The organism is Methylobacterium sp. Leaf99, assembly GCF_001422375.1.
Lineage (GTDB): Bacteria > Pseudomonadota > Alphaproteobacteria > Rhizobiales > Beijerinckiaceae > Methylobacterium.
Map to the genome: position 1 here is coordinate 340797 of NZ_LMMU01000007.1, position 114474 is coordinate 455270.

Annotated in this window: 99 protein-coding genes and 5 pseudogenes (2 of these 104 running past the window's edge); 40 read left to right on the forward strand and 64 right to left on the reverse strand. The window is 70.6% G+C overall.

All coding sequences use genetic code 11. The features are described 5' to 3' along the window. The 6 genes from ASF28_RS12510 to ASF28_RS12535 form a co-directional block, all read right to left on the reverse strand. On the reverse strand, window positions 1-1107 hold the 5' portion of the coding sequence (locus ASF28_RS12510; protein ID WP_056092806.1) for a pyruvate dehydrogenase complex dihydrolipoamide acetyltransferase. It extends 312 nt beyond the left edge of the window; only the first 1107 of its 1419 coding nucleotides appear in the window; its start codon is at window positions 1105-1107; its stop codon lies off the left edge, out of view. A 4-nt stretch (window positions 1108-1111) separates the two neighbouring features. Further along, the gene (locus ASF28_RS12515) at window positions 1112-1711 is read right to left on the reverse strand and encodes a Uma2 family endonuclease (protein ID WP_056092808.1); all 600 of its coding nucleotides are present in this window, start codon (window positions 1709-1711) and stop codon (window positions 1112-1114) included. A gap of 13 nt (window positions 1712-1724) precedes the next feature. Continuing rightward, window positions 1725-2000, reverse strand: a complete 276-nt coding sequence (locus ASF28_RS12520) for a DUF5076 domain-containing protein (protein WP_056092811.1) — start codon at window positions 1998-2000, stop codon at window positions 1725-1727. Between the two features lie 58 nt (window positions 2001-2058). Next, window positions 2059-3495 carry a pyruvate dehydrogenase complex E1 component subunit beta gene (locus tag ASF28_RS12525; RefSeq protein ID WP_056092814.1) on the reverse strand — a complete coding sequence of 479 codons (1437 nt, stop codon included), beginning with the start codon at window positions 3493-3495 and terminating at the stop codon, window positions 2059-2061. 49 nt (window positions 3496-3544) lie between these two features. Continuing rightward, entirely contained in the window at window positions 3545-4600 is a 1056-nt protein-coding gene (gene pdhA, locus ASF28_RS12530; RefSeq protein WP_056092815.1) for a pyruvate dehydrogenase (acetyl-transferring) E1 component subunit alpha, read from the reverse strand. Between the two features lie 139 nt (window positions 4601-4739). Next, window positions 4740-5051 carry an FtsB family cell division protein gene (locus tag ASF28_RS12535; protein ID WP_056092818.1) on the reverse strand — a complete coding sequence of 104 codons (312 nt, stop codon included), beginning with the start codon at window positions 5049-5051 and terminating at the stop codon, window positions 4740-4742. A 66-nt stretch (window positions 5052-5117) separates the two neighbouring features. Here ASF28_RS12535 and ASF28_RS12540 point away from each other — a divergent pair, with 66 nt between their 5' ends. The 7 genes from ASF28_RS12540 (at window position 5118) to ASF28_RS12565 (ending at window position 11082) form a co-directional block, all read left to right on the forward strand. Next, a complete protein-coding gene (locus tag ASF28_RS12540; RefSeq protein ID WP_244474998.1) occupies window positions 5118-6014 on the forward strand; it encodes a LysR family transcriptional regulator in 897 nt (298 codons plus the stop codon). A gap of 275 nt (window positions 6015-6289) precedes the next feature. Then, window positions 6290-7789 (forward strand): DEAD/DEAH box helicase, encoded by a 1500-nt coding sequence (locus tag ASF28_RS12545; RefSeq protein WP_056092821.1) that lies wholly within the window; start codon window positions 6290-6292, stop codon window positions 7787-7789. Between the two features lie 129 nt (window positions 7790-7918). Beyond that, window positions 7919-8104: a YegP family protein gene (locus ASF28_RS12550; protein WP_056094133.1), complete on the forward strand. Its 186-nt coding sequence runs from the start codon at window positions 7919-7921 to the stop codon at window positions 8102-8104. 171 nt (window positions 8105-8275) lie between these two features. Beyond that, complete coding sequence (locus ASF28_RS12555) at window positions 8276-8569, forward strand: hypothetical protein (RefSeq protein ID WP_056092824.1); 294 nt, start codon at window positions 8276-8278, stop codon at window positions 8567-8569. A 186-nt stretch (window positions 8570-8755) separates the two neighbouring features. Continuing rightward, window positions 8756-8884 carry a hypothetical protein gene (locus ASF28_RS23600; RefSeq protein WP_274533125.1) on the forward strand — a complete coding sequence of 43 codons (129 nt, stop codon included), beginning with the start codon at window positions 8756-8758 and terminating at the stop codon, window positions 8882-8884. A 73-nt stretch (window positions 8885-8957) separates the two neighbouring features. Then, a complete protein-coding gene (locus ASF28_RS12560; RefSeq protein ID WP_056092825.1) occupies window positions 8958-9365 on the forward strand; it encodes an acyl-CoA thioesterase in 408 nt (135 codons plus the stop codon). 94 nt (window positions 9366-9459) lie between these two features. Next, window positions 9460-11082, forward strand: coding sequence for an ABC-F family ATP-binding cassette domain-containing protein (locus tag ASF28_RS12565; RefSeq protein WP_056092828.1), 1623 nt, complete (start codon window positions 9460-9462; stop codon window positions 11080-11082). A gap of 10 nt (window positions 11083-11092) precedes the next feature. Here the strand turns inward: ASF28_RS12565 and ASF28_RS12570 are convergent, their stop codons facing one another. Beyond that, the gene (locus ASF28_RS12570) at window positions 11093-12253 is read right to left on the reverse strand and encodes a zinc-binding metallopeptidase family protein (RefSeq protein ID WP_056092831.1); all 1161 of its coding nucleotides are present in this window, start codon (window positions 12251-12253) and stop codon (window positions 11093-11095) included. Window positions 12254-12625: 372 nt separating this feature from the next. On the opposite strand from ASF28_RS12570, the gene ASF28_RS12575 reads away from it, so the two are divergent. The 6 genes from ASF28_RS12575 to ASF28_RS12600 all read left to right on the forward strand — a co-directional run bounded on the left by ASF28_RS12575 (window position 12626) and on the right by ASF28_RS12600 (window position 22541). After that, on the forward strand, window positions 12626-15895 hold the full coding sequence (locus ASF28_RS12575; RefSeq protein ID WP_082476536.1) for a transglutaminase family protein: 3270 nt from the start codon (window positions 12626-12628) through the stop codon (window positions 15893-15895). Continuing rightward, the gene (locus ASF28_RS12580; RefSeq protein WP_056092834.1) at window positions 15892-18411 is read left to right on the forward strand and encodes a circularly permuted type 2 ATP-grasp protein; all 2520 of its coding nucleotides are present in this window, start codon (window positions 15892-15894) and stop codon (window positions 18409-18411) included. The genes ASF28_RS12575 and ASF28_RS12580 overlap by 4 nt, the downstream gene beginning before the upstream one ends. Beyond that, on the forward strand, window positions 18408-19325 hold the full coding sequence (locus ASF28_RS12585) for a transglutaminase family protein (RefSeq protein ID WP_056092837.1): 918 nt from the start codon (window positions 18408-18410) through the stop codon (window positions 19323-19325). The genes ASF28_RS12580 and ASF28_RS12585 overlap by 4 nt, the downstream gene beginning before the upstream one ends. Before the next feature lie 125 nt (window positions 19326-19450). Further along, a complete protein-coding gene (locus ASF28_RS12590) occupies window positions 19451-19729 on the forward strand; it encodes an acyl carrier protein (RefSeq protein ID WP_056092841.1) in 279 nt (92 codons plus the stop codon). A 15-nt stretch (window positions 19730-19744) separates the two neighbouring features. Continuing rightward, window positions 19745-21247 carry an AMP-binding protein gene (locus tag ASF28_RS12595; protein WP_056092843.1) on the forward strand — a complete coding sequence of 501 codons (1503 nt, stop codon included), beginning with the start codon at window positions 19745-19747 and terminating at the stop codon, window positions 21245-21247. Then, on the forward strand, window positions 21240-22541 hold the full coding sequence (locus ASF28_RS12600; RefSeq protein ID WP_056092847.1) for an alanine racemase: 1302 nt from the start codon (window positions 21240-21242) through the stop codon (window positions 22539-22541). Before ASF28_RS12595 ends, ASF28_RS12600 begins: the two co-directional genes overlap by 8 nt. Here the strand turns inward: ASF28_RS12600 and mntR are convergent. Next, window positions 22538-22990, reverse strand: coding sequence for a manganese-binding transcriptional regulator MntR (mntR, locus tag ASF28_RS12605; protein WP_056092849.1), 453 nt, complete (start codon window positions 22988-22990; stop codon window positions 22538-22540). The two genes, ASF28_RS12600 and mntR, sit on opposite strands and share 4 nt — an antisense overlap. Before the next feature lie 256 nt (window positions 22991-23246). Here mntR and ASF28_RS12610 point away from each other — a divergent pair, with 256 nt between their 5' ends. Both ASF28_RS12610 and ASF28_RS12615 read left to right on the forward strand, forming a co-directional pair. Continuing rightward, entirely contained in the window at window positions 23247-24659 is a 1413-nt protein-coding gene (locus ASF28_RS12610) for a lipopolysaccharide biosynthesis protein (protein ID WP_056092853.1), read from the forward strand. Beyond that, complete coding sequence (locus tag ASF28_RS12615) at window positions 24659-25882, forward strand: GNAT family N-acetyltransferase (RefSeq protein WP_056092856.1); 1224 nt, start codon at window positions 24659-24661, stop codon at window positions 25880-25882. Before ASF28_RS12610 ends, ASF28_RS12615 begins: the two co-directional genes overlap by 1 nt. Here the strand turns inward: ASF28_RS12615 and ASF28_RS12620 are convergent. Both ASF28_RS12620 and ASF28_RS12625 read right to left on the reverse strand, forming a co-directional pair. Then, window positions 25863-26213, reverse strand: a complete 351-nt coding sequence (locus ASF28_RS12620; RefSeq protein WP_056092859.1) for a hypothetical protein — start codon at window positions 26211-26213, stop codon at window positions 25863-25865. The two genes, ASF28_RS12615 and ASF28_RS12620, sit on opposite strands and share 20 nt — an antisense overlap. Before the next feature lie 7 nt (window positions 26214-26220). Continuing rightward, window positions 26221-26463, reverse strand: a complete 243-nt coding sequence (locus ASF28_RS12625) for a hypothetical protein (RefSeq protein ID WP_056092860.1) — start codon at window positions 26461-26463, stop codon at window positions 26221-26223. Between the two features lie 199 nt (window positions 26464-26662). On the opposite strand from ASF28_RS12625, the gene sseA reads away from it, so the two are divergent. After that, the gene (gene sseA, locus ASF28_RS12630) at window positions 26663-27508 is read left to right on the forward strand and encodes a 3-mercaptopyruvate sulfurtransferase (RefSeq protein WP_056094138.1); all 846 of its coding nucleotides are present in this window, start codon (window positions 26663-26665) and stop codon (window positions 27506-27508) included. Between the two features lie 52 nt (window positions 27509-27560). Beyond that, a complete protein-coding gene (locus ASF28_RS12635; RefSeq protein WP_056092863.1) occupies window positions 27561-28379 on the forward strand; it encodes an urease accessory protein UreD in 819 nt (272 codons plus the stop codon). A gap of 32 nt (window positions 28380-28411) precedes the next feature. Here ASF28_RS12635 and ASF28_RS12640 read toward each other — a convergent pair whose 3' ends face one another. The 19 genes and pseudogenes from ASF28_RS12640 to mgtE all read right to left on the reverse strand — a co-directional run bounded on the left by ASF28_RS12640 (window position 28412) and on the right by mgtE (window position 47253). Continuing rightward, complete coding sequence (locus ASF28_RS12640; RefSeq protein WP_056092866.1) at window positions 28412-28900, reverse strand: lipocalin-like domain-containing protein; 489 nt, start codon at window positions 28898-28900, stop codon at window positions 28412-28414. A 156-nt stretch (window positions 28901-29056) separates the two neighbouring features. Continuing rightward, window positions 29057-29986: a transporter substrate-binding domain-containing protein gene (locus ASF28_RS12645; RefSeq protein ID WP_056092868.1), complete on the reverse strand. Its 930-nt coding sequence runs from the start codon at window positions 29984-29986 to the stop codon at window positions 29057-29059. A gap of 304 nt (window positions 29987-30290) precedes the next feature. Further along, a pseudogene (locus tag ASF28_RS12650) lies at window positions 30291-31885 on the reverse strand (porin). 643 nt (window positions 31886-32528) lie between these two features. Beyond that, window positions 32529-33062, reverse strand: a pseudogene (locus tag ASF28_RS23100) (porin); the annotation flags it as partial. Between the two features lies 1 nt (window position 33063). Next, window positions 33064-33519 (reverse strand): annotated as a pseudogene (locus ASF28_RS23105) (porin); the annotation flags it as partial. 101 nt (window positions 33520-33620) lie between these two features. Next, window positions 33621-34493 (reverse strand): annotated as a pseudogene (locus ASF28_RS12660) (porin); the annotation flags it as partial. A 768-nt stretch (window positions 34494-35261) separates the two neighbouring features. After that, a complete protein-coding gene (locus ASF28_RS12665; RefSeq protein WP_056094142.1) occupies window positions 35262-36575 on the reverse strand; it encodes a hemolysin family protein in 1314 nt (437 codons plus the stop codon). Between the two features lie 124 nt (window positions 36576-36699). After that, window positions 36700-37671 carry a type I pantothenate kinase gene (coaA, locus tag ASF28_RS12670; RefSeq protein WP_056094145.1) on the reverse strand — a complete coding sequence of 324 codons (972 nt, stop codon included), beginning with the start codon at window positions 37669-37671 and terminating at the stop codon, window positions 36700-36702. Window positions 37672-37715: 44 nt separating this feature from the next. Next, complete coding sequence (locus tag ASF28_RS12675) at window positions 37716-38039, reverse strand: phosphoribosyl-ATP diphosphatase (protein WP_056092874.1); 324 nt, start codon at window positions 38037-38039, stop codon at window positions 37716-37718. 95 nt (window positions 38040-38134) lie between these two features. Then, window positions 38135-38911, reverse strand: a complete 777-nt coding sequence (gene hisF, locus ASF28_RS12680; RefSeq protein ID WP_056092877.1) for an imidazole glycerol phosphate synthase subunit HisF — start codon at window positions 38909-38911, stop codon at window positions 38135-38137. Window positions 38912-38939: 28 nt separating this feature from the next. Continuing rightward, entirely contained in the window at window positions 38940-39698 is a 759-nt protein-coding gene (gene hisA / locus ASF28_RS12685) for a 1-(5-phosphoribosyl)-5-[(5-phosphoribosylamino)methylideneamino]imidazole-4-carboxamide isomerase (protein WP_056092880.1), read from the reverse strand. 43 nt (window positions 39699-39741) lie between these two features. After that, complete coding sequence (gene hisH, locus ASF28_RS12690; RefSeq protein WP_056092881.1) at window positions 39742-40401, reverse strand: imidazole glycerol phosphate synthase subunit HisH; 660 nt, start codon at window positions 40399-40401, stop codon at window positions 39742-39744. Further along, on the reverse strand, window positions 40398-40883 hold the full coding sequence (locus ASF28_RS12695; RefSeq protein ID WP_056092884.1) for a DUF2628 domain-containing protein: 486 nt from the start codon (window positions 40881-40883) through the stop codon (window positions 40398-40400). The genes hisH and ASF28_RS12695 overlap by 4 nt, the downstream gene beginning before the upstream one ends. A gap of 29 nt (window positions 40884-40912) precedes the next feature. Further along, window positions 40913-41500 (reverse strand): imidazoleglycerol-phosphate dehydratase HisB, encoded by a 588-nt coding sequence (gene hisB, locus ASF28_RS12700; RefSeq protein ID WP_056092886.1) that lies wholly within the window; start codon window positions 41498-41500, stop codon window positions 40913-40915. 354 nt (window positions 41501-41854) lie between these two features. Then, window positions 41855-42730: an S-methyl-5'-thioadenosine phosphorylase gene (locus tag ASF28_RS12705; protein ID WP_056092889.1), complete on the reverse strand. Its 876-nt coding sequence runs from the start codon at window positions 42728-42730 to the stop codon at window positions 41855-41857. 125 nt (window positions 42731-42855) lie between these two features. Beyond that, window positions 42856-43752: a cytochrome c1 gene (locus tag ASF28_RS12710; protein WP_056092892.1), complete on the reverse strand. Its 897-nt coding sequence runs from the start codon at window positions 43750-43752 to the stop codon at window positions 42856-42858. 22 nt (window positions 43753-43774) lie between these two features. Next, entirely contained in the window at window positions 43775-45061 is a 1287-nt protein-coding gene (locus ASF28_RS12715) for a cytochrome b (RefSeq protein ID WP_056092895.1), read from the reverse strand. A 48-nt stretch (window positions 45062-45109) separates the two neighbouring features. Continuing rightward, window positions 45110-45709: a ubiquinol-cytochrome c reductase iron-sulfur subunit gene (gene petA, locus ASF28_RS12720; protein ID WP_082476538.1), complete on the reverse strand. Its 600-nt coding sequence runs from the start codon at window positions 45707-45709 to the stop codon at window positions 45110-45112. A 173-nt stretch (window positions 45710-45882) separates the two neighbouring features. Beyond that, window positions 45883-47253 (reverse strand): magnesium transporter, encoded by a 1371-nt coding sequence (gene mgtE / locus ASF28_RS12725; RefSeq protein ID WP_056092899.1) that lies wholly within the window; start codon window positions 47251-47253, stop codon window positions 45883-45885. A gap of 661 nt (window positions 47254-47914) precedes the next feature. Here mgtE and pqqA (ASF28_RS12730) point away from each other — a divergent pair. Both pqqA (ASF28_RS12730) and pqqA (ASF28_RS12735) read left to right on the forward strand, forming a co-directional pair. Next, window positions 47915-48004, forward strand: a complete 90-nt coding sequence (gene pqqA, locus ASF28_RS12730) for a pyrroloquinoline quinone precursor peptide PqqA (RefSeq protein ID WP_055952695.1) — start codon at window positions 47915-47917, stop codon at window positions 48002-48004. Between the two features lie 62 nt (window positions 48005-48066). Next, window positions 48067-48156 carry a pyrroloquinoline quinone precursor peptide PqqA gene (gene pqqA / locus ASF28_RS12735; RefSeq protein ID WP_056092902.1) on the forward strand — a complete coding sequence of 30 codons (90 nt, stop codon included), beginning with the start codon at window positions 48067-48069 and terminating at the stop codon, window positions 48154-48156. A gap of 415 nt (window positions 48157-48571) precedes the next feature. Here the strand turns inward: pqqA (ASF28_RS12735) and ldtR are convergent, their stop codons facing one another. The 3 genes from ldtR to ASF28_RS12750 all read right to left on the reverse strand — a co-directional run bounded on the left by ldtR (window position 48572) and on the right by ASF28_RS12750 (window position 50809). Then, entirely contained in the window at window positions 48572-49084 is a 513-nt protein-coding gene (gene ldtR, locus ASF28_RS12740) for a transcriptional regulator LdtR (RefSeq protein ID WP_056092905.1), read from the reverse strand. A gap of 164 nt (window positions 49085-49248) precedes the next feature. Then, a complete protein-coding gene (locus ASF28_RS12745) occupies window positions 49249-49704 on the reverse strand; it encodes a DUF6163 family protein (protein WP_056092908.1) in 456 nt (151 codons plus the stop codon). Between the two features lie 10 nt (window positions 49705-49714). Further along, the gene (locus ASF28_RS12750; RefSeq protein WP_056092910.1) at window positions 49715-50809 is read right to left on the reverse strand and encodes an enoyl-CoA hydratase/isomerase family protein; all 1095 of its coding nucleotides are present in this window, start codon (window positions 50807-50809) and stop codon (window positions 49715-49717) included. A gap of 177 nt (window positions 50810-50986) precedes the next feature. Between ASF28_RS12750 and hemB the strand changes: the two genes are divergently transcribed. The 4 genes from hemB (at window position 50987) to ASF28_RS12770 (ending at window position 53858) form a co-directional block, all read left to right on the forward strand. Beyond that, entirely contained in the window at window positions 50987-52048 is a 1062-nt protein-coding gene (hemB, locus tag ASF28_RS12755; RefSeq protein ID WP_056092913.1) for a porphobilinogen synthase, read from the forward strand. Continuing rightward, the gene (locus ASF28_RS12760; RefSeq protein WP_056092917.1) at window positions 52045-52419 is read left to right on the forward strand and encodes a hypothetical protein; all 375 of its coding nucleotides are present in this window, start codon (window positions 52045-52047) and stop codon (window positions 52417-52419) included. The genes hemB and ASF28_RS12760 overlap by 4 nt, the downstream gene beginning before the upstream one ends. A 147-nt stretch (window positions 52420-52566) precedes the next feature. Beyond that, window positions 52567-52992, forward strand: a complete 426-nt coding sequence (locus ASF28_RS12765; RefSeq protein WP_244475030.1) for an RDD family protein — start codon at window positions 52567-52569, stop codon at window positions 52990-52992. Between the two features lie 119 nt (window positions 52993-53111). Then, window positions 53112-53858, forward strand: a complete 747-nt coding sequence (locus ASF28_RS12770) for an arginyltransferase (protein WP_056092923.1) — start codon at window positions 53112-53114, stop codon at window positions 53856-53858. Window positions 53859-54931: 1073 nt separating this feature from the next. Here the strand turns inward: ASF28_RS12770 and ASF28_RS12775 are convergent. From ASF28_RS12775 to ASF28_RS12800, 6 genes are all read right to left on the reverse strand, one after another. Then, window positions 54932-57082, reverse strand: coding sequence for a helicase-related protein (locus ASF28_RS12775; protein ID WP_056092926.1), 2151 nt, complete (start codon window positions 57080-57082; stop codon window positions 54932-54934). 77 nt (window positions 57083-57159) lie between these two features. Beyond that, window positions 57160-58662, reverse strand: coding sequence for a DUF2252 domain-containing protein (locus tag ASF28_RS12780; RefSeq protein WP_082476539.1), 1503 nt, complete (start codon window positions 58660-58662; stop codon window positions 57160-57162). 128 nt (window positions 58663-58790) lie between these two features. Continuing rightward, window positions 58791-59192 carry a hypothetical protein gene (locus tag ASF28_RS12785; RefSeq protein ID WP_244474999.1) on the reverse strand — a complete coding sequence of 134 codons (402 nt, stop codon included), beginning with the start codon at window positions 59190-59192 and terminating at the stop codon, window positions 58791-58793. A 152-nt stretch (window positions 59193-59344) separates the two neighbouring features. Then, window positions 59345-61069: an ABC transporter ATP-binding protein gene (locus ASF28_RS12790; protein ID WP_056092932.1), complete on the reverse strand. Its 1725-nt coding sequence runs from the start codon at window positions 61067-61069 to the stop codon at window positions 59345-59347. An 11-nt stretch (window positions 61070-61080) separates the two neighbouring features. Next, window positions 61081-61809, reverse strand: coding sequence for a siderophore-iron reductase FhuF (gene fhuF / locus ASF28_RS12795; protein WP_056092935.1), 729 nt, complete (start codon window positions 61807-61809; stop codon window positions 61081-61083). Next, the gene (locus ASF28_RS12800; RefSeq protein WP_244475000.1) at window positions 61806-63044 is read right to left on the reverse strand and encodes an MFS transporter; all 1239 of its coding nucleotides are present in this window, start codon (window positions 63042-63044) and stop codon (window positions 61806-61808) included. The genes fhuF and ASF28_RS12800 overlap by 4 nt, the downstream gene beginning before the upstream one ends. Before the next feature lie 376 nt (window positions 63045-63420). Here ASF28_RS12800 and ASF28_RS12805 point away from each other — a divergent pair, with 376 nt between their 5' ends. Continuing rightward, window positions 63421-64326, forward strand: coding sequence for an SDR family oxidoreductase (locus tag ASF28_RS12805; protein ID WP_056092937.1), 906 nt, complete (start codon window positions 63421-63423; stop codon window positions 64324-64326). Between the two features lie 121 nt (window positions 64327-64447). Here the strand turns inward: ASF28_RS12805 and ASF28_RS12810 are convergent, their stop codons facing one another. The 11 genes from ASF28_RS12810 to ASF28_RS12855 form a co-directional block, all read right to left on the reverse strand. Beyond that, window positions 64448-67444 (reverse strand): PAS domain S-box protein, encoded by a 2997-nt coding sequence (locus ASF28_RS12810; protein ID WP_056094156.1) that lies wholly within the window; start codon window positions 67442-67444, stop codon window positions 64448-64450. 318 nt (window positions 67445-67762) lie between these two features. Further along, window positions 67763-69070: a sensor histidine kinase gene (locus ASF28_RS12815; RefSeq protein ID WP_244475001.1), complete on the reverse strand. Its 1308-nt coding sequence runs from the start codon at window positions 69068-69070 to the stop codon at window positions 67763-67765. Between the two features lie 110 nt (window positions 69071-69180). Further along, window positions 69181-69477, reverse strand: coding sequence for a hypothetical protein (locus tag ASF28_RS23365; protein WP_244475002.1), 297 nt, complete (start codon window positions 69475-69477; stop codon window positions 69181-69183). Window positions 69478-69544: 67 nt separating this feature from the next. After that, window positions 69545-72733, reverse strand: a complete 3189-nt coding sequence (locus ASF28_RS12820) for a PAS domain-containing hybrid sensor histidine kinase/response regulator (RefSeq protein ID WP_157085577.1) — start codon at window positions 72731-72733, stop codon at window positions 69545-69547. Between the two features lie 136 nt (window positions 72734-72869). Beyond that, window positions 72870-73694: a Crp/Fnr family transcriptional regulator gene (locus ASF28_RS12825; protein ID WP_056092940.1), complete on the reverse strand. Its 825-nt coding sequence runs from the start codon at window positions 73692-73694 to the stop codon at window positions 72870-72872. Between the two features lie 141 nt (window positions 73695-73835). Then, a complete protein-coding gene (locus ASF28_RS12830; RefSeq protein ID WP_244475003.1) occupies window positions 73836-74819 on the reverse strand; it encodes an HWE histidine kinase domain-containing protein in 984 nt (327 codons plus the stop codon). A gap of 195 nt (window positions 74820-75014) precedes the next feature. Then, window positions 75015-76790, reverse strand: coding sequence for a PAS domain-containing sensor histidine kinase (locus ASF28_RS12835; protein WP_056092946.1), 1776 nt, complete (start codon window positions 76788-76790; stop codon window positions 75015-75017). Then, window positions 76780-77100 (reverse strand): circadian clock KaiB family protein, encoded by a 321-nt coding sequence (locus ASF28_RS12840; RefSeq protein ID WP_056092949.1) that lies wholly within the window; start codon window positions 77098-77100, stop codon window positions 76780-76782. Before ASF28_RS12840 ends, ASF28_RS12835 begins: the two co-directional genes overlap by 11 nt. Next, window positions 77097-77369 (reverse strand): circadian clock KaiB family protein, encoded by a 273-nt coding sequence (locus ASF28_RS12845; RefSeq protein WP_338011694.1) that lies wholly within the window; start codon window positions 77367-77369, stop codon window positions 77097-77099. Before ASF28_RS12845 ends, ASF28_RS12840 begins: the two co-directional genes overlap by 4 nt. Window positions 77370-77437: 68 nt before the next feature. Continuing rightward, on the reverse strand, window positions 77438-79129 hold the full coding sequence (kaiC, locus tag ASF28_RS12850; protein WP_056092953.1) for a circadian clock protein KaiC: 1692 nt from the start codon (window positions 79127-79129) through the stop codon (window positions 77438-77440). Continuing rightward, on the reverse strand, window positions 79126-79308 hold the full coding sequence (locus ASF28_RS12855) for a hypothetical protein (RefSeq protein WP_056092956.1): 183 nt from the start codon (window positions 79306-79308) through the stop codon (window positions 79126-79128). Before ASF28_RS12855 ends, kaiC begins: the two co-directional genes overlap by 4 nt. Before the next feature lie 559 nt (window positions 79309-79867). On the opposite strand from ASF28_RS12855, the gene ASF28_RS12860 reads away from it, so the two are divergent. Continuing rightward, window positions 79868-82324: a PAS domain-containing protein gene (locus ASF28_RS12860; protein ID WP_056092959.1), complete on the forward strand. Its 2457-nt coding sequence runs from the start codon at window positions 79868-79870 to the stop codon at window positions 82322-82324. A gap of 100 nt (window positions 82325-82424) precedes the next feature. Here ASF28_RS12860 and ASF28_RS12865 read toward each other — a convergent pair whose 3' ends face one another. Together ASF28_RS12865 and ASF28_RS12870 are read right to left on the reverse strand one after the other, a co-directional pair. After that, on the reverse strand, window positions 82425-83321 hold the full coding sequence (locus ASF28_RS12865) for an NmrA family NAD(P)-binding protein (protein WP_056092962.1): 897 nt from the start codon (window positions 83319-83321) through the stop codon (window positions 82425-82427). 187 nt (window positions 83322-83508) lie between these two features. After that, window positions 83509-84309 (reverse strand): pentapeptide repeat-containing protein, encoded by an 801-nt coding sequence (locus tag ASF28_RS12870; RefSeq protein ID WP_056092966.1) that lies wholly within the window; start codon window positions 84307-84309, stop codon window positions 83509-83511. Between the two features lie 442 nt (window positions 84310-84751). On the opposite strand from ASF28_RS12870, the gene ASF28_RS12875 reads away from it, so the two are divergent. Continuing rightward, the gene (locus ASF28_RS12875) at window positions 84752-85888 is read left to right on the forward strand and encodes a metallophosphoesterase (protein ID WP_056092968.1); all 1137 of its coding nucleotides are present in this window, start codon (window positions 84752-84754) and stop codon (window positions 85886-85888) included. Window positions 85889-85922: 34 nt separating this feature from the next. Here the strand turns inward: ASF28_RS12875 and ASF28_RS12880 are convergent, their stop codons facing one another. Then, window positions 85923-86798, reverse strand: coding sequence for an AraC family transcriptional regulator (locus ASF28_RS12880; RefSeq protein ID WP_056092971.1), 876 nt, complete (start codon window positions 86796-86798; stop codon window positions 85923-85925). Between the two features lie 185 nt (window positions 86799-86983). On the opposite strand from ASF28_RS12880, the gene ASF28_RS12885 reads away from it, so the two are divergent. Beyond that, window positions 86984-87547 (forward strand): DUF308 domain-containing protein, encoded by a 564-nt coding sequence (locus ASF28_RS12885; protein ID WP_056092975.1) that lies wholly within the window; start codon window positions 86984-86986, stop codon window positions 87545-87547. Between the two features lie 217 nt (window positions 87548-87764). Then, window positions 87765-88235, forward strand: coding sequence for a hypothetical protein (locus ASF28_RS12890; RefSeq protein WP_056092978.1), 471 nt, complete (start codon window positions 87765-87767; stop codon window positions 88233-88235). 112 nt (window positions 88236-88347) lie between these two features. On the opposite strand, the gene ASF28_RS12895 is transcribed toward ASF28_RS12890, so the two are convergent. After that, the gene (locus tag ASF28_RS12895; RefSeq protein ID WP_056092981.1) at window positions 88348-89325 is read right to left on the reverse strand and encodes a sensor histidine kinase; all 978 of its coding nucleotides are present in this window, start codon (window positions 89323-89325) and stop codon (window positions 88348-88350) included. A 196-nt stretch (window positions 89326-89521) separates the two neighbouring features. Between ASF28_RS12895 and ASF28_RS12900 the strand changes: the two genes are divergently transcribed. Together ASF28_RS12900 and ASF28_RS12905 are read left to right on the forward strand one after the other, a co-directional pair. Next, window positions 89522-89896, forward strand: a complete 375-nt coding sequence (locus tag ASF28_RS12900) for a response regulator (RefSeq protein ID WP_056092984.1) — start codon at window positions 89522-89524, stop codon at window positions 89894-89896. A 207-nt stretch (window positions 89897-90103) separates the two neighbouring features. Then, window positions 90104-93481, forward strand: coding sequence for a PAS domain-containing protein (locus tag ASF28_RS12905; protein ID WP_244475004.1), 3378 nt, complete (start codon window positions 90104-90106; stop codon window positions 93479-93481). Between the two features lie 231 nt (window positions 93482-93712). Here ASF28_RS12905 and ASF28_RS12910 read toward each other — a convergent pair whose 3' ends face one another. Beyond that, window positions 93713-97444: a vitamin B12-dependent ribonucleotide reductase gene (locus ASF28_RS12910; protein ID WP_056092987.1), complete on the reverse strand. Its 3732-nt coding sequence runs from the start codon at window positions 97442-97444 to the stop codon at window positions 93713-93715. A gap of 475 nt (window positions 97445-97919) precedes the next feature. Here ASF28_RS12910 and ASF28_RS12915 point away from each other — a divergent pair, with 475 nt between their 5' ends. Then, window positions 97920-98336, forward strand: coding sequence for an NADH:ubiquinone oxidoreductase subunit NDUFA12 (locus ASF28_RS12915; RefSeq protein WP_056092992.1), 417 nt, complete (start codon window positions 97920-97922; stop codon window positions 98334-98336). Window positions 98337-98436: 100 nt separating this feature from the next. Beyond that, window positions 98437-99096 (forward strand): DUF2155 domain-containing protein, encoded by a 660-nt coding sequence (locus ASF28_RS12920; RefSeq protein WP_056092994.1) that lies wholly within the window; start codon window positions 98437-98439, stop codon window positions 99094-99096. Window positions 99097-99106: 10 nt separating this feature from the next. On the opposite strand, the gene aat is transcribed toward ASF28_RS12920, so the two are convergent. Together aat and ASF28_RS12930 are read right to left on the reverse strand one after the other, a co-directional pair. Further along, window positions 99107-99775, reverse strand: a complete 669-nt coding sequence (gene aat / locus ASF28_RS12925; protein WP_056094165.1) for a leucyl/phenylalanyl-tRNA--protein transferase — start codon at window positions 99773-99775, stop codon at window positions 99107-99109. A 114-nt stretch (window positions 99776-99889) separates the two neighbouring features. After that, entirely contained in the window at window positions 99890-100225 is a 336-nt protein-coding gene (locus ASF28_RS12930) for a hypothetical protein (RefSeq protein WP_056092996.1), read from the reverse strand. 347 nt (window positions 100226-100572) lie between these two features. On the opposite strand from ASF28_RS12930, the gene ASF28_RS12935 reads away from it, so the two are divergent. Beyond that, the gene (locus ASF28_RS12935; protein WP_056092999.1) at window positions 100573-100770 is read left to right on the forward strand and encodes a hypothetical protein; all 198 of its coding nucleotides are present in this window, start codon (window positions 100573-100575) and stop codon (window positions 100768-100770) included. Then, on the forward strand, window positions 100767-101471 hold the full coding sequence (locus ASF28_RS23670) for a DUF6883 domain-containing protein (protein WP_338011690.1): 705 nt from the start codon (window positions 100767-100769) through the stop codon (window positions 101469-101471). Before ASF28_RS12935 ends, ASF28_RS23670 begins: the two co-directional genes overlap by 4 nt. 167 nt (window positions 101472-101638) lie before the next feature. Here ASF28_RS23670 and ASF28_RS12940 read toward each other — a convergent pair whose 3' ends face one another. The 4 genes from ASF28_RS12940 to ASF28_RS12955 all read right to left on the reverse strand — a co-directional run bounded on the left by ASF28_RS12940 (window position 101639) and on the right by ASF28_RS12955 (window position 104846). Beyond that, complete coding sequence (locus ASF28_RS12940) at window positions 101639-101944, reverse strand: hypothetical protein (protein ID WP_157085578.1); 306 nt, start codon at window positions 101942-101944, stop codon at window positions 101639-101641. Between the two features lie 141 nt (window positions 101945-102085). Next, window positions 102086-103441: an acetyl-CoA carboxylase biotin carboxylase subunit gene (gene accC / locus ASF28_RS12945; RefSeq protein WP_056093006.1), complete on the reverse strand. Its 1356-nt coding sequence runs from the start codon at window positions 103439-103441 to the stop codon at window positions 102086-102088. 13 nt (window positions 103442-103454) lie between these two features. Next, window positions 103455-103934 (reverse strand): acetyl-CoA carboxylase biotin carboxyl carrier protein, encoded by a 480-nt coding sequence (gene accB / locus ASF28_RS12950; protein ID WP_056094166.1) that lies wholly within the window; start codon window positions 103932-103934, stop codon window positions 103455-103457. 99 nt (window positions 103935-104033) lie between these two features. Then, the gene (locus tag ASF28_RS12955; protein WP_056093008.1) at window positions 104034-104846 is read right to left on the reverse strand and encodes a DsbA family protein; all 813 of its coding nucleotides are present in this window, start codon (window positions 104844-104846) and stop codon (window positions 104034-104036) included. Window positions 104847-105016: 170 nt separating this feature from the next. Here ASF28_RS12955 and ASF28_RS12960 point away from each other — a divergent pair, with 170 nt between their 5' ends. From ASF28_RS12960 to ASF28_RS22565, 5 genes and pseudogenes are all read left to right on the forward strand, one after another. Beyond that, window positions 105017-106216, forward strand: a complete 1200-nt coding sequence (locus ASF28_RS12960) for a pyridoxal phosphate-dependent aminotransferase (protein WP_056093012.1) — start codon at window positions 105017-105019, stop codon at window positions 106214-106216. A gap of 278 nt (window positions 106217-106494) precedes the next feature. Then, window positions 106495-107298, forward strand: a pseudogene (locus tag ASF28_RS12965) (transglutaminase-like domain-containing protein); the annotation flags it as partial. 274 nt (window positions 107299-107572) lie between these two features. Continuing rightward, window positions 107573-108247: a metallophosphoesterase family protein gene (locus ASF28_RS12970; RefSeq protein WP_056093015.1), complete on the forward strand. Its 675-nt coding sequence runs from the start codon at window positions 107573-107575 to the stop codon at window positions 108245-108247. Window positions 108248-108636: 389 nt separating this feature from the next. Further along, window positions 108637-109200: a hypothetical protein gene (locus tag ASF28_RS12975; RefSeq protein WP_056093018.1), complete on the forward strand. Its 564-nt coding sequence runs from the start codon at window positions 108637-108639 to the stop codon at window positions 109198-109200. Between the two features lie 514 nt (window positions 109201-109714). Continuing rightward, window positions 109715-110278 carry a hypothetical protein gene (locus tag ASF28_RS22565; RefSeq protein WP_157085579.1) on the forward strand — a complete coding sequence of 188 codons (564 nt, stop codon included), beginning with the start codon at window positions 109715-109717 and terminating at the stop codon, window positions 110276-110278. A gap of 74 nt (window positions 110279-110352) precedes the next feature. On the opposite strand, the gene ASF28_RS22570 is transcribed toward ASF28_RS22565, so the two are convergent. Together ASF28_RS22570 and ASF28_RS12985 are read right to left on the reverse strand one after the other, a co-directional pair. Next, window positions 110353-110595 carry a hypothetical protein gene (locus ASF28_RS22570; RefSeq protein WP_147709193.1) on the reverse strand — a complete coding sequence of 81 codons (243 nt, stop codon included), beginning with the start codon at window positions 110593-110595 and terminating at the stop codon, window positions 110353-110355. Window positions 110596-110613: 18 nt separating this feature from the next. Beyond that, window positions 110614-111492, reverse strand: coding sequence for a tetratricopeptide repeat protein (locus ASF28_RS12985; protein WP_056093023.1), 879 nt, complete (start codon window positions 111490-111492; stop codon window positions 110614-110616). A 155-nt stretch (window positions 111493-111647) separates the two neighbouring features. Here ASF28_RS12985 and ASF28_RS12990 point away from each other — a divergent pair, with 155 nt between their 5' ends. Then, on the forward strand, window positions 111648-112994 hold the full coding sequence (locus tag ASF28_RS12990; protein WP_244475032.1) for a leucyl aminopeptidase family protein: 1347 nt from the start codon (window positions 111648-111650) through the stop codon (window positions 112992-112994). Window positions 112995-113006: 12 nt separating this feature from the next. On the opposite strand, the gene ASF28_RS12995 is transcribed toward ASF28_RS12990, so the two are convergent. Then, window positions 113007-113936, reverse strand: coding sequence for an EcsC family protein (locus tag ASF28_RS12995; protein WP_244475033.1), 930 nt, complete (start codon window positions 113934-113936; stop codon window positions 113007-113009). 5 nt (window positions 113937-113941) lie between these two features. Then, window positions 113942-114474 carry the final stretch of an AmpG family muropeptide MFS transporter gene (locus ASF28_RS13000; RefSeq protein WP_056093031.1) on the reverse strand. 934 nt of this gene lie beyond the right edge of the window, so the window shows 533 of its 1467 coding nt (coding positions 935-1467); the start codon falls outside the window, past its right edge — the gene reads right to left on this strand; the stop codon is at window positions 113942-113944.

Below are 114474 nucleotides of genomic sequence, written 5' to 3' on the forward strand. Positions count from 1 at the left end.
CTTCATCTCGTTGGAGATGGTGGAGAGCGTCTTCTGATCGGCGCGGCGGATCACCGGGGTGAACAGCCCCCCGTCGATGGCCACCGCCACCCCGACCTCGGCGTTGTCGAAGCGCAGGATGCGGTCCTCGGCCCAGACGGCGTTGGCCGCCGGCACCCGCATGAGCGCGAGGCCCATAGCCTTGATGATGAAGTCGTTGACCGAGAGCTTGAACAGCGGCTTGCCGTCCTTGCCCTGCCCGGCGCTCCGGTTGAGCTGCTCGCGCAGGGCCATGAGGGCGTCGAGCTCGCAATCCACCGTGAGGTAGAAATGCGGCGCCACCTGCGTCGCCTCCGTCAGGCGCCTGGCGATGGTCTTGCGCATGCCGTCCAGCGGCACTTCTTCGTAGGTGCCCTTGGCGTAGAAGCCGCGCACCTGATCGACGGACAGGCCGGCCGGGCTCGCGGCCTTGGGCGCCGCGGCGACCGGCGCAGCCTTCGGAGCCTCGGCGGGCGCCGGTGAATCCGTGGGCGCCTGTGTCTTGGCGAGTGTCTTGGCGGGCGCCGGGCCGGCGGCCTTCGCGGCGCGGACATCGCGCTCGATCACGCGGCCATGGGGGCCGGAGCCCGTCACCGAGGCGAGGTCGACGCCCTCCTGCTTGGCGATGCGGCGGGCCAGGGGCGAGGCGAAGACCCGTCCCCCCTCCCCCTGCGCCGGGGCCGGCCGGGCGCCGTCCGGTGCCTCGTTCACCCGGGCGTAGGACATCTGGCCGCCGCCGGGCGTCGCGTTCTCGCCGACGGGGTCCTTCGTGACTTGCGCTTTCGGCGCATCCTCGGGGGCCTCCGCCTTCGCAGCGCCGCCGGCCTGGACGCTCGCCGGGTCCTCGCCCTCGCTGGCGATGATGGCGATGAGGTCGTTGACCGGCACGTCGGCCGTGCCCTCGGGCACCAGGATCTTGGCGAGGATGCCCTCGTCGATGGCCTCGACCTCCATGGTCGCCTTGTCGGTCTCGATCTCGGCGAGGACGTCGCCGGATTTCACCGCGTCGCCCTCCTTCTTGAGCCATTTCGCGAGGTTGCCCTTCTCCATCGTCGGCGACAGGGCGGGCATCAGGACGTTGACGGGCATGGCATCAGGTCTCGAGCGAGGGGGACGGCGGGGCGGCCGGATCGTCGAAGGGAAACAGGCTGTCGAGGGGGAACGGGACGGCGTCGAAGGGCGGCAGGGCGACGGCCTCGCCGCGCGCGACGGTTCCGAGGAGCAGCCATTGGCGCCCCGTGAGTGCGAAGGCTTCGAGCACCCCGTCACCGGGATCGAGGAGCCAGAGATGGCCGACACCGGCCTCCGCGTAGATGCGGCGCTTGGGGCCGCGATCGAGGCGGGCGGTGGCGGGCGAGAGGATCTCGCAGACCCAGTCCGGCGGAGTCTCGAGATAGGCCGTCTCCGGCTCGGCGGGCAGCCGTTCGCGGCGCCAGCCGGCCAGATCCGGCACCACGACGTGGGACCCGAGGTGGAGTTCCGGCTCGACCATGAAGATCCAGCCGCCCGGTCCGCCGCGGCCGCGACCGAAGGGCGGGCCGAGCTCGGCCGCCAAGCCCGCCGCCGCCATCGCATGCCGCGGGCGCGGCCGCGGATGCGTCTCCAGGGCGCCGTCGACGATCTCGGCCACGAGATGGTCCGGCACGGCTTCGAGATCGGCGTAGGTGGCCCGGCGGAAGGCGGCCTCGGCCATGGTGGGTCCCCCGCTAGTTCAGATCGCCGGGATCGAGGCCCTCGGCCTCCCACCCGGCGCGGATATGCTCGAAGGCTTCCGCGTCTGACATCTCGGTCTCCAGGGCATAGGTATGCGCCGCCTGCCGGGCGAGCTCGATGAGCAGCCGGCCCCAGGTCGCCGGATCGTCGAACGAACGGCGCAGGGCCACGCTCACGGCGCCGTCGACGACGGCGGCGCGCAGGACCTCGATGCCGCCGTTCTCGATGGCATCGGGAGGGGCGGAGAGTTCCACGAAGGTCTTCGTCATGTCCTGTCCGAACGAAAGGGTTGGTCCCACCTCACACCGGGGGACGTCTTCGGCCACCCTAGCGGTAGCAGACGGCTTTGACCGCCTCGATCACCTCGGCGACGTTGGGCAGGGCCAGCTTCTCGAGGTTGGCCGCGTAGGGCATCGGCACGTCCTTGCCGGTGACGCGCAGGACCGGGGCGTCGAGGTAGTCGAAGGCGTCGACCATCAGGCGGGCGACGATCTCGGCGCCGATGCCCGATTGCGGAAACCCCTCCTCCACGGTGACGCAGCGGCCGGTCTTACGCACCGATTCCACAACCGTGTCGGTGTCCATGGGGCGCAGGGTGCGCAGGTCGATGACCTCCGCCTCGATGCCCTGCTCGGCGAGCGCCTGGGCGGCCTTGAGGGCGTAGGTCATGCCGATGGAGAACGACACGATGGTGACGTCCGTGCCGGGGCGGTGGATGCGGGCCTTGCCGATGGGCAGGACGAAATCGTCGAGCTTCGGCACCGGGAAGCTCTGGCCGTAGAGGATCTCGTTCTCGAGGAAGATGATCGGGTTCGGGTCGCGGATCGCGGCCTTGAGCAGGCCCTTGGCGTCGGACGCCGTATAGGGCGCGATGACCTTGAGGCCGGGCACGTTGGAGTACCAGGCCGAGTAGTCGTGGCTGTGCTGGGCGCCGACCCGAGCCGCCGCGCCGTTGGGGCCGCGGAACACGATGGGACAGCCGAGCTGGCCGCCCGACATGTACAGGGTTTTCGCCGCCGAGTTGATGATGTGGTCGATGGCCTGCATGGCGAAGTTGAAGGTCATGAACTCGACGATGGGGCGCAGGCCCGTGAACGCCGCACCGACGCCGATGCCGGCGAAGCCGTGCTCGGTGATCGGAGTGTCGACCACGCGCCGTGCGCCGAATTCCTGCAGCAGCCCCTGGGTGATCTTGTAGGCGCCCTGGTACTCGGCGACCTCCTCGCCCATGACGAAGACGGACTCGTCGCCGCGCATCTCCTCCGCCATGGCGTCGCGCAGGGCCTCGCGGACGGTCATGGTGACCATCTCGGTCCCTTCCGGGAACTCGGCCATCACCGGCGCCGGCGCCTTGTTGGTGATGATGGCGGGTGCCGCCGGCGCTTTGGGCGCATCGTCGGCGGTCTTGCCCGTCGCCGCGGGGGCGCCGGCCTGTCCTTCCGCCTGCATGGTCGGGGTCGGGGCGGCCTGGGCGGGCGCATCGGTGGCGGGCTTCGGGGCGGACGCCGCCGAGATATCCTCGCCCTCGGCGGTGATGACGGCGATGGGCGTATTGACCTTCACGCCCTCGGTGCCCTCCGCGACCAGGATCTTGGCGAGCACGCCCTCGTCGATGGCCTCGACCTCCATGGTCGCCTTGTCGGTCTCGATCTCGGCCAGCACGTCGCCGGATTTGACCGGGTCGCCCTCCTGCTTCAGCCATTTCGACAGCTTGCCCTCCTCCATGGTCGGAGACAGGGCGGGCATCAGGATGTCGGTCGCCATGAAAGACTCGTCGATCGAGGAGGAAGTGGGCGGCTCTTGAGATCAGGCCTCAGGCGCGCGACTCCAGAAGGATGTCCGTCCACAGCTCGGCGGGATCGGGCTCGGGATCGTGGGTGGCGAACTCGGCCGCGTCGTTGACCGTCTCGCGCACCTTGGCGTCGGTGGCCTTGAGGTCGGCTTCGGGCACGCCGTGGGCCTCGATCAGGCGCTTGCGCACCATCTCGATGGGGTCGTGCTCGTCGCGCATCTTCGAGACCTCGTCCTTCGTCCGGTACTTCGCCGGATCGGACATGGAGTGGCCGCGATAGCGGTAGGTCTGCATCTCGAGGATGTAGGGCCCTTCGCCCGAGCGGGCATGCTCGATGGCCCGCGCGGCGGCCTCGCGCACGGTGCGCACGTCCATGCCGTCGACCTGCTCGCCCGGAATGCCGAACGAGATGCCGCGCCGGGAAAAGTCCGTCTGCGCCGAGGCGCGGGCCACCGAGGTGCCCATGGCGTAGCGGTTGTTCTCGATGACGTAGACCACGGGCAGCTTCCACAGCTGCGCCATGTTGAAGCTCTCGTAGACCTGTCCCTGGTTGGCGGCCCCGTCCCCCATATAGGTCAGGCTGACCTGGCCGTTCTTCCGGTAGGCGTCCGCGAAGGCGAGGCCCGTCCCGAGGGACACCTGCGCGCCGACGATGCCGTGCCCGCCGAAGAACTGCTTTTCGCGACTGAACATGTGCATCGAACCGCCCTTGCCGCGGGAATAGCCCCCGCGCCGGCCGGTGAGCTCCGCCATCACGCCCTTCGGCTCCATGCCGCAGGCCAGCATGTGGCCGTGGTCGCGGTAACCGGTGATGACCTGATCGCCGTCGATGGACGCCATCTGCATGCCGATGACGACGGCTTCCTGGCCGATGTAGAGGTGGCAGAACCCGCCGATGAGGCCCATGCCGTAGAGCTGCCCCGCCTTCTCCTCGAAGCGGCGGATGAGCAGCATCTCGTGGTAGGCGTGGAGGTCTTCGTCGCGGGTGAATTGGGGTGTGTTCGGAGCCGGCGCGTGGGCGGCCTCCGACGGTGACAGGTCGGATTTGGGCTGGCCCGCCTCGGTTGCGGAATCCATCGGCTTTCTCCCCGGGGACCGTCTGTTCTCCCCCGAGGTTCTAGGACACGCGTTTTGGGAAAGCGAGGCCGGCCCGCCGACAGATCGGGACCGTTGTCAGGTGCGCCGGATCGCCGCCCGGCAAGGCGACGAAACCGGGCTATGGGTTGATGATGACGACGTCGTTGGCGTGCACCCGGCCGAGGACAACGCGGGCGCGCTCCTCCAGGAGGTCGCGGTCGATCTGATCGCTGCGCAGGAGGGTGACGCGGTGCTCCCACTCGGCCCGGTCGGCCTTCACGGCGGCGAGTTCCTGATTGAGCCCGTAGGCCTGGATCTTGAGGGCGCGCTTGGCTTCGAGGCCGCGATTGCCGCCCTCGGCCTGATGCACGAAATAGCCGACGACGAGCCCCGAGACGGCGTACAACGCCAGGGGCATCAGCACGGAACGGACGCGACGACGGATCACCATGGGGGAAGCATCGCGCCGCACGGTTAAGAAAGTCCTTCGACGAAGCGTGTGCGGGGACATGGCGCGATGATGCGGTTCGACCTCGTCGATCTCGGCCTGTTCCGCCACGTGGTCGAGGCCGGCTCCATCACCCATGGGGCGGCACGGGCCAACCTGGCGCTGGCCGCCGCGTCCGCCCGCATCCGCGCCATGGAAGTGTCCCTCGGGGCCGCCCTCCTCACCCGCGGCCGCCAGGGCGTGACCACGACGCCGGCCGGGCGCGCGCTGCTCGCCCATGCGCGGGATCTTCTCGACGGGGTCGACCGGATGCAGGGCGAACTCGCGGCCTTCTCCGGCGGCACCGTCGGGCAGATCCGGGTCCTGTCGAACACCAACGCGCTGACCGAATTCCTGCCCGAGGTCCTGAGCGCGTTCCTCGCCCGCCAGACCGGGGTCAGTGTCGACATCGAGGAACGGACCTCGGACGAGATCGTCGGCCTCGTGGCCGAGGGCGCCGCCGACCTCGGCATCGTCGCCGGGACCGTCGATACCGGGGCCCTGGAGACCTACCCGTTCCGGCAGGACCGCTTCGTCGTCGTGGCCGCCGCCGGCTATGCCCTGAGCCGGTCCCCGTCCGTGGCCTTCGCCGACGTCCTGGAGCACGACCTCGTCGGCCTCGACCGCACCTCCGCCCTGACCCGCTTCCTCGCCGACAAGGCCGCGCGCACGGGGCGGCCCATGCGGCTGCGGGTGCAGCTGCGCAGCTTCGATGCCGTCTGTCGCCTGGTCGAATGCGGCGTCGGCCTCGGCATCGTGCCGGAGACCACCGCCGCGCGGGCGGCGCGCACCATGGCCATCGCGGTGGTGCCCCTCCTCGACCCCTGGGCCGTGCGGGACTTGACCATCTGCGTGCGGGCGCTCGCCGCCCTTCCCGCCTTCGCACGGGACTTCGTCGCGCACCTGCGCACCCCGCCAACCGCCTGATCGGATTCGATGATTGACTTCGCACCTGCGAAGACGCATATGGCGGTGGCAGCGTCAGCGGCCGTCATGGTTCCGCTTGAGAGGGCTGCGTGACGGATCGACGGGTCGCTTCAAGCGAATTCCGACCGACCTGAGCCCCTCTCTTCAACGTGCATGCACCCGGACTGCCCCGGCACGCGGGCGGCTCCAGCTCAACGGACCGATTCTCATCGATCTGCGCACCGACCATCGTTGGATGGCGTGCGCCACGGTCCCGCTGCCTTGAAAGATTCGACTTGACCCAATTCACTGATTTCGGCCTCGCCCAGCCCGTGCTGCGGGCGCTGGAGGAGGCCGGCTACAAGACGCCGACCCCGATCCAGGCCCAGGCCCTCCGCCCCGCCATGGAAGGCCGCGACCTCTGCGGCATCGCCCAGACCGGCACCGGCAAGACGGCCGCCTTCGCGCTGCCGATCCTCCACCGCCTCGCCCAGAACCCGCGGAAGGCCATCCGCCGCGGCTGCCGCGTGCTGGTGCTCTCGCCGACCCGCGAACTCGCCAACCAGATCGCCGAGAGCTTTTCGGATTATGGGCGGCACCTGTCCTTCACCAACACCGTGGTGTTCGGCGGCGTCACCATCTCCCGCCAGGAGAAGGCGCTCGCCAACGGCGTCGACATCCTCGTCGCCACGCCGGGCCGCCTCATGGACCTCATCGAGCGCCGCTCGCTGACCCTCGAGGCCGTCGAGATCCTCGTCCTCGACGAGGCCGACCAGATGCTCGACCTCGGCTTCATCCACGCCCTCAAGCGCATCGTGAAGATGCTGCCGAAGGAGCGCCAGAGCCTGTTCTTCTCGGCCACCATGCCGAAGAACATCGCCGGTCTGGCCGACCAGTACCTGCGCGATCCGGTGCAGGTCGCCGTCACGCCGGTGGCGACCACCGCCGAGCGCGTCACCCAGGAGGTCATCTTCGCCCATACCGGCGCGAAGCAGGCGCTCCTGAACCACATCCTGCGTGATCCGAAGATCGAGCGCGTCCTCGTCTTCACCCGGACCAAGCACGGCGCCGACCGCGTGGTGCGCGGCCTGGAGAAGGTGACGATCAACGCGTCCGCCATCCACGGCAACAAGTCCCAGCCGCAGCGCGAGCGGGCCCTGGCCGCCTTCAAGGACGGCTCGTGCCGGGTGCTGGTCGCCACCGACATCGCCGCCCGCGGCATCGACGTCGAGGCCGTGAGCCACGTCATCAACTACGACCTGCCCAACGTGCCGGAAAGCTACGTCCACCGCATCGGCCGCACCGCCCGCGCCGGCGCCAACGGCCTCGCCATCTCGTTCTGCAACGACGAGGAGAAGGCCTACCTGCGCGACATCGAGCGCACCACGCGCCAGAAGATCCCCGTCGGCGCCTTCCCCGAGGGCTTCACGCCCCCGTCGCGCCAGGAGGCCATGGACGCCGCTCAGGCCGAGGAGCGCCGTCCGGCGCCCCAGGGCCAGCGCCCCGGTCAGCGCCAGGGCCAGCGCCCCGGCGGCGGCCGTCCCGGTGGCGGACGCCCCGGCCAGGGTCGCAGCGACGGTGGTCGCGGCGGCCAGGGCGCGCCCGGTCGCAACGCCCGTCCCGATGGGGCCGCCCGGCCCCAGGACGGTCGCGGCGAGCGTCGTCCTGCCGGAGCCGGTGAGAACCGGTCCGAGCCGCGCGGCGAGAACCGCCAGCGGGCCCCGCGCCCGCAGGGCGCCGGCGCCGGTGCGGGTGAAGGCCGCGCCATCGGCTGGCTCGACCGCTTCCCGCGCTGAGCCCTCCATCCCGTCATGACGATGACGCCGTCCCGGACCTCCGGGGCGGCGTTTTCGCGTGCGGAACGCCCATTGCCGCACCGGTGCGCCGCGCCATCTCAGGGAACGACGTCGATGCGCGAGGATACCATGCGGTTCGAACTCTACCGGGACGCGGCGGGCGAATGGCGCTGGCGCCTGCGGGCGACCAACGGCAACGTGGTGGCCGATTCCGCCGAAGGCTACGGGCGCCGCGAGGATTGCGAGCACGGCATCGCCCTGGTGAAGGGCAGCGCGGCTGCGCCGACCGTGGACATGACCCTGAAGATCGCCTGAGGGGCGGGAGCCACCCGTCAGGCTTCGTTGACTCACTTTCCGGTGAGACGAATCCGCACCGGCAACGCTTCGTGCCGTCATGCGTTTGATGCGACCGGGCAAGACCCGGAACCGTGCCCGGACCCGTCGGCTCCTCACGTCCCGCCGACCTATCTCAAGGAGTTTGAGAACGTGCTGAGGAAACTCGTGCTGGCCGCGCTGCTGGCCTTAGGATTTGCCGCGACGGCACCGCAAGGCGCCTCCGCCGCCCCCATCGGTCCCGCCCTCGCCCTTCAGAGCGAGGCCGCGCCGGCGGTTGCGCAGACCGTGCAGTATTACGGCTACCGCCGTCGCTTCTACGGCCCGCGCCCCTTCTACCGTCGTCCGTACTACGGCCGCCGCTTCTACGGTCCGCGTCGGTTCTATGGCGGTCCGCGCCGCTTCTATGGCCCGCGTCCGTTCTACGGCCCGCGCCGCTTCTACTGAGCGCGGTTCCGGTGCCGCCCTGCGGCGGCACCGCATCGCCGGCCTACCCGGTTTGCCCCAAAGCCTGGCAGCTCATCCCGAGCCGCCAGGCTTTTTTGCAAGAAAATGCAGCAATTGGTTCGCAGATGTGCAGAATGGTGCTGTAGGTTTAGGCGGGTCCATCCTGGCCCTGCCCGGAGGTACGCCATGACCGAACTCGCAGCGACCGCGGCGCCGGCCCGCGACCTCTGGCGATCGATGCCCATCGACCTGCTCGTGTCGGTCGCCGCCGTCATCCTCGCCGGCGGCCTGGCCTTCCTCGGTATCCTGCCGTGACGGGACCGATCCGGCCTGCCGGCGGTGCGGAATTCGCGTAGGGTCGGGCGAATTGCGTCGGGAGCGGGCTGGAATGACGGTGGAAGAAGATGGCGGTCCGCGCGGCGACCTCACGGTCCGCACCAGCGCGATGCCGGCGGATACCAATGCCAACGGCGACATCTTCGGCGGCTGGGTGATGTCGCAGATGGATCAGGCCGGCGGCATCGCGGGCGTCGACCGGGCCCAGGGGCGCGTCGTCACCGTGGCGGTGGACGCCATGACCTTCATCCGGCCGGTGCGCGTCGGCGACGTGCTCTGCGTCTACACCCGCGTCGGCCATGTCGGCCGCACCTCCATGAAGATCGAGGTCGAGGCCTGGGCCCGGCGCTTCCGCACGCAGGTCCGCGAGAAGGTGACGGAGGCGACCTTCACCTTCGTCGCCATCGACGATGCCGGGCGGCCGCGCGCCGTGGATCTCCCGGCGCCGCCGGTCGATTAGACCGCCTTCCCTTCCCCTCGCGCGCGCCCTTCCCTTCCGCTGGCGCGCGCCATGCCGTAAAGGCGCGGGACTTGAAGCAAGGTCCCGCGCGCGCATGATCCGCCTCGAAAAAATCGGCAAGCAGAACGGCCGGCAGATCGTCTTCATCGAGGCGTCCGCCGCCCTGCAGAAGGGCGAGAAGGTCGGCCTCGTCGGCCCCAACGGCGCCGGAAAGACCACCCTGTTCCGGATGATCACCGGCGAGGAGGAGCCCGACGAGGGTCAGGTCGCCACCGACAAGGGCATCACCATCGGGTATTTCAGCCAGGATGTCGGCGAGATGTCCGGCTGCTCCGTGGTCTCCGCGGTGATGGACGGCGCCGGCCCCGTGAGCGTCGTCGGCACCGAGTTGAAGGCCCTGGAGGCGGGGCTCGCCGATCCCGATCGCCTGGACGAGATGGAGGCGCTGATCGAGCGCTACGGCGAGGTCCAGGCGCGCTTCGAGGAACTCGACGGCTACGCCCTGGAGGGCCGGGCCTACGAGGTGCTGGCGGGCCTGAGCTTCTCCCAGGAGATGATGGACGGCGATGTCGGCAAGCTGTCGGGCGGCTGGAAGATGCGCGTGGCGCTCGCCCGCATCCTCCTCATGAACCCCGACGTGATGCTGCTCGACGAGCCCTCCAACCACCTCGACCTGGAAAGCCTGATCTGGCTCGAGGCCTTCCTGAAGAATTTCGAGGGCGCCCTGCTGATGACCTCGCACGACCGCGAGTTCATGAACCGCATCGTCACCAAGGTGGTGGAGATCGACGGTGGCACCCTCACCACCTATTCGGGCGACTACGGCTTCTACGAGCAGCAGCGGGCGCTCAACGAGACCCACCAGCAGGCCCAGTTCGAGCGCCAGCAGGCCATGCTGGCGAAAGAGATCAAGTTCATCGAGCGATTCAAGGCTCGGGCCTCCCACGCCGCCCAGGTCCAGAGCCGGGTGAAGAAGCTCGACAAGATCGAGCGCGTCGAGCCGCCCAAGCGCCGGCAGTCGGTGGCGTTCGAGTTCCAGGCCCCGCCCCGCTCGGGCGACGACGTCGTGATGCTCAGGAACGTCCACAAGAGCTACGGCAGCCGCCGGATCTACGAGGGGTTCGATTTCGCCATCCGGCGCAAGGAGCGCTGGTGCGTCATGGGCATCAACGGCGCCGGCAAGTCGACCCTGCTGAAGCTCGTCACCGGCTCGACCCAGGCCGATGACGGCACCGTCTCCGTCGGCGGCAGCGTCAAGCTCGGCTACTTCGCCCAGCACGCCATGGACCTGCTCGACGGCGAGCGCACGGTGTTCCAGACCCTGGAGGACGCGTTCCCGCAGGCGGCGCAGGGCTCGCTCCGGGCGCTCGCCGGCTGCTTCGGCTTCTCCGGCGACGACGTCGAGAAGCGCTGCCGGGTGCTGTCGGGCGGCGAGAAGGCCCGCCTCGTCATGGCCCTGATGCTGTTCGACCCGCCGAACTTCCTCGTCCTCGACGAGCCCACCAACCACCTCGACATGGGCACCAAGGAGATGCTCATCGCCGCGCTCTCGGCCTACGAGGGCACGATGCTGTTCGTGAGCCACGACCGCCACTTCCTGGCGGCCCTGTCGAACCGGGTCCTCGAAGTCACCCCCGAGGGCATCCACCAGTACGGCGGCGGCTACACGGAATACGTCGCCCGGACGGGCCAGGAGGCGCCGGGTCTGCGGAGCTGACGCCGAACGTTCACACGTTCGGCGCCGCCACCCGCTTGCGCAGGCCGGTGATGACGGCCTTCAGGATCTCCGAGCCGGCCTCGTCGCTGTCGATCCCGTGCCCGATGGAGCGCATGGACACGATGCGCTCGTGGACGAAGGACAGCTTGGCGATGACCGCCGGCGTCAGCTTGAACGGGTAGAGCGCCGGCTGGCCCATGCTCCGGCTCAGGGAGTTCACCGCGTAGGTGAGGGGCAGCCACGCTTCCACCAAGCGGCTGAAATCCGGGATCTGATAGGGATCGTAGTCGATCACCACGGGGTCCGCCGGCCCGTTGCGCAGGCGCGGCCGCACGTGGAGCTCGAAGGTGCCGGCCGTCTCCACCGTATCGACGATGTGGAGATACTGCGCCCAGGTCTCGGCGAAATCCTCCCACGGATGGCTGGTGGCGTAGGCGCTGACGTAGGATTCCTCCCAGTTCTCCGGCGCGCCGTCGCGGTAGTGCCGCTGGAGCGCCCGGCCGTAATTGTCGCGCTCGTCCCCGAACAGCGACCGGAACGTCCACAGGCTCTGGTCGAAGCGCACCAGGACGTTCCAGAAGTAATGCCCGATCTCGTGGCGGAAATGCCCCAGGAGCGTGCGGTAATACTCGCCGAACAGCGTCCGCCGGCGCTCGCGCTCGACGTCGTCGGCCTCGGCGATGTTGAGGGTGATGACCCCGCCGCGGTGGCCCGTGAGCACCGGCGGCCCGATGCGATAGCTCTCGGACGGATCGACGAGGAAATCGAAGGCGAGGCCCGTGGTCGGATTCTCCGCCCGCGTCATCAGCGGCAGGTTGAGCCGCAGGAGGGAGTAGAACAGCCGGTGCTTGGCCGCCTCGATCTGGCGCCAGCGCGTGAGGTTCCAGGTGACGCCGAGGTCGGGCACCACGCGGTTGTGGCGACAGGCGGTACAGTACGCCTCCGGCATGTCTTCGGGCACGAGCCAGTTGCAGGCCCCGTGCGCGGCGTTGGCGCAGAACCGGTACTTCCGGGCCGGATTGGCATAGGCGTGCCAATGCGTGCCCACGGGCTCCAGCGCCGACATCTCGTGCATCTCGCCGACGTAGCCGAGGCGCCGCTGACAGCTCTCGCAATCCGTGCTCTCGAAGCTGACCGGCTGGTCGCAGGCCTGGCACTGGAAGATCTTCATGCTGCCGTCTCGATGCCCGAACCCTGCCACCCCTGCGCGCCGCATCCCGCCGCGGGCGCTCCGCCCCCGGCAAGGGGAGGAAAGCCGTCCCATCCGGCTAAGTTCCCGCCCGGTTCGCTGTGGCTCGATCATGCACGGAACTTGCTTACGGACTCGCTTCGATGCGACGTCGGTGTGCGGCGGTGCTTTCGCGCCACGAGCCCGACGCGACGGCGCACCATCACCGACCCCATCGCCCGCGGGAGACCGTTGGCGTATGGCTGGAACACTGCATCCCCGGGTGCACCGCAGGGCGGTGGCCCGGCCCCTCGCAGCCGCACCGGGCGTCCCATCGCCCACGCGGCTCCACGCCCTGGTACTGCGGGAGTCCCCGTGTCGATCAAAGCCGCCCTGCACCACGTCACGCACTACACCTACGACCGGCCGATCGCGCTGGGTCCGCAGGTGATCCGCCTGCGGCCGGCGCCGCATACGCGCACGGCCGTGCCGGCCTACTCCCTGAAGGTCCTGCCCGAGAATCACTTCATCAACTGGCAGCAGGACCCCAACGGCAACTGGCTCGCCCGGCTGATCTTTCCGGAGAAGACCCGCGAGTTGAAGATCGAGGTCGATCTCACCGCCGACATGTCGGTGATCAACCCGTTCGACTTCTTCGTCGAGGACTACGCCCAGGCGCGGGGCTTCACCTATGCCGACGACCTCACGGCGGAGCTCAAGCCCTACCTCGTCCTCGACGACGCCATGGCGCCCGAGGTCGACGACTTCCTCACCCGCCTGCCGGCCGAGCCGAACACGGTGCTGTTCCTCGTGGCGTTGAACGCCCAGGTGGCGGGCGAGATCACCTACGGCGTCCGCATGGAGCCGGGCGTTCAGACCGCGGCCGAGACCCTGACCCTGAAGAGCGGCTCGTGCCGCGACTCGGCGTGGCTGATGGTGCAGATCCTGCGCCGCCTCGGGATGGCCGCCCGCTTCGTGTCCGGCTACCTCATCCAGCTCGTTCCCGACACCACCGCCGTCGACGGCCCCGTCGGCACCGCCACCGATTTCACCGATCTGCACGCCTGGGCCGAGGTCTACCTGCCCGGCGCCGGCTGGATCGGCCTCGACGCCACCTCCGGCCTCCTCTGCGGCGAGGGCCACATTCCGCTGGCCGCGACGCCGCACTACAACTCGGCGGCGCCCATTTCCGGTCTCGCCGAGCCGGCCGAGGTCGAATTCGGCTTCGAGATGACCGTGACCCGCGTGGCCGAGGCCCCGCGCATCACCAAGCCGTTCTCCGACGAGGTCTGGGAGGCCATGGACGCCCTGGGCGACCGCATCGACGTGGACCTCGCCGAACAGGACGTGCGCCTGACCATGGGCGGCGAACCCACCTTCGTGTCCATCGACGATTTCGAATCGGCCGAATGGAACGCCGCTGCCGTGGGACCGACCAAGCGGGGCCTCGCCGACAAGCTCATCCGCCGCCTGCGCACCCGCTTCGCGCCCGGCGGCATGCTGCATTACGGCCAGGGCAAGTGGTATCCGGGCGAGAGCCTGCCGCGCTGGGCCTTCGCCCTGTACTGGCGCCGCGACGGCGTGCCCGTGTGGAAGGATGCCGGCCTCATCGCCGCCGAGGACGGCCCGCGCACCGCCAATTCGACCCAGGCCAAGGCCCTCATCGACGGCGTCGCCGCGCGCCTCGGCCTCGGCCCCTACGTGTTCCCCGCCTTCGAAGACCCGGTCTACTGGACCGAGAGGCGCGACGAGCTGCCGGTGAACGTCACCACCTCGGAACCGATGTTCCCGAACCCCGAGACCAATGCCCGGATGGCGCGGGTGTTCGAGCGCGGTCTGGGCGAGGCCGCCGGTTACGCCCTTCCCCTGGCGAGCCTGCCCCTCGGCGAGGATGGGGCGGCGGATCGGGTCTGGATCTCGGAGGCCTGGGACTTCCGCCGCGGCCACGCCTTCCTCACCCCCGGGGATTCCCCCGTCGGCTACCGGCTCCCCCTGTCGTCCCTGCCCTACGTGCCGTCCGCGAACTATCCCTACTACCAGCCGCAGGACCCCCTCGAAGAGCGCGATGCCCTGCCCGAGGGCCATCCGGGCACGGAGACGGTCAACGGTTCGGGCGTCACCGGGGTCGCCGTCCGCACGGCCTTCGCGGTCGAGCCGCGCGACGGCGTGCTCCACGTGTTCATGCCGCCCCTGCAGCGGGTGGACGAGTACCTCGAACTCCTCGGCCACCTCGAAGCGGCGGCGGCGGCGCTGAAGCAGGCCGTGCACATCGAGGGCTACGAGCCGCCCTTCGACCCGCGCATGAACGTGATCAAGGTCACGCCGGACCCCGGCGTCATCGAGGTCAACGTCCACCCGGCCCCGTCCTGGCGCAACGCGGTGACCATCACCACCGAGCTCTACGAGGATGCCCGCCAGATCCGCCTCGGCGCGCAGAAGTTCATGACCGACGGCCGCCACACGGGAACCGGCGGCGGCAATCACGTGGTGCTCGGCGGCGCGACGCCCAACGACTCGCCGTTCCTGCGCCGGCCGGACCTCCTGAAGAGCCTGGTGCTGTACTGGCAGCGCCATCCGGCCATGTCCTACCTGTTCGCCGGCCTCTATATCGGTCCGACGAGCCAGGCCCCGCGCATGGACGAGGCGCGCCACGACGGGCTCTACGAGCTCGAAATCGCCATGGCGCAGGTGCCGAAGCCCGACGAGCCCAACATCCCGCGCTGGCTGGTGGACCGCATCTTCCGCAACATCCTCGTGGACGTGACGGGCAACACCCACCGCTCCGAGATCTGCATCGACAAGCTCTACTCGCCGGACGGCCCGACGGGCCGCCTCGGGCTCCTCGAATTCCGCTCCTTCGAGATGCCGCCGGACCCGCGCATGAGCCTCGCGCAGCAATTGCTGCTGCGCGCCATCGTGGCGTGGCTCTGGCGCGAGCCGCAGGAGGGCGGCTGTGTCCGCTGGGGCACGGGCCTGCACGATCGCTTCATGCTGCCCCACTTCCTGTGGGCCGACTTCCTCGGCGTGCTGGAGGATCTCCGGGCCGCCGGCTACGACTTCGACCCCGCCGCCTTCGTCGCGCAGCGCGAGTTCCGCTTTCCGGTGTTCGGAACCGTGGAGCATGGCGGCGTGAAGCTGGAGCTGCGCCAGGCCCTGGAGCCCTGGCACGTGCTGGGTGAAGAAGGGGCCATCGGGGGGACCGTGCGCTACGTCGACAGTTCCGTGGAGCGGCTGCAGGTGAAGGTCGAGGGCTTCGTCCCCGGCCGGCACGTGATCGCCTGCAACGGCCGCCGCCTGCCGATGACCGGCACCGGCGTCTCCGGCGAGGCGGTGGCGGGCCTGCGGTTCAAGGCGTGGCAACCGGCCTCGTCGCTGCACCCGACGATTCCCGCGCACGCGCCCCTCACCATCGACATCCTCGATGCCTGGAGCGGGCGGTCCCTCGGCGGCTGCCGCTATCACGTCAGCCATCCGGGCGGGCGCAACTACGAGACCTTCCCGGTCAACACCTACGAGGCGGAGGGGCGCCGCCTCGCCCGCTTCCAGGCCCACGGCCACACCGCCGGCAGGATCGAGATGCCGGTGGAAGAGACCAATCGCGAGTTCCCCATGACCCTCGATCTGCGGAGCCCGGGCCCGCGATGAGTGATGCGGCCGAGGCGGAGGTCTCCGGGCGGGCGGAACGGCTGGCGCGCTGGACCTCCGGCTACCGGCCGCATCCGGGCGTGCCCGACGCGTTCATGGACGCGTCGGGCACGCCGCGCGCGGCCTGGACGCGGGTTCTCGACCGCCTCGGCGACCTCACCGAAGTGGACATCGCCGCCCGCTTCGTCTCGGCCGTGCGCCACATCCGCGACACCGGCATCTCGTACCGGATCTACGGCGACAAGCGCGATCACGCCTGGCCGCTGGGCTCCCTCCCCTTCGTGGTGGAGGCGGCCGACTGGCAGGATCTGAGTGCCGGCATCGTCGAGCGCGCCGAACTGATGGAGGCGATCCTCGCCGACATCTACGGCCCCGGCCGCCTCGTGGCCGACGGGCTGCTCCCGGCCGCCGTCGTTGCCGGGAGCCCGGAATTCATGCGGCCCGTCGCCGGGATCGCGCCGCCGGGCGGGCGCTTCCTCAAGCTCTACGCCGCGGACGTCACGCGCGGGCCCGACGGGCGCTGGCAGGTCCTGGCCGACCGCACCCAGTCCCCCTCCGGTCCGGGCTATGCCCTGGAGAACCGGATGGTGCTGACCCGCGCCTTCCCGGATCTCTACACCGATCTCCACGTCGAGCGCTTGGCCCCCTTCTTCCAGGCCTTCCGGCAGGGGCTGGCGCTCGGCGCGCAGCGCAGCGACCCGCGCATCTGCCTCCTCACCTCCGGGCCGTTCAGCTCGACCTATGTCGAGCAGGCGGTCCTCGCCCGCTATCTCGGCCTGCTCCTCGTCGAGGGCGACGACCTCGTGATGCAGGACGGGGCCCTGCACGTCCGCACCGTGTCGGGCCTGAAGCGGGCCGACGTCCTGTGGCGGCGCATCGATTCCGACTACGTCGATCCCCTCGAACTGAACCCCGCCTCCCGCCTCGGCGTGCCCGGCCTCATCGAGGGCCTGCGCAACGCCAGTCTCGTCGTCGGCAACATGCCGGGCTCCGGCATCCTCGAATCGGGCGCCCTCGCCGCCTACCTCCCGGGCATCGCCAAGCGGGTCCTCGGGGGCGAGCCGCGGCTGTCGGGCCCACGCACGTGGTGGTGCGGCGATCCCGACAGCCTCGCCCATGTGCGCGACAACCTGGACGCCCTGACCCTGCGGCCCGTGGCGACGCCGCCCAAGGGCATGGCCCGCGATGCGATCATGGGACCCCTCGCCTTCGGGGCCGACCGCGAACGCGTGGTCGCGGCCCTGCGCGACCGGCCGTTCGACTACGTCGCCCAGGAGCGTGCCCCCCTGGCGACCACGCCCGGCTGGGACCGGACCGGCGGCGCCCTGCGCCTCGTGCCCCGTCCCTTCGCCCTGCGGGTGTTCGCCGCCCTGACGCCGGACGGCTGGCGGGTGATGCCGGGCGGCTTCTGCCGCATCTCGGAGCGCGCCGACGTCGATCCCATCGAGATGCGCGCCGGCATCAAGGCCGCCGACGTGTGGATTCTGTCCGACGGGCCCGTCGAGTCGGTCCCCCTGATCCAGCCGGCCGCCCAGAAGGTCCGGCGGATCGCCGGCCACCTGCCCTCGCGGGCCGCCGACAACCTGTTCTGGTTCGGCCGCTACGTCGAGCGGGCGGAGGCGGTGATCCGCCTCGTGATCGCGCATCTCGGCAGCGTCGGCGCCGCCGTCATCACCGACCTGCCCGGCGACGCCAACTCGCCGACCTCCCTGCGCATCCGGGCCCTCCTCGACGAATGGGGTGCCATCTCCGCCCCGGACCTGCCCACCGCCGCCCTGGCCCGGGAAGCCCTGAGCGGGCGCGAGGTCTACGGCTCGGCCCTCAGCCACGGCCTCTCCGCGCGGAGCAACGCCGCGATCCTGCGCGAACGCCTCTCGGGCGAGGCCTGGCGGGTGCTCGCCGACCTCAAGGACATCCTCGATATCGGCACGGAGCGGGCCTATTCCGAGGCCGAACTCGTCGGCGTCGCCGAGCGGGCACTGGGCCTCATCGCCGCCCTGGCGGGGCTGGCCCAGGAGAACATGAACCGCACGGCCGGCTGGCACTTCGTCGATCTCGGGCGGCGCATCGAGCGGGTGATCAACACCTGCGCCTTCGCGACGCGCTTCGTCGGCGACGGCGCCACCGCCGAGGATCTCGGCGTGATGCTGTCGCTCTGCGATTCGCACATCGCCTTCGGCGCGCGCTACATGCAGGGGGCCGCCCTCGATCCCGTGCGCGACATGGTGCTCCTCGATCCGTTCAATCCCCGCTCCGTCGCCTTCCAGGTCGAGGCCATCGAGCGCCATCTCGCCAGCCTGCCGGTCCTGAGGGTCGACGGCCTGCCCGAGCCGCACCAGCGCCTCGCCGCCAAGCTGGCCGCGGAGTTCGCCACGGGCGAAGCGTCCGAGTTCGACGGAGCTGCCCTGGCGCGCCTGGAGAACGAGTTCGAGCACCTGGCCGACGCCATCGCGACCCGCTACTTCCCCAATGGCCCGCACGCCCTGCGGCCGGAAAAGCTCGTGGGTCTCGGGTGATCTACACGCTGCGCCACCTCACCACCTACCGCTATGCCCGGCCCGTGCCGTTCGCCCGCTGCGGCCTGCGGCTGCGGCCGACGGACGGCGAGGGCCAGACGGTCCTGGAGAGTATCCTCGCGATCTCGCCCGAGCCGCGCCAGCGCGTGGTGCGCCGCGACTATTTCGGCCTCGACGTGGTGGCGGTGACCATCGACACGCCCCACACGGAGCTGCGCGTGGAATCGCTGTCGCGGGTCCTCGTCGAGCGCCCGCCCCTGCCCGATCCCGAATCCGGCCCGTCCTGGGAGCGGGTGCGCGACGACGCCCTGGCCCGGCGGTCCCTCGCCCCCGACGCGCCGGTGCACTACCTGTTTCCGAGCATCCGCGTGCCCCTCGCTCCCGAGGTGACGGACTACGCGCGCGCGAGCTTCCCGCCCGGACGCAGCGCCTTTGGCGGCGCCTTCGACCTCATGCTGCGCATCCGGGCCGATTTCCGGTTCGATGCCAAGGCGACCTCCGTGCGGACGCCCCTGGCCGAATCCTTCGCCCTGCGGGCGGGCGTCTGCCAGGATTTTGCCCACATCATGATCGCGGGCCTGCGCGGCCTCGGTATTCCGGCCGCCTATGTCAGCGGCTATCTCCGGACGATTCCCCCCGTGGGACGCCCGCGCCTGCGCGGGGCGGATGCCAGCCACGCCTGGGTCTCGGTCTGGTGCGGCGAGGGCTGGATCGGCCTCGACCCCACCAACGGAATCGGCATGTGCGACGACCACATCGTCGTGGCGCGCGGGCGCGACTACACCGACGTCTCGCCCATCGACGGGATCGTCTCCTCCTCCGGCGCGCAGAAGCTGAAGGTCGAGGTCGACGTGGTACCGGACGGCGAGCCGATGCCCGAGCACGCCCCGGCCGTGGAGGCGGAGCCGGCCTGAGCCCCCGTCGTCGAACCGCCGCGGGCGCATGGACAGGCGCGCCCCCCATGGCTTAAGCGCGGCTTGCGTCGGGAGGGCTGTCAGCGCGGCTCGCGTCCCGGCGGACGTCCGGTGGAGTGGGAACCTTGGTCGAGACACAGGACGGTGCGTCGCTCGACGACGCACGTGCGGCGATCCGCGCCTTCATCCTCGGGCGCAGTCCCGGCCTCGCGCCGGAAGCCGTCACCGGGCAGACTTCCCTGGTGACCAGCGACGCCCTCGATTCCATCGGCGTCCTCGACCTGATGATGGAGCTCGGCGACCGCTTCGGCTTCGAGATCGAAGAGGACGCGTTCGCCGTCGAACATTTCGAGAGCATCGACGCCCTGGCGGCCTACGTCGTGTCGAAGCGGCACCAAGCCTGACGCCATGAGGACCCCATGAGCGCGCCGACGCACGTCCGGGACCTGCTCGACGGGCCGGCCGGCGACCGCATCGCCCTCGTGGCCGGCGCGGAGCACCTGACCTATTCCGGCTTCCGCACCCGCGTCGCGGCCCTGGCGGACCGGTTGATCGGGGCCGGCATCGAGCCGGGCGACCGGGTCGCGGTCTGGCTGCCGAAATCCATCGGCGAATGCGTGGCCCTGTTCGCCGTCGCGCGGGCCGGCGGCGCCTTCGTGCCCATCCATCCGAGCCTGCGCCCGGCCCAGGTGCGCCACATCGTCGAGGATTGCGGCGCGCGCGCCCTGGTGACCGACGCCCACCTCCGCGCCACCCTGGGCGAGAGCCTCGCGGTGGAATTCGAGGCGCCGGGGAGCGAGGATGCCCTCCTGCTCCTCACCCTGGAGCGCCGGGACGGACCCGCTCCGCCGACCGATCTCGCGGCGATCCTCTACACCTCGGGCTCGACGGGTTTGCCCAAGGGGGTGATGCTCTCCCACGCCAACCTCCTCGCCGGCACCCGCATCGTTCGGACCTACCTGGGCCTCACGCCGGACGAGCGCATCCTGTCGGTGCTGCCCCTCGCCTTCGATTACGGCCTGAACCAGCTCCTCACCGCCGTCGAGCAGGGCGCCCGCCTCGTCCTCCTCGATGTCCGGTTCGGCGACGAGGTGGTGCGCGCCATCGAGACCCACGGGATCACCGGGCTCGCCGGGGTGCCGACCCTGTGGACCCTCCTGACGCGGGCGGCCCCCCGTCTGGCCACGGCCGATCTGGCGAGCCTGCGCTACCTCACCAATTCCGGCGGCGCCGTGCCCGTGGAGACCGTCGCGCGCCTGCGCCGCGCCCTGCCGCGGACCGACATCGTCCTGATGTACGGGCTCACGGAAGCGTTTCGCTCGACCTGGCTTCCCCCCGGCGAGCTCGACGCCCGGCCCGGCTCCATGGGGCGCGCCATCCCGGAGACCGAGATTTTCGCCGTCGCCGCCGACGGCCGGCGCACGCGGCCGGGCGAGCCCGGCATCCTGATGCATCGCGGCCCCACCGTGTCCCTCGGCTACTGGAACCGGCCCGAGGACACCGCCCGGGTGCTCGTGCCCGATCCCCGCGCCCCCGGCGGCCCGCCCCTGTGCCGCTCGGGCGACATCGTGGTCGAGGACGAGGCCGGCTACTTCACCTTCGTCGGGCGCGACGACGCCATGATCAAGACGTCGGGGTTTCGCGTCAGCCCGGGCGAGGTCGAGGCGGCCCTGATGGCGACGGGCGCCTTCCGGGCCGTCGCGGTCATCGGCCTGCCCGACGCGAGCCTCGGGCAGCGCATCCACGCCGTCGTCATCCCCGCCGAGGGCGGCCCGACGCCGGAGGCGGCCCTCCGGTCCCTGCGCGAGACCCTGGCGCCGCACCTGGTGCCCCGCTCCGTCGAGGCGGTGGCGTCGCTTGCCGTCACCCCCAACGGCAAGGTCGATTACAAGCGCCTCGCCGCGGAGCGCCGGGATGCCTGAGGCCGACGACCTCGCCCGACGCCTGATCGCGGAAAACTTTTCCCGCCTGGACGGGGCGATCCGCGTCGGCGGCCTCGCTCTGGCCGACCTCGCCCGGACCCACGGCACGCCCCTCTTCGTCTACGACGCCGCCCTCATGCGCCGGGCCTACCGCGCCCTGTCGCGGGCCGTCGCGGGCTTCGCGACGGTGGACTACTCCGTCAAGGCCAACCCGTGCCCGGCGGTGATCCGCGTGTTCGCCGACGAGGGCGCCGGCGCCGAGATCGCCTCGGGCGCCGAGTTCGCCGCGGCCCTGGCCGCTGGCGTCGCGCCGCAAAAGATCCTGTTCGCCGGGCCGGGCAAGAGCGACGCCGATCTCGACCGGGTCGTGGCCGGCGGCATCGGCGAGATCCACCTGGAGAATATCGAGGAGATGGCGCGGGTCGCCGCCGCCGCCGCGCGTCACGGGCGGCGCGCGGCCGTGGCGATCCGGGTCAATCCGGGGCCGGACGCCCAGGGCGGCGCCATGCGGATGGGGGGCAAGCCCTCGCCCTTCGGCTTCGACGAGGAAGAACTCGACGCCGTCGTCGACCGGGTCGCGGCCGAGCCGCACCTGCGCCTGACCGGCCTCCACCTCTTCGCCGGAACGCAGGGGCTGTCGGCGGCCGTGCTCCTCGGGCAATGGGCCTACGGTTTGCGACTGGCGTCCCGGGCCGCCGCACGGATCGGGCGCCCCCTCGACACCGTCGATCTCGGCGGCGGCCTCGGCATCCCGTACTTTGCCGGGGACGCGGCCCTCGACCTCGACGCGATCCACGCCGGCATCCCGGCCCTGCGGGCGACGGTCGACGCCGATGCCGGCCTCGCCGGCGCCCGCATCGTCCTGGAGCCGGGACGCTATCTCGTCGGGCCCGCCGGCCTCTACGTGGCGCGGGTGCGGGCGGTGAAGATCTCGCGCGGGCAGCGCTTCGTGATCACGGATGGCGGCATGCACCATCACCTCGCCGCCTCGGGCAACCTCGGACAGATCGTCAAGCGCGACTATCCGGTGGTCGCCGTCGTGGAGCCCGCGGATTCCGTGCGCACGCCCGCCGCCGTGGTCGGGCCCCTCTGTACGCCCCTCGACATGCTGGCCCGCGCCGCTCCCCTGCCCGACCTCGCCGCCGGCGACCTCGTCGCCGTGCTGCAATCGGGCGCCTACGGCCTCACCGCGAGCCCGACGGGTTTTCTCAGTCACCCGCTGCCGGCCGAGATCCTGGTCGATGGCGGGCGGGCGACGGCGATCGGGCCGTGGCGGCCCGGGGTGGATGCCTAGGATTTGCTTTCCGAAAACAGCCGGAAGGCTTCGAGGGTCTCGGCGCTCACATGGTGCTCGATGCCCTCGGCATCGCGCCGGGCCGTCTCGGCGCTGACCCCGAGGGCGCACAGGAATTTCTCGACGATGCGGTGGCGCTCGCGGCTCTGGACGGCGAGGGCCTGGCCGGCCGCCGTGAGGAACACGCCGCGATAGGGCCGCTGCTGGACGAAGCCATCCTCGACGAGGCGCTTGAGCATCTTGGCCACGGTGGGTTGGGCCACGCCGAGGCGGGCGGCGATGTCGACCTGGCGTGCCTCGCCGCCGTCGCCGATGAGATCGGCGATGAGTTCGACGTAATCCTCCACCAGCTCCAGACGTCGCGCTTCGCGCGCCTGGCGAAAGCTCTCCACGTGCACGTCGGGATCGACGAGGGGGGACGCGGGATCGGATCGCGACGAATCCTGCATGTGACCGGCCGTCTCCCTTCCCGCGGGCGCACCGGATCGGCGCTCGCACCCGGCTGTGTAGCGAAGCCGGACCGCGAAAGGGACCCCCTTCGGCTGAGGGCCCCGGCCGTGTTGACGCCTCGGCAACGGCCGCATGCTAGGTCTTTGCCACCGCCTCGGCCAAGGGGCGGCGGCGCGGACTCAAGCGAAAGTTGCACGTGAACGCGACGCGATCCCCCCTCGGTCCGGGACGTGACCCGCCCCCGGCGGCCCGGCTTTGATCGCCCGCCACACCCTGACCTATGTCGGCTCGCGCGGGGTGGCCGCGGCCCTCAACATGGCGTCCCTCGCGGTCTTCACCCGGCTCGCCCCGGCGGAGGCCTATGGCGGCTACCTGCTGATCCTGTCCTGGGCCCTGGTCCTCTACGGCGCCACCTGCCAGTGGCCGAAATTCTCATTCTTCGCCCTCTACGACGAGGCCCGCGCGCCGGATCAGGTCGGTACGGTGGTGCGCCTCCTCGGGGCGATGATCGGGCTCGCCGCCCTGGCCGCCGCCCTCGGCGCCTGGCTCGGGATCGTCGCGCCCGCCGCCGCCGCCGCCATCGTGGCGGCGGTCCTCGGCATGATGGTGTTCGAGGGGGCCTGCGAGATCGCCCGCACCCGTCTCGAAGTCGGCGCGGTCGCCTCCGCCATCGTCCTGCGCGCCGTCCTCGTCCTCGGCCTCGGCAGCGGCGTCCTTCTCCTCACCGGCCACGCCGTCGATCTGCTCCTCGCCACGGCGCTCGCCAACGTGCTGGCGGCCGTGCCGCCCCTCGCCGCCCTCGGATCGCTCCTGCGCGGGCGCGGCAGCTGGGCGGAGGCCCGTCGCCTCGTCGCCTATGGCTGGCCCCTGGTCCTGTCCTTCGCCGCCGCGGCCCTGGCCCAGACCATCGACCGTCTCATCATCGGCCAGAGCGTCGGCGTGGCCGAACTCGGCGCCTACGGGGCCTTCTCGGACTTCCTGCGCCAGAGCTTCGTCGTGTTCGGCGACAGCATCGCCCTGGCCCTCGTCTCCATCGCCAAGCGCGAGGCCCGTGACGGCGGGATGGCGGCCGCCCGGCCCGTCCTCGAAGGGGCCGCCCGCCTGATGGCCCTCATCGCGGCCTTCGGGGCTGTGTTCTTCCTCGCCTTCGACGACCTCGTCGTCGCCGTGCTGCTCGGGCCCGACTACCGGGCCGCCGCCCTCGGCGTCGCGCCCCTGCTCGTGGCCGCCAGCGTCTTCCTGATGCTGCGGTCGTACTATTTCGGGCAGATCATCTACTTCTCGGCGTCGAGCCGCCTCGATGCCGTCGCCTCCGTCACCCTCCTGGTCGCCATTAGCGGCCTCTCGGCCGTGCTGATCCCACCCTACGGCATCACCGGGGCGGCCATCGCCGTGGTACTCGGACAGGCGCTGGCCTGCCTCGTCTTCGTCTTCGGCGACCGCACCGGCCTGCGCATGCCGGTGCCCTGGCGCGATGTCGCGACCATCGGAGCCACCGCCCTCGCCTGCCGGATCGCCATCGCGTGGATCGAGGCGTCGGGCGCCGGACGCACGGCCACGTCCGTCGCCGTCGAACTCGCCCTCCTCGGGCTCGGCGTCGGCGCCATGGCGTGGCGCTTCGACATCCTCGGGGTCGCCGGCCTGCTCCGGCGCCGGCGCGCGGCCTGATGCGCGCGCCCGGTCACGGCCCCGTGGTGCGACTGGCCGACGGTGGCGTCGCCGCCCTGCGCGCCCTCGATCCGGCGGCCCCGTGGCTGCCGGCCTGGCGTGACCTGAGCCGGCGACCCTTCGTCGAGAACCTGTTCTACGACCCCGACTTCGCCCTGGCGGCGCTCGACGCCTTCGGGGACGGGGTGGACATCCTCCTCGTCGGCGACCGGCCGCCGGAGGAGCCGGGCCTGCGCCTCGCCGCCGTGTGGCCGTGCCGGCGCGGGCGCGGCCGCTGGGGCGTTCCCTTGCGCCTCACCCTGGGGTGGATGCACGGCTTTGGCGTCTTCGGCGTTCCCCTGCTCGATCCCGAGGCCCCGGACCGGGCCCTCGACGGCCTCCTGCGCGGGGCCGCTCGCCTCGCCGGTCCCCGCCTGATGCTGCCCTACGTTCCGACGAACGGGCCTTTCGCCGACCTCCTGGCACGGGCCTGCCGGCGCCACGGCCTCGCCCGCGCGGAGTTCTGGGAGCATGCCCGGGCGGTCCTCGACCTGTCGGATCGCACGGGCCCCGAGCGCGCCGCCTATCTCGACCACCTCTCGCCCCGCCGGCGCCGGCGCCTGCGCCAATCGGCCGAGCGCCTCGCCCCCCTGATCTTCGAGACCGTCCGCGATCCGGCCGATCTCCGCGCCGCCCTCGACGACTACATCGCCCTCGAAGGCTCCGGCTGGAAGGGCCGGGCCGGCACCGCCATCGGCGACGCCCCCGGGGAGAGCGCGTTCCTGCACGCGTCCGTGGCCGCCTTCGGCGCCCTCGGCCGGGTGCGCATCGACCGCCTGCGCCGCGACGGGACGACCCTGGCGAGCGCGGTTACCTTCGTCGGCGGCGCACGGGCGTGGTGCCTGAAGATCTCCTTCCTGGAGGCGGAGGCCCGCGACTCCCCCGGCGCGCAGCTGCTCCATCACCTGACGCGGAGCCTCATCGCCGACGCCGCCCTCGACGGTGCCGATTCCTGCGCGCCCCCGGATTTCCGCCTCGCCGAGACGTTCTGGGCCGAACGGATGCCCCTGGCGCATGTCCTGATCGCGGCGCCGGGGGGCGACCGGCTGTTCGGCCTCGCCCGGAGGCTCGAAGGCCTGCGGGCCCGGATGAGCCGGATGCTCGCCCGACGGACCTGGGCGCAGGGCCGCAAGGGCGCCCGCGCGGCCGGAGCGCCGGACGCCCCTACCAGCCGAAGCGACTGATCCGCGCCTGGGCCGCCGCGACGGCCCTGGGATCGCGGCCGAGGGCGGCGAGGCGCTGCGACCAGTCGTGGCAGGTCACGCAGAACGGCAGGCTCGCGAGCACGATCCCCTCCCGCGACCGGGCAACCGAGCCGATGAGGCAGGCGATGGGGATTTCCGAATCGGGCCGTCCGAGGCAATCGCCGCGCGGGCTTCCGAAGAGCGGCCGGTTCGGCCAGTCGAGGACGATCACCGTGCCGCCACGGCGGTCGGGGGCGGGCGGCAGGCTGTAGCTGCGCAGGAACAGGGCCGCGAAGGCCAGGACCAGGGCCGGTACGAGGAGGCGCCCCATGATCGCCTCAGGCCGGCTCGTCGAAGCGGCTTCGGCGGAACACCTCGGTGCCGGCCCCGTCGATGACCCGCACGGCTTCGGCCGGCCCGCCGCTGCGCTGCGGCGCGCGGGCCCGGGCGAACAGGCCCAGGGCCCGCTCCATGGCCGCGTCGAGGCTGCCGACGCGGACGGAGACGCGCTGGCGCACGGGGTCCTCGCCGGGCTCGTCGGGCCCGAGAATCTCGATGTGGAAGGTTTCGCGTGGGGTCAAGGGCGAGGCGGCTCCGGCCTTTTCGAATGGGGCGATGGCTCACATAGGGCATCGGTGGCGATCGGGCGCGCGAAAGGCGCGTTTCCCGACCGTCCGCCTCCACCCTTGCCGGCCGATCGATACAAGTCACCCGGCGGATGCAACATGCGCCGGGATATGGTTCAGTGGCGCCTCCCTCACGTGCATGGACCCAAGCATCATGGCGACGACGCCTTTCGTGACCGTGGATTGGCTGAAAGTCCGGATCGAGGCCCCCGACATCGTCGTCCTCGACGGGTCCTGGTACCTGCCGGCGCAGGGGCGCGACGCGGCTGCGGAGTACCGGGCCGGGCACATCCCGGGGGCCATCCGCTTCGACATCGACGCCATGAGCGACGAGACCTCGGGCCTGCCGCACATGCTGCCGCGCCCGGAGGTTTTTGCCGCGCGGATGCGGGCGCTCGGCGTCAGCGATGGGGCGCAGATCGTGGTCTATGACGGGATGGGACTGTTCTCGGCGCCCCGGGTGCGCTGGATGCTGCAGGTGTTCGGCGTGCGCGACGTGGCGCTGCTGGAGGGCGGATTTCCGGCCTGGGTCGCGGCGGGCGGGGCGGTCGAGGACGGCGAGGGCCGGCCGCGCGAGCGCCGCCACTTCACCGCTCGCCTCGACAACGGCGCGGTGGCGGACGCGCAAGACATTGCCCGCGCTCTCGAATCCGGCTCAGCCCAGGTGGTCGACGCGCGCTCCGCTCCGCGCTTCCGCGGCGAGGAGGCGGAGCCCCGCCCCGGCGTCCGCCCCGGTCACATGCCGGGGGCCCTGAACGTCCATTACGCGGCGCTGCAGGCCGATGGACGGCTCAAGGACCCCGACGCCCTGAGGGCGGTGTTTGCCGAGAACGGCGTCGATCCGGACCGGCCCGTGGTCACCACCTGCGGATCGGGGGTCACCGCCGCCATCGTCTCCCTGGCCCTGGAGAGCCTCGGCCGGCCCGCCCGCGCCCTCTACGACGGGTCGTGGTCGGACTGGGGCGCGGACCCGGCGCGGCCCGTGGCCACCGGCGCGTGAGGTGTCGGCGCGCGCCGTTCCACGCCCCGACGTGACGCTCCCCGACCGTTCCATGCCGCCGACGCGCCAGCGCTCGGACGGGCGCGTGCACCTGCGCGTCGGACGGATGGGGGCCGACACCCGAATCCTCGACATCGCCGAATCCGGTCCCCTGCGCGTGCGCCTGCCGCGCGGGCCGGCGGGGCCGTGCGAGGCGGTGCTCCTGAACAGCGCCGGCGGCATCGCCTGCGGCGACCGGTTCACCGTGTCCGTCGCCGTGGGCGCCGGCGCCGGCCTCGTCCTCACCACCACGGCGGCGGAGAAGGTCTACCGCTCGGACGGACCCGGCACGGTGATCGAAACGACGGCCGCGGTGGCGGCGGGCGGCCACCTCGCCTTCCTGCCGCAGGAGACGATCCTGTTCGACGGGGTCAGCCTCCGGCGCAGCCTCACCGTCGATCTCGCGGGGGATGCGGGCCTGCTCGCCTTCGAGGCCGTGACCTTCGGGCGGGTGGCGCGGGGCGAGCGGATTCGCGACGGGCGCTTCCACGACCACTGGCGCATCCGCCGCGACGGCCGCCTCGCCTACGCCGATTCAATCCGCCTCGACGGGGCGATCGCGGACGCCCTAAGGCGGGCCGCCATCGGCGGCGACGCGCGGGCGATGGCGACCCTCGTCGACGTGTCGCCGGGCGCGGAAGGCCGCCTCGAAACCATGCGGGCCCTGCTCGAAGCGGGTGCGCGGGACGGCGTCGGGGCGGCGGCGAGCGCCTGGAACGGCCACCTCGTGGTGCGCTTCCTCGGGGCCGACCCGGCGGCCCTGCGGGCGCTCGCTCAGGCCGTCCTCGTCGGCTACCGGGGCGTCCCCCTCCCCCGGGTGTGGCAGAGCTGACCCCACGGGGCGCCACCGTCCCGCGGTGACGGTCAGGGATAGCGCTCCCAGAGGAGCGTCACGACGCTCATCTTCCCGTCGACGTTGAATTTGAACGGCGGGGTTTTGAGGGTCAGCGTCCTGCCGTCGTACTCCACGTCCCTGACTTGGGATGTCCCCGACCAGACCTCGTTCCACGACGTATCGATGTCGTGGGTCACCTTGTTTCCATCGATCCGATACGTGCCCGCGTAAGCGAAGAACGTCTTGTGCAAATGAATGCGGTCCTCATCGCTCATCTTGTCGTTGGCGACCGGCCTCGCGCGCCCTTCGAAGGCGCAGATGACCGTCATTCGCCCGTCCTTGCCGTAGGTGAGCCAGCCAGTGGGCCGAGGGCCACCATAGGCCTCGATCACCTCATTCGACTCGACGAGCTTTCGCGTCGCCGCGGCAAGTCTCCAGGTGCCGGAGATATCCTGTGGCTCGAGCGCAAACGCAGATGTCGCGCCGAAGCAGGCGGCAAGGGTGCAGATGATCCTCACGGACGTCTCCCCACTGTCGATTCGCCGGCGGCGATCCACGCAAGGATACGCCCGGTTTTCGCAGTTCGCGCCCATCGAATCGTCGGTCGACCATGAAAAAGGGGCCCCGGCCTCGCCGGAGCCCCCTTCCCAAATCATCGGATCGGGCGGTCGGCCTCAGTAGGCGGCCGGATCGGGGCTGTCGCTCGGGTTGGCGAAGGTCTTCACCATGGCCTCGCTCATGGGCAGGTTCAGGTTGATGCCGCGGGGCGGGATCGGCTTGGTGAACCAGGTGTCGTAGAGCGCCTTGCCCTCGGGGCTCTTGTAGAGCTTGGCCGTCGCGGCATCGACCACCGCCTTGAACGGGGCGTCGTCCTTGCGCAGCATGATGCCGTAGGGCTCGGGCTTCGACAGGGCCTCGCTCGAGATGGTGTAGGCGCCCGGGTCCTTGGAACTGGCGGCCAGGGAAGCGAGGAGCACGTCGTCCATCACGAAGGCGACGGCGCGGCCGGTCTCGACCATGAGGAACGCCTCGGCGTGGTCCTTGGCCGGCAGGATGGTCATGCCGAGGTTGCCCGCGGTGTTGGCCTCGTTGATCTGGCGGATGTTGGTGGTGCCCGAGGTCGAGACCACGGTCTTGCCCTTGAGGTCGGCGAGCTTGTCGAGCTTGGCCGTCTTCTTCGACACGAAGCGGGTGGCCGTGAGGAAGTGGGTGTTGGTGAAGGTGGCCTGCTTCTGCCGGTCGGGGTTGTTCGTCGTCGAGCCGCACTCGAGGTCGATGGTCCCGTTGGCGATGAGCGGGATGCGGGTCGCGGAGGTGACCGGGTTGAGCTTGACCTCGACGTTCGGCAGCTTGAGGTGGACCTTCACCGCCTCGGCGACCTTCTTGCAGATCTCGAAGGCGTAGCCGACGGGCTTCTGCTCATTGTCGAGGTAGGAGAACGGCACCGACGCGTCGCGGTAGCCGATGGTGATCTGGTTGGTTTCCTTGATCTTCTTCAGGGTCCCGGTCAGGTCCTCCGCCCGGGCGGCGCCCGTGGCTGTGGCCGAGACCGCAAGGGCGACGAACGCCGCCGTGACGGCGGATCTTGAGTGGCGCGAACGCATGGGCAGGCTGACTCCGGGGGGCGATCGCCGCGACGGCCATCGCTCAAGGTACCTATAGCAAGTTAGCGGCGGTGCTCACCGACGCAATCGGTGTTTTCCACGCATCGCGAGGAATGCGCGGGGGCTCGCGCGCCGGGGTCCGACTAGCAATGCACGTGCCGCCGCCGGATATGCATTTGCCGTCGGCGGGGATGACCGACGCAAAAAGGCCCGGCTTCGCAGCCGGGCCAGTTCACAGGTCTCGAAGCTCGAATGGTCTCCACCGGTCGGATGTCGCGACGACACCCGACCGGTCGGCGTCGACTTAGAAGTCGCGCTGGATGCGCATGCGCATCTGGTAGGTGTCGTCGGCGGTCACCGTCTTGACGTTGCCGTTGGCGAGGTTGATCGCGTTGACCGCACCGTTGGAGCGGGTCTGATCGACCACCCGGCCGCTCTGGACGCCGACCTTGGTGTAGAGGCCCTCGACGCCGATATCGAGATCCTTCACGGGCGACCAGATCAGGCTGGCGCCGGCGACGACCTGGTAGGTGTCACGCAGCACGGGGCTGACGTTGTAGGACGGCGTGCCGATGATGCCGGTGAACTGCGAGCCGGCGAGGGCATTGACGGTGGCGGCGCTGGCGCCGGGGGCGCCGGTGGCGGTGGCGTAGGCCAGGGCGTTGTTGAAGCGGGCGCCGCGGGCGAAGCTCAGCTCGCCGTAGCTGGCGAAGATCGCCGAACGCCACTCGGGCGACCAGTAGTGCAGGAACGAACCGACGACGGTGAACGAGGTCGAGAGCTCGATCTTGCCCGTGAGCGGGTTGAGGGTCGCATCCGACATGTAGGGCGGGAGGCGTAGGACCCGTTGTACGAGGAGTAGCCGGTGTAGAGGGTCGCGCCCTCGCCGTAGGCGCCCTGGAGGTAGAAGGTGTCGCCGGGGGCGATGAACGGCATGTTGATCTTCACGCCGCCCTGAACGGCCCAGCCGAACTCGGAGGCGGGACGGGCGGTGAAGCCGCCGAAGTTGGCGATGGGCACGCCGGCCGGGGCGCCGAAGGTAGCGGCCGAGTAGCCCTGGATGAAGTTGGCGGTGTTCAGCTCCTTGGCGGCGGCCGAGAGCTGGGCCGAACCCCAGGCGGCGTCGTAGCGCAGGACACCGACGAAGTCGACGGCGCCGAAGACCGGGCGGCCGAAGGCGTCGGTGCTGATCAGGACGCGCTGCGGCGCCGGGGAGGTGGTGGCCTCCTGCGAGTAGATGGTGTTGCGGCGGAAGCTGGGATCTTCGAGCGAGACCGTGGCGGAGAAGCCGCCGGTGCCGAGCTTGGTGGTGTAGGCGAGCAGGTTGGTGGAGGCGAGGTCCGAACCACCCGTGCCGCCCATGATCTCGAAGTCGTGGGCGTAGAAGTCGAAGAACGACGAGGCGCGACCGGCGGTGAGGCCGGCGAACTGGATGAACGCCTTCTCGGTGCTCACGAACTGCTGGACGCGGCCGAACTGATCCTGACCGGTGGCGCCGAAGGCGTTGCCGATGCGCTCCTGGGTGCCCGAGCGCAGGCCCTGGGTCGAACCGGTACGGGAGGCGAATTCGAGGCGGGTGAAGGCGCGCAGGGTGCCGTAGGCGGTCTGCGTGCGGGCGTCGACGTTGATACGGGCCAGGCCGCGGTAGCCGGTGGTGTCGCCGTTGCTGCCGGAGCGGCTGTCCTGCTGCTGGTAGCCGATTTCGAGGCGCGCGCGGCCCGAGAGACGGATGCAGGTATCGGTGCCGGGGATGTAGAAGAAGCCGGCGCCGTAGGCGGAGCAGACGCGGACGTATTCGATGGGGGCAGCCTTCTTGACCGGGAGGTCGGCTGCGTGTGCTCCGGCAACGGCTGCGAAACCCGCAGCAGAGGCAAGAAGCGAGCTCTTCAAGAGCTTCATTGATATCTCCAAAAGCTTCGAGACCCGAGGGATGGACGACTGCAGGCACGATGATCCGAAAGGAACCCGACCCGTGTCGTCCTTATCTTTCAACAGCCGAGCGTTTTCGCTGGTTTGCAGAAGTGTTGCGCTGGCGATGCCCCCAGTGCCCAGTCACTCTGTGCGAGCCGGTTCCGTCGGGCAACTCGAAAACGTGATCGGTACTGCGGTTCCGCCCCCGTGTTGCGGCGGTGCAACGTTGCACAGGCGGCTAAGCGTATGAGGAAGAGCACGATTTCCGGGCGACGGCCGGCCCCGCCCCGCTCCGCCCAGTCGGTCGGACTGTGCTGCGTTTCCGCCCATTTCGGCAAAATGATTCCACGTTTCGGCGTGAAAACGGCTGAATGTGCCCGTTTGGTATATTGAACGATGTATTCATAGGCAGGGGCGGGATTATTTCTGAAGACCCTCGGTTCGGGTGTGCGAGCCCCGCGAACTCCGATCCGGGGCCGCCGCCCGTCCCGCCCGGCTGGCGGCGGCCTGTGGACGGAATGCCGGGCCGGCACCGTCTCGCCGGGCGTCGCTCGAGGCACGGACAGCAGGGTCGCGACGGCCTTCGTGAACGGTCGGGTATCCCGGCGACACCCGACCGGTTCGCGTCGCCTCAGAAGTCGCGCTGGATGCGCATGCGCAGCTGGTAGGTGTCGTCGGCCGTGACCGTCTTGACGTTGCCGTTGGCGATGTTTGCCGCCGTGACGGCACCGCGCGAGCGGGTCTGATCGACGACGCGGCCGCTCTGGACGCCGACCTTGGTGTAGAGGCCCTCGACGCCGATATCGAGATCCTTGACGGGCGACCAGATCAGGCTGGCGCCGGCGACGATCTGATAGGTGTCGCGCAGGACCGGGCTGACGCCGAACGAGGTCTGGCCGACGACGCCGGTGAACTGCGAACCCGCCAGGGCATTGACGGCGGCCGCGCTGCCACCGGCGGCGCCCGTCGCGTAGGCGAGGGCGTTGCCGGCACGGGCGCCGGGGGCGAACTTCAATTCGCCGTAGCTGGAGAACACGGCCGAACGCCATTGGGGCGACCAGTAGTGCAGGAACGAACCGACGACGGTGAACGAGGTCGAGAGCTCGATCTTGCCCGTGAGCGGGTTGAGGGTCGCATCCGACATGTAGGGGTCGAAGGCGGCGCCNCAGGAACGAACCGACGACGGTGAACGAGGTCGAGAGCTCGATCTTGCCCGTGAGCGGGTTGAGGGTCGCATCCGACATGTAGGGGTCGAAGGCGGCGCCGTTGATGGTGCTGGTGCGCGAGGAGTAGGAGCCGTTGTACGCGGAGTAGCCGGTGTAGAGGGTCGCGCCCTCGCCGTAGGCGCCCTGGAGGTAGAGGGTGTCGCCGGGGGCGATGAACGGCAGATTGATCTTCACGCCGCCCTGAACGGCCCAGCCGAACTCGGAGGCGGGGCGCTGGGTGAAGCCGGCGAAGTTGGCGATGGGCACGCCGGACGGGGGAGCACCCGCGGCGTAGCCCTGGATGAAGTTGGCGGTGTTCAGCTCCTTGGCGGCGGCCGAGAGCTGGGCCGAACCCCAGGCGGCGTCGTAGCGCAGGACACCGACGAAGTCGGGGACGCGGTTGCGCTGGGACACGTCGACGGCGCCGAAGACCGGGCGGCCGAAGGCGTCGGTGCTGATCAGGACGCGCTGCGGCGCCGGGGAGGTGGTGGCCTCCTGCGAGTAGATGGTGTTGCGTAGCCCTGGATGAAGTTGGCGGTGTTCAGCTCCTTGGCGGCGGCCGAGAGCTGGGCCGAACCCCAGGCGGCGTCGTAGCGCAGGACACCGACGAAGTCGGGGACGCGGTTGCGCTGGGACACGTCGACGGCGCCGAAGACCGGGCGGCCGAAGGCATCGGTGCTGATCAGGACGCGCTGGGGCGCCGGGGAGGTTTGCGCCTCCTGCGAGAAGATGGTGTTGCGGCGGAAGCTGGGATCTTCGAGGGAGATTGTTGCCGAGAGGCCGCCGGTGCCGAGCTTCGTCGTGTAGGCGAGCAGGTTGGTCGAGGCGAGGTCCGAACCACCCGTGCCGCCCATGATCTCGAAGTCGTGGGCGTAGAAGTCGAAGAACGACGAGGCGCGGCCGGCGGTGAGGCCGGCGAACTGGATGAACGCCTTCTCGGTGCTCACGAACTGTTGGACGCGGCCGACCTGATCCTGGCCGAGGGCCTGGAAGGCGTTGCCGATGCGCTCCTGGGTGCCCGAGCGGATGCCCTGCGTGGAGCCGGTGCGGGAGGCGAATTCGAGGCGGGTGAAGGCGCGCAGGGTGCCGTAGGCGGTCTGCGTGCGGGCATCGACGTTGATCCGGGCCAGGCCGCGGTAGCCGGTGGTGTCGCCGCTGCCGCCGGTGCGGCTGTCCGTCTGTGCATAGCCGACCTCGAAGCGGGCGCGCCCCGAAAGCCGGATGCAGGTATCGGTGCCGGGGATGTAGAAGAAGCCGTTACCGTAGGCGGAGCAGACGCGGACGTATTCGATGGGGGCGGCCTTCTTGATCGGAAGATCGGCGGCCTGTGCTCCAGCGACGGCTGCAAGAAATGCGGCGGACGCGAGGAGCGAGCTCTTCAGGAGCTTCATTGATATCTCCAAAATCTTCGAAACCCAGGGGATAGGCGACTTCAGAGATAGCGGTCCGAAGGACACCGACCTTTGTCGTCTTTGTATTTGTAAATGTCAGGCATTTTAGCCTGTTTGCACGGTGTTGCACTGGATTTTGCCCAGTGCTTACTGACTTTGTGCAAGCCTGTTCGAGGGGGCAACACGAAAACGTGATCGCGCGCGCAACTCCCCCGCCGTGTTGCGGCGTTGCAACGCAGGTTGGGCGGCTAAATATCTGAAACGAAGCGGGTTTTTGGATCAATGCGGACGGCGCGGCGGCCCGGCCGGCGCGGCGGTCCGCGCTCCGTCCGGCTCATTTCCGCGGAATCGTTGCGCTCTTCGAGCCGAAAACCCTCAGAATCGCCGATGGTGTCGCTTGAACGACGTGTTCGATGGCAGGGGGGCGATGATGTCCGGAACCCGTCGGATGGGGGAATCGGCCGCGCGCTCGCGGATTCGCCGCCGGCGTGCCCCGCCCTCGCCCGGCGGCGCCCGGGCCGGCCTGCGGCCTTCGGGGGGGCGAAACCGACCCTGCGCCGAATCGCTCCGGATCGGGGCGCCGCGGCAAAACCCTGCGCCGCCCCGGCGATTCGGAGTCCGACGAAGTCGGCTGACCGCCCGCGATCGTTCGGCATGGAAGGCGTTCAGCCCGCCGCGACGCCGCGATCCGAAGCGTGGGAGCCGAGACGGAACGGGCACGCGCCGTCGAACCCGGCGCGGCCGAGGGGGCCCGCCCGGTCCGCCCCGTCAGGCGGGAATGGGCGTCGCCAGCACCTTGTCGACGCGGCGTCCGTCCATGTCGACGACCTCGAAGCGCCAGCCGTGGGTCTCGAAATGGTCGCCGGCGGACGGGATGCGGCCGAGCTGGAAGATGACGAAGCCCGCCAGGGTGGCGAAGTCCTCGGTGTCCGGCCGCTCGACGAAGGCGAGGCGCTCGAAGGCCTGACCGGCCGGCATCATCCCGTCGATGAGCAGGGAGCCGTCCCCGCGCTCGACCACCGCCGGCTCGTCGCCGATCTCCGGGATGTCGCCCGCGATGGCCTCGAGCAGGTCGGTCTGGGTGACGATGCCCTCGAGGCTGCCGTACTCGTCCACCACGATGGCCATGCGCACGGGCTGGGCCTGGAAGATCTCCAGGACGGCGAGGATCGACAGGCTCTCGTGGACGACGGTGGGCGGCTGGGTCGCGGCCAGGACGTCGATGGTGCCGCCGTCGAGGACCTGGTTGAGCAGGTCCTGCTTGCGCACGACGCCGACGATCTCGTCGACCTGGGACCGGCTGACCACGATCTGGGCGTGGTCGCACTCGCGCACGGCCTTCAGGATCGCCTCGCGGTCGTCGTCGGCATCGACCCACTCGACCTCGTGGCGCGGCGTGATGATGTCGCGGACCTTGCGCTCGCCGATGGAGAAGATGCGCTCCACCGCCTCCTGCTGCGCCTCGCGGATGAGGCCGGCCTCCTGGCTCGCCTGGATCAGGAGGTTCAGTTCCGCCGTCGAGTGCAGGGAGCCCTCGCCGTGCCCGGCCTTGAGGCCGCACAGGCGCACGACGCCGTTGCCGAGGCCGTTGAGGAACAGGATCGCCGGGCGGAACACGAACAGGAACAGGCTCAGCGGCCGGACCACGGCGAGCGCCGTGCGCTCGCTGCGCTGGAGGGCGAGGCTTTTCGGGGCGAGCTCGCCGAGCACGATGTGCAGGGCCGTGATGATGACGAACGAGATCGCCACCGCGATGGTGTGGGTGGCGACCGCGCTCACGGAGGACGGCAGCCAGGCCAGCAGCGGCTCGATGAGGTGGGCCAGGGCCGGCTCGCCGACCCAGCCGAGCGCCAGGGACGAGATGGTGATGCCGAGCTGCGTCGCGGCCAGGTGCGCGTCGAGCTGGTCGGTGGCGCGCTGCAGGGCGGTGGCGTTGGTCCGGCGCTCGGTGACGAGTTCCGACACCCTGCTCCTGCGGACCGAGACGAGGGCGAACTCGGCGGCCACGAAGAACCCGTTGGCCAGGACGAGGACGAGGACGGCAACGAGGCCGAGGCCGGTTGCCCACGCTTGATCGGAAATCGTCGTCTCCACCGCCACGGGTCGTGGCGGGAGATCTAACAGTTGTGCCCCACGGGGCCAATCGCCTCAGGCGGTCCGCCCGCAGCAATATGAGGCAGACGCGCCGGGCGTCTCGGCCCGAACCCTACAGCCGGCGCAGCGCCACGCTCTCGATGCGGTGGCTGGCGCCCTTGGCGAGGATCAGGCTCGCGCGCTGGCGGGTCGGCAGGATGTTGTCGCGCAGGTTCGGCAGGTTGATGGTCGTCCACAGGGTGTCGGCGATCTCGAGGGCCTCGGTCTCCGTCACCTCGGCGTAGCGCCGGAAGTAGGACAGGGGATCGCGGAACGCCGTCTGGCGCAGGCGCAGGAAGCGGTTGACGTACCAGCGGTGCAGGTCGTCCTCGTGGCCGTCGAGGTAGATCGAGAAGTCGAAGAAGTCGGACACGAACGGGATCGCCGTGCCGTCGCGGGGCAGGCGCGCCGGCTGCAGCACGTTGAGGCCCTCCACGATGAGGATGTCGGGGGAATCCACCACCCGCTCCTCCCCCGGCACCACGTCGTAGACGAGGTGGGAGTACAGGGGGGCGGCCACCTGCTTCTTGCCGGCCTTGATGTCCGTGAGGAAGCGCAGGAGTGCCGCCGTGTCGTAGCTCTCCGGAAACCCCTTGCGCTCCATGGCGCCCATGGCCCGGAGTTCGGCGTTGGGCAGCAGGAAGCCGTCCGTGGTGATGAGATCGACCTTCGGGGTGTTGGGCCAGCGCGCCAGCAGGGCTTTGAGCACCCGCGCCGTGGTGGATTTGCCCACCGCCACGGAGCCGGCCACCCCGATGATGTACGGCACCTTGGCCTCGCGCTCAGCCATGAGGAAGCGCTGGGTCGCCTTGAACAGCCCCTGCGTCGCCGCGACGTAGAGGGAGAGCAGGCGCGACAGGGGCAGGTAGATCGCCTCGACCTCCTCCACCGAGATCGGGTCGTTGAGGGATTGCAGGCGCGTCACGTCCTCGGCGGTGAGGGTGAGGGGCGTGTCGGCGCGCAGCTGCGCCCACTCCTCGCGGGCGAACAGGCGGTAGGGCGAGAGCCGCTCGGGCCCGAGGCCGGTGACGGGGTCCTGCCCGATGGCGGGGTCGCGTTCCGGGTGCGGCGCCGCGACGGCGGCCCCGGTCACGTGTGCCTCCGGGCGGCCTTCTCGGCGATGCCGCTCTGGGCGGTGCGCCGTTCGAGCTCTGCCATCACCTCGTCGAGGGCGACGCCGCCGGCGCGCAGGAGCACCACGAGGTGGTAGAGCACGTCCGCCGCCTCGCTCACCAGGCCGTCATGGTCGCCCTGCACCGCGGCGATGGCGGCCTCGACGGCTTCCTCGCCGAGCTTCTTCGCCGGTTTCGCCGGACCCCCGGACAGGAGCTTGGCGGTGTAGGATTGGTCGGCCGGGGCCTTGGCGCGGTCCGCCACGAGGGCGTCCAGGTCGGCGAGGGTGAACTGGGTCATACGGTCCTGGAGTCCGGCGGTCCGGACTTATCGTGCCACCCGGCGGGGGCGGCGGCATTTCTGATCATGGGGCAAACCCGCTTCCGGACCCGGCGTCAAGCGTCGCGGCGCATGGACAGGCCCGCCGCCGCCATGTGGGCCTTGGCCTCGGCCACGCTGTGCTGCCCGAAATGGAAGATCGAGGCGGCGAGCACGGCGCTGGCATGGCCGTCGCGGACCCCGGCCACGAGGTCGTCGAGGCCGCCGACCCCGCCCGACGCGATCACCGGTACGCTCACGGCATCGGCGATGGCGCGGGTGAGCGCCAGGTCGTAGCCCGAGCGCATGCCGTCGCGGTCCATGGAGGTGACGAGCAACTCGCCGGCCCCGCGCACCGTCACCGTGCGGGCGAACGCGATGGCGTCGAGGCCCGTGGGTTTGCGCCCGCCATGGGTGAAGATCTGCCAGGATTCAGGCTCGCCCGGCGCGGAGGTGCGCTTGGCGTCGATGGCGACGACGATGCACTGGCTGCCGAACTTTTCCGCCCCCCGCGCGACGAAGTCGGGATCGGCGACGGCGGCGGTGTTGATGGAAACCTTGTCGGCCCCGGCGAGCAGCAGGGTGCGGATGTCCGCCACCGTGCGGATGCCGCCGCCGACGGTGAGCGGCATGAAGCAGGCCTCCGCCGTGCGGCTCACCACGTCGAGGAGCGTGCCGCGGTCCTCGTGGCTCGCGGTGATATCGAGGAAGCAGAGCTCGTCGGCCCCGGCGGCGTCGTAGGCTTTGGCCGCCTCCACGGGATCGCCGGCGTCGCGCAGTTCGAGGAACTGCACGCCCTTGACCACGCGGCCGTCCTTGACGTCGAGGCAGGGGATGATGCGGGTCTTGAGCACGAAAGTCCCTTTCGCGGTCGCGGTGCGGTCAGGCCGCCCGGCCGCCGGGTGTCTGACCCTTCGCCCTGGCGATGGCGGCCAGCGCCTCCCGCGGGTCGATGCGGCCGTCGTAGAGGGCGCGGCCCGTGATGGCGCCGGCGAGCAGGGCGCAGTCGGGCTCGAGAAGGCGGTGGACATCGTCGATGGAGGCGAGGCCGCCCGAGGCGATCACCGGGATGGTGACGGCGCGGGCGAGGCCGAGGGTCATCTCGATGTTGAGGCCCTTGAGGATGCCGTCGCGGGCGATGTCCGTGTAGATCAGGGCCGCGACCCCGGCATCCTCGAACCGGCGCCCGAGTTCCTCGGCGGTCATGCTCGACGTGGTGGCCCAGCCCTCGACGGCGACGCGGCCGTCCTTGGCGTCGATGCCCACGGCGATCTTTCCGGGATAGAGCCGCGCCGCCTCGTGGACGAAGGCGGGGTCGCGGACGGCGGCGGTGCCGATGATGACCCGGCTGACCCCCTTGGCGAGCCACGCCTCCAGGGTCTTCATCTCGCGGATGCCGCCGCCGAGCTGCACCGGCAGCTTGGTCCGGGCCAGGATCGCGTCGACGGCGTCGGCGTTCATCGGCGCGCCCGCGAAGGCGCCGTCGAGGTCGACCACGTGCAGCCAGGGGAAGCCCTGTTCCTCGAACACGGCGGCCTGGGCGGCCGGATCGTCGCTGAACACGATGGCCTGGGCCATGTCGCCCTGCACGAGGCGAACGCAGCGCCCTTCCTTGAGATCGATGGCCGGGAACAGGATCACGCGTCGGTTCGCTTTCGGGCTGTACGTTGGGCGGGGTGGGGGCCTACGGCCGCCATGCCAGGAAATTCGCCAGGAGGGCGAGGCCGAGATGCTGGCTCTTCTCGGGGTGGAACTGCGTGCCGGCGACGTTGTCCCGCGCCACCATGGCGGTGACGGGCCCGCCGTAATCGCTGTGGGCCACCGTGTCGGCGGGATGCGACGGCTGCAGGGCGAAGCTGTGGACGAAGTAGGCGTGCAGGCCGTCCTCGCCGAGGGGAATACCGGCGAGCAGCGCGTGGTCGCGGTCGGCCGTCAGGGTGTTCCAGCCCATATGCGGCACCTTGAGCGCCGGATCGGCGGGGCGGATCGGGCCGACATCGCCGGGAATCCAGTCGAGGCCCGGCGTCGTCGCGTATTCGAGGCCGCGGGTGGCCAGGAGCTGCATGCCGACGCAGATGCCGAGGAACGGACGGGCCCGGACCTTGGCCGCGTGGGTCATGGCCGCGACCATGCCGGGCACGGCATCGAGGCCGGCGCGGCAATCGGCGTAGGCGCCGACGCCCGGCAGCACGACGCGGTCGGCGCTCGCCACGATCTCGGCGTCCGACGTCAGCACGATGCGGCTGTCGAGGCCGGCCTCGCGGGCGGCGCGCTCGAAGGCCTTGGCCGCCGAATGCAGGTTGCCCGAGCCGTAATCGATGATCGCGACGGTCTCGGGCGTCACCGCCGGCCCTCGCTGAACGGGAACATGCCGATGGCGGCCTCGCCCGTGCGGGACGGGGCGTTGGCGTAGGGCGCCAGCGTCGGGCGCGCCGGGGCGGTGCCGTCGAGCCAGCGGGCGGCGGCCTTCATCTCGGCCTCTTCGAGGCTGCCCGCCAGCACGGCATCCCGCACCGGGCGGCCCCGGCGGGCATAGGTCCAGCGCCGCAGGGACGAGGCTTCGAGGCCGACGAGCAGCTGCACGAGCAAGGCGACGACGAAGCCGGCGACCGGGTTCAGCGCGGCCGCGTGGCCGAGATAGGCCGTGGCGGCCAGGAGGGCGAGGACGCCCAGCGCGCTGAGCCACAGGCGATGAAACAGGAACCACAGGGGCCCGTAGGCGAAGGCCGCCCACGAGAAGCCGTCGGGCACGAGGTGCGCGCGCTCGAGTCCGTGAACCTCGCCCGCGAGGGCGTCCCGATCGAGGTGCAGCGTGTAGGTGCGCATGGCGTGTCCTCTCGTGCGACCCCGTTCAGTCAGAGCGAGCCCTTGGTCGAGGGAACGCGGCCGCCCTCGCGCGGATCGACGGCGACGGCCTGCCGCAAGGCGCGGGCCAGACCCTTGAAGCAGCTCTCGGCGATGTGGTGGGCGTTGTCGCCGTAGAGGGTCTCGACGTGGAGCGTGATCCCGGCGTTCATGGCGAAGGCCTGGAACCACTCGCGCACGAGTTCGGTGTCGAACTGCCCGATCTTCTCCACCTTGAAGGCGGTGCGGAACACGAGGAACGGCCGGCCGGAAATGTCGACCGCGACCCGCGTCAGGGCCTCGTCCATGGGCAGGTGGATGTCGGCGTAGCGCGCGATGCCGCTCTTGTCGGCCAGCGCCTGGGCGAAGGCCTGGCCGAGCGCGATGCCGGCATCCTCCGTGGTGTGGTGCTGATCGACGTGGAGGTCGCCGGTGACCGAGACCTCGATGTCGAACAGGGCGTGGCGCGCCATCAATTCGAGCATGTGGTCGAGGAAGCCGACGCCCGTCGCGATGGTGGCGCGGCCGGTCCCGTCGAGGTTGACCGCCACGTGGACGTCGGTCTCCGCCGTGCGGCGGTCGATGCTGGCGGCGCGCATGCCTGAAATTTGCTCTTGTGCGGTCGAATTCCGGGGTCGAGCCCGCCTTCTAGTGCCAACGGGGCCCGCCTGTGAAGGGAGCGGGCCCGCGATTCACTCGGTTTCCGGGCCATTCGCTCGGCCGATCCCGTCTGTCCCTCAAGCTCGATATCGAGCGCGGGTCCCCTCCCGTTAAAAGCTACGACATCCACGCCACCGCCCGGCGGCTGCTTTCGAAAGCCACGACGCGTCGGCACGAAGCGCGACGGACCCCCTCTCCTGTTTGGGAGAGGGTTGGGGTGAGGGTCGTGAACTCTCCGAATAAGTCCCACACCTCACCCTGTCCCTCTCCTTCCAGGAGAGGGAACCCGAGCATCACCCGTTCAGGACGCGGCCGGCGACGGCGTCGAGCTTGGTGAGCAGGGCCGGATCGCGCTGGGCCGGGGCGGTCATGATGGAGCCGTCGAGGGCCCGGTCGGAGCCGACGGGGCAGGCCTCGCGCGCCTCCGGGAAATCGCGGGCGAGGCGGGCGACGAGGCGGGCGGCCTTGTCGGCGTTGGCGCGGGCCACGGCGACCACGGCGGCGACGTCGACGGCGTCGTGGCCCGGATGCCAGCAGTCGAAATCCGTCACCATGGCGATGGTGGCGTAGGTGATCTCGGCCTCGCGGGCGAGCTTGGCCTCGGGCATGTTGGTCATGCCGATGACGTCGTAGCCCTGCGCCTTGTAGGTGGTGGACTCGGCGTAGGACGAGAATTGCGGGCCTTCCATGCAGACGTAGGTGCCGCCGCGATGGACCGCGATCTCCTCCGCCTGGGCCGCGTCGGCGATCCGCCCCTGCAGGGCCGGGCCGATGGGGTGGGCCAGGGACACGTGGGCGACGCAGCCGTTGCCGAAGAACGAGGATTCGCGGCCATGGGTGCGGTCGACGAACTGGTCGACGAGGACGAACAGGCCGGGATGGAGCTCGCTGCGGAACGAGCCGCAGGCGGAGAGCGAGACGAGGTCAGTGACGCCGGCCCGCTTCATCGCGTCGATGTTGGCGCGGTAGTTGATGCCGGTGGGCGACAGGCGGTGGCCGCGTCCGTGGCGGGCGAGGAACACCACCTTGGTCCGGCCGATCCGGCCGATGCGCAGGGCGTCCGAGGGCTCGCCCCAGGGGGACCGCACAGCCTCTTCGCGAACATCCTCCAGGCCCGGCAGGTCGTAGACCCCCGAGCCGCCCATCACGCCGAGCACCGCTTGCGTCATCCGTCGCTCCATAAACTCAGCGCCGGTCGCCCCCGTGTGGGACGCCGGCGCTGTGGTGTTTCGGTGAGGACGGCGCCCGTGTCGAGCCCCGCCGCGTTCGATCGGCTCGGTCGGGTCCGATCGGTTCAGTAGGTCTTGTGCAGTTCCGGCTGGAGGCCGTGGACCTCGCCGCCGACCTTCGCCCAGATCTTCTTCTTGACGTAGTAGAGCAGGCCCGAGAGCACGATGAGGAACAGGATCACCCGCAGGCCCAGGGCTTTCCGCGCCATCATGTGCGGCTCGGCGGTCCAGGCCATGAACGCGGCGACGTCGGTCGCGTACTGGCTGACCGTCTCCGGCACCACCGGCTCGCCCTTGTCGGTCTTGGCGTAGGTGACCTGACCGTCGCTCAAGGGTTTCGGCATCGCGATGAGGTGGCCGGGATAGTACTTGTTCCAGTACGTGCCCGAGGGGACCTCCTTGCCGGCCGGCGGGTCCTCGTAGCCGTCGAGCACCGCGTGGATGTAGTCGACGCCGTGCTCGGTGTAGCCGACGATGGGCAGGGCATCGGTGAGGAACTTCGGGAAGCCGCGCTCGAAGGTACGGGCCTTGGCCAGCACCGAGAAGTCCGGCGGGGCCTTGCCGCCGTTGGCGGCGGCGGCGGCCTTCTCGTTGGGGAACGGCGACGGGAAGGCGTCGGCGGCCCGGGCCGGCCGATCGACGTCCTCGCCGGAATCGTTCTGTTCCTTGACCTTGTACTCGGCGGCGAGCGCCTTGACCTGGCTGGCGGAAAAGCCGGGGCCGCCCGGCTCCGCGAGGTTGCGGAAGCGGACGAGGCTCATGCCGTGGCAGCTCGAACAGACCTCGCGATAGACCTGGAAGCCGCGCTGGAGCTGGGCCTGGTCGAAGCGGCCGAACATGCCGGCGAAGCTCCACGCCTGGCGCGGCGGCTGGGGAGCGCCGTGCTCCTCCTCCGCCGAGGCCAGGGTGACGCTGAGGGTGGCCGCGACGAGGGTCGCGGCGAGGAGGCGGGTGGTTTTCATGGTTCTCAAAAGTCCCCTGCCCTCAACCCTTGGACTGCGGTGCGGCCGCGGCCCCGGCCGGCATGCCGGACCCGGAGACCTGCTTGCCCGGACCGGTGACGCTCTCGAGGATCGAGTCCGGCAGGCGGTCGGGCGTCTCGAAGAGGCCGACGAGGGGCATCACGACGAGGAAGTGGAGGAAGTAGTAGGCCGTGCACAGGCGGGCGGCGATGACGTAGCCGCCCTCCGGCGGCTTGGCGCCGAGCCAGCCGAGCAGAACCGTGACCACGACGAACAGCCAGAAGAACTGACGGTAGATCGGGCGGTAATTGGCCGAGCGCACCCGCGAGGTGTCGAGCCACGGCGCGAAGGCGAGGATGATCACGGCGCTGAACATCAGGATCACGCCGCCGAGCTTGTCCGGCACCGCGCGCAGGATCGCGTAGAACGGCAGGAAGTACCATTCCGGCACGATGTGGGCCGGGGTCACGGCGGCGTTGGCCGGGACGTAGTTGTCGGCGTGGCCGAGGTAGTTCGGCTGGTAGAAGATCCAGTAGGCGAAGAAGATGCCGAACACGACGGTGGCGAACACGTCCTTGACCGTGGCGTAGGGCGTGAACGGCACCGCGTCCTTGCTCGACTTGATCGGGATGCCGGCGGGGTTGTTCTGGCCGGTGACGTGCAGGGCCCAGACGTGGAGCACGACGACGCCGAGGATCATGAACGGCAGCAGGTAGTGGAGCGAGAAGAACCGGTTGAGGGTCGGGCTGCCCACCGAGTAGCCGCCCCAGAGCAGGCTCTGCACCGTCTCGCCGACGATGGGGATGGCACCCAGGATGCTGGTGATGACGGTGGCGCCCCAGAAGCTCATCTGGCCCCACGGCAGGGTGTAGCCGAGGAAGGCGGTGGCCATCATCAGGAGGTAGATGATCACGCCGAGGATGTAGAGGATTTCGCGCGGGGCCTTGTACGAGCCGTAATACAGCGCCCGGAACATGTGGATGTAGACGGCGACGAAGAACATCGACGCGCCGTTGGCGTGCATGTAACGCAGGAGCCAGCCGTAATTCACGTCGCGCATGATGTGCTCGACGGAGTTGAACGCGTTGGCGGCCGACGGGTCGTAGTGCATCGCCAGCCAGATGCCGGTGACGATCTGCGACATCAGCATGGCGATGAGGATCGCGCCGAAGGTCCAGAAATAGTTGAGGTTGCGCGGCACCGGGAAGGCGACGAACGACGAGTGGACCAGCCCGACCAGGGGCAGCCGCGATTCGAACCACTTCGCCACGCGGCTCTTGGGAACGTAGGTGTTGGCGTGTGCGCTCATGGGGCTACCCGCTTCGAAGACTGTTGCATGAAATCCCGTCGCCCTTCCTCAGGCCGCGGCCTTGCCGCCCTCTTCGCCGATGCGGATCTTGGCATCCGTCTCGAAGGCGTAGGGCGGAACCGGAAGGTTCGTCGGGGCGGGACCGCGGCGCACGCGGCCGGAGGTGTCGTAGAGGGAGCCGTGGCAGGGGCACGACCAGCCCTCGTACTGGCCCTGGTGGCCGATGGGGACGCAGCCGAGATGGGTGCAGTTGCCGTAGACCACGAGCCACTTGGCGTGGCCCTCCTTCACCCGGGCGGCGTCGGCCTGCGGATCGATGAGGTCCTTCATCGGGACGGCGGCGGCCTCCTTGATCTCCTTCTCGGTGCGGTGACGCACGAAGATGAGCTTGCCGCGCCAGAACACGTTGACGATCTGGCCTTCCTGGATCGGCGACAGGTCGACCTCGAGGGGGGCGCCCGCCGCGATGGTCTCGGCATCGGGCGCCATGGAGGCGACGAAGGGCCAGACCAGGGCGCCGGTGCCGACGGCCAGCGCCGCGCCGGTGGCGAGGAACATGAAGTCGCGCCGCGTGCCGTCCGTCCCGGGTACGGTGCCGTCGGCATTGACGGCCGTGGTGGCCGAGGGGGTAGCCGCGTGGTTCGCCAAGTGTCGGACTCCGAGCCGGGGATACGGGCACGGCCGGGGCGCGCGGGGCGCGCCGTGGCCGGGCGGGACATTAGAGGCTTTCGAAGGAAAGTCAGCCCGCCGGAGGCAAGCACCCTCCGGCAATTTTTTGCAATGCGACCCCGCGTCACCGGAAGTTCATCCGGCGGCGTTTGTCACAGGAGCGTCCCTTTCAGGATCAGCATCGCCACGGAGAAGTAGATCACCAGCCCGGTGACATCGACGAGGGTGGCGACGAACGGCGCCGAGGCCGTGGCCGGATCGAAGCCGAGGCGCTGGAGCAGGAACGGCAGCATCGAGCCCGTGAGCGAGCCGAAGGTGACGATGCCGACCAGCGCCGCGCCCACCGTCGCGGCCACCAGGGGCCAGTGCACCCCGTAATCGTACAGGCCGGTCTTCTGCCAGACGACGATGCGGACGATGCCGATGACGCCCAGAATCGTCCCGAGGACGAGGCCCGTGGGCACCTCGCGGATCGCCACCCGCCACCAGTCGCGCAGGCGGATCTCGTGCAGCGCCAGGGCACGGATGAGCAGGGAGGTCGCCTGGCTGCCCGAGTTGCCGCCCGAACTCATGATGAGGGGAATGAACAGGGTCAGGACGATGGCCTTCTCCAGCTCGCCCTCGAAGCCCTGCATGGCCGTGGCGGTCATCATCTCGCCGAGGAACAGGGCGCAGAGCCAGCCGGCCCGCTTCCGGATCATCGTGAAGAAGCCGATCTCCATGTAGGGCTCGGGCAGGGCCTCCATGCCGCCGAAGCGCTGCACGTCCTGGGTCTGCTTCTCCACCATGGCGTCGATCATGTCGTCGACGGTGACGATGCCGATGAGGTGGCCGACGGCGTCGATGACGGGGAGCGCCAGGAGATCGTACTTGGAGATGAGGCGCGCGGCCTCCTCGCGGCTCGCGGTGGGCGAGACCGCCAGCGGGCGCCGGCCCGGGGCGACGGAGAGCACGTTGTCGTCGGGGTCGCCCGAGATGAGGCGGCGCAGGGGCACCGCCTTGGTCAGGGCCCGGGTGCGGGGATCGAGGACGAAGATCGAGTAGATGGTCTCGCGGGTCTTCTCGACCTGGCGGACGTGGTCGAGTGTCTGGCGGATGGTCCAGTCGCCCGGCACGGTGACGAATTCCGTGGTCATCAGGGAGCCGACGCTCTCCTCGCCGTAGGCGCTGAGGCGATCGACGGCGCCGCGGGTCTCGGCATCGAGGCGGGCGCGGAGGTCCGAGCGTCCGGGCTCCTCGATCTCGCGGAACAGGTCGGTGATGCGGTCGGCCGACATGCCCGAGAGGTAGGAGGCGACCCGGTCGCGCGGCAGCATCTCGATGATGTCGGCGGCGTCGTCGAGTTCGGGCTGGTCGAGGACCTCGACGGCGCGCTCGTGCGGCAGGCCGAGGAGAATCGCGGCGGCGACCTCGGGCGCCTCCGCGTTGAGGGCCTCGACGATGTCGGGCGCGCGCTCGTCCGACAGGCGGGCGGCCAGGACCGAGGGATCGATCTTGGCCGGAAACGGAACGGTCGCGTTCATGGGCTCACCTCGCGCGGGGGCGCACGGCCGGGGGCCTGAAGCCGAGGGCCGGGGGCATGGAGCCATGGACGGCCGGGGCGGGGCGCCGCCCAAGATCCCGCGTCAGGGGGTCGGACGGGTCGCGCCCGCGGCCGCGCAGGGCGTGGATCGTCGGGGAGTATCGCTGGGCATCGGCTGACTTGAGGGGTGCCCGGGAGACCGGGCGGCGCGTGGGTGCGCCTCCGGCACGCGCGCGTCAAGCCGAATCGGCCAGGCATTCCAGGTGCTTCGCCAGGTGCTTCGCCAGGTGCTTCGCCAGGTGCTTCGCCAGGTGCTTCGCCAGGTGCTTCGCCAGGTGCTTCGCCAGGTGCTTCCCAGGTGCTTCGCCAGGTGCTTCGCCAGGTGCTTCGCCAGGTGCTTCGCCAGGTGCTTCGCCAGGTGCTTCGCCAGGTGCTTCGCCAGGTGCTTCGACGGCCCGTCACCCCCGAAAGGCGAACGGATCGGCGCGCGCCGCGTTGTGGAACCATATCACCGGGACGGGGCGAGGGCCCGGACCGGCCGCGCCGATCCACCGGATTCCGGTCCCCCGCCCAGTCCTATGAGAAATATAAGTGTAGCGCCCACTTGTGTTGTGCCCAATGTATCGACATATCAGGGGCGTCGAACACGAAGGAGTTTCGCCATGAAGTGGTCCGCCCCCGTCGTTCAAGAAATCTGCGTCGGCATGGAAGTCACCAGCTACGAGTCGGCAGAAATCGATCCCTTCAACTAAGGGATCGGCGTCCCCCGGGACGTCAGCGCAAGCCAACCAACCTCAATCTCAGGAGAAACACCATGAAGTGGTCCGCCCCCATCGTCCAGGAAATCTGCGTCGGCATGGAAGTCACCAGCTACGAGTCCGCCGAGATCGACACCTTCAACTAAGCGATAGTTGCTTAGAAGGTTGTCGCCTGGAAAGGGGTGCTGCTCGCAAGGGTGGCGCCCCTTTTTCGTTGCGCCGCCCCGAACGCGAAAAGGCCCGGACGGCATCCCGTCCGGGCCTTTTCGCGTGGCGATCGAGGTCTCTGGATTCGTCCGGTGAAGCACATCCGGAGAGGGCGCAGGTCCCCTCTCCTGGAAGGAGAGGGACAGGGTGAGGTGTGTGACCTTTTCGGAGAATTCGCACACCTCACCCCAACCCTCTCCTTCCAGGAGAGGGAGCCCTGGTGCATCTCGCGCCACCCCAGTGTGACTTTCGAAAACAGCCACTGAGCGGATGTAGGAACTCGGTCGCCTTCCGAGCGACGGGGCCCGTGGCGCTCGCCCGACGGCGCGGCCGATGGAGAAGCGTGCTCCGTCGTTAAAGGCGGTAGCGGATCTGGTCGGTCCAGAAGCGCTCGAGGCGGCCCAGCGCGACGTTCATGCGGCCGAAATCGTCGTCCGAGATGCCGCCGATGGGCTGGATGGTGCGGGCGTGCTTGTCGTAAAGGCCCTGGATGATGTCGTGGATCTGCCGGCCCTTGTCGGTGAGGCTGATGCGGACGGAGCGGCGGTCCGTGGTCGAGCGGGCGTGGTGGAGGTAGCCGGCCTCGACGAGCTTCTTGACGTTGTAGGAGACGTTGGAGCCGAGGTAGTAGCCCTTGGTGCGCAGCTCGCTCGCGGTGAGCTCCTTGTCGCCGATGTTGTAGAGCAGCAGGGCCTGGACGCTGTTGACGTCCTCGCGGTCGCGGCGCTCGAACTCGTCCTTGATCACGTCGAGGAGGCGGCGGTGCAGGCGCTCCACGAGGTGGAGGGCTTCGAGGTACGAGCCGTGCACGGTGCCGGTCTCGGGCGCAGTGTTCGTCTCGATAACCTTGGCTGCCTGGGACTTCATCGCGGGCCTCGTCAGATCTTCGGGTTGCAGGGCCGGTGTTCTTCGCCACCGCTCATGAACCCAACCTAGGCGCCACGGATGAAAGACGGTTTAAGCGATAGGATGAATTTGCGATTTACCTCTATGGGTAAATGCAAGATGAAACGATTGTGGTAAGGCTCCGTTCACCGGATTTCCCGCGCCGCCAGCCAGGACAGGATGAAGTAGATCACCACGATGCTTGCCTGTAGTCCAAGGTAGGGCAACGACATCGGCAGCAGATGCGGGGTGAGGATCGCCAGGGTCAGGGCGCTGGTGGCGGCGAGCAGCCAGACCACGCCGCCCCAGGCGCTGGTGAGCCACAGGCCCACGGCCGCCATGGCGTCGATGACGGCGAAGTAGACGATCACGGTCTGGCGGGTGACCGGCTCGGCCTCGAACGGCCGGGCGCCGGGCAGCACGTCGAGGATCGACGCCCAGGTCGCCACCGCCTTGGCGAGCCAGACCAGGGCGGTGGCGCGCATGAACCACACCAGCACCACGTCCCAGCCGGTCTGGTTCGGGCGCGGCGACCGCTCGATGCGGTCGCCGCCGCCCTCGCCCGCGCGCCGGTTGGCGCCCACCTTCGTCAAACTGCGCACGCACCTGTCCTCATGTGTCGGAGCGCGGCGCGGGGCCGCCGGTTGCCGCGAACGGGGCCTCGAACATCCGCGCGATGGCCGCGTGGTCGACGGCCTCCAGGGTCGCGGGCCTCCAGGCGGGGGCGCCGTCCTTGTCGATGAGGGCCGCGCGCACGCCCTCGAAGAAATCGTGGCCGTCCATCAGCCACGCGGCGAGACGGGTCTCGACGGCGATGGCCTGCGCGAAGGTCATGGTCGCTCCGCGCTGCATCTGCGCGTGGGCGATGCACAGGCTGGTGGGCGAGCGCGTGCGCAGGAGGGCGGCGGTGTCGGCGGCGAACCCGGAGCCCGCCGCGCCGTCGAGGCGGGCGAGGATGTCGGCGACGCCGGGTTCGCCGAAGCAGGCATCGATGACGGCGCGCTCGGCCGTGACGGGTCCCGTGGGCGGCGGCGGCTCCGCATGCCCGGCCAGCACGGCGTCGATGGCGCCGCCCCCGGCGAGGTCGGCCACGATGGCGTCGAACCGCCCGGCGGGGGCGTGATGGGTGGCGAGTCCCAGGGCGAGGGCGTCGCCCGGCCCGAGGGTGGCGCCGGTGAGCGCCAGGTAGGTGCCGGTCCGGCCGGGCAGGCGCGGCAGGGCGTAGGTCATGCCGACATCGGGGAAGAAGCCGATGCCGACCTCGGGCATGGCGAAGCGGTAGCCCTCCGCCGCCACCCGGTGGCTGCCATGCAGGGAGAGGCCGTTGCCGCCGCCCATGCAGAGCCCGTCGATGAGGGAGACGATGGGCTTGGGGTAGGCCTGGATACAGGCGTCGAGGCCGTACTCGCCGTGCCAGAAGGCGTCGACCTCCGCATGCCGGCCGGCCTTGGCCAGGGCGTGGAGGGCGCGGACGTCGCCGCCGGCGCAGAAGGCCCGGCCGCCGGTGCCGCGCAGGACGATCCGGGTGATCGCCGCGTCGGTCTCCCAGGCCCGCAGCTGCGCGTGCAGCGCGGCGATCATCGCCAGGGACAGGGCGTTGAGGGCGCGCGGCCGGTTCAGGGTCACGAGGCCGACCGCGCCGCGGCGCGCGAACAGGATGTCTTCGTCTTGCCTGTCCGCTTGCCTGTCCGCTTGCCCGCCCGCCATCGCCCGCCTTCCGTCCCAGGATGGGTCGCTTAGACGAAGTTTCGGCCCGGCCCGTCAATCTCCCGCACGATCCCTGCGTCGGATCGGCCTGCGGCGGCGGGCTCGAATTGTCGGGACTTGCGATTGTGATAGATCACGGGACCCGACAAGCCCGGCGATGCCGCGAGTCCGAAGATCATGCCCGACGAACTGCCGACCCCGCGTCCCCTCGCCGTCGAAGCCGCGGCGGAGAGTGCCCGTCCCTCGGGCGGCCTCGGCATCACCCAGCGTCCGCGCCGCAACCGCAAGGCCGCGTGGTCGCGCCGCCTCGTGCGCGAGCATACCCTGACGGTGGACGACCTGATCTGGCCGCTCTTCGTCATCGAGGGCAGCGGCCGGCGCGAGCCCATCGCGTCGATGCCGGGCGTGGAGCGCCTGAGCGTCGACGAGATCGTGCGCGCGGCCGAGCGCGCCGCGCGCCTCGGCATCCCGGCGATCTCGTTCTTTCCCTACACCGAACCGGCCCTGCGCGACGCCACCGGCTCCGAGTCCCTCAACTGCGAAAACCTCGTGTGCCGGGCCGTGCGGGCGGTGAAGCGGGCCGTGCCCGAACTCGGCCTCATGACCGACGTCGCCCTCGATCCCTACACCAGCCACGGCCATGACGGCCTGCTCCAGGACGGCGCCATCCTCAACGACGAGACCGTGGCGCTCCTCGTCGAGCAGAGCCTGATCCAGGCGGAGGCGGGCGCCGACATCATCGCCCCCTCCGACATGATGGACGGGCGTGTCGGCGCCATCCGGACCGGCCTCGACAAGGCCGGGTTTCGCGATGTGCAGATCATGGCCTACGCGGCCAAGTACGCGAGCGCCTTCTACGGGCCGTTCCGCGATGCCATCGGCACCCAGGCGGCTCTGGTCGGCGACAAGCGCACCTACCAGATGGACCCCGGCAACTCGTCGGAGGCCCTGCGCGAGGTCGCCCTCGACCTCGCCGAGGGCGCCGATTCGGTGATGGTGAAGCCCGGCCTGCCCTACCTCGACATCATCCGCCGGGTGAAGGACGAATTCGGCGTGCCGACCTTCGCCTATCAGGTGTCGGGCGAGTACGCGATGATCGAGGCCGCCGCCCGCAACGGCTGGCTCGACGGCGACCGCGCCATGGTCGAGAGCCTCCTGGCGTTCAAGCGCGCGGGCGCCGACGGTGTGCTCACCTACTACGCGCCCCTCGTCGCCGAGCGGCTCCGCGCCGGGGCGTGAAGCGGGCCAGGTTCGGGCTCCTCGCGCTCCTCGCCCTCGCGGCCTGCGAGAGTTCCGTCGACCGCCAGCGGGCCACAGCCTGCCGCCGGGCGGTGCCGGCCCTCGCGCCCGCGGGCACCATTCCCAAAATCCTGCGGATCGGTACGGGACCGACGCCCGACGACCTGCGGGTCGATTACGCCGTGACCGGGCCGGCGACCCGGGCCGCGCGCCAGCGCTGGGTCGTGTGCGGGTTCGGGCCCGGCGCCGAGCTCCTGGCGGTGACCACGGAGAACGGGCCGCTCAACGGCGCGGCGCTCTACCTCCTGAAGCACTACTACCTCGACACCCCCGAGGCGGCCGCCGCCGATCCGGGGTCGGGCGGACCGTGACGGGACGCGCCTGGAACGGCGATCTTGAGATTCGCCGGTCCCGCGCCCATCTGGAAGCCACCGAACGCCGCCCCGCCCGAGGAGCGCCCCATGCTCGAATCCCCCACCGGTTACGCCACCCGCCCCCAGACCGCCTACGGCGCCCCTATGGCCCTGCCCGTGGTCCGGGCGAGCCTCGGCGCACGCTTCGTCGCCTACCTCCTCGACATCCTGTTCATCTTCGGGTTCACCGCGCTCCTGACCCTGCTGATCACCGTGGTCGGCGCCCTCACGTTCGGGCTCGGCTGGACCCTGTTCGCGGTGCTGCCGGCGAGCGGCATCCTCTACAGCGCCGTGACGGTCGGCGGCGCCGGCCAGGGCACCTGGGGCATGCGGATGATGGGCCTGCGGGTGGTGAACCAGGCCGGCACGCGGGTCGACATGATCACGGCGGCCGTGCACGCCCTGCTGTTCTACGTGGCGATCTCGACCTTCCTGCTCTGGGCCCTCGACGTGGTCATCGGCCTCGTGCGGCCCGACCGGCGCCTCGGCCACGACCTGCTCCTCGGCCTCGCCGTGGTGCGGGCGGCCTGAGGCCGCGGCGCGAAAATCGGTGCCGGTGAGCCCGCGCGGGTGTTGAGCCGGCCGAGGTTGTGGCTACACTCGGTTCCAGGGCCGCGCGGCGCGTCCCGAGGCTGTGGACGACCGACCGCGTGACGAGCCATTCCCGCGACACACCGCAATTCTACCTGACCGCGCCGTCCGCCTGCCCCTACCTCCCGGGGCAGGAGGAGCGGAAGGTGTTCACGCACCTCGTCGGGCGCCGCGCCCGCGACCTCAACGAGATCCTGACCCAGGGCGGCTTCCGCCGCTCGCAGACCATCGCCTACCGGCCAGCCTGCGAGAGCTGCCGGGCCTGCATCTCCGTGCGGGTGGTGGTGGCCGACTTCGCGCCCTCGGCGAGCCAGCGCCGCATCCTCCAGCGCAACGCCGACCTCGTCGGCGCCCCCGAGCCGAACCGCCCGGTCTCCGAGCAGTACGCCCTGTTCCGGCGCTACCTCGACGCCCGCCACGGCGACGGCGGCATGGTCGACATGACCGTGCTCGACTACGCCATGATGATCGAGGACAGCCACGTCGACACCCACCTCGTGGCCTATCGCCGGCGCGGGCCCGACACGGCCATCAACGGGCGCGGCGTCGGCCCCACCATCGCCCTGTGCCTCACGGACGTGCTCTCCGACGGGCTGTCCATGGTCTACTCGTTCTACGATCCGGCGGAGGCGCACCGCTCGCTCGGCACCCTGATGATCCTCGACCACATCCGCCGCGCCCGCGACCTCGGCCTGCCCTACCTCTACCTCGGCTACTGGGTCGAGGGCTCCCGTAAGATGGACTACAAGGCGAAGTTCACCCCCCAGGAACGGTTGATGGGACCGGGCTGGCAGCGCGTGGAGTGAGTTTTTTGGGGGGGGTGGACCGCCCTCCCCCTTGTGGCGGGGCGATCGCAGAAGGATGCATGCGTTTGGGCCGGCCCTTGCCCCTTGGTGCAGAGCGTCTGCGCGCATCCCCCTCTCCCCGCCTGCGGGGAGAGGGCCGCAGGCACCCCGTCGTGCCTGCGGCGAGCGAAGGCGAAGCCGCAGCGATCCCCTCTCCTGGAAGGAGAGGGACAGGGTGAGGTGTGGGACTTATTCGGAGAGTTCGCACACCTCACCCCAACCCTCTCCTTCCAGGAGAGGGRGCCCCRGTGCGCCTCCCGCCCGCATCCGGATGCCTGCCGCTGCACGGGATCGGTCCATTCGCAGTTGTGTGAATCCTATAGCCGCCTGCGGGGAGAGGGCCGCAGGCACCCCGTCGTGCCTGCGGCGAGCGAAGGCGAAGCCGCAGCGAAGGTGAGGGGGCTGCGTCGGAGGAGCCTCTTCCGGATTCGCCCCCTCACCNGGGCCGCAGGCACCCCGTCGTGCCTGCGGCGAGCGAAGGCGAAGCCGCAGCGAAGGTGAGGGGGCTGCGTCGGAGGAGCCTCTTCCGGATTCGCCCCCTCACCCTCGGCTGCCGCCTCGACGCGCTCCCCGGCAGGGGGGAGACGCGTCCCTCTCCCCGCAGGCGGGGCGAGGGGATGCGCACGGGGGCCGTGCTTGTTCGACAACCCTCTTCTGCGGCGGCTTCAGACCGCGACCATCAGCTGCGATCGCTCTGCCCTTGCGGGGAGGGATCGAGGGTGGGGGTGGCTCCGCCGGCCTCCGCAAGCTGAGGGTCACCCAACCACCCCCACCGCCAGTTCCTCCCCGCAAGGGGGCTATTGGATTCACACATCCGCCCGGTGGCTGATATCGAGAGCCGCAATGAGCCGGCATCAGGCGCGACAGGCCCCCTCTCCTGGGAGGAGAGGGTTAGGGTGAGGTGTGCGAACTCTCCGAATAAGTCCCACACCTCACCCTGTCCCTCTCCTTCCAGGAGAGGGGACCCGAGCATCCCGCGAGATGTGTGAATGCCGTAGCCCGCAAGGGGGAGGAGGGCCGGTTGGCGACCGCTCTCAGTCCGCTTTCGCCAAGGCCTTTTCCAGATCCCTGCGCCGAGCGACCTTCAGCGTCGCCGTCTCCCTGAGCGTCCGCTCGATGGAGGCGTTGGCGCGCTCGCGGACGGCGCGCATGGCGGCGACGTCATCGAACGTTTCCGGAAAGCGCCGGGCGAGCCACAGGTAGGCGCTGGCGAGGCGGACCGTGCGCTCCTGATAGACGAGGTCGCCCTGGGGATCGGCGCGCAGGGCCGGCACGGTGGCGCCGAGGGCCCGCGCCTGGACCCAGCGCGCGACCACGTCGACGGCGATGGGGTCGCGCCGGTCGATGGGCGTGACCGCGAAGGCGAATTTTTCGCGGATCGGCAGGGCGACCCCGTCCACCGCCTCGGCGGCCCCCAAAAATTCCTCCAGGGCCGAGGGCTGGAACGGCGAGCCGTCGTAGAAGGTCGCGCGGGAGAAGTGCGCCATGACCGTGCTCAGGGACTCCGTGCCGAGTTCGGCCGCCGCCGCCTCGATGGCGGCGAGGTCGGGCCGGACGAAGAACCGGGTGTCGGCGGCGGGCGCCGTCGGCGCGCCCGATAGGGCGTCGCGGATCGGCCCGAGTCCGTCGTCGTCGGTGGCGGCGACGTAGCCCGCCTCCTGATGGCCGAAGCGGCCGGCGCGGCCGGCGATCTGGCGGATCTCGGCGTTGGTCAGCGCCCGCACGGCGGTGCCGTCCCACTTGGCGATTGCGGCGAAGATCACCCGCTTGAGGGGGCCGAGATTGAGGCCCATGCCGATGGCGTCGGTGGTGACCAGCACCTCGGCCTCGCCGTCGCGGAACCGCCCGGCCTCGGCGCGGCGCACCTCCGGCGACAGGGCGCCGTAGATGGTGGCGACGGAGCGCCCGGCGGCCACCAGGATTTCGCGGTTCTCGTGCACGGCCCGGCGCGAGAACGCCACGACGGCGTCGCCCGGCTCCACCGCCTCCAGGGGCACGGGCGCGTCGAGGGCGACCAGGGGCGTCTTGCGGGTGAAGGTGACGACGTCGAGGGATTCGCCCGCCGCCTCCGCCGCGCGCCGCACGGCCGAGAGGGCGTCCTCGGCGCCGCAGACGATGACGAGGCGGGCCGGGATGCCGAACAGGGCGTTGGTCCAGGCCCAGCCCCGGTCGGGGTCGGACAGCATCTGGATCTCGTCGATGACCGCGACGGCGATGGGCCGGCGCAGGTCCGCGGTCTCGATGGTGCGGGCCGTGTGGGTCGGGTCGGGCTCGCCCAAAATCTCCTCGCCCGTGACCATGCCGGCACGCAGGCCGAGCGCCGCGAGGTTTTCGTAGTTCTCCAGGGCCAGCAGCCGCAGGGGCGCGAGGTAGGTGCCGGTGCCGGCCTTCGCCAGGGCTTCGAGGGCGGCGTAGGTCTTGCCGGAATTCGTCGGCCCCATGTGGAACACGATGCGTCGGCCGAGGCGCCGGGCGGCGGAGAACTTGTCGATGTAGGACCCGAATCCCGCCCGGTCGCGCAGGCGCCGGGTGCCGGAGGCCTCCTGCGCCACCACCCGCCCCCGAGCGCGGACGCCCTTCAGGGTGTCGAGGATGGCGGCGGCCACGTCCGGCCCGTCGGTGAAGACCCGCGAGCGCAGGGAGCGGTCGAGGTGGGCGATGTAGGTGACGGCGTCGGCCCCGGTCTCGGCCATGTCGGCGCGGATCTGGTCGCGCAGGCGCAGGATGGTGCGGTTGAGGGCGCCGCGGGTGCGGCCGGCGACCTGGGTCACCCGCGCCCGCAGGGCGTCGCGGCGCCACGCCGGATCGTTGCCGAGCGTCATCTCGTCGAGGATTTCGGCGGCGTCCGCATCGATTGCGGTGTCGATGCGCAGGTCGAGGCGGTTGTCGTCCAGCAGCGGGCACAGCACCCGCACGCGCCAGCGCAGGGTTCCGTCCGGATCGGCCTCCGCCCGCAGGGCCGGGATCGCCTGGGCGAGGACCGGGACGCCGTCGCGCAGAAAGTCGCGGCGGGCGTCGGAGGCCCGCAGGGCGCGGGCCACGGCGTCGTCCTCGCAGACGCCGCCGAGTTCCGGCAGGCCGAGGCGCTCGCGCAGGGCGTCCCGGTCCACGGCGCCCGCCGCGATGCCGAGCCGGTGCAGGGCGTCGGCGAGGAAATCCGTGGTCCGGTGAATGCGGCGCGCCATGCCCCACCCTCCGGGGGGCGCCCCCGAGAATCAAGCGTCCCGCACGGCTCCACCCACCGCTCGGGCCCGGCGGATCGTCACAGATGCGGATCGGGCGCGGCCTCGAGGCGGCCGTCGGCGATGGCGGCCAGGAAGATCTCGTAATCGGCCTGGTTGCGCTCGCCGTAGGCGTCGGCCCAGTCGGCCAGGGCCTCGCGCAGGTCGGCGTGGCGGTCCTTGCCGCAATAGCCCGCGATGGCGGCGGCATCGCCGGTGCGGGCGTGCGCCCGGGCCAGCAGGGCGCCGTAGGCCCAGGAGAAGTACAGGAGCGGCTGGCCGGTCATGCACGAGACCGGGATCTCGCCCTTCATGTTCTTCATCTGCCGCACGTAGAACGGCCGGTCGGCGATGGTGGTCCAGCCGAGCAGGGGGTCGCCCACCGCCTGGAGCAGGCGCTGGCCGTAGATCACCCGCTCGCCCTCGTGGCTGGCATAGGGCTCGGGCATGCCGGGAAGATACGGCGCGTGGGCCGGGCGCACGGCCTCCTTCACCTGGAGGAAGAGCACGTCCTGATCCGAGTTGCCGCACAGGAGCGCCACGTAGGCGCGGGTGCCGACGCTGCCGACGCCGACGACGCGGTGGGCGACGTCGACCACGTGGTAGCGGCTCAGCATGAACCGGCGCTCGCGCGGCAGGGTGTCGGCGTAGTGTTCGAGGCCGGAGATCACGGCGTCGCGGGTGGCGTCGTCGACGCGGGTGAGGATCGGCGGGTCCTCGCGAAAACGCCAGCCGCCGTCGACCCGGCGCTCGCCGACCCGCGCCAGCAGGGTCTGGTTGGTGCGCTTGCGCGCCTTCTCGACAGCCTTTCGCACCACGCCTTGCGATTCCGCGTCGATGCGGAACCCCGTGAAATCGAGGTTGTCGGCCCGGGCCGATTGCTGCCAGACGTCGAGGGGCCCCTGGGGCGCCAGATCCGTCATGGTGTGCTGGTAGCCGCCCACGGCCGCGATCACCGCCGCGCGGCGCTCGGGCGCCGGGACGTTGTCGCCCCGCGCCGCCACCTCGATGCTGGCGACGAGGCGCTTCAGGTCCCACTCCCACGGGCCGATGGTGACCTCGTCGAAGTCGTTGAGGTCGAGGACCACGTCGCGCTGGGGCGTGCCGAACAGGCCGAAATTCGAGATGTGGGCGTCGCCGTTCATCGCCACCAGGATGCCGCTGCGGGGCGATTGCGCCAGGTCCCAGGCCATGACGTGGGCGGCCCCGCGCAGGAAGGCGAAGGGCGAACTCGCCATGCGGGCCACCCGCAGGGGGACGAGGTGGGCCTGGCGCCCGTCATGGGCGCCCTCGACGAGGCTCACGGGATCGGGCCGGTCCGGCGGCAGGAACAGGGGGGCGTGGCTCTCGTGCGGCACGGTCTCGCGCAGGACCTTGCCGGCGGCGCGGCGCTTCTCCCACGGCTCGCCGGCGCCGCGCAGGTCGATCCGGGGGTAGTCGGCCAGGGGTTCGAGGACCACGGCCTCGGCATCCCCGACGGTCTCCACCGCGTCGGGCTCGGAATGCGGGCCATCGTGCCCGGCAAAGTCGTTCGACCGTTCCATGTCCAGACCCGTGCCCCTCACCCTGCGCCGACGACAACCGGAGCCATGCCACATCGTTGCCGTCCGGGGGATTAAAGCCGGCCCCGCGGACGTGGCCCCGGCCGTCCGCGATGTCGCATCCGCGCCGATCAGGCCGGCGGCCGGGGCGAGTCCGCCGCCGCGTCGAGCCAGGCCCGCCGCGTCGCGATAAGCTGCTTCAGCCGGGCCGCCCGGCGCTCGCGCCTGTCGCAGCCGGACGGCTCGGGACAGAAGAGGTCGCCGGCCTCGCCGCTGCCCGCGATCAGGCCGAGGATGGCCACCACGAGGCCCATGAGGGTGAGGATCGCCAGGGCGACGAACGGCCAGGCGAGGCCGAGGCCGACGAGGACGGCGAGGCCGAGCTTCAGGCCGAGGGACGCCGCGAGCTTGAGCTTGACCAGGGCCGCGAAGGTCGCGCCGGCACCGCCGAGGCCGCGCAGGGCCCGCAGCACCCGCACGCGCAGGCGCCGCCGCGCGGCCAGGGCTTCCAGCCGGCGGAGCTCGCGCGTCACGCGCCGGATTGTGAAATCCGTCGCCACCTCAGCCCCATCCGCGCCCCGTGCCGCCAAGCCCGCCTGCTCCCCCTCGGTCGGACACGGCCAGCCGCGACCCGACCCCGGAAGAGGCGCTGATTCGCGCCGCGAAAACCATCCCCCGACCGGGCTCAGCGCCGCCCGGACGCGAACTGCGCCGCGTAGAGGCGGCCATAGGCGCCTCCGGATTCGAGGAGGGCCTCGTGCGGGCCCTGCTCGACGATGCCGGTCTCCCCCACCACCACGATGCGGTCGGCCTGCTGGATGGTGGCGAGGCGGTGCGCGATGACGAGGGTCGTGCGGCCATGCGCGAGGTCCGCGAGGGCGTGCTGGATCTCGCGCTCGGTCTCGGTGTCAAGGGCGGAGGTGGCCTCGTCGAGGATGAGGATCGGCGGGTTCTTGAGGAACACCCGCGCGATGGCGAGGCGCTGCTTCTGGCCGCCCGACAGCTTCACGCCGCGCTCGCCGACGACGGTGTCGAGGCCGTCGGGCAGGGAGGCCAGCAGGGCGTCGAGGCGCGCCCGCCCGGCGGCCGCCCGGATGTCCCCGTCGTCGGCGTCGAGGCGGCCGTAGGCGATGTTCTCCCGGATCGTGCCGGCGAACAGGAACACGTCCTGCTGGACGATGCCGATCTGGCGGCGCAGGGAGGCCAGGGTGAGGTCGCGGATGTCGGTGCCGTCGATGGTGATCCGGCCGGTCTCGACCTCGTAGAAGCGCGGGATCAGGGAGCACAGGGTCGTCTTGCCGGCGCCCGAGGGCCCGACGAACGCCACGGTCTCGCCGGCCCGGATGGCGAGGTCGAGGCCGGACAGGACCGGCCGGCCCGCGGCGTAGCCGAAGCCGACGTTCTCGAACCGGATGTCGCCGCGCAGGGGCCCCGCCGCCACGGCGCCGGGGCGGTCGACGATGTCCGGCACCGTCGCCAGGAGCTCGGCGTAGCGCCGGAAGCCGGCGATGCCCTTCGGGTAGGTCTCGACCACGGCGCCGATCTTTTCCAGCGGCCGGTAGAACACGCCGACCAGCAGGAGGAAGCCGACGAAGCCGCCGGGGCTGAGCTCGCCCCGCACCACGTAGGCGGCGCCGCCGAGCAGCACCACGATCTGGACGAGGCGCATGCCGAGGTAGTTGATCGACAGGCTCGCGGCCATGATCCGGTAGGCTTCGAGCTTGGTGGTGCGATAGAGGGCGTTGTCGCCGGCGAAGAGGCGCCGCTCGTGGGGCTCGTTGGCGAAGGCCTGGACCACCCGCATCCCCCCGACATTCTCCTCGATGCGGGCGTTGAAGGCGCCGACCCGGCCGTACTGCGCCTGCCAGTTCCGGGTCATGCGGCCGCCGTAGCGCAGGGTCACGAAGGCGATGACCGGCAGGATCGCCGCCGTCATCAGGGCCAGGGGCGCATGGACGTACAGCATCAGCCCGAAGGCCCCGAACAGGGTCATCACGGCGATGAACAGGTCTTCCGGCCCGTGATGGGCGACCTCGCCGATCTCCTCGAGGTCCTTGGTCACGCGGGCGACGAGGTGGCCGGTCTTCTGGTTGTCGTAGAACCGGAACGACAGGGTCTGCAGGTGATCGAAGGCCCGCGCCCGCATCTCGGTCTCGATGTTGATGCCGAGGACGTGGCCCCAGTAGGTGACCACCACCATCAGGCCGGCATTGGCGACGTAGACGAGGCCGAGGCCGAGGGCCGCAAGGAGGATGAGCTGCCAGTCCTGGCGCGGCAGCAGCACGTCGACGAAGACCTTCACCGCCATGGGGAAGCCGAGTTCGAGCAGGCCCGACAGGACGGCACAGCCAAAATCGACGAGGAACAGGGTCCGGTGCGGCCTGTAATAGGCGAGGAAGGCTTTCAGCATCGGGGACCGGTTCACGCGTCGGCGACGGGTTCGAGGGGACAGAGCGCCCCGCAGGAGGGGACGCCCGGCAGGCGATGGCGCAGGCAGCACGCGCGCCGCCGCCGGCAGCCCCCGGCGCCGGGGCACAGGGCCTGCGCCAGGGGGGTCCTAGCGCAGGCGGCGCCCCCGCACCATCCGAGGCAGTTTGCCACCTCGGCGCCGGCGGGGGCGTCGCCGCCGCCGAGTTCGCCAGCGACGTAACCGAGGATCACGGCGGCGTTGCCCCACAGGACTCGGGGCGCGACGCCGCTCCTTGCGTGGCACAGCTCCACGAAGGGGCGCAGGTGGCCCTCGACCAGACCCGCGAGGCCGGGCGCCACGCGGGCCGACGGGTCGCCGTCGCCCGCCACGACGAGCCGGGCGGGCCGGCCGGCCCCGTCGAGTTCGAGGCCCGTCGCCGAAAAGGCGAGCGGGAGCGGCCGGCCGAGGCGCACCAGGGCGGTCAGGGCCGGCGTCGCCAGGGCCGCGAGGTAGAACTGGCTCCAGTACGACACCAGGATGCGCCGGTCCGCCGCCTCGGATCGGGCCCCGAGCCCCGCCGCGAAGGCCGAGAGGGTGGCGTCGAACACCGCCGGGTCGCGGAGCGCGCTGAGCGGCCGGGCGTGCGGGCCGGCGGGCCCGGCCGCGACGCCGTCGCGGTAGGCCCGGAGCGAGTCGGGCACGCGGGCGGCGACCGCGGCGATGAGCGTGCCGCCGGTCACGGCGCCGGCGCCGCGGCGACCGGCCGCGTCCGCGCCACCATGGCGGCGAGGGCGACGACGGCGGCGGCGTAGACCGGCAGCGCCGCCGCGAAGTAGCCCGGCCACCCGAGCCAGCCGGCGAGCGCCGGGGACGCCACGCGCAGCGGCATCGCCGCGAAGAAGGCCGCCCCGAACAGCAGGGCGTAGTCCGTGGCCGGCCGGGGGCCCTGGGCCCAGCGGTAGATCATGTTGAACACCGGCACCCCGAGGAGGCCGCCGCAGACGAAGTTCAGGACCGTCGCCGCCACGGCGAGCCCCACCGCCCCGGCGGCGCAGGCGGCGGCCATCAGGCCACCGGAGGCGAGGACGCCGAGCCCGCCGACGGTGATGAGGCCGACGGTGCCGAAGCGCGCGGCCAGCCCGCCCGCCACCAGGGCCATGCAGAGGTTGACGCCGGGCAGGACCGTGCCGGTCAGGAAGCCGACCTGCGGCAGCGGGACCCCGAGGTCGAGGAGCGCCAGGGTGTTGGGCCCCGAGATGAGGTAGGCGGCGGCGAAGTAGGCCCCGAGGACGAGGATGCGCGACACCAGGGCGCGCAGGCGTGCGAGCGACCCCGACCACCGCTCCGGCGCGCCCCCGGCCCCGTGCAGGCGCCATTCCGGATAGGCGAGGATCGGCACCAGGGCCGCCGCGTTCAGGGCGGCGCAGGCCAGGATGGCCGCGTGCCAGCCGATCCTGTCGTAGGACCCGACGAGGATGCCCACGCCGAGGATGCCCCCGAGGGAGGCGCCGCAGAGCTTCGCCGAGGCGACATAGGCCCGCCGCTCCGCCGGCACGGTCTCCACCACCAGGGCCTCCAGGGCGATGTCCATGGTGGCGCTGCCGGCGCAGGCCACGATGGCCAGGGCCAGGAGGGCCGGGAGCGGCCAGTGCTCGCCGAGACTGAGCACGAGCAGCAGGGCGACCGTCGTCGCCTGCGCGGCGGCGATCCAGCCGACGCGGTGCGCGAGGAACGGCAGCCGGACCCGGTCGAGGGCGGCGGCCCACAGGAAGGTGAGGCCCACCGGCAGGTTGATGAGCTGCAGCAGGCCGATTTCGGCGAGCTCCAGGCCGCGCGCCCGCAGGATCAGGGGCGCCCCGCCCGACAGGAAGCCGAGGGTCGCCCCGAACGACACGTACAGGCAGAAGAACGGCGCGAGGGGCCGCAGGGCCGCGAGGCCCGCCCCGATCCGGTCCGCGAAGGCCAAGGCGCCCATCACCATTCCCGCCCGCCGGGGCATCCCCGCGCGCATCGGCCGACCGCCGGCCGGATCGTCGATGGCAGGGGGTCCGGGCGGTTGTTTGGAATCACACTAAATCATTGGCGGGCTTCGGTTTTCATGCCTAGACGACCGGGGCCCCAGGTTCAAGGCGGGCGATCCCGCGACGTTCCGTCGATGGCCCGTCCCCATGCTCCGTCCCCATGCCCCGTCCCCATGCCCCGGCGTCATGGACGACCGGTGGGTGACGATGGCGCGCGCCCCGCGGACGGGAACCCTCGTCACGGCGGCGGGATTCTCACAGGTCCGGGCATGAAGCGCTCACGCCCCCCCGCGGCCGACGAGCCCCGGCCGACCCCTTCAGGATTTCAGAATGACGGATGCCGCGACCCATCGCCTGACCATGCAGGACCCCCGCACCCAGTACCCGCAGCCGCCGTTCAAGCGGCAGCCGCAGGCGGCGCCCGGTCTGGCCGGGGCGATGGACCCGAAGCCGGACCACGGCGAGACGAGCTACCGCGGCCATGGCCGCCTGGCGGGCCGGAAGGCCCTGGTGACCGGGGCCGACAGCGGCGTCGGTCGCGCCGCCGCCATCGCGTTCGCCCGCGAGGGGGCCGACGTCGCCCTGAGCTTCGTCGAGGCCGAGATGCCCGACGCGCACGAGGTCGCCAAGCTGATCGAGGCGGAGGGACGCAAGGCGGTCCTGCTGCCCGGCGACATCACCGACAGGGCGTTCTGCGAGACCCTCGTGCACAAGGCCGTGGTCGCCCTCGGCGGCCTCGACATCCTCGTGAACAACGCCGGCAAGCAGACGAACCAGACGGACATCGGCGACATCTCGGACGAGCAGTTCGACCTGACGCTGAAGACCAACCTCTACGCCATGTTCTGGATCACCAAGGCGGCGATGCCCCTGCTCCCGGCCGGCGCGTCCATCATCAACACGGCGTCCGTCGTGGCCTACAGCCCGCCCAAGATCCTGGTCGACTACGCGACCACCAAGGCCGGCATCATCGCGTTCACCAAGGCCCTGGCCAAGCAGTCCATCGCGAAGGGCATCCGCGTGAACGCCGTGGCCCCCGGCCCGTTCTGGACCGCCCTGCAGCCCTCCGGCGGGCAGCCGCAGGAGGCGGTCGAACAATTCGGGTCGGACGTGCCCCTGGGCCGGCCGGGACAGCCGGTCGAACTGGCGCCGATCTACGTGTTCCTGGCCTCCCAGGAGGCGAGCTTCGTCACCGGCGAGGTCTACGGCGCCACGGGCGGCAACGGAACCGCCTAGACCGCAGGGCGCCCTCCGGACCGTCGGTCCCGTCCGGCGCGGCGGGTGCCTTCCGGCGCCGTCCCCGCGCCGGCCCGTCTCCGCGCTTCGGCCCTGAGGTCGAAGGAGCCCGGTCGCGCCGTCAGGCCGCCGCCTCGTCGCTCGCTTCCTGCATGGAGGCCAGCGACGCCTCCAGGCGGCAGGTCAGGCCCGTCGGCGCGTAGGTCAACCTGACCTCGCCGCCGACCTCGGCCGCGAAGCTGCGCTCGATCAGGCGCGATCCGAAACCGCGGCGCGAGGGCTGCACCAGGATGGGCGGGCCGCCCTGCTCCGACCAGGTCATGCAGAAGCGGGGTGCGGCACCCTCGTGGACGACGTGCCAGCGCAGGTCGACGGTGCCGGCCTCGTTGGCGAGGGCGCCGTACTTGGCGGCGTTGGTGGCGAGCTCGTGCAGGGCGAGGGCCAGGGCCAGGGCGGCCTTGGCGGAGAGGGGCACGTTGGGACCGCTCGCGCGGATGCGCGACGCCGCCTCGCCGCGGTGGACCGCCAGGGCGCCGTCCACCACGTCGGCGATGGGCGCCTGGGTCCAGCTCGACTGGGTCAGGATGTCGTGCGCCCGCCCGAGGGAGATCAGGCGCGCCGAGAACGCCTCGCGGGCGGCCTCCAGGTCGGCGGCGTTGCGGAAGGTCTGGCTGGCGATGGCCTGGACCATGGCGAGGGTGTTCTTGACCCGGTGCTGCAGTTCGCCGGTCAGCAGGCGCTGGTGCTCCTCGGCCCGCTTGCGCTCGCTGATGTCGAGCATGGCGCCGATCATCCGCACCGCACGCCCCTGCTCGTTCCGGATGACGTAGCCGCGGTCGAGGATGTCGGCGAAGGAAGCGTCGGCCCGGCGGAAGCGGTACTCGTCGGTCCAGGTCGTGCCGGTCCGGTCGATGACCGCGTGGATGGAGGCGTCGATGCGGGCCCGGTCGTCGGGATGGATGTGGTCGATCCACCAGTCGCCGGTGGGCTCCACCGCCTCCGGCCGGTATCCGTGGGCGGTCTGGAGCGCCTCGTTCCACAGGACGTGGTTGGTGGTCAGGTCCCAGTCCCAGATCGCGTCGTTGGTGGCGCGGGCGGCGAGGCGATAGCGCTCCTCGGTCTCCCGCAGGACCTGCTCCGCCCTCCGGCTCTCGGTGACGTCGCGCGCCGTGCCGATGAGGCGGATCGGCCGGTCGCCCTCGAACAGCGTCTGGCCCCGGGCCGAGACCCAGCGCTCGATTCCGCTGTTCGGGTCGATGGTGCGGTAGGTGATGTCGTAGGTGCCGCCGCCGGCGGGATCGAGGGCGGCGCCGACGGCCCGGTCGGCCCGTTCGCGGTCGTCCGGGTGCAGGCGGGCGAGGTAGACTTCGAGGTTGACGGGATCGTCCGGTCCGAGCCCGAAGAAGGCGCGGGTGCGGGTGTCCCACACGAGCACGTCGGCGACGAGGTCGTAGTCGAAGATGCCGGTCCCGGTGGCCTCGACGGCCAGGCGCAGCTGTTCCCGGGTGCCGCGCAGGTCTTCCTCGGCCTGCCTGCGGTCGTGGATGTCGCTGTTGCTGCCGAGCCAGCCGACGACGGGCCCGCCGCCGTCGCGCATGGGCTCGGCCCGGATCAGGAACCAGCGGTACGCCCCGTCGTGGCGGCGCAGCCGGGCCTCGGTGTCGTAGACCACGGCGTGCGTGCGGGCATGGTCCCAGGCCTGCAGCAGGCCGGGCAGGTCTTCCGGATGGATCACCTCGCCCCATCCGAGCGGCAGGGCCTGCTCGGGGGTCTGGCCGGTATAGGCGTACCAGCGGTCGTTGAGGTAGCTCAGGCTGCCGTCCGGGTTGCCGAACCAGATGACGGCCGGCGCCAGGGTCGTCAGGGCCTGGAAGCGCTGCTCGGCGACCTTGCGCTCGTGGATGTCGAGGGAGGTGCCGATCCAGCTGCGCAGTGTTCCATCCCGGTCCCGCACCGGCTGGGCCCGGGAGAGGAACCAGCGGTGCTCGCCGTCGAAGCGCCGCAGGGGGAACTCGACCTCGTAGGGTCGGCCGCCCGCCGCCGCCGTCAGCCAGGCGGCACGGGTCGCCGCGCGATGATCGGGATGGATCACCCCCATCCAGCTCGCCTCCCCGGTCTCGCCGGCCGGCAGGCCGGTGTAGTCGTACCAGTAGGCGTTGCAGTAGGAGACCGCCCCGTCCGCGTCGGCGAACCAGACCACCTGCGGGCTGACCTCGACGAGGGAGCGGTAGCGCAACTCGCTCGCCTGCAGGGCGGCCCCGGCCTCGCGCTCCGCGGTGCGGTCCCGCAGGATCTTGAGGAAGCCGATCGTGTCGCCGCCCTGGTCCCGGAGCGGCATCATCTCGCCCGATGCCCAGAACCGGCTGCCATCCCGGCGCAGGTGCCAGCGCTCGTCCGGGGCCCGCCCGCGATCCCGCGCAAGTCCCATCTCGGTCGCCGGCCGCCCGTCGGCGCGGTCCTCCGGCGTGAAGAAGGCGTCGACCGGCCGGCCCAGCATCTCGGCCTCGCTCCAGCCCATGATGCGCTCGGCGCCGGCGTTCCAGCGGGTGACGCGTCCCTCCGGATCGGTGGCGACGATGGCGTAGTCGCTGGCGCCGTCGAGGATGCGTTCGTTGAGCAGGCGCTGCTCCGCCTGCTCCCGGAGGGAGCGGCGCAGCTCCATCTGCCCCATGGCCTGCCGGGCGAGGCGCATCAGACCCTTGCGCTGCCGCTCCGTGAGGTCGTGCGGCTTGGTGTCGAGGACGCAGACGGTGCCGACGGGATGGCCGTCCCCCGTCCTCAGCAGGGCGCCGGCGTAGAAGCGCAGGCCGGGATCGCCGGTGACGAGGGGATTGCCCTCGAAGCGCGGGTCGCGGCGCGCGTCCGGGACGCAGAGGAACTCTTCCTGGAGGAGGGCCTGCCGGCAGAAGGAGCTCTCCAGGGGCGTCTCGCGCACGCCGAGGCCGACCTCGGCCTTGAAGAACTGGCGCCCGTCGCCGACGAGGTTGACCACCGCGATGGGCGTCTCGCACAGATCGGCGGCGGCCTCGGCGATCTCGTCGAAGTCCTGCTCGCGCGGCGTGTCCAGCAGTCGGTAACGGTCGAGGGCGCGAAGGCGTTCGACCTCCTCATCGCTCATCGTGGCGCGATCCATGTGAAGGGTGGGCTCGGGCGGCCGGAAGGGGTCCTCTGGATGGGATGCCGAACCCGGAGGCAATCGCATCCGGGCACCCTTGTCCAGTCCCGGGGGTACGCGGCCCCGTTCCATCGCCGAGGGCACCGCGTCCCCGGACGGCAAACCGTCCGCGGTCGCACCGCCCGCCGGAGGCGGACCGGTCGGCCCCGCCGCGACGGCGTCGACCGCCCGGATGTTTCGCGGCGTCCGGCACCCTGTTCCGGGCCTTTCCAGGTCTCCGGCACGCTCCGGGTCGGGACGGCACCGGGCCGCGCGTCGCGGTCAATGGGTGGTGGCCAGCGGGCTCAGGTGGACGGCACCGGTTCCGGTCAGGGGCACATCCACGCCGACCCGCAGGCCGGCCTTCGCGAAGTCGAGGGTCACCTGTCCGTCGAGCTCGCGCTCGACGCTCACCGTGATCAGGCGCGTGCCGAAGCCGCGACGCTCCGGCGGAACGGCCGGGGGCCCGTTGGCCTCGATCCAGTCGAGGCGCAGGCGCCGGTCGCCGCCCTCGCCGCCGGCGACCGACCAGGCGACGCGGACCTCGCCGCCGGGCACGGAGAGCGCGCCGTACTTGGCGGCGTTGGTGACGAGTTCGTGCAGCGTCATGCCGAGGGAGAGGACGTGGCGGGGCGGCAGGTCGACGTCGGGGCCGTCGATGACGAAGCGGACATCGCTGCCGCGGTAGGGTTCGATCTCGTTCTCCAGCACCGCACGCAACGGCGCGCCCGACCAGTCGTCCTGCGTCAGCAGGTCGTGGGTCTTCGACAGGGCGAGGATGCGGGCCTCGAGCCTCTCGCCGGGCGCATCGCCCCCGCGCGTCGATTGCCGCGCCAGGGCCTGGACCGTGGCGAGGGTGTTCTTCACCCGGTGGTTCAGCTCGTGCAGCATCGTGACCTGACGCTCCTGCATGGCGCGTCCGTTGCGGATCTCCTCGCGGAGCTCCGTCTCGTTGCGCTGGAGGGTGGCCGCCATCGCATCGAGCTTGCGCCCGAGGCGGCCGAACTCGTCGCTCCCCTCGAGGCCGTTGCGGGCGGCGAGGTCGCCGGCCTGCCACCGCGACGCCGTCCGCAGCAGGCGGTCGAAGGGACGCCGGATGAAGGCGCGCCCCGCCAGGAGGGCGGCCGCGACGGCGAGGACGGCCCCGAGGGCGATCAGCACCAGCCCCCGCCGGCTGGCGGCGTCGACATCCGCGAAGGCGACGTCCCGGTCGCGGCCGACCGTGACCCAGGCGGCCGAGGCCGTGCCCACGGGTCGGGCGTTGGCGAGGACGCGTTCGCGGCCGTCGATGCCGAAATCGACGCGCACGCCTTCGCCGCGGGTCAGGAGGATGCGCTGGCGCTCCGGCGGGACCGGCTTCCCGACCCAGCCGGCCCCGTCGGGGTAGCGGACCAGGATGGTCCCGTCCCCATCCGCCACGGTGACGGAGGTGCTGGGCAGGCGCAAATTTCGCCTCAGGTAGCCGTCGAGCCAGCCGAGGTCGACCGCCGCGGCGAGGACACCCACCGTCCCGCCATCCGCGTCGTGCAGGGGCTGCGCGAAGTGGAGCGAGTCCCTGCGGGAGGCATTGCCGCGGGCGTAGGTGCCCATCACGAAGGCGTTCTCCGCGACGGCCCGGCGCTGGTAGGCCCGGTCGGGAACCGCGTAGGCGCCGGCGGCGGAGCCGACGCTGTTGCAGACGACGGTGCCGTCCGGCCGGGTCAGGGCCAGGACCGCGAGGTGCGGATTGTCGCGGACGGCCCGGCGCAGGTACTCGGTGCAGCCGGCGGGCTCCAGGGCCCGTATGAGGCGTCCTGGGCGACGAAGTTCAGGGCCTGCCGGAGGGTTTCGGCGACCTGGGCGAGGTCCTCGGCGACGGTGCGGGCGGTGGCCATCGTGTCGGCCCGCACGGCGTCGTCCCGCGACGCGCGCAGGGCGTGCTCGTTGTAGCCCTGGATGGCGAGGGCGGGCGCCAGGGCGAGCAGGACGAGGAGCAGGATGCGGGTGGTCAGGGACATGGCCGGCCCCTGCCGCCGGCCTTCGCCGGCCCCGTCCCGTTCGGCATCGCCGGGTCCCGGAACGGCCTCACGCCTCCGCCTCCCGCGATGGGACCATACGCCGCTTGGCGGTGACGCGGCGAAGCACGCGGGCCAATTGCTCGGCCGAGTAGGGCTTGTGCAGCAGCTCGAACCCGTGATCGTCCCCGCTGGCGAGGACGTGGCTGTAGCCCGACGCCAGGACCACCGGCAGGCCCGGAAGCCTGTCGCGCAGGGCCCGCGCCAGGGCGACCCCGCCGATGCCCGGCATCACCACGTCGGAGAACACCGCGTCGAACCCGTTTCCGTCCGCGCCGAGCATCTCCAAGGCCGTCTCCGCGTTGGGCGCCAGGGCCGTCACGTAGCCGAGGTCGTCGAGGATCTGCGTGCAGAACCGCCCGACCTCGACGTTGTCCTCGACCACCAGCACGCGTTGCCCCGTTCCCACCGGTGCGAGCAGGCTTTCGGGATCGACGGCCTGCACCGCCACCGGCTCGACCTCGATCTCGGGGAGGTAGAGGGTGAAGGTGGTCCCGCGCCCGACCTCGCTGGCGACGTCGACGTCGCCGCCCGATTGCTTGGCGAAGCCGAACACCTGGGACAGGCCGAGGCCCGTGCCCTTGCCGACCTCCTTCGTGGTGAAGAACGGCTCGAAGATCTTCGAGAGCTGGTCCACGGCAATGCCGGTGCCCTCGTCCGTGACGGAGACCGCCGCGAAGGGGCTCAGGGAGCCGGCATGGCCCCGGATCGCCGGCATCGGGACATTGCCGGCGAGGCGCAGGGTCAGCGTCCCCACCCCGTCCATGGCGTCGCGGGCGTTCACCGCCATGTTGACCAGGGCGGTCTCGAACTGGCTGAGGTCGGCGCGGATGAAGCAGGGGTGATCCGGGACGAAGGTCGCGACGCGGATGCGCGCGCCCGTCACCGTATCGAGCATGTCGCTCACCCCGCGCACCTTGGCGCCCACGTCGAACACCTCCGGCTTCAGGGCCTGGCGCCGGGCGAAGGCCAGGAGCTGCCCGGTCAGCTTGGCGGCGCGGTCGACGGTCTCCGACACCGCGTCGAGGTAGCGCTGCTTGCGCGCATCGGGAAGTTCGGGCCGACGCAGGAAATCCACCGACGAGCGGATGATGGTGAGCAGGTTGTTGAAGTCGTGGGCCACGCCCCCCGTGAGCTGCCCGACGGCCTCCATCTTCTGGCTCTGGCGCAGGGCCTCCTCGGCGGTCATCAGCTCGGCGGTCCGCTCGGACACGCGCTGCTCGAGGGTCTCGTTCAGCACCCGCAGTTCCGCCGCGGCACGGTCGCGCTCCGCCTCGATGGCGCGCCGGTCGTTCACGTCCAGGAGGACGCCGGGAAAGGTCAGCGGCGTGCCGTCCGGCGCGTGCTCGACGCGGCCGTTGGCCTCCAGCCAGTAGTAGTGCCCGTCCGCGCGCCGGGTGCGGTACTGATGGGCGTAGGCGCCCCCCTGCGCGATGACCGCGGCGATGGCCCGCGCCAAGCCGGCCTGGTCCTCGGGGTGGACGGTCTCGACGATGCGGGCGAGGGGAATCCCTTCCCGACCGAGGGCCGGGTCCAGGCCGAAGGCGCGCGCGAAGGCCTCGTCGACGGTGAAGCGGTCGGTGGGCAGGTCCCAGTGCCAGGTCCCGATGATCGCGCCGGCGGCGAGGGCGAGTTGGACCCGCTCCGCATTCTCGCGCGCGCGGGCCTCGCTGGCGCGAAGGCGTTCCTCGGCATCCCGCCGTTCGGTGACGTCGTTGAAGATGAGCGCGATCTGATGATCGGACGCGTCCCCGACGGGGACGGCCCGGACGTCGAACCAGCGCCCGAACGCCTTGGCGTAGCTCTCGAAGTTCTCGGGCTGCCGGGTCCGCGCGACGCGGCCGTAGGTCTCGAACCAGAAGCGCTCCAGGTCGGGGGCGAACTCGGTCACCCACTTGCCGCGCAGGTTGACGCCGGCCTCGCGCTCGAAGGCGGGATTGGCTTCGACGAACAGGTAGTCCACCGGGACGTCGTCGGCATCGAATTTGACCTGCACGATGGCGAAGGCCGCCTGGACCGTATCGAGGATCGTCCGGAAGCGCTCCTCGCCCTGCCGCATCGCCTCCTCGACCCGCCGTCGCTCGGTCTCGTCGCGGGCGATCTTGAGGAATCCGAGTTCCCGTCCGGCGGCGTCGCGCAGCACCCGCATCGAGCCGTTGAGGAAGACCCGGCCGCCGTCCTTGCGCGCGTGCCAGCGCACGTCCGGCGATCGGCCGTTCGCGCGCGCATCGGCGAGTTCCCCGGCCGGTCGGCCGGCGGCGCGATCCTCCGGCGTGAACAGCACGTCGGCGCTGCGCCCGACGATCTCCCCGGCGGCGTAGCCGAAGATCTGCGCCGCGCCGGCGGACCAGCTCGTGACCACCCGCCGGGCGTCCAGGGTCAGGATGGCATAGTCCGTGGCCGCCTCGACGATGAGGCTCAGGCGCTGCTCGCGCTCGCGCAGATCCTCGATGGCCGCATGCATCTCGGTGACGTCGGTGCCCTCGACGAAGATGCCCGTCACGGTCCCGGCCCCGTCGCGGATCGGCTGGTAGATGAAGTCGATGACGCGCCGCTCGCTCGGCGCGCCGGGCGTGCGCTCCAGCCAGATCTCGACGCCGCGTCCGACGAACGGCTCGCCGGTGGCATGGACCCGGTCGAGCAGGTCGAAGAACGGCTGCCCGTCGATGTCGGCGAGCGCCTCGCGGACGGTGAGGCCGACCACGTCGCGGCCGCCGATGAGGCGCCGATAGGCATCGTTGGTCAGCGCGAAGCGGTGGTCCGGCCCGCGCAGCACCGCCATGAAGCTCGGGGCCTGCTCGAACATTTCGCGAAGGCGTTCACCCTCGGCCCTGAGCGTGCGGTTGACCCCGTTCAGGCTGCTTTCCAGCCCCACGCGCCGGGTGGTCTCCGTGAGGATCGAGATGACCCCTCCGATGCCGTCCGGCGACGTCTCGTCGTCGATGGGGCTGAAACCGTAGGTCCAGTAGGCATCCTCCAGACGGCCCTCGCGCAGGATCGGCACGTGCCGGTCCTCGTACCAGGTGTGGCCGCCGCCTTCGCGGACCTTGTCGACCTCCGCCCCGATAAACGGCCAGATCTCGCCCAAGCTTTCCGAAGCGGGTCGCCCAAGGGATGAGGGATGGCGCTCCGGGCCGGCCGAGGGCACGAATCCGTCGTTGTAGAAGAAGATCGCCTCCGGCCCCCAGAAGACGTGCATGGGGTGATGGCTGTTGAGCAGCAGGCGGATGGCCGTGCGCAGGCCGGCCAGCCCTCCGGGCTGCCGAGGGAGGTCGTGGACCAGTCGAAGGCGCGCATCCGCGTCGCCATCTCGCCCTCTCCGGCGAGGAACGCGGTCATCGGGATACGCCCCGGACGTCCGGAACGATGGCCTCGGCGCGTGGGCGCGGCGGCGTCCAGGGCTCCGTGGCCTCGACGGCGACGATCTCGCCGTCCGGCGCGTAGACGGCCCCGAGCACGGTCCGGAAATGGCGGCGGACCCGGGCATGGCAGTCGCAGCAGGCCGCTTCCGTCCGCGCGCGGTCGAGCATGTGGATGCGGCCGTGGCCGAGATGGATCAGGCCGCGGCGCTGAAGGCCGGCGAGCACCCCGGTCATGTGGGAGCGTCCGACCCCGAGCATGTTGCCCAGCACCGCCTGGGTGACCGGCAGGGTGTCGGTCCCGAGGCGATCCTGCAGGCCCAGCAGCCAGCGCAGCACGCGCTGCTCGATGGGGTGGCCGGCGTTGCAGGCCACCGACTGCAGGACCTGGGCGAGCATGCAGTCGGCGTAGCGCACGAACAGGTCGTTCAGGGTCGGCGAGTCCTGCTTGGCCTGCCGCAGGCGGTCGGCGTCCATGCGCAGGGCCGAGCCCTCGACGAGGACCACGCACCGGGTGAAGGCGGGCAGGTAGCCCTGGCTGACCACGCCGCCGATGGCGCCCTCGTGCCCGACGGTGGCGGTCTCGACGGTCCTGTCCCCGCTCAGGGGCACGACGAGGGTCGCCACGGTCCGGTCGAGGGGAAACGTGACGTGCGAGACGTCCTCGTCCACCTCGAAGAGCGTGTCCCCGCGGGGATGGTCCCGGCGCACGACGTGCGGCTCCAGCAGCGCCGCGTCCCGGGGGGCGAGGGCGGACAGGAGCAGGTTGCCCTCGAAGGGATGGGGGGGATGGCTCGACATGGGATGGAGGGTTCGCGGCCGGCGGCGCGTTGAGCGTCGTCGGCCTATGCCACAGGCCATTTCGAGCCACAATCCGACCTTTGCCGTTTTTTGTCATATGGTCACGACCGGCCGGCGCCGGTGGGCGGGTGGTCCGGCCGCCTATCCCCGGTCCGGAAGCGGAAGCGTGACGGTGACGCTCAGGCCATCCGGTTCGAAGGCGACGTCGACCTCCGCGCCGACCTGCAGCTTCAGTACGCGGTTGAGGAGCTGGGAGCCGAAGCCCTCGCGCGCCGGCGGCGAGACGGGCGATCCGCCGCGTTCGCTCCACGTCCAGCGCAGGACCCGCCCCGTGGGACGGTCCTCTCCGGAGCGGTCCTCCAGGGACCAGCGCACGTCGAGCCGGCCGGCCGGGCTGGCCAGCGCCCCGTGCCGGACCGCGTTGGTGGACAGTTCGTGCAGGGCCATCCCCAGGGGCACCGCCTGATCGGACGACAGCAGGACCCTCGGGCCGTCGAGGATCACCCGCCGGCGTCCCGGCTCGTCGTAGGCCTCCAGCACGGTCCGCAGGAGTTCCTCGAAGGTGGCGGCCTGGCCGGCATCCTCGGTGATGAGGGCGTGCGTCCGGGCGAGGGACGCGATCCGGTTGGTGAAGGCTCGGCGGAACTCGGCCAGGCCCCCGGCCGAGCGGAGACTGGCGTTGAGGATGGCCTGGACGGTCGCCAGCGTGTTCTTCACCCGGTGGTGGAGTTCCCGGACCATGAGGGCCTGGCGGTCCTCGGCGGCGCGCCGGTCGGTGATGTCCCGCTGGGTCGAGACCCAGCGGGTGATGCGGCCGTCCGCGTCGCGCAGGGGGGTGATCAGCCACTCGACGACGTAGGTCGTGCCGTCCTTGCGGTAGTTGACCGCCTCGCCCCGGAACGGCTCCCCGGCGAGGAAGGCGGCCCGCATCCCGTCGAGCACGGCCCGGTCGGTCAGGGGGCCCTGGAGGAAGCGGGGGGAACGGCCCAGGATCTCGCGGGTCGCGTAGCCGGTCATGCGGGTGAAGGCCGGATTGGCGTACTCGATCCGCGGTCCGGGCTCGTCGAGTTCGGCCGAGGTGATGAGGATGGCCTCGCCCGTCGCCTCGACCGCGGCAAGGAGCACGCCCGGATCGGGTCGGACCTGTCTCGCCTCATCGTCCTCAAGCAAGACCGTCTCCCGTCCGGGCCACTCGAGGGGGCCCGCAGGGGCAACCGGCGGACCGGACATCGGTTGCCGATCGGCCTGGGGATGGCGGTGCGTGGTGCCGTCGCGGCCCGATCCGGGGACGATGCGGCGACGCCGGGCCCGTCGTCTCAGCTACGCCGGGGGCGTTCCGCCCGCTCCGCCGGGGCGTTCTCCGACCACCTTGCGCAGCACCCGCGACAGCTCCTCGACGGCGTAGGGCTTGCGCAGCAGGTCGAAGCCGTGGCGCCCGTCCTCGGCGAGGACGTGGCTGTATCCGCTGGTGAGGATCACCGGCAGGTGCCGCCAGCGTCCGCGGATGAGGCGTCCGAGCTCGACCCCGTTCATGCCCGGCATGACCACGTCCGTGAACACCACGTCGAAGCGTCCCGCGCCGGCGTCCAGGATCGCGACGGCCTCCTCGGCGCTCGCGGCCCAGGTGGTCTCGTAGCCGAGGTCCCGCAGGAGCTGGGTCGAGAAGGCCCCGACCTCGGCGTTGTCCTCGACGACGAGCACGCGCCGGCCGCCGCCCGCGTCGGAGGCCATGCTGACCGGGGCCCGTTCGCCGGCCTCCGCCTCGGGGGCGTCGCGGGTCACGTGCGGCAGGTACAGGGTGAAGGTGGTGCCGTGGCCGACGACGCTCGCCACGTCGACGTTCCCGCCCGACTGCTTGGCGAAGCCGAACACCTGGGACAGGCCGAGGCCAGTGCCCTTGCCGACGGCCTTGGTGGTGAAGAACGGCTCGAAGATGCGGCCGATGCGGTCCGGGGGGATGCCGCAGCCCGTGTCGGAGACGGAGACGGCGACGAACGACCCCGGATCGGCGCGGTGGGTCCGGATTCCGGGCATCGCGGCGCCGCAATGCACGCGCAGCCGCAGGCTGCCCTCCCCCTCCATGGCGTCGCGGGCGTTCACCGCCAGGTTCACGAGCGCGGTCTCGAACTGGCTGGTGTCGGCCTCGACGCGGCACGGCCCGTCGAATGCGACGGACTCGATCCGGATGCGGGCGCCCACGATGGTGCCGAGCATGTCGGTGATGCGGACGACCCGCTCGTTGACGTCGAACACCTCGGGCGTGAGGGATTGCCGCCGGGCGAAGGACAGGAGCTGGCCCGTGAGCTTGGCGGCCCGGTCGACGGTGTCGGCGATGGCGTCGACGTATTTCCGGCGCCGGTCCTCGGCGAGGTCCGGGCGCCGCAGCAGGTCCGTCGACGACTTGATGATGGTCAGGAGGTTGTTGAAGTCGTGCGCGATGCCGCCGGTGAGCTGGCCGACGGCCTCCATCTTCTGGGCCTGCCGGAGGACTTCCTCGATCCGCTCGCGTTCCGCCCCCTCGGTCCGGAGGCGGTCGTTGGCGTCGGCGAGGTCGCGCAGGTGCAGGCGCTGCTCGCTCAGGTCGGTGAGCACGCCGCAGAGAAGGGGGGTGACCTCCTCGCGGTGGAGCTGGCTGAGGGACAGGTTGACCGGAAGCCCCGCCCCCGCCGCGGCCCTCAGGGTGATCTCGCCGCGCACGACGCCCTCCGAGGCGCCCGCGAGGAGGCGCATGAAGGCGGGCCGGTCGTCGGGGAGGACGAACGATTGCAGGGCGAGGCCGGTGACGCGTTCCTGCGGCACGCCGAGCATCTCGGCGAGGCGGAGGTTGCAGTAGAGCACGGTGCCGTCGGCGCCGAGGGTGAAGGCGCCCTCCTGGATCTGCTCGATCAGCACCCGGTAGGGCCTGTCCGCGTCCTCCAGGGTGTAGAGGTAGCGCCGGCCCTCCGGACCCTCGACCACGACCGCGTCGAAGTCGCCGCGCCGGATCGCCGCCACCGTCTCTTCCGCCTCGTGCAGCCTCAGGCGCGCGTCGCGGAGCAGCACCCGAACCTCGGATGCGCTCAGGTCGGAATCGTCCGGCAGGGGCTCAGCGCTCATCGCGTCCGGGATCGGATACGGGTTGGATCTCGAGGCCGCGAAGGACACGGGCCTCGTCCGAGAGGTCGCCGATGAGACGGCGGACGGGCAGCGGCTCCAGCCGGAGCAGGGTCGGGGCGGCCACGACCTGATGCACCTCGGCCAGATGGGGCTGCTGGTAGATGTCGATGGTTTCCAGATCGACCCGCCCCGACAGGGAGCCGTCGCAGATGCGCCGCAGGTTCTCGATGGCCCGGCGCGAACGCGGGGTCATGCCGGCCACGAACAGGCGCAGGACGTAGCGCGGGCCCGGGGGGACGGTCGGGCTCAAATTCCCTTGGCCTTAGGCCGGATGTCGAGGCCGACCAGGACCTTCTCGGTGTTCGACAGGTCGCCGATGATCCGCTTCAGGGGCTCGGGCAGGCGACGCACGAGGGTCGGGATGGCCAGGATCTGGTCGCCCGCCGCGAGCTGCGGGTTCTTCAGCAGGTCGATGACCTCGATGTCGTAGCGCCCGGGCAGGTGCTCCTCGCAGATCCGCCTGAGGTTCGCCATCGCCGCCATGGACTTCGTGGTCTGGCCGGCCACGTACAGGCGCATGTGGTAGGGGCCGCCGTCGATCTCGGCGCCGGTGGACGGGTCCACGGCCGGGCCGCTCGTGTCCTGGCTCATTCCGCAGCGCTCCGCCGTTGGGTGATGGCCCGGCGCTCCGTCGCCAGGAGGGCCTCGCGGCTCTCGTCCTCGCCGAGCAGGACGGCCTCTTCCTCCTCCGCGACTTCGAGGCTGGCGCGCAGCTCGGCCAATTGGCGCTCGATGGCCTCGCGCCGCCGGACGACCTCGCGCTTGCGCCGGTCGCTTTCCTGCGCACGCCGGAGGGTCTCGGCCTGCTCGCGCGCCTCCTGCACGACCCGTGCGGTCCCCGTGAGGACGCCCGCCGGTCCGACATAGGCGTCGACGAGCCTGACGCCGGCGGCGGACATCTGGAACTCGCGCACCTGGTTCGAGTGGCTCATGCCCCGGGCCTTGATCACGTAGAGGGTGCGCGAGCGCTCGCCGTTGGCCTCGATGTCGAGCAGCTTGATCCAGGCATCCATGAGCGACGACAGGCCGAGGTCGCCGCGCTCGTCGAAGCCCCCGTCCGTGCGCAGGCTGGTGAACACCGCCGTGATGCCGCGGCTCTTCAGCATGTCGACCATGCGCAGGAGGGTGGCCTGCAATTCGGTCGCCGGCCCCCGCAGCGCCGAGATCGGGTCGATGACGACGAGGCTCGGGTCGAACCGCTCGATGTCGCGGTGCATCCGGGCGAGGTGGGTCTCCAGGCCGTAGAGGGTCGGCCGGGCCGCCTCGAACCGCAGGAGCCCGGCCTCGACGTGCTGGGACAGGTCGAGGCCGACCGAGCGGGCGTTGCGGCAGATCTGGGCGCCGCTCTCCTCGAACACAAACGACATCGCCCGCTCGCCGCGGGCGCAGGCGGCATCGACCATGTAGGAGCTGATGGTGGTCTTGCCGGTGCCGGCGACGCCGGAGATCAGGATGCTGGACCCGCGGAAGAACCCGCCCGGGCTCAGCATGGCGTCGAGGCCGGCGATGCCGGTCGGGACGATGTCGTCGGAGGTGCCGTAATCGAGGTCGGCCGAGGTGACGGGCAGGACGCTGATGCCGTCCGCGTCGATGAGGAAGGGATACTCGTTGGTGCCGTGGGCGGAGCCGCGGTACTTGACGACGCGCAGGCGCCGGGTGGTGATCTGGTCCTCGACCCGGTTGTCGAGCAGGATCACGCAGTCGGAGACGTATTCCTCCAGTCCCTGGCGGGTCAGGCCGCCGTCGCCGCGCTCGCCGGTGATCACCGTGGTCAGGCCGCGGTCCTTGAGCCAGCCGAACAGGCGCCGGAGCTCGGCCCGCAGGATGGCGGCGTCGCTCAGGCCGGCGAACAGCGTCTCGATGGTGTCGAGGACCACGCGCTTGGCGCCGATGGTATCGACGGCGTGGCCGAGCCGGATGAACAGGCCTTCGAGGTCGTACTCGCCGGTCTCCTCGATCTCGCTGCGCTCGACGCGGACGTAGTCGATGGCGAGTCTGCCGTCCGCCACCAGACCGTCGAGGTCGTAGCCGAGGGAGGCGACGTTGGCGGACAGGTCCTCCGCCCGCTCCTCGAAGCTCATGAACACGCCTGGCTCGCCGAACTCAGTGGCACCGTTCACCAGGAAGGTGACCGCGAACAGGGTCTTGCCGCAGCCGGCGCCGCCGCAGACCAGGGTCGGACGCCCGGTGGGAAGGCCGCCGAAGGTCACGTCGTCGAAGCCGGAGATGCCGGTGGGGGCCTTCGCCAGCACGGTCTGGATGGATGCCTCTGCCGTCACGCCTTGCGTCCCTTGCTCGTCGCCGTGTCCGGTTCGGGGGCATCGCCCATCATCTCGTCGACGCGCCGCCGCAGGGCGGTCTCGATGAAGTTGGTGAGGGTCCGGTGGTCACGGCGGGCACAATCCCGCGTCGCCGCCAGGAGGTCGGCGTCGATCCGGATGGCGAGGGGCTTTTTCAATCGCAGACCCCGCCAGCCGTCATGTATTCCGGGTAGGGGCGCGCCTTGCGGAAAGCAATACAATTCGGCGACATCCCACAATTCGGTCGGACGGCGGGGATGCCTGTGCGTTGTCCGATGCAACGCGGGGGGTGACCCCTGGATTTCCGTCCCTGCGGCGGCAAAGGACGCTCGGCGCGCGGGCACCTCTTCTTGTCGAGCCATGATCGACCCGTACCTCTCGACGCTGAATCGTCGTCGGACGTCCGGGACGACATCGGAAGGACTTCGGAACGGTCTCGTCGGACCGGTCGTCCGCGCAGCGCCCCGGTCCGAGACCGCGTCCCCGGCGCTGGAACACACCCGGCGTCGAACCCGTTCGGGATCGCGCGTCCCACCGAAAACATCCGTTCCGCGTCCGACCCTCGGGAGGAGCAGCCTTGCGGCAGGTCACCGCGTTGCAAGTTCGGACATCGAAAGCCACACGCCCCCATGCCCCTCCGCAGACCTGTCGTTCCTGGGATCTCCGAGACGCCGGGCGTCGCCGTGCCTCCGCGCACCGCCGCCGGAGCGTGACCGGGTGAGCGACGGCCTGGCCTTCCTGGCGGGCGGCGGCGAGGCCGCCCGCATGATCCGCGGGCGCGACTGGACCGGGCATCCCCTCGGACCGCCGGAGACCTGGTCCCCGGAGTTCCGGACGGCCCTCAGCCTCGTGCTGAATTCGCCCGAGAGCATGATCCTGACCTGGGGTCCGGACCTGCACTTCTTCTTCAACGACGCGTATTTCCCCTTGCTCGGCCCGCGGCTGGCCTGGGCGATGGGCGAGCGCTTCGACGTGGTCTGGGCCGATGCCTGGGACCAGGCCAAGCCGATCATCGACGACGCCTTCGCGGGCCGCAGCCGGCGCTTCGACGACCTGCCCTGGAAGCTCGGCACCGACCGGGGTGCCGCCGACACCTGGTTCTCGTTCTCCTACTCGCGGGTGCTCGACCGCGACGGCGCCGTCGCCGGCCTGTTCATCTTCACCAACGAGACCACGGCGCGCGTCCTCGGCGACCGGGCGCTCCGGGAGAGCGAGGAGCACTTCCGCCAGACGGTCGAACTCAACCCGCAGGTGCCGTGGACCTGCGACCCGGACGGGAACATCACCTCCTACTCCAAGCGCTGGCTCGACCTCACCGGGCAGGCGCCGGGCGAACCGGACGGCTCCGGCTGGATCGCGGCCCTGCATCCGGACGACGTGGCGGGGACCCTGACGGTGTTCGCGGCCTGCCTGCCGTCCGGCGAGCCGGTGGACGTGGACTATCGCCTGCGCATGGCGGCCACCGGCGGGTATCGCTGGATGCGGGCCCGGGCCCGGCCCCGCCGGAACGCGGGCGGGGCCATCGTGCGCTGGTACGGGGTGGTCGAGGATGTCCACGACAAGAAGCTCGCCGAAGCGCGCCTGCGCGAGGTGAACGAGACCCTGGAGCGGCGCGTCGAGGAGGTCCTCGTCCAGCGCAAGCTCTGGGCCGACGTGTTCGAGACCACCGACGCCCTCGTCGGCGCCCTCGACACCGACTTCCGGCTCCTGGCCGCCAACCGGGCCTGGGTCGAGGAGTTCGAGGCCGTGTTCGGCGTCCGGCCGCATCTGGGCGACGACATCCTCGGCCTCCTGTCCCACCGACCCGAACTGGCCGATCCCGTGCGGGCGACCTGGGGACGGGCCCTGGCCGGCGAGGAGTTCACCGTCGTCGAGGAGTTCGGCGACCCGGACCGGAAGCGGCCCTGCTACGAGCTCAAGTTCACGACCCTGCGCGATCCGGACGGGCGGCGCATCGGGGCCTTCCAGTACGCCCAGGACATCTCGGAGCGGATTCGCGCCCAGGAGCGGCTCGCGCGGGCCGAGGAGGCCCTGCACCACGCGCAGAAGATGGAGGCCGTAGGTCAGCTCACCGGGGGCGTGGCCCACGACTTCAACAATTTGCTGACCATCATCCGCTCGTCCGTCGAGTTCCTGCAGCGGCCCGACCTCGCCGACGAGCGCCGCACCCGCTACCTCGCGGCGGTCAGCGACACCGTCGACCGGGCCGCTAAGCTGACGAGCCAGCTGCTGTCCTTCGCCCGTCGGCAGGCGTTGACGCCCGTGGTGTTCGAGGTCGGCGCGCGCCTCCGCAGCGTCTCGGACATGCTGAATGCGGTGACGGGGGCCCGGATTCGCATCGTCACCGAGGTGCCGGCGCAGCCCTGCCACGTGCGGTGCGACCCGAGCCAGTTCGAGACCGCCCTGGTCAACCTGGTGGTGAACGCGCGCGACGCCATGGACGGCGAGGGCACGCTGACCCTGACGCTCGCCTGCGGGGTCGGCCTTCCCGCCATCCGTGGCCATGCCCCCGCCTCCGCGCCCTTCGTGGCCCTGTCCGTTGCGGACGGGGGCGCCGGCATCGCCCCGGACCTGCTAGCGCGGATCTTCGAACCCTTCTTCACGACGAAGGCCGTGGGCAAGGGCACCGGCCTCGGCCTCAGCCAGGTCATCGGCTTCGCCAAGCAGTCCGGCGGCGACGTCGACGTGACGAGCGCGGTGGGGCGCGGCACGCACTTCACCCTCTACCTGCCCGAGGTCGACGCACCCGGGCGGGCGGAGGCGCGGGACGGGGATGCGCCCGAGGAGCGGACCGGGGAACCCGGCCTGCGGGTTCTCGTGGTCGAGGACAACCTCGAGGTCGGGCGCTTCTGCATGCAGCTCCTGGAAGATCTCGGCCATACCACGGTCTGGGCCCACAACGCCGAGGCGGCGCTGGTCGAGATGGAGCGGGACCCGTCCCGCTTCGACGCGGTGTTCTCCGACGTGGTGATGCCGGGCATGGGCGGCGTCGAGCTCGGACGGCGCCTGCGAGCGCAGCACCCGGGGATGCCGGTGATCCTCACCACCGGATACAGCGACGTGCTGGCGCGGGACGACACCCACGGGTTCGACCTCGTTCGCAAACCCTACTCGGCCCGCCAGGTCGCGCGGGCGCTGCGCGCGGGCCTGGCGCGGCAGGGGCGCCGGTCCTGACCCGGCCGATGCCGTCGTTTCGCGCCGGTGCGGTCGTTTCGGCAACGGCCGCCTTCGCTTCCTGGGTCGCCGATACGCGGGCTCAGGCGCACCGCCCCCGTCACCGCATCGCGAGCACCTCCCGCACCCCGGTCCATGGCATCCCGGGATACCGGTCGTTGTCGAGGGGGCCGAGCTTGCCGTCGCCGCTGTACATGTCCCGCATGTACTGCATGCTCTGCCACGGCGGGAAGACCTCGCCCTTTCCGGGCGCCACGAGCCGGGCGAGTTTGATCATCGCCTCCAGCATCCCGATGCCGCCCACCCGAAAGGTCCTGAACGGCTTGCCCACAACGTCGCTTGCCGCCGCCGCCAGGCCGCGCGGGCTCGTCACCTCGCCGGCGATCCGCAGCCACCGCGGCGTGGTCGGGTCCATCGCCGCGGCCGCCGTGTAGGCCGCCACGTCGTCCATCGTCGTGAAGTCGACGGCCTCGTCCACATCGCCCCAGTGGATCACCCGCCGCGGACCGAACAAGATGAACGGCGCCTGCCCGGTCAGCATGTCCATGAAGGCGCCGTTGAGGATCGACGTCGCCCGGATCGGCGCCCCGTCGAGGGTTTTCGCGAATTCCCGTCGCAGGTCCATGTTGCGGTTCGACCCCGGGGGCGTCCGCGAAAAGTCCAGGGAGAAGTCCGAGGGGATGAACCGGGGCACCCCAGCCGCGACGGCGGCCTGCAGAAGCACCGACTGCGTGCCGAGGATCGTCGGACGCAGCCCGTTCAGGGCCGACACGACGCAGTCCGTGCCGACGCAGGCCGCCGTCACCTGAGACAGGTCGTCGAGGTCGATCTCGACAACGCGCACCCCGGACGTCCGCAGGGCCGAGACCCGATCGGCCGCCGTGCCGCGCCGCACAACCGCCTTCACGCCCGCACCGCGTTGCCGAAGCGCCCGCGCGATCCGCAGGCCGAGACCCCCGGTCCCGCCCGCCAGCACGACCTCGGTCGAGCCACTCACGTCATCGCCCTCAGGATCAGCTTACGCACGACCGCCACCTCACTTCGCCCCCACCCATCGCCCGAAGGCAATGGACCGGGACCGCAGGCGTTCCCGGTCGCCGCCGATCCCCGGCTCGCCGGTACGATGGAGCGCGAGGCGCTCCGCATCCGACACCCGATGGGGCGTCCATGCGGGGCGACGAGGGTCAGTCGGTCGACTGCGTGATGGCGCGGTCGACGTTCACGCGGGACGACCAGTCCTTGGCGCTGTCCTGGCCCTTGAGGGAGACGAGGCGGGCGCCGCTGACGTCGACGTTCTTGAAGTCGGCGCCCGACACGGTCGCGCCGGTGAGGTTCGCTCCGGACAGGTCCGAGCCCATCAGCACCACGTCGGTGAGGTCGGCGTCGGTGAGGTCGGCGTATTCCAGGCGCGAGCGCCCGAGGTTCGCCCCCTTCAGGTTGGCGCCCTTGAGGTTCACCGAGACGAACACGGCCCGCATCAGACCCATGGACTGGTTCTTGATGTCGGCGCCGCCCTTGAGGTCGACCAGGGTCGCCCCGGCCATGTTGGCGCCCTTGAAGTCGCCGATGGGCATGGAGCGGCTGAGGTCGGCCCCGCTGAGGTTGGCGTCGCGCGCGGTGATGCCGAACATCTTGGCGCCGACGAGCTTGGCCCCCGAGAGGTCGGCTTTGATGAACCAGGCCTGCTCCAGGTTCGCCCCGGTCAGGTCGGCGCCGCGCAGGTTGGCCTTGTTGAGGCGGGCGGTGCGCAGGTTCGCGCCCCTGAGGTTCAGGCCGGACAGGTCGAGGCCGGCGAGGGCCCTGTCGCTGAGGTCGATGGGCTTGCCGTCCGCCTCGGCGATCAGCGCCTCCACATCGCCGCGGGTCATTTCGGCCGTCGTCATCGCGGCCGAGCCCATGTCGGCGCCCAGCAGCAGATCCTGCTCGGCATGGGCCGGGGCGGCCAGAAGGACGGTGGCGAGCAGAAGGGGGGCGAGGCGGCGCATGGTGTCTCCCGATGTTTCGCCCTGGCCCGTCGAAAGCCTGTGCTTCCTCACGGTGATGCCGGACGGGTTTTGTTCAGTGGCGACGAGGGTATGGATCACCGGTCGGACCGGCTGTGACCCAGGTCACCGATGCCGGCTTGGTCGAGAGCCGCCGCGGGCCGGTGCAGGTGATCGGCCGGGCAAGCCCGACCCCGAACAAGCCCGACCCCGAACAGGATAAACCAAATCCGGTCGTCCATGCGGATTCTCGTCACCGGGCGGGCCGCGCGACCCGGATGGGCGGACACCGTCGACCACGCGTGCGGGTGTGCTCGGCGGCACCTGACGGCGCCGTGGAAGTGGATCGACGCATCCCTCGGCACGCGGTCGGTGATAGGGCCTCGGGCGATCCGGGAGCCGGATCGGCCCCGTACCGGTCGTCCACCGTCGCCGAACTGCGAGCATGTTCCACCTGATCTTCGGCCTGCCCTGCCTGTACGTCGTCACCCGGGTGCTGTGGCCGCTGCCCTGGCCGCTCGCCGTGAAGGCGATCGTCGCGATCCTCCTGCTGATCGCGTCGCAGTATCACCTGTGGAGCCGCCTCTCGTCCGGCTCGGTGTTCGCGCCCGAATTCCCGCGCGGGCTGATCGTGCTGTTCAACTGGGCCTTCGGCGCGATCGTCCTCCTGGCGGCCATGCAGCTCACCCTCGACGTCGCGGCCCTGGCCTCGAAGCTCCTGCCCGGTGGCGGCTGGGCGATTCCCACCGGGTGGCGCTACGCCGAGGCGGCCCTGGCCATGCTCCTGGCGGCGGTGGCGGTGCAGCAGGCCGTGCGGGTGCCGCCGCTCAAGGACGTCACCGTCGAGATCGCCGACCTTCCGGCCGGCTTCGACGGCTACACCCTGCTCCAACTCACGGACCTGCATCTCAGCCGCCTGTTTCCGGAGGCATGGGCGCGGGAGGTGGTGGCGCGGTCCAACGCCCTCGGCGTCGACCTCGTCGTGGTCACCGGCGACCTCATCGACGGGTCCCTGGCATCGCGGCGCGCCGACGTGGCGCCCCTGCGCGGGCTGCATGCCCCGGACGGCGTCTGGGTGATCCCCGGCAACCACGAATACTTCTTCGAATACGCGGCGTGGATGCGTCACTATGCCGGGCTCGGCATGGGCGTGCTCGAAAACCGGCATACGCTCCTGCGGCGCGGTGCCGATGCCGTGGTGCTGGCCGGCGTCACCGACCTGTCGGCGTCGCAGTCCGGCCAGCCGGTCCACGACCTCGATGCGGCCCTGGCCGGTGCGCCGCCGAACGTCCCCATCGTTCTCCTCGACCATCAGCCGAGGGATGCGGGCCGGGCGGCCGCGCGGGGCGTGGCCCTGCAGCTCTCCGGGCATACGCATGGCGGGATGATCCGGGGCCTCGACCGCCTGGTGGCACGGGCGAACAACGGGTTCGTCTCGGGCGCCTACGCGGTCGGCGGGATGACCCTCTACGTCAACAACGGCACGGGGCTGTGGCCGGGCTTCGCCCTGAGGCTGGGTCCTCCGTCCGAGCTGACGCGCATCACGCTTCGGACCAAGGGGTTTTCGCGGAACGCCCGCTGACCCGGTGTGCCCGGAGCGGGAACCTGCGGCGATCTCACGCTTCGTCGCGCGGCGAATGTCCGAACAACGCCTTGTAGGCGCGACTGAACGCGGCCTCGGACTCGTAGCCGACCCGGAGCCCGATCTCGCCGACGCGCGCGTCGCGCCGCCTCAGCATGTCGCGGGCGAGGCCGAGCCGCCATTCGTTCTGGTAGCGCAGCGGTGCCCGGCCGCCGAGTTCGGTGAACCGCTCGGCGAAGCTCGAACGGGACATGCCGGCGACCTCGGCCAACGCGTCGAGGCTCCAGGGTTGCGTCGGTCTCCTGTGCATGACCTTGAGCGCCCGCGCGATGCGCGCATCGGACAGGCCGCCCAACCACCCTGACGTATGCCCGAGGTGGACCCAGGTCCGAAGCGTGCGGATGACGAGCAGATCGATGATTCGGGAGATCATCAGGGCCGCGCCGGGCTGCGCGTCGACGGTTTCGCGCATCATGAAGTGGACCATGCCGTCGAGCCATTCCGCACCCTGGGCACGCTGGATGTGGAGGCAGCGCGGCAGGGCGGAGATCATGCCCCGCAGGCTGTAGGGGTCGAAGCGGAACCGGCAGACGATGACCCGCGCGTCGCCCCCGGACGCCACGAGGCGCGATGCGCCCGGGCCGCGGGGCAGGAGCACGAGATCGCCCGTGTCGATGGAGACGGGTCCGAGGTCGCCCGCACCGACGTGGAGCGCGCCCTCGGCGACGATGAGGATATGGGCCGCCCCAGCCTCCAGATTCAGCCGCTCCGACTGCGCGACGGTCCGGGAATCGACATGGTCCCCGGTGAGGCGGATCTGCGCCAGGACGTGTGAGAGCAGATCGTCCGTTGCTGCACCGCGCGGACCATCATCCGGAAGATCGGTCAAGTTCTCCCGGGTTTCCGTCATGTCACCGGCCGATCGGGGGCTGTACTCAGACCGCCATGGAGGGGCGCATCCCCATGGGGAAACAGCCCTTTTTCGCGGGATCGGATCTCCATCCCGGCCTCTCCCCGCATGATCGACGGGTCTGCCGATCCGCCGTCACGGCGGCCCGACGGGGTCACGGCATTTCTACAGTTGAGGACAAAGAGATGACACACCACACCGACGCACGCTGGCTGAGGTTTTATTATGTCCTGCGGGCCGGGGTTGCCGCCGCCTGGGTCGCAGCCGCGTTCACCCTCGGCGAGGGCCTGCCGGCGGGCATCGCCATCCTGCTGGTCGCCTACCCGGCATGGGATGCGGCGGCCAATCTCCTCGATGCGCGGCGCAGCGGCGGCCTCAGGTCCAATCCCAGCCAGGCCGGCAATGCAGCCGTGAGCGTCGTCACCGCGGTCGCGGTCGCCGTCGCGCTCGGGCAGGGTCCCCACGCGGTCGTGGCGGTGTTCGGGGCCTGGGCCATTCTCTCCGGGCTGCTGCAACTCGCCACCGGCCTGCGTCGCTGGAAGGCCGGTGCCCAGTGGGCGATGGTCCTGAGCGGGGCGCAATCGGCCCTCGCCGGCGGCTTCTTCCTCAAACAGGCGACGGGTGCCGCGACGCCGGGGATCAGGGACATCGCGCCCTACGCCGCGTTCGGCGCCTTCTACTTTCTCGTATCGGCCGTGTGGTTGACGGTGGCGCGAGCGCGGCAGGCCCCGGTCGGCCGCACGGCCTGAACCCCGAACCTCGAGGGCACGGTCGCCTGCTCGACCACGCGCCTCCGGCGTCGTCCGACGGCACGCCGGTCGGGCCCGGGCCGGAACACCCGAGCGACCGGCCCCGGGATCGTCGATTCGCCGCCGGGCGCCTCGCCCCTACCTTACCCTCCGTGACGCGGCGGAAAGCCGTGCGCCGGCCGCAAACCGGTCGGACGTGGGAACCGGAGGAAACCAGATGCCCAACCATCTGTTCGACGAAAGCAACATCACCTGGCGGACCCTGGATTGGCTCCCGCACATCGCGTTCTTCGTCTACAAGGTCGACGAGGAGAACCGCATCGTCGACGTGGTGTTCAAGTTCGCGGCGAACCAGCGGGTGATGCTGCATCGGCACAAGAGCCCCTACGTGACCCTGGTGATGCAGGGGGAGCTCCGGTTCTACCGCGAGGACGGAACCCTGAAGGAAATCCGTCCGACGGGCAGCTACGTCTCGGGCGTCGCCAACGGCGATCCGCACATGGAGGGGGGCGGCGACGAGGATGCCATCGTGTTCTTCAGCAACCGCAACATCGAGGACGCCCTCTACGAGTTCCTCGACGAGGCGGGCCACCCCGTCCAGGTCCTCGGCATCGCGGACTTCAAGGCGCAGCTCGAAGACCAGATCGCGACGGGCACCTTCGCCAAGGTCACCGCCAGGGCCGCGTAGCCATCGCGGACACCGGGGGAGCCGCGGTCTCCCCGGTGTTCGCAACTACGATCGGCCGGCGTGGCCGGTCGTGCCGGTGTCATCCCCACGACCCCGCCGGGGCATGCGCCCCCTATTCCGTCGGGACCACCATCTCGAAGTGCAGTCCGCTCCCGTCGATGCTGCGCTGGAAGCGGCCGCGCAGGCTCCGTTCGATGGTCTGCCGCAGGAGGCGGGAGCCGAAGCCGGTCCCGTCGGCCTTGTCGGCCTTGGTCGGAGCCACGCCTTCCTTCCAGGTCAGCCGCATCTCGCGCCCATCGGCGCGACCCTGCAGCCTCAGGGTTCCGCCCCCCGAGAGGGCCCCGTACTTGGCCGAGTTGGTGGCGAGTTCGTGGAAGATCATGGCGTAATCGTTGACCCGGTCCGGGGGCACGGTCGCGCTTGCGTCGATCGCGATGCTGATGTTGGCTCCATCGCCGTAGGGGGACAGGATCCGTTCGGCGAGATCCTGCAGCCTGACGTCACCCTGGTCGTGCCTGTGCGAGCGCGTCGCCAGGCTCGTCGCCTCATGCAGGACGCCGAACCGCCGGGAGAGATCCTCGGCGAAGTTGGGCGTCGACTTGGCGTCCCGGGCGACGATGGCGGTGAGCGCCCGGGCCACGGTGAACATGTTCGAGACCCGGTGCTCGAGTTCCGCGGTCAGAAGGTGCTCTGCCTCCTCGGCGCGCTTGCGGTCGGTGATGTCGAGGAAGATGGCCTGCACCCATTCGCCGACCTGACCGGCGTCGCCGCCGACGCCGCGTGCCGAGATCCAGCGGGCGTCGGCACCGTCCCCGATGCGGAAGTCGAAGCTGTAGGGTCCCGGATCGGTCGCGCTCGCATCCCAGTCGCGCATCATTCCGTGCCGATCCTCGGCGCACACCTTCTCAAAAAGTTCGTCGATGGGAACGACGGTCTTGGAGGTGCCCCAGAACTCCCGGCACAGGTCGTCGAGTTGGGCCAACCGCCGGCTCGGCGACCATGCCCACAGGGCGACGCCGCCCCGGTGGATGGTTTCGGTGAAGCTCGCGAGTGTCCACTCGTACTCGGTCGGCGTGGTATCGGCGGCCATGCATTCCCTAGGTCTATCCGGAGCCTCGGCGACGCCTGCCGCATCACCGGGCGCATCACCGGGAATGGAAACCCGCCGTCCGGGAATTTGCTCCGCGCCCGGGGCAAGTGGGATGACCGTGACGGGGCCGGACGCGCTCATTTCACAATCACGTTCGGCACCGGCAACTCATCCCCGGCTTGCCTGTTGGGACGCCATGACGATGAAGCGCTCCCCGGAAACATCGCTCGTCCTCGTCGTCGAGGACGATGATCTCGTACGGTTCTGTGCCGTCGAGATGCTCGAAGACGCCGGGTTCGGCGTGGTGGAGGCACGTCATGCCGACGAGGCCTGGTCGGTCCTGCACCGGCGGTCGGACATCGGTGTGCTTTTCACCGATGTCGACATGCCGGGCTCCATGTGCGGGGTGACCTTGGCCGAACGCGTCTACGAGGCGTGGCCGGAGATCCGTCTGATCCTGACCTCCGGGCGCCAGCGCCTCGCCGACCGGGAAGTTCCCGACCACGGCCTTTTCGTGCCCAAGCCCTACAGCGCGTCCGAGGTGGTGGCCGCGATCCAGCACGCCGCATGACGCGCACGGCATCGGGGATCTTTTCGACCCGTCATTCGACGGGTCGGGCATCCGGAAGGTCCTGACGCGACGCCCATGCCTTCCGGGATTTTGCGGAATCGTCTAGGCCGGCGGAAAGCGCGGGCGGACCGTCCGCTCGGTCGAGCCGAGGCGCGGTTGTCGCCACGCGTTCGAGATGGGGCGGCAAGGCCGGTGAAAGCGACCAGCGTGAAAAGTCTCACCCCTCCGGACCCGACATCCCGGCCGTCCTCCGAAATCGTCCGGATCGATACGGACCGCATCCTTTCGGAAATCGCGGGCGGCGACGGGCTCACCGATCCGTTCGCCGCCGCCGTGCGTGCCACCCGCATGCCGATGATCATCACGGACCCCCGGCAGCACGACAATCCGATCATCTTCGCCAACGCGGCGTTCGGGCGGCTGACGGGCTACGCCCCGGACGAGATCCTCGGGCACAATTGCCGCTTCCTCCAGGGTCCGGACACGGACCCGCGGGACGTCGCCCGCATCCGGGACGCCGTCACCGAGCGGCGCGGCATCGATTTGGCGCTCCTGAACTACCGCAAGGACGGGACCACCTTCTGGAACCAGCTGCTCCTGGCGCCGGTCCTGGATGCCCGGGGTGAGGTCGCCTACTTCTTCGCGAGCCAGTACGACGTCACCGCCGACATGGGGCAACTGACCGCCCTCAGGGGCAGGAACGATGCCCTGACCGCCGAACGGGCCGCCAGCGCCGACCGCCTGCAGTTCAGCGAGACGGTCCTGCGCCTCGCCACCGAGGCAGCGGAGATCGGGACCTGGGACTTGGACGCGGTCACCGATACCCTGATCTGGTCGCCCCGAACCCAACCGATGTTCGGCCTCTCGCCGAATGCGGCCTACGACCTGACGACCTTCGTCGAGACACTGCATCCCGAGGACCGGGCGGCGACGATGGCGGCCCTCGCCGCCATGCTCGATCCCACCCTCCGGGCGGCGTTGGACATCGAGTACCGCATCGTCGGGCGGGAGGACGGGGTCGTGCGCTGGCTCGCCTCCAAGGGGCGGGGCATTTTCGACGATCAGGGTCGATGCGTGCGCGCCGTCGGCATCGTCCGCGAGGTGACCGAACGCGCCGAGGCCGATCTGGCCCGGCGGGAAGAGGAGAAGCGACGCACGACGCTCCTCGAACTGAACGACCGGCTTCGGGACATTCAGGACCCCGACGCCCTCGCCCACACGGCCTGCGCGGTGGTCGGCACCGTCCTCGGGGTGAGCCGGGTCGGGTACGGTGTGATCGACACGGTGGCCGAGACCATCACCATCGAGCGCGACTGGAACGCCCCCGGCATCCGCAGCCTCGCGGGCGTCCTGCAGTTCCGCGATTACGGGTCGTACATCGAGGACCTCAAGCGGGGCGAGATCGCGGTGGTGTCGGATGCGTCGGCGGACCCGCGCACCCGGGCCAACGCGGACGCCCTGGAGAGCATCAGCGCCGCGGCGTTCGTCAACATGCCCCTGGTCGAGCAGGGCTCGTCCGTGGCCCTGTTCTACGCGAACCACGCGGTGCCGCGCTCCTGGGCGGAGGGCGAGATCGCGTTCATGCGCGAGGTCGCCGGCCGGGTCCGCCTGGCGACGGAGCGCCTGCGTTCGGAGCGGGCCCTGCGGACCAGCGAGGAGCAGTTCCGCATCCTCACGCAGGCCATCCCGAACCAGGTCTGGGCGGCCCGGCCCGACGGTTATCTCTACTGGTTCAACGCGCAGGCCTATGCCTATGCCGGCGCCGAACCCGGCTCCCTGGACGGCGTCGCGGAATGGAGCCGCATCGTCCATCCCGACGATCTCCCGCCGGCCGGGGAGGCCTGGGCCGAGTCCCTCGCCACCGGCGCGGTGTACGAGACCGAGTTCCGTATCCGGCGATTCGATGGCGCCTATCGCTGGTTCCTGGTCCGCGCCGAACCGGTCAGGTCCCCGGACGGCGCCATCGTCCAGTGGGTCGGCACCAACACCGACATCGACGAGCGTCGGTCCCAGGCCGCCGAGCTCGCGGCCCTGAACGCGACCCTCGAACGGCAGGTCGCCGAGCGGACCACCGACCGCAACGCCCTGTGGCAGTTGTCGACGGACATCATGCTCCGCTGCGCCTTCGACGGCCGGATCGTCGCGGTCAACCCGGCCTGGACCGCGATGCTCGGCTGGCGCGAGGGCGAACTGGTCGGCACCTCCCTGTTCGACCTGCTCCATCCCGACGACATCGAGCGGACCATCGCCGGGGCCAGGAATTCGTCGGAGGGCCAGTCCCTGGCCCGGTTCGAGAACCGCTATCGCCACCGGGATGGCAGCTATCGCTGGGTCTCGTGGTCGACGCGTCCCGACGAGACCCTGATCAACGCGGTCGGTCGGGACGTCACGGCGGAGAAGGAGCAGGCGGAAGCCCTGCTCCGGGCCGAGGAGCAACTCCGGCAATCGCAGAAGATGGAGGCGGTCGGACAATTGACCGGGGGGTTGGCCCACGACTTCAACAACCTGCTCGCCGGCATCTCGGGCAGCCTGGAGCTTCTGCAGACCCGCATGGCGCAGGGCCGGCTGACCGACCTCGACCGCTACATCAACGCCGCCCAGGGCGCCTCGAAACGGGCCGCGGCCCTCACCCACCGGCTCCTGGCCTTCTCCCGGCGCCAGACCCTCGACCCGAAGCCCACCAACGTGAACGGCCTCATCGCCGGCATGGAGGAGCTCATCCGCCGCACCGTCGGGCCGTCCGTCCACGTCGAGGTGGTCGGTGCCTCGGGCCTGTGGCCGGCCCTGGTCGACCCGCCGCAGCTCGAGAACGCCCTGCTGAACCTGTGCATCAACGCCCGCGACGCCATGCCGGACGGCGGCCGCATCACCATCGAGACCGCCAACAAGTGGCTCGACGACCGGGGCGGCAAGGAACGCGACCTGCCCCCGGGCCAGTACCTCTCCCTCTGCGTGTCCGACACCGGCACCGGCATGACGCCCGAGGTGATCGAGCGCGCCTTCGACCCGTTCTTCACCACCAAGCCTATCGGCCAGGGCACCGGGCTCGGGCTGTCGATGATCTACGGCTTCGTCCGGCAATCGGGGGGGCACGTCCGGATCTACTCGGAGATCGGAGACGGCACGACCATGTGCCTCTACCTCCCGCGCCACTACGGCGCCGCGGAGGAGGCCGACCCCATGGGCTCCCTCGGCGACGCGCCGCGGGCGGAGCAGGGGCAGACCGTGCTGATCGTCGACGACGAGCCCACCGTCCGCATGCTGGTGACCGAGGTCCTGGAGGATCTCGGCTACACCGCCATCGAGGCGGCCGACGGCCCGGCGGGTCTCAAGGTCCTGCGCTCGAACGTGCGCATCGACCTGCTGGTGACCGATGTCGGTCTCCCCGGCGGCATGAACGGGCGTCAGGTCGCCGATGCGGCGCGGGTCAGCCGGCCGGGCCTGAAGGTGCTGTTCATCACCGGCTACGCCGAGAACGCCGTCGTCGGGAACGGACACCTCGACCCCGGCATGGCCGTCCTGACGAAGCCCTTCGTGATGGAAGCCCTGGCCTCGCGCATCCGCGAGCTCATCGCCGGCCCGTAGCCTCGACGCGGACCGGCCTGGGGGTTCGGCGACTGCCGTCCCGCCGGGGCGGACCTCCAGCGAACCCGCCGGTCCGTAACATCCTGCCGGGATCGGGTTCGACGCCCGGGCGGCTCACACGAATGGGCCGCCCCGGGGGAGCGGCCCATCCGTTCGCCTGCTGGTTTCGTGCGGACTAGCGAAGCGTCATCTTGCGGACGTCGCCGGCCGTCATGCGCGGCCGCGCTTCGATCACGAGCAGCCGGTGGTCGAGCCGCAGGTGTCGCACTTCAGGCAGGTTCCGTTGCGGACCAGCGTGAAGTTCGCGCATTCCGGGCAGGCCTCGCCGACATAGCCCTTCATCTTCGCCTCGGCGCGGCGGTCGGAGACCGTGCGCTCGGGTTTGGCGAAGGGCAGTGCCTCGACCAGGGTCTCGGCGAGTCCGGCCGGGACCGGCTCCGCCTTCAGCGCCGTGGCGCCGCGCAGGGCATGGACCACGCCGCCGGCCGGGGCCGAGACGCCGGCGCTCGGCGCGCCGACCCCGACCGTGCCGCCGGCCGGGCCGCCCTGGATCAGGGTGAGACGGTCGGCCGAGCCGCGGAGAAGACCGCGGGAGACCACGTTGGCGGCGACGGGGTCGGACTGCCTGTCGCCGCGGGCGCCCTCGCCTTCGCCCTTGCCCATCACCGTGTTGCCGATCTCGGACGGGTCGACATGGGCGAGGTCCATCCGTCCCAGGTACGAGATCGCCAGCTCGCGAAACACGTAGTCGAGGATCGAGGTGGCGTTCTTGATGGCGTCGTTGCCCTGGACGAAGCCCGCCGGCTCGAACCGGGTGAAGGTGAAGGCGTCGACGTATTCCTCCATGGGCACGCCGTACTGGAGGCCGATGGAGATCGCGATGGCGAAGTTGTTCATCAGGCTGCGGAAGGCGGCGCCCTCCTTGTGCATGTCGATGAAGATCTCGCCGATGCGGCCGTCATGGTACTCGCCGGTGCGGAGATACACCTTGTGGCCGCCGACCACGGCCTTCTGGGTATAGCCCTTGCGCCGGTCCGGCAGCTTTTCGCGGGACCGGATGCGCTCGACGCGCTCGATCACCCGCTCGACGATCTTTTCGGCGAGCTGGGCCGCCTTCGCCGTGGCCGGCTGGGCGGTGAGCGCCTCGATCGCCTCCTCGGCATCCTCCTCCTCGTCGGCGATGAGGGCTGAGTTCAGGGGCTGGGACAGCTTGGAGCCGTCGCGGTAGAGGGCGTTGGCCTTCAGGGCCAGGGTCCAGGACAGCTTGTAGGCGTTCTTACAATCCTCGACGGTGGCGTCGTTGGGCATGTTGATGGTCTTGGAGATGGCGCCCGAGATGAAGGGCTGGGCCGCCGCCATCATGCGGATGTGGCTCTCCACCGAGAGGTAGCGCTTGCCGATTCGGCCGCACGGGTTGGCGCAGTCGAACACGGCGTAGTGCTCGACCTTGAGGAACGGGGCGCCCTCGAGGGTCATGGCACCGCAGATGTGGGTGTTGGCGGCCTCGATGTCCTTCTTCGAATAGCCGAGGAACGGCAGGATCTCGAAGGCCGGGTCGGACAGCTTGTCGGCGGGCACCTTGAGGACGTCCGTGAGGAAGGCGTCGCCGAGGGTCCAGCGGTTGAACACGAACTTGATGTCGAAGGCCTGCTTCAGGCCGGCCTCGATGGCGGCGATCTTGTCGTCCGTGAACCCCTTGGCGCGCAGGCTCCCGGCGTTGATGGCCGGGGACTGGCCCATGGAGCCGTGGCCGACGGCGTAGGCCTCGATCTCGGCGATCTCGGATTCGCGGTAGCCGAGGGTCCGCAGGGCGTCCGGCACGGCGCGGTTGATGATTTTGAAGTAGCCGCCGCCGGCGAGCTTCTTGAATTTCACCAGGGCGAAGTCGGGCTCGATGCCCGTCGTATCGCAATCCATGACGAGGCCGATGGTGCCGGTGGGCGCGATCACGGTCGCCTGGGCATTGCGGAACCCGTGCTCCTCGCCGAGCTGCAGGGCGCGGTCCCAGGCGTGGCGGGCGCGGTCGGCGAGGTCGGCCTGCGGGATGTTGGCCAGATCCAGCGGCACCGGGGCGATCGACAGGAACTCGTAGCCCTCGGCCTCGCCGTAGGCGGCGCGGCGATGGTTGCGGATCACCTTGAGCATGGCATCGGCGTTCTCCTCGTAGGCCGGGAAGGCCCCGAGTTCGCCGGCCATCTCGGCCGAGGTGGCGTAGGACACGCCGGTCATGATCGCGGTGAGCGATCCGGCCAGTGCCCGGCCCTGATCCGAGTCGTAGGGCAGGCCCATGCTCATGAGCAGGCCGCCGATGTTGGCGTAGCCGAGGCCGAGGGTCCGGTAGCGGAACGAGAGTTCGGCGATCTCCTTCGACGGGAACTGCGCCATCATCACCGAGATCTCGAGGACCACCGTCCAGAGGCGGTTGAGGTGCTCGAAGGCGGCGACGTCGAAGTGGTTGGTGGCCCGGTCGTACATGGTCAGCAGGTTGGCCGACGCCAGGTTGCAGGCGGTGTCGTCGAGGAACATGTACTCCGAGCACGGGTTCGAGGCGCGGATGCGCCCGCCCGCCGGGCAGGTGTGCCAGTCGTTCATGGTGGTGTTGAAGTGCAGGCCCGGATCGGCCGACGCCCAGGCGGCCTCTCCGATCTTGTCCCACAGCTCACGCGCCGGCAGCGTCTTCGTGGTTTTTCCCGTGGTGCGAGCCTTGAGCTCCCACGCCGAGTCGTTCTCCACCGCGCGCAAAAAGTCGTCGGTGAGGGAGACGGAATTGTTGGAGTTCTGGCCCGCCACCGTGAGGTAGGCTTCCGAATCCCAGTCGGTGTCGTAGACGGGGAACTCGATCTTGGTGAAGCCCTGCTTGGCGAACTGGATCACCCGCTTGGTGTAGGAATCCGGCACCATGTCCTTGCGGGCGGCCTTCACGGCCTTCTTCAGGGCCGGGTTGCGCTCGGGATCGAAGCACGCGTCCCCTTCCGCCTCGCACTGGGTGCAGGCCTTCATCACCGCCTGGAGGTGCTTGGAGACGATCTTGGAGCCGGTCACCAGGGCGGCGACCTTCTGCTCCTCCTTCACCTTCCAGTCGATGTAGGTCTCGATGTCGGGGTGGTCGATGTCGACGATGACCATCTTGGCGGCGCGGCGCGTGGTGCCGCCGGACTTGATGGCGCCGGCGGCCCGGTCGCCGATCTTGAGGAAGCTCATCAGACCCGACGACTTGCCGCCGCCGCCGAGTTTCTCGTTCTCGCCGCGCAGCATGGAGAAGTTGGAGCCGGTGCCGGAGCCGTACTTGAACAGGCGGGCCTCCCGGACCCACAGGTCCATGATGCCGCCCTCGTTGACGAGGTCGTCCTGTACGCCCTGGATGAAGCAGGCATGCGGCTGCGGGTGCTCGTAGGACGAGGCCGACTTCGTCAGCTCACCGGAACGGTAATCGACGTAGTAGTGGCCCTGGGCCGGGCCATCGATGCCGTAGGCCCAGTGCAGGCCGGTGTTGAACCATTGCGGCGAGTTCGGCGCCACCATCTGGCGGGCGAGCATGAAGCGCAGCTCGTCGAGGAACGCGGAGGCGTCCTCCTCGGAGGTGAAGTAGCCGCCCTTCCAGCCCCAGTAGGTCCAGCAGCCGGCGAGGCGGTCGAACACCTGCGTCGAGGAGATCTCGGAAACGTAGCGCTCGGCCTCCGGCACCTCGGCCAAAGCCGCCTCGTCGGCGACGGAGCGCCACAGGAACGACGGGACGTCGTTTTCCTCGACCTTCCTCAGGCGGGCCGGCACGCCGGCCTTGCGGAAATACTTCTGGGCCAGCACGTCGCTGGCGACCTGGCTCCAGCTCTCGGGGACCTCGATGCCCTCCAGGCGGAACACCACCGAGCCGTCCGGATTGCGGATCTCGCTCAGGGTCTTGCGGAAGGGGATGGTGGCGTAGGGGGATTGCCCGGCCGTGGTGAGGCGACGCTCGAACCGCATGAAACCTGTCTCCCGCCCATGGCGCGATGGCGCCGGCGCTGTGATGCTGGACTGGTGCGGACAAGCGACCGCGAACGCCCGCGCCGCGCTGTCGAAACCAGACAAAATCGATGAACCGCCGAGGGACCGGATCGCTTCGGCGACATCCGAAAGCTAGCGCGTCGAGGGCCCTCACGTCAACAACTTGTGTGCGTCGGCTATGTTCCTGACTAGATGTTGTGTCGGCACCCTAAATCCTGTGGATATCCGAGGCTTTCGGATAAGTGCTCTTTGGCGCTCGCGGAATCGCCGCGAAAATTTTCGGAGCCCACAGGTTGGGGCCGATGGGGCCAGGCGTGCGCCATGGTTAACGCGGCCGGGGTGTGACAATCCGGGCGCAGGCGGGCCCGCCGACTGGACTTGAGGACGGCGCCTCACCATAGTCCCGCGCACATGACGGACCGGCGGCCGACACCGCCCCTTTCAGGCGAACGCGATGGCTCTCAAGGACACGCTCCTGCGGATCTTCACCTGGTGGAACGGGCAGACCATGTCGCTCGCCCTCTACACCGCGCGGAAGGGCCAGCGCGTCGGCACCGATGACGGCGGCAACACCTATTACCGGGCCCTCGGGCCCCTCATCGACCGGTCGGTGGGGCCGGAGCGGCGCTGGGTCGTCTACAACGGCTACGCCGACGCCTCGAAGGTGCCGCCCGGCTGGCGCTCGTGGCTGTGCCACAACGCCGACGTGCCGCCGAGCGAGGAAGCCTACACCCCGCGCGCCTGGCAGAAACCCCATGTCGAGAACCTGACGGGGACGCTCGGCGCCTACCGCCCCAAGGGCTCGCAGCTCAGCACCGGCCAGCGCCCCGCCGCCACGGGCGACTACGCGCCGTGGACCCCCGGCGATTGATCGATCCGCCGGACACGGCCCTTTTTCCACCAATGTTAGACGCTTAACCGCTGGTCGCGTCGTCATCGCCTCGTGGCGCGCCGTCACAAGGGAGCGAGCCGTGAGCCGCAGCACCGCACGCGTTTCGCGATCCGGCCTCTTCGCGGCCCTGGCCCTGGCCTTCGCCGCGCTCCCGGCCCAGGCGGACAAGATCAAGAACCCCACGGCGGTGTTCTCCGGCCTCGACAAGATCACCGGCCGCATCGTGTCGTTCGAGGTCGCCGTCGACGAGACCGTGCAGTTCGGCGCCCTCCAGCTCACCCCGCGCGTGTGCTACAGCCGCCCGCCCACGGAGAGCCCGAAGACCACGGGCTTCCTCGAGGTCGACGAGGTCACCCTCGACTCGAAGTACCGCCGCATCTTCACCGGCTGGATGTTCGCGGCGAGCCCCGGCCTGCACGCCATCGAGCACCCGATCTACGACGTCTGGCTCGTCGACTGTAAGGGCGGCTCCGACGTGATCGCGGAGGCGAAGGAGCAGGAGGACGTGCCGGTCCTGGCCTCCAAGTCCGACAAGCCCCGGCGCCAGCGCGGCGGGCAGGACGCGACCCGCACGGCCCAGCAGGTCAACCCCAACGGCCAGGTCGACGTCGAGGCGCCCCGCGGCGTGCCGGTCCAGCCCAAGCAGAAGCCCTCGCGAAAATTCTTCCCGACCAACGAAGGCCCGGCCCCGGCCCCGCCGCCCCCGCCGCAGAACCTGTTCGACGCGCTGTTCCGCTGATTCGGAGCGCTCAGGGCGCCGCCAGCGCCGCCAGCGCCGTGCTGCCATCGATGATCACGTCACGCGGCCACACGTTCCAGTCGGCCGTGTGGCCGATCGCGTCGGCGAGACGGCGCTTGTAGACGTGGCGCGGCACCTCCTCGGCGCCGAATTGCTGGAGATGGTCGGTGACGAACTGAGTGTCGGCGAGGCGGTAGCCGCCGGCCCGCAGGCGGGCGACGAGGTGGACCAGGGCCACCTTCGAGGCGTCGCGCACGGTGTGGAACATGCTCTCGCCGAAGAAGGCCGCGCCGAGGGACACGCCGTAGAGGCCGCCGACGAGGCGGTCCTCCGCATAGACCTCCACCGTGTGGGCGTGGCCGGCGTCGAACAGGGCGCCGTAGAGGTCGCGGATGCGGGCGTTGATCCAGGTCTTCTCGGCGTCCCGGCGCGGGGCGGCGCAGCCCGCGATCACCGCGTCGAAGTCGTGATCGACCCGGACCGCGAACCCGTCCGCCCGCACCGTGCGGGCGAGGCGCTTGGCGACGTGGAAGCCGTCGAGGGGCAGGATTCCGCGCGCCTTCGGCTCGACCCAGTAGATCGCCGGATCGTCGGCATCCTCCGCCATGGGGAAGATGCCCGCCGCGTAGGCCTTGAGCAGGATCTCGGGCGTGATGTCCACGCGGTCTGCGTCGTGCATGCCGGGACTGTGGCGCGGCCGGCGCTCGAACGCCAGGGCGGAACCGCCGCCGCCATGCAAAACGGCGAGACCCGAGGGCCTCGCCGCTGTTCGATTCAAGTCTCGCAGGTGATTTCAGAACTCCGGGCCGCCCGAGGTGGCGCCGAGGTTCGGCACCGTGCGGTTGATCTGCTCGGCGTTGCCGCCCTTGGCCGAGTCCACGATGATCGCCTCGCTGTTCGACGGCAGGGGACGGGGTCCGACGCTGCCCGTCGCGTCGAGGTCGAGGAGCCCGGTGTCGGCGTTGCGGTAGGCGCCGGTGACCGACGGATTGTCGAGGGGGCCGCGGGTGGTGTTGCCGGCCTGCGGGAAGGCCCGCTCGGGCTGGCCGACATTGCCGGACGGGGACTGGGCCAGGGCGCCGGTGACGGACAGGGCGAGGGCGGCGACGGCGAGGGTGACGGAACGCATGGGAGTCTTTCGGGATGTCTTGGGTGGGATGTCTTGGGCGGGATGTCTTGGGTGGGATGTCTTGGGATGTGTCCGGGTGGCGCGGAGCGTTTGCCCCGGCTGGAAGAACGATCGTCTTCCGTCCGGTGTGATTGGGCAATTCAATTGTGCGCAATCAGTTCCCAGAATAATTGCGTCGGCAAAATGTCATGCGAAATCGGGATTGCGGCGGGTGGCTGACAGGCACCGGGCGGGCGCCTATGTTCGATGGCGAACCGAGGTGCAAGATGCCCCCACTTCCCCACCCAGGTCCGTCCACGCGATCCACGCTCCGTAAGAGTGGCGCCTCCGACGTTGCCCGGACGCCCATGCCGGGATTCAGCATGGTGACGCTGTCCGCTCCCGTCGACTTGGACGATGGGCGGACCCTTCCCGTCGGCGCGGAGGGTGCCATCGTCGCCGTCTGGGCGGACGGGGAAGCCTACATGGTCGAGTTCGTCGCTCCGTTCCCGGCCGTGGTGACGGTTCCGGCACCGAGCCTGTCGCGGGCACCGGCCGACGCGTGAGCGCGACGGTCCCGCCGCGCGCCGTCGCACAGGCGAAAATCACTCGCTATCTGCTCAACCCCACCCACAAGCTCGGTGGTCCGAAATCGGTGTTCTTCCGGGCGTTCGGTTTCTTGGTCGACCGGTGGGAGATCATGGCGGCCGCCCTCGCGCAGCACCCGGATCGCAACCCCGTCGAGAAAACGATCTCCGATCAATGGAGTCCGAGACCGGTCGATCGCTTCGGCTGGAACGGTCGCGACCGGCTCCCTCTCCTGGAAGGCAGGGCGATCGCAGTTGGCGTTTGGGGCGTTGGGAGTTCCCGCAACGCTTTGTCATCCCGGGGCCGCGCAGCGGAACCCGGGACCCAGAAACTCTGGTCTGGCAAGGCTTTGCGCTGTCGGCGGCTCTGGATTGCACGCCTCCGGCGCGGCCCTCCGGGTCCGGGTTCGCCTGCGGCGCCCCGGAATGACATCCGGCGATTCGCACAAGAGACCGAACTGATGGAGCGAAAGCCCGATGACGTTCGTCGTTCGATGCAACATGGAGCTTCGGACGGACGCAACTCCTGCATCCTGTCCGTGTGGATCGGCTGCTCCGGTCGGCAGGAGGCGGAATGCCTGATACGGTTTCCGCCTGATCCGGTCGGTGACGCGGTGCCATGCGGGTCCCCTCCTCCCCTGGCGCGGGTCCCCTCTCCTGGAAGGAGAGGGACAGGGTGAGGTGTGTGGATTCTCCGGAGAGTCCACGACCCTCACCCCAACCCTCTCCCAAACAGGAGAGGCCGGAGTTGGTATGACCGCGTATCCCGGGGCCTGATGCACACGAAAAAGGCCGGCCCCGTGGGACCGGCCTTCGCCGCATCGATCGGTTTGAGAACCCGAAAAACCTACCGGGCCGGGCCGCCCGCGGTGCCGCCGGTGTTCGGCACCATGCGGTCGTTCTCCTCGGCGTTGCCGCCCTTGGCCGAATCGACGGCGCCGGCGCCCGGCGACATCCCGTTCTCGCCGGCCGGCATCGATCCGGTCCGGGCCGGGGCCATATCGCGGGTCGAGGGCTTGTCGATGGGGCCGCCCGCCGTGTTGCCGGCCTGCGGCACGCCGCGCTCGGGCTGGCCGACATTGCCGGAGGACGACTGCGCCAGGGCCGGGGTGGCGAGCAGGGCCGACGCGATCAGGAGGTGGGACAGGCGCATGAACAGATCCTCGGTGGCTGTGAGGGGGCGCGGCACCGGGGATGGATCTGTCCATCTCGGTATACCAACGTTCGATAACGAACGAACGCCGACTTGCGCCGTTCCCGCTCAAACCAGCCATTCGGGATCGAAAGCGAAGATTTACGGCTCGTCGAGGCCGCCCGCCGCCAAAAAGTTCTCCAGCCAGTGGATGTCGTAGGCGCCGTTCAGGACGTCGGCGTTGCGGACCAGGGTTCGGAACAGGGGCAGCGTGGTATCGACGCCGTCGACCACAAACTCGTCGAGGGCCCGGCGCAGGCGCATGAGGCACTCGTTGCGGGTGCGCCCGTGCACGATGAGCTTGCCGATGAGCGAATCGTAGTGCGGCGGGATGCGGTAGCCCTGGAACACCGCCGAATCGACGCGCACGCCGAGGCCGCCCGGCGGGTGGAAGTAGGTGATGAGGCCGGGGGACGGTCGGAAGGTCGCCGGGTGCTCGGCGTTGATCCGGCACTCAATGGCGTGGCCCGAGACCCGGATCTCGTCCTGGGTCACCGAGAGCGGCAGGCCGGCGGCGACGCGGATCTGCTCGTTGACAAGGTCGATCCCGGTGATCATCTCGGTGACCGGATGCTCGACCTGGATGCGGGTGTTCATCTCGATGAAGTAGAACTTCCCGTCCTCGTACAGGAACTCCACCGTGCCGGCGCCGAGGTACTTCAGCTCCTGCATGGCGCGGGCGCAGATGCCGCCGATCTCGGCCCGCATGGCCTCGTCGAGGACGGGCGAACCGCCCTCCTCCCACACCTTCTGGTGCCGGCGCTGCAGGGAGCAGTCGCGCTCGGCGAGGTGCACGGCGTTGCCCTGGCCGTCGCCCAGCACCTGGACCTCGATGTGGCGCGGCTTCTCCAGGTACTTCTCGAGGTAGACGGCGTCGTCGCCGAAGGCGGCCTTCGCCTCCTGGCGGGCCATGCCGAGGGCCTCTTCGAGGTCGGCCTCCGTGCGCGCCACCTTCATGCCGCGGCCGCCGCCGCCGGACGCGGCTTTCACCAGCACGGGATAGCCGATCTCGGCGGCGATGCGTTTGGCCTCCACCGGGTCCTCGACCCCGCCCTCCGAACCCGGCACGCACGGGATGCCGAGGCGTTTCGCCGTGCGCTTGGCCTCGATCTTGTCGCCCATGATGCGGATATGCTCGGCCTTGGGGCCGATGAACCCGATCTCGTGGTGGGCCAGCACCTCGGCGAAGCGGGCGTTCTCCGACAGGAAGCCGTAGCCCGGATGGACGGCGTCCGCGCCCGTGATCTCGCAGGCGGCGATGATGGAGGGGATGTTGAGGTAGCTGTCGCGGGCGGCCGGGGGGCCGATGCAGACGCTCTCGTCGGCGAGCCGCACGTGCATGGCGTCGGCGTCGGCCGTGGAATGGACGGCGACGGTCGCGATCCCGAGTTCCTTGGCCGCGCGCAGGATGCGCAGGGCGATCTCGCCGCGATTGGCGATCAGGATCTTGTCGAACATGATGCCTCGCGCCTCACTCGATGACGAGGAGGGGTTCGCCGAACTCGACGGGTTGGCCGTCCTCGACGAAGACGGCCGTGACGGTGCCGGCGCGGGGGGCCACGATCTCGTTGAAGGTCTTCATCGCCTCGATGAGCAGCACCTTCTCGCCCGCCTCGACCTTGGAGCCGACGTCGACGAACACCTTGGCGTCCGGCGACGGCCGGCGGTAGGCGGTGCCGACCATGGGCGAGGGCACGGCGCCGGGATGGCCCGCGCCCGCCCGGGCCCGCTCCGGCACGGCGCCCGGACCGGCCACGGGCTGGGGCGCCGGGGCCAGGGCGGCCAGCGCCGGGGCGGGGGCCGCCACCTGGACGTGGACGGGCTCGATGCGGCGGGCGACGCGGATGCGCAGGTCGCCCTTCTCGACCTCGATCTCGGTGAGATCCGTCTCGGTGATGAGCTTGGCGAGCTCGCGCACGAGCTCCGGATCGAAGGGATCGTTCTTGGACATCGGCTCCTTGGGCATCGGCTCGGTCGTCGTCAGGCTGGAAGTTTCTGAGATCGGGAGACCAGCGGCCTCCCGACGTCGGGGCGCGCGGGTTCTGTCAGTTCAGCAGCTGGCGTGGCCGCACTGCCGGACGTCGCTGATGGTCTTGCGGATCGGATCGACGCCGACGGCGCCGGGAATGATCTCGTCGCCGATGATGAAGGCCGGGGTGCCGGACAGGCCGAGCTTGTCGCCGAGACTCACGTTCTCGGCCAGGGCCGCCTTGACCTCGGGGCCCTGCGCGTCCTTGGCGAGGCGGGCCGTGTCGAGGCCCATCTCCTTGGCCACCGCCAGGGCGCGCTCGCCCGTCACCCGGCCCTTGGTCTCCAAGAGCTTGACGTGGAAGTCGAACATCTTGTCCGCCTTGAGCTGCTGCTTGGCCGCGAGGGCCAGCTTGCTGGCCTCGAGGGATTCGGCGCCGAGGACGGGGAAGTCGCGCAGGACCACCCGCAGCTTCGGGTCGGACTTAATCAGGGTCTGGATGTCGCCGAGCGCCTTGCGGCAGTAGCCGCAATTGTAGTCGAAGAACTCCACCACGGTGATGTCGCCCGCCGGGTTGCCGACGACGACGCCGTGGGGCGAATTGGTCAGGGTCTCGCGGGATTCCTTCAGGGCGGCGGACTGCGCCAGCTTCTGGGTCTCCTGGGCACGCTTCTCGCCCTCGGCGATGGCCTCCTGCAGCACGTCGGGATTCTTGACGAGGTAATCCTTGACGATGGCCTCGATGGCCTGGCGCTGGGTGTCGGAGAACACCGGGGCCGGCGTGGCCGGGGAAGGTGTCGCCGCGGCCGGGGCGTTCTGCGGGGTGGTCTGCGCCCAGGCGGCGGAGGCGCCGAACAGGACGACGGAGGTGAGAAGGGACCGGAGCAGGGGCATGCGTCCTCGCGGGGGCGACCGGATGGGAAACGCGGCCGGCCTGGAGAGGATCGGACACGAGATCGGGTGCGTCTATCGGCGGGGTTAGGCGTTTTCGCGGCGGCCGGTCAATCGCGCACGGCCGCGCGGCGCGGTTTCCGTCCCGCGCGAAACGGCTTTACGGGGATGCGATGACGGTTTCGCAATCCCCCTCCGCCGGCCTGCCCCCCGCCTCGCCCTCGCAGCGCGCCGCCCGCGTCGCGCCGTTCCTCGCCATGGACGTGATGTCCGCCGCCGCCGCTCGCGAGGCGCGGGGCGACGGCGTCGTCCACATGGAGGTCGGCCAGCCCTCGGCGCCCGCCCCGCGGGCCGTGATCGCGGCGGCCCAGGGCGCGCTTGCCGGCGGCGCCCTGCCCTACACCCAGGCGCTCGGACTGCCGGCCCTGCGCGCCCGCATCGCCCGGCACTACGCCGACACCCACGGGATCGCCGTGCCGCCCGGGCGCATCGTCGTCACCACGGGCTCGTCGGCGGGCTTCATCCTGGCCTTCCTCGGCCTGTTCGATGCCGGCGCCCGGATCGCCGTGCCGCAGCCGGGCTATCCCGCCTATCGCAGCATCCTGCACGCCCTCGACCTCGTGCCGGCCGCCCTGCCCCTGGCGGAGGCCGACCGTTACGCCCCGACGAGCGCGGGCCTGCGCGCCCTCCACGCGACGGATGCGCTGTCCGGCGTGCTGGTGATGAGCCCGGCCAACCCCTCGGGCACGGTCATCGAACCGCACCGCCTCGCCGACCTCTGCGCCACGGCCCGCGCCCTCGGCCTCCGCTTCATCTCCGACGAGATCTACCACGGCCTGAGCTACGGCGTGCCGACGGACACGGCGCTGCGCTACGAACCCGACGCCGTCGTCATCAACTCCTTCTCGAAGACCTGGTGCATGACCGGCTGGCGCATCGGCTGGATGGTGGTGCCCGAATGGCTGGTGCGCCCGGTGGAGCGGCTGGCCCAGAACCTGTTCATTTCGGCGCCCTACCTGTCGCAGGTGGCGGCCGTGGCGGCGTTCGACGCGGTGGAGGAAGTCGAGGCCGTGCGCGCCGGCTACGCCGCCAACCGCGCCCTGCTCCTCGACGCGTTCCCCGGCCTCGGCCTCGGCCGCACCCATCCGGCGGACGGGGCGTTCTACCTCTATTCCGACGTCTCGAACCTCACCGACGACGCGGCCGGCTTCTGCCGGCGCATGCTCGACGAGGCCGGTGTCGCCGCGACCCCGGGCCTCGACTTCGACGCCGTGGACGGCCACCACCACGTCCGGTTCTCCTTCGCGGGCTCGCACGCCGATTGCGTCGACGCCGTGCGACGCCTGCGGGACTGGCGACGCCTGCGGGGCTGACGGCGCCTGCGGGGCCGGGTGGGCTGGCCCCCTTCCTGCATGCGCCCGGTACAACGGACGACGGATCGTGAACCGGCACGGTGCAACGCCGGCTTGCCACGGGGCGGCGGGCTCTGCATCCTGCCGGGATTCACGCTGGGCCGGGTGTTCGGAGAAGTCTCCGACCTACGAACGATTCAGTGGCGTCGCTGCAACGAAGATCTGTTGCGGGCGTTTTCTGTTCTGTCCCTGATTTCGACAGGTCCGTCTCGGGCCTGCACTGGAGCATAGCGGCCATCATGAAGATCCGGACCGGTTATGCCATCACGTACGAGACGTTCCAGCCGACCCCGATGATGTTCCTTCTCAGCGTCCATCCCTCGCGGGCGGCGGACATCCTCACGCCGGAGGTGATGACGTTCGATCCCCCCGTGGACGCGCACCAGTACAGCGACGCCTTCGGCAACGTCACCACCCGCATCCTGGCGCCGGCCGGCCGCATCACCGTATCGACGGACTTCCTCGTCCACGATTCCGGCGAGCTCGACCCCGTGGTGGCGGACGCGGTCCAGCATCCGGTGCAGGACCTGCCCGACGAGGCCATGCGCTTCCTCCTCGGCAGCCGCTACTGCGACACCGACAAGCTCTCCAACATCGCCTGGGAGCTGTTCGGCGCCGGACCGGAGGGCTGGGCCCGGGTCCAGGCCGTGTGCGACTTCGTCAACGCACACATCAAGTTCAACTATCAGGACGCCGACGCCACCCGCTCGGCCCACGATGCCTACACCCAGCAGCGCGGCGTCTGCCGCGACTACGCCCACCTCGCCGTCGCGTTCTGCCGCTGCCTCAACATCCCGGCCCGCTACTGCACCGGCTACCTCGGCGACATCGGCGTGCCGGTGGTGCCGCCGCCGGACTTCTCGGCGTGGTTCGAGGTCTATCTCGGCGGCGCCTGGCACACCTTCGACGCCCGCAACAACCGCCGCCGCATCGGCCGCATCGTCATCGCCCGCGGCCGCGACGCCACGGACGTCGCCATCTCGACGAGCTTCGCCACGGCCCTGCTCCTGCGCTTCGACGTCCACACGGACGAGGTCCTGGAGGCGGGCGAAAAGCCGACGCCGATCCTCACGGCGGCGGAGGCCGCCGCCGTCCCCGCGAAGCCGGACCCCGCGAAAACCGCCGTGCCGGCCCGCGCGGTGGAGACGGCCGCCGTTCCGCCCGGCGCCGCCCTGGGCAAGGTGCCCGAGAGTCCCAAGGTGCCCGAGAGTCCCAAGGCGCCCGAGAGTCCCAAGGTGCCCGAGGCTCAGAAGGCGCCCGAGGCGCAGAAGACCCCGAAAACGACCGGCCTGACGAAGGTCGCCTGACCGGCGCGGCGTGTCCACCGGCCTGACCTACGCCATCGGCGACATCCACGGATGCGCCGGGGCCCTGCGGCGTCTGCTCGCCGCCATCGAGGCGCACCGGGCCGGCGCCCCGCGCCGCCTCGTGTTCCTCGGCGACGCCATCGACCGCGGCCCCGACAGCGCCGGCGTCGTCGCGATCCTGCGGGCCCTCCAGGCCGCCGAGCCCGACGCCGTCACCTGCCTCATGGGCAACCACGAGAGCCTGATGCTGGCGGCCTATCGCGACGGCTTCGGCACCGCGCCCTGGCTCGAGAACGGCGGGGTGGCGACCCTCAAATCCTACGGCACCCGCGATCCGCAGGCCCTGCCCCACGACGTCCTGAACTGGATGTCGGCCCTGCCGACGGTCTCGGAGGACTCGCGGCGCTACTACGTCCATGCCGGCTTCCGCCCCGGCCGGCCCGGCATCGACCCGGACGTGCCGACCCGCCTGTGGGTCCGCGAGCCGTTCCTGTCGGCGGATTACGATTTCGGCCGCCACGTCGTCCACGGCCACACGCCGCAACTGAGCGGCCGGCCGGACCTGCGCGCACACCGGACCAACCTCGACACCGCCTGCGTCTTCGGCGGCACCCTCACGGCGGGGGTGTTTTCGGACGCGCAGGACGGGCCGGTGGAGATTCTGCAGGTGGCGGCGGAGGGGTAGCGCCCCGGCCGGCGCGCTTGATGCCGGCGCATCGTGGCCCTCGCTGTCGGCCAGCGGGCGGATGTGTGAATCCGGGAGGGCCCGCGCGGGGGAGACGGGTCCTGTTCCGCCCGGCGCCGCCGTCCCCGAGAACACCAGGATGCCCGAGAACGCCCGGCCGGCCGGCGCGGCACGCGGTGCCCACCGGCCGCGCCATCGGCGACCTCCACGGATGCGCCGAGGCCCTGATGCGGCGGCTCGCCGCCATCGCGGCCGTTCCTCAAGCTCAGTGCAAACAAGACCCGTGGCCTCGACTGACTATCCGGATCGATTAACACGATCTTATATCATGATCGCGAGAATGGGACTTGATAAAGCGAACCATCGAGGGATCGCAACGAGGAGCGACCATGTCCCTGAGCCAGATTTCCGCCCGGCCCAGCACAGCCCATATGCTGCTGCAGGCGAGCCCGACCAATTCCGCGAAGACCCAGTCCGACGCCACAATCGAGATCGTCAAGTCTGCAAACGGCATCGCGACCAATTGGGGTGACGCAGCCAAGCAGGCTTCTGGTGTTGCCCTCACCTTCACGATCAGCCAGGCGGAACGGGACGAGGCGCAGAAGGCCGAGCCGATGGGTCTCATTGTCGTGTCCGGCATCGGCGGCGGCGAGGTCGTCGAGCGTTTCGAATCCTGGGATGCGCTGGAAGCGCGCATCCGGACGGACAGGACGATGAATGACAGACAGAAGACCGAATGGTTGAAATGGGCCGCTGATCTAAAAAGAAAGTCCCTTGAGTCCGACGAGCTTTATAAATCCGATTTTTTTCTTGGCATAAAATCTGGAGCTCTCATGGCCGCAGCGAAGGCTGCGATGCAAAAGCATCTTGCGGAACAAGCAGCCAATATCTATATCAGGGATACTGCAAATATAGATCCCTATGATTCTTTCTCGCGGAATTTAGGTTCCTGACGAGGACTTATATATTCTCATGTCATTCAATAGGAAAATCCTGTGCGAGGCGCGCCGTGCAGGATCTGTTCCTGTTGTAGGACTTTGAAATCGTTCGCTCTGCTCGCGGAGCGTACGATACCGGACAGAAGAACGCGCGATCAATCGTCGAATGCGAGCCGTGCGGCCCCCTGATGATTGTAGACGTTGGCATTCGCGATCGAGGGGCCGACCGAGAGTCCCAAGGTGTCCGAGCCGCGGAAGACTCCGAAAACGCCCGCCGGCCCGACGAAGGTCGCCCGACCGGCCGGCGCGGCGCGCGGTGCCCACCGGCCGCGCCATCGTCGACATCCATGGATGCGCCGAGGCCCTGATGCGGCGGCTCGCCGCCATCGCGGCCGTTCTTCAAGCTCAGTGCAAACAAGACCCGTGGCCTCGACTGACTATCCTGATCGATTAACACGATCTTATATCATGATCGCGAGAATGGGACTTGATAAAGCGAACCATCGAGGGATTGCAACGAGGAGCGACCATGTCCCTGAGCCAGATTTCCGCCCGGCCCAGCACAGCCCATATGCTGCTGCAGGCGAGCCCGACCAATTCCGCAAAGACCCAGTCCGACGCCACCATCGAGATCGTCAAGTCTGCAAACGGCATCGCGACCAATTGGGGTGACGCAGCCAAGCAGGTTTCGGGCGTCGCCTTCACCTTCACGATCAGCCAGGCCGTATGGGAGGAGGCGCAGAAGCCCCAGCCCCAGCGGGCCATTGTCCTGTCCGGCATAGGCGGCGGCGAGGTCGTCGAGCGTTTCGACTCCTGGGAAGCGCTGGAAGCGCGCATCCGAACGGACAGGACGATGAATGATGGACAGAAGACCGAATGGTTGAATCGGGTCTCTCAGATGAAAAAAAGCTCCCTTGAAGCCGACGAATATTATAAATCAGATCTTTTTCTTGGCCTCAAGTCTGGAACTCTTCTGCCGGCTTTGAAGGCTGCGACAGAAAAGTATCTCGCTGAACACGCGGTCGATGATGATATCTACGATACTACAAATACAGAACCCTATAGATTTTTCTCGCGGAATTCCGATTCCTGACGAGAACTTCCGTATTTTCATTTCACTTCGTATGAAGATCCTGCACAACACGCGTTGTGCAGGATCGATCCGTTTTACAGGAACACGAGATCGGTCGCGCTGATCGCGGATGGTGAGACGCCGGACAGAAGAACGTTCGACGCATTGTCGAATTCGAGCAGTGCGGACCCTCGATAATTGTAGAGGATGGCATTCGTGATCGAGGGGCCGATCACGATTTTATCCGAGCCGGGCACAAAATCCGAGATCACATCACTCCCACCGTTGGCATCGAACCGGAAGACATCCGCACCCGCGCCACCAGGGGGAGCCTGCAAGCACGGCCGCCGGACGGATCAGCCCCGTCCGGCGGGCTTGCCGGCGGGCTTGGCCTTCGCGTCCGAGGCCTTGATGGCCTTCCAGGCGTTCGGCTGGGCGACGACGGCGCGGAGGGCGGCGGTGTTGGCGGCGGCCTCGTCGGGGGACAGGTCCTGGCGGGACACGGCCTCCGCGTCGGAGAACTTGCCCTGGAGGCCGTAGACCAGGGCGAGGTTCTGGCGGACGCGGGCATCGGCGCGCGGCTGGGCGGCGGCGCGCTGCAGGGTCGCCTCGGCGGCGTCGAGGCGCTTGGCGAGGGCGTAGGACAGGCCGAGATTGGACAGGATCACCGGATCGTCGGGCTGGATCTTGAGGGCGGCCTCGTAGAGCTCCTGGGCGCGGGTGTGGTCGCCGAGCTGGTCGGCCACCGCCCCCTGGGCCGAGAGCACGCGCCAGTCCGGCTGGGCCGCCGTGTGGGCGTTCTGGAGCACGTCGGCGGCCTCGGCGAAGCGGCCGGCTTCGGCGAGACTCTTGCCGTAGGCCGCGAGCACGGCGGTGTTCTTGGGATTGCGCAGGGCGATCTGCTGCAGCACCGCCACGGCCTGGGAGCGCTGGCTCGTGGCGCGCAGGGCCTGGGCGTAGCGCAGGGCCAGGGCGACGTCGCCGGGATCGGCGGTGTAGCGCTCGCCGAGCGCTTCGACGTCGCGGCGGGACACCACGTTGGACGGCTTGCGGCCGAAACCGGGCAGGCCGAGTCCTCCAAGGGAATTCGTGCCACCGGAGGACTCGGTCCCGCCGATGGAGCCCGTGGTCTCGGGTCCGCTCGACCGGTTGCAGGCGCTGGCGAGGACGGCCAGTCCGACGACGGCGCCGATCCGCACGGCCCTGCGAGACGCTTCCAAACGCGGCCTGACCATCACGCGACTCCGCTTCCCCACGGCCGGCGCGCTTCCCGCCACCGGTCGGCCGGTGATAGACCGTTAACCCTAAGCGGCGGTTAACCCCGCCCCCGCCTCCGAGGAGCCCGACCCTGTCCCAGCTGATTGCCCGCGCGCCGGATTCCACGCACCTCATCCCGGTCACCTGCGTCGGCGGTCCCGACTGGCCCGGTGTCGAAGCCGGCCTCGATCCGCGCGAGGCCGCCTATGCCCATGCGACGGAGTTCGCGCCGAAGGCCGGCCGCCTCGCCCTGCTGCCGGGGCCGGACGGCGGCCTCGCCCGGGTGCTGTTCGGGCTGGGCGAGCCGGGACCGGGCCGCGACCGCCTGCTCGTCGGCAAGCTGCCCGGCGCGCTCCCCGCCGGCACCTACCGCCTCGAAGGCCCCGTCGACGGCACGGAGGCGAGCCTCGCCTGGCTCCTCGGCGGCTACCGCTTCGGCCGCTACCGCGCCGCCGGTCCGGCGGGCGTCCCGCCCCGCCTCGTCGCCCCCGAGGGCGTCGATGCCGAGGCGGTGATGCGCATCGCCGCCGCCGTGGCCCTGGGGCGCGACCTCGTCAACACCCCGGCCAACGACCTCGGCCCCGCCGAGATCGAGGCGGCGGCCCGCACCCTCGCCGCGGCCCACGGCGCCGCCGTCGCCGTGGTGTCGGGCGACGCCCTGGAGAAGGACTTTCCCCTGGTCCACGCCGTGGGTGCCGCCTCCCCGCGGGCGCCGCGCCTCATCGACCTCACCTGGGGCGATCCGGCGGCCCCCCGCGTCACCCTCGTGGGCAAGGGCGTGGCGTTCGACACCGGCGGCCTCGACATCAAGCCGTCCGCCGGCATGCTGCTCATGAAGAAGGACATGGGCGGGGCCGCCGCGGCCCTCGCCGCCGCCGCCATGGTGATGGGGGCGGGTCTGCGCCTGCGCCTGCGCGTCCTCATCCCGGCGGTGGAGAATTCCATCTCGGGCGCGGCCTTCCGGCCCGGCGACGTGATCCGCAGCCGCGCCGGCCTCACGGTGGAGATCGGCAACACCGACGCGGAGGGTCGCCTCGTCCTCGCCGACGCCCTGGCCCTGGCGGATGCGGACACGCCCGATCTCCTCATCGATTTCGCCACCCTGACGGGGGCGGCCCGCGTGGCGCTTGGGCCCGACCTCCCGGCCTTCTTCACCGAGGACGACGCCCTCGCCGACGCCGTCGCGGCGGCGGGCGCGGCGGTGGCCGATCCCGTGTGGCGCCTGCCCCTGCACGCGCCCTATGCGGGCCTGCTCGACTCGAAGGTGGCCGACCTCAACAACGCGCCGGGCGGCCCCTTCGCCGGGGCGATCACCGCCGCCCTGTTCCTGCGCCGCTTCGCCCCCGGCACGAAAGCGCACGTGCATTTCGACCTGTACGGCTGGAATCCGTCGACCAAGCCCGGCCGGCCCGAGGGCGGCGAGGTGCAGACCGCCCGCCTCGTCCACGCATTGCTGGCGGCGCGGTATCCGGCGGCCTGAACCGCCACCGGCTCAGGCGGCGGCGGTGGCGGACTTCTCGGCCTCGTAGGCCGTGCGCACGAGGGCGGCGCCGTAGGTCCGCTCGAGGCGGCGCACGGTGAAGTGCGCCCGGGCCATGGCCTGGAAGTGGTCCATGAAGGCGGCGTTGACGGCGGCGCCGCCCACCGCGCCGAGGATCGGCACCGCCTGCGCCGCCACCTTCTGCGAGACGACGACCCCGAACCGCGCGGCGATCTGGGCCGAGAACCGGATCAGGGCCGGGGCGGCCTCGTCGAGGAGCGCGCGGTTGCCGGCGTAGCGGGCGGCCTCCGCCATGGTCTTGGCCAGGGCCGCGCGCACGGCGAAGTAGCCGCTCTCCGTGAGCGGGGTCTCGCTCCCACGTCCGCCCAGGGCGAAGACCTGCACGCAGGCCAGCGCGTTCTCCGGGTCGGCCAGATCCTCGCCCTCCTCGCGGGCGATGCCCGCGATGGAGCGCAGCATCAGGGTGGTGGAGAGGGGCAGTTCCACCGCCAGGGTCGCGAGGCCGAAGGCGCCGCCTACGGCGCCCGAGACGGCCGCCATGGCCTTGTGGGCGAAATCGCTCGACGGCAGCATCCGGCCGAGGCGGCGCGCCGTGCTCGACGGTGCCGCGACGGTGTCCACGAGGTCGATGCCGGCGGGCACAAGGGTCTTCTGCGCCTCAGGCAGGGTGGCGAGCGCCACCCGCAGGGCCGTGTGCATGGCGCCCTCGGTGGCCCGCGACACGGCGCCGGTGACGGCCTCCGGCAGGGCGCGACCGATCATGTCGAGGGGCGCGCCGGCGGCGGCGGACAGGCGTGCGGCCAGCCCCGGATTCTCGAGGGTGCGCACGGCCCGGCGCAGGGCGGCGGCGTCCGCGTCGCTCAAGGCCGCGTCGCCGGCGGGCACGGGCACGGTGTCGGAGGAAGTGTCGACGGGGGAGATGTTGCTCACGTCTGCGGTCTCATGCCTGGGCCGGGCGCCGAAACGCCGCGGCGGTCGGGAGGAGCAAGCCCGGGGCCGCCGGGATGGTTCCCGCCGGAGGCGTCCGGCTCGGCCGGGTCCGGCGGAACGGCGTCCGTCGCGGCGGCCTCCGCCGCCCGCGCGGCGCTGCGCTCGCCGGCCCGGCCGACGAACAGGCACAGGATCACCACGGGGATGCCGACCGCCGCCGTGAGGGCGAAGAACACCGGGTAACCGTAGGCCGCCACGATGTAGCCGGAGGTGCCGGCGACGAGCTTGCCCGGCAGGGCGTAGAGCGAGGAGAACAGGGCGTACTGGGTCGCGGCGAAGCCCGGTGCGGTCAGGCTCGACATGTAGGCGATGAGGGCCATGCCGGCGAAGGAGCCGCAGAAATTGTCGATGGAGATCGCCGCCGTCAGGCGCCAGACCTCCGGGCCGCCGAAGGACAGCCACGAGAAGGCGAGGTTCGAGGCGGCGCCGAGGAAGGCGCCGACCACGAGGGTCGGGAACAGGCCGAAGC

Bases quoted from the DNA above. Each gene is read 5' to 3' on its own strand.
- ASF28_RS12515 (WP_056092808.1), bottom strand. From the start codon at position 1,711: ATGGCCGAGGCCGCCTTCCGCCGGGCCACCTACGCCGATCTCGAAGCC.
- ASF28_RS12520 (WP_056092811.1), bottom strand. From the start codon at position 2,000: ATGACGAAGACCTTCGTGGAACTCTCCGCCCCTCCCGATGCCATCGAG.
- ASF28_RS12525 (WP_056092814.1), bottom strand. From the start codon at position 3,495: ATGGCGACCGACATCCTGATGCCCGCCCTGTCTCCGACCATGGAGGAG.
- pdhA (WP_056092815.1), bottom strand. From the start codon at position 4,600: ATGGATTCCGCAACCGAGGCGGGCCAGCCCAAATCCGACCTGTCACCG.
- ASF28_RS12535 (WP_056092818.1), bottom strand. From the start codon at position 5,051: ATGGTGATCCGTCGTCGCGTCCGTTCCGTGCTGATGCCCCTGGCGTTG.
- ASF28_RS12540 (WP_244474998.1), top strand. From the start codon at position 5,118: ATGATGCGGTTCGACCTCGTCGATCTCGGCCTGTTCCGCCACGTGGTC.
- ASF28_RS12550 (WP_056094133.1), top strand. From the start codon at position 7,919: ATGCGGTTCGAACTCTACCGGGACGCGGCGGGCGAATGGCGCTGGCGC.
- ASF28_RS23600 (WP_274533125.1), top strand. From the start codon at position 8,756: ATGACCGAACTCGCAGCGACCGCGGCGCCGGCCCGCGACCTCTGGCGA.
- ASF28_RS12560 (WP_056092825.1), top strand. From the start codon at position 8,958: ATGACGGTGGAAGAAGATGGCGGTCCGCGCGGCGACCTCACGGTCCGC.
- ASF28_RS12565 (WP_056092828.1), top strand. From the start codon at position 9,460: ATGATCCGCCTCGAAAAAATCGGCAAGCAGAACGGCCGGCAGATCGTC.
- ASF28_RS12570 (WP_056092831.1), bottom strand. From the start codon at position 12,253: ATGAAGATCTTCCAGTGCCAGGCCTGCGACCAGCCGGTCAGCTTCGAG.
- ASF28_RS12580 (WP_056092834.1), top strand. From the start codon at position 15,892: ATGAGTGATGCGGCCGAGGCGGAGGTCTCCGGGCGGGCGGAACGGCTG.
- ASF28_RS12595 (WP_056092843.1), top strand. From the start codon at position 19,745: ATGAGCGCGCCGACGCACGTCCGGGACCTGCTCGACGGGCCGGCCGGC.
- ASF28_RS12600 (WP_056092847.1), top strand. From the start codon at position 21,240: ATGCCTGAGGCCGACGACCTCGCCCGACGCCTGATCGCGGAAAACTTT.
- mntR (WP_056092849.1), bottom strand. From the start codon at position 22,990: ATGCAGGATTCGTCGCGATCCGATCCCGCGTCCCCCCTCGTCGATCCC.
- ASF28_RS12615 (WP_056092856.1), top strand. From the start codon at position 24,659: ATGCGCGCGCCCGGTCACGGCCCCGTGGTGCGACTGGCCGACGGTGGC.
- ASF28_RS12620 (WP_056092859.1), bottom strand. From the start codon at position 26,213: ATGGGGCGCCTCCTCGTACCGGCCCTGGTCCTGGCCTTCGCGGCCCTG.
- sseA (WP_056094138.1), top strand. From the start codon at position 26,663: ATGGCGACGACGCCTTTCGTGACCGTGGATTGGCTGAAAGTCCGGATC.
- ASF28_RS12635 (WP_056092863.1), top strand. From the start codon at position 27,561: ATGCCGCCGACGCGCCAGCGCTCGGACGGGCGCGTGCACCTGCGCGTC.
- ASF28_RS12645 (WP_056092868.1), bottom strand. From the start codon at position 29,986: ATGCGTTCGCGCCACTCAAGATCCGCCGTCACGGCGGCGTTCGTCGCC.
- ASF28_RS12675 (WP_056092874.1), bottom strand. From the start codon at position 38,039: ATGACCCAGTTCACCCTCGCCGACCTGGACGCCCTCGTGGCGGACCGC.
- ASF28_RS12695 (WP_056092884.1), bottom strand. From the start codon at position 40,883: ATGCGCACCTACACGCTGCACCTCGATCGGGACGCCCTCGCGGGCGAG.
- hisB (WP_056092886.1), bottom strand. From the start codon at position 41,500: ATGCGCGCCGCCAGCATCGACCGCCGCACGGCGGAGACCGACGTCCAC.
- ASF28_RS12705 (WP_056092889.1), bottom strand. From the start codon at position 42,730: ATGACGCAAGCGGTGCTCGGCGTGATGGGCGGCTCGGGGGTCTACGAC.
- ASF28_RS12710 (WP_056092892.1), bottom strand. From the start codon at position 43,752: ATGAAAACCACCCGCCTCCTCGCCGCGACCCTCGTCGCGGCCACCCTC.
- ASF28_RS12715 (WP_056092895.1), bottom strand. From the start codon at position 45,061: ATGAGCGCACACGCCAACACCTACGTTCCCAAGAGCCGCGTGGCGAAG.
- mgtE (WP_056092899.1), bottom strand. From the start codon at position 47,253: ATGAACGCGACCGTTCCGTTTCCGGCCAAGATCGATCCCTCGGTCCTG.
- pqqA (WP_055952695.1), top strand. From the start codon at position 47,915: ATGAAGTGGTCCGCCCCCGTCGTTCAAGAAATCTGCGTCGGCATGGAA.
- pqqA (WP_056092902.1), top strand. From the start codon at position 48,067: ATGAAGTGGTCCGCCCCCATCGTCCAGGAAATCTGCGTCGGCATGGAA.
- ldtR (WP_056092905.1), bottom strand. From the start codon at position 49,084: ATGAAGTCCCAGGCAGCCAAGGTTATCGAGACGAACACTGCGCCCGAG.
- ASF28_RS12750 (WP_056092910.1), bottom strand. From the start codon at position 50,809: ATGGCGGGCGGGCAAGCGGACAGGCAAGCGGACAGGCAAGACGAAGAC.
- hemB (WP_056092913.1), top strand. From the start codon at position 50,987: ATGCCCGACGAACTGCCGACCCCGCGTCCCCTCGCCGTCGAAGCCGCG.
- ASF28_RS12765 (WP_244475030.1), top strand. From the start codon at position 52,567: ATGGCCCTGCCCGTGGTCCGGGCGAGCCTCGGCGCACGCTTCGTCGCC.
- ASF28_RS12775 (WP_056092926.1), bottom strand. From the start codon at position 57,082: ATGGCGCGCCGCATTCACCGGACCACGGATTTCCTCGCCGACGCCCTG.
- ASF28_RS12780 (WP_082476539.1), bottom strand. From the start codon at position 58,662: ATGGAACGGTCGAACGACTTTGCCGGGCACGATGGCCCGCATTCCGAG.
- ASF28_RS12790 (WP_056092932.1), bottom strand. From the start codon at position 61,069: ATGCTGAAAGCCTTCCTCGCCTATTACAGGCCGCACCGGACCCTGTTC.
- ASF28_RS12800 (WP_244475000.1), bottom strand. From the start codon at position 63,044: ATGGGCGCCTTGGCCTTCGCGGACCGGATCGGGGCGGGCCTCGCGGCC.
- ASF28_RS12805 (WP_056092937.1), top strand. From the start codon at position 63,421: ATGACGGATGCCGCGACCCATCGCCTGACCATGCAGGACCCCCGCACC.
- ASF28_RS12810 (WP_056094156.1), bottom strand. From the start codon at position 67,444: ATGAGCGATGAGGAGGTCGAACGCCTTCGCGCCCTCGACCGTTACCGA.
- ASF28_RS12815 (WP_244475001.1), bottom strand. From the start codon at position 69,070: ATGGGCACCTACGCCCGCGGCAATGCCTCCCGCAGGGACTCGCTCCAC.
- ASF28_RS23365 (WP_244475002.1), bottom strand. From the start codon at position 69,477: ATGTCCCTGACCACCCGCATCCTGCTCCTCGTCCTGCTCGCCCTGGCG.
- ASF28_RS12820 (WP_157085577.1), bottom strand. From the start codon at position 72,733: ATGCACGTCTTCTGGGGGCCGGAGGCGATCTTCTTCTACAACGACGGA.
- ASF28_RS12825 (WP_056092940.1), bottom strand. From the start codon at position 73,694: ATGTCGAGCCATCCCCCCCATCCCTTCGAGGGCAACCTGCTCCTGTCC.
- ASF28_RS12835 (WP_056092946.1), bottom strand. From the start codon at position 76,790: ATGAGCGCTGAGCCCCTGCCGGACGATTCCGACCTGAGCGCATCCGAG.
- ASF28_RS12845 (WP_338011694.1), bottom strand. From the start codon at position 77,369: ATGCGCCTGTACGTGGCCGGCCAGACCACGAAGTCCATGGCGGCGATG.
- ASF28_RS12870 (WP_056092966.1), bottom strand. From the start codon at position 84,309: ATGCGCCGCCTCGCCCCCCTTCTGCTCGCCACCGTCCTTCTGGCCGCC.
- ASF28_RS12875 (WP_056092968.1), top strand. From the start codon at position 84,752: ATGTTCCACCTGATCTTCGGCCTGCCCTGCCTGTACGTCGTCACCCGG.
- ASF28_RS12880 (WP_056092971.1), bottom strand. From the start codon at position 86,798: ATGACGGAAACCCGGGAGAACTTGACCGATCTTCCGGATGATGGTCCG.
- ASF28_RS12885 (WP_056092975.1), top strand. From the start codon at position 86,984: ATGACACACCACACCGACGCACGCTGGCTGAGGTTTTATTATGTCCTG.
- ASF28_RS12890 (WP_056092978.1), top strand. From the start codon at position 87,765: ATGCCCAACCATCTGTTCGACGAAAGCAACATCACCTGGCGGACCCTG.
- ASF28_RS12895 (WP_056092981.1), bottom strand. From the start codon at position 89,325: ATGGCCGCCGATACCACGCCGACCGAGTACGAGTGGACACTCGCGAGC.
- ASF28_RS12900 (WP_056092984.1), top strand. From the start codon at position 89,522: ATGACGATGAAGCGCTCCCCGGAAACATCGCTCGTCCTCGTCGTCGAG.
- ASF28_RS12910 (WP_056092987.1), bottom strand. From the start codon at position 97,444: ATGCGGTTCGAGCGTCGCCTCACCACGGCCGGGCAATCCCCCTACGCC.
- ASF28_RS12915 (WP_056092992.1), top strand. From the start codon at position 97,920: ATGGCTCTCAAGGACACGCTCCTGCGGATCTTCACCTGGTGGAACGGG.
- aat (WP_056094165.1), bottom strand. From the start codon at position 99,775: ATGCACGACGCAGACCGCGTGGACATCACGCCCGAGATCCTGCTCAAG.
- ASF28_RS12930 (WP_056092996.1), bottom strand. From the start codon at position 100,225: ATGCGTTCCGTCACCCTCGCCGTCGCCGCCCTCGCCCTGTCCGTCACC.
- ASF28_RS12935 (WP_056092999.1), top strand. From the start codon at position 100,573: ATGCCGGGATTCAGCATGGTGACGCTGTCCGCTCCCGTCGACTTGGAC.
- ASF28_RS12940 (WP_157085578.1), bottom strand. From the start codon at position 101,944: ATGCGCCTGTCCCACCTCCTGATCGCGTCGGCCCTGCTCGCCACCCCG.
- accC (WP_056093006.1), bottom strand. From the start codon at position 103,441: ATGTTCGACAAGATCCTGATCGCCAATCGCGGCGAGATCGCCCTGCGC.
- accB (WP_056094166.1), bottom strand. From the start codon at position 103,934: ATGTCCAAGAACGATCCCTTCGATCCGGAGCTCGTGCGCGAGCTCGCC.
- ASF28_RS12955 (WP_056093008.1), bottom strand. From the start codon at position 104,846: ATGCCCCTGCTCCGGTCCCTTCTCACCTCCGTCGTCCTGTTCGGCGCC.
- ASF28_RS12960 (WP_056093012.1), top strand. From the start codon at position 105,017: ATGACGGTTTCGCAATCCCCCTCCGCCGGCCTGCCCCCCGCCTCGCCC.
- ASF28_RS12975 (WP_056093018.1), top strand. From the start codon at position 108,637: ATGTCCCTGAGCCAGATTTCCGCCCGGCCCAGCACAGCCCATATGCTG.
- ASF28_RS22565 (WP_157085579.1), top strand. From the start codon at position 109,715: ATGTCCCTGAGCCAGATTTCCGCCCGGCCCAGCACAGCCCATATGCTG.
- ASF28_RS12985 (WP_056093023.1), bottom strand. From the start codon at position 111,492: ATGGTCAGGCCGCGTTTGGAAGCGTCTCGCAGGGCCGTGCGGATCGGC.